Below are 109284 nucleotides of genomic sequence, written 5' to 3' on the forward strand. Positions count from 1 at the left end.
GGCATTGTACAGGGCTGGACTGCTTTCAAGCTGCCGACGGAAATCCGATCTTGCTACCGCCAGTATCCGGCATGGTTCTGCCACAACGGCGTCACAGTGGTAGCGGTCCGAAAACAGGGACGCCTCGGCGGGAATTTCGTTCTCATGCGCGCGCTGCAGGATCACGGGAGCGCCGTTTTCCTGATAGCGCAGAAGACGTATCTCGCCTTGCGTGACCAGGAACATCCAGCGGATCTGATCATTGCGGTGAAACAAATACTCGCCAGCCATCAACTGACGGCTCTGACCTATGCCGAAAAGATCAGTCAATTGCTCAAACATGATATCTATCATGTTCGAATGAAGCCGTGCATGGCAAGGTCGGTCCAAGGGAAAGCGGAGTCCGAACATGAAGCATCTTCTTCTTGGTGCCTTTCTGGTGACGGTGCCAGCGGAGGCGATGGCCCAACAAACCGGGATGATGCATCAGCCGGGAATGGCTCACGGGTCTCATGAGGATCCCGCGCCGATCGAGGTGACCGCTGATGTTACTGAGCCGGGGCAGGGCGCCTTTGCCGCGATTCAGGAGATTGCCGGTATACTGGCCGCCGATGAATCCACGGATTGGTCGAGGGTCGATCTTGAAGCGTTGCGCCAGCACCTGATCGACATGAACAACGTCACGCTCCGCGCCAGTGTAACCTCCGAACCCACTGACGGCGGCAGGATCTTCCGGATTGCCGGCAACGGCGAGGTTCGGGACTCCATACTTCGCATGGTGGCCGCGCATGCCGCCACGATGAACGGCGTTGGCGGATTCATCTACGAAGCTACGCCAAACACAGACGGGGCGAGCCTCATCGCTAAGGCTGAAAACCCCGATGATCTCGAAAAGCTACGTGGCTTGGGCTTTATCGGCTTGATGACGCTTGGCGCGCATCATCAGGCCCATCACATCGCCATCGCGCGCGGTCAGGGGCCGCATCCATAGGCCGGCGTGCCGACCGACTTGGAGATGCCAAGAACTGGGTTCGGCCGCAGTCACGGCGACAGCGCCTCGATGATCCGGCACTCGGCGATCGTGCCGCATCCGCACTGATCGATGATGCTCCCGAGTTCGCGGCGCAAAGCCTGCAGGTCGGCGATCTTGCGATCCACCTCAGTCAGATGCGCGCACGCGATCGCGTCCACAGCCTCGCATGATCGGTCGCGTTGATCGGAAAGGCTGAGAAGGTCGCGCACCTGCTCAATGGAGAAGCCAAGGTCCCGCGCCCGGCGGATGAAGCTGAGGCGGCCGAGATGCGCCGCCGAATAGCTGCGATAATTACCGGCCGTGCGCTCAGGTTCCGGCAGAAGGCCGATCCGCTCGTAATAGCGGATGGTCACCACCTTCGTCTTCGTGGCCTTCGCGAGATCGCCGATGGAGAAGTTTTCGTGCGCCATGGCCTTGACCCTATAGTTGCTACAGGGTGCATATAAGCTGTCGCATCGAACGAGTCGAGGTGACACATGACGACCGAGCCCAACACAGCGCTCAAACTCCGCGTCGAAGGCATGGATTGCGGAGCCTGCGCGATCAAGATCGAGAACGGGCTGAAGCGCCTGCCGGGCGTCACCGAGATCAACGTCAACTATGGGCTGGAGACGCTGTCCCTCGTCCTCGATGAGGACCGCACCTCCCGCGGCTCCGTAGAGGATCGCATCCGTTCGCTCGGCTACACACCGCGTTCGATGCCAGGTGAGGAGGCTAATGCGGGAAAGACCTCCACGGCGGAGCGTGGCGTTTCCGACCGGGCCTGGTGGCAGACACGCAAGGGGCAACTCGTGATCGGCACCGGCGTTCTTCTGGGTCTTGCATTTGTCATCGCGACAGTTGCACCCGCGATCGCCGAATGGGCCTATCTGGCGGCGGCGCTGCTCGGAGTGCTGCCGATCCTCCGGCGTGCCGTCGCCGGTGCACGGCATGGTACGCCGTTCAGCATTGAAACCCTGATGTCGGTCGCGGCAATCGGCGCGGTTGCGATCGGCGAGAGCGCGGAAGCGGCGATCGTCGTCTTTCTGTTCGCGGTCGGAGAAATTCTGGAGAACGTTGCCGCGGGCCGGGCGCGCGCCGGCATCGAGGCGCTGATGAACCTCGTCCCGCGCATCGCGCGCCGCGAACGCGACGGTGCGGTGACTGAGGTGCCCGCCGATGAACTCGCCATCGATGACATCGTCGTGGTCCGACCCGGCGACCGGGTGCCTTCAGACGGCGAAGTGGTCGAGGGCAGTTCCGAACTGGACGAGGCGCCGGTCACCGGCGAGTCCGTGCCGGTGCTGAAGGAGGCGGGCAACACCGTCTATGCCGGCAGCATCAACGCCAATGGCGTGCTTCGGGTGCGGATCATCCGCACGGCCGCCGACAACACCATCGCCCGCATCATCCATCTGGTCGAGGAAGCGCAGGGCTCGAAGGCACCGACCGCCCGCTTCATCGACCGCTTCAGCGCATACTACACGCCCGCCGCCATGGTGGTATCCGCTCTTATCATAGTCGTCCCACCGCTGCTCTTCGGCGCCGAATGGTCGACGTGGATCTATCGCGGGCTGGCGACACTGCTCATCGCCTGCCCGTGCGCGCTGGTTATCTCCACGCCTGCGGCGATTGCCTCCGGCCTTGCCGCCGGGGCGCGGCACGGGTTGCTGGTCAAGGGTGGCGCGGCGCTGGAAACACTCGGCAAGGTGCGCACCGTCGCCTTCGACAAGACTGGCACGCTGACGGTCGGCAAGCCGCGGGTCACCGATATCATCCCGCTCGAAGGCGAAGAAGTGGACTTGCTGGCGAAGGCGGCCGCGGTCGAAGACGGGTCCAGCCATCCGCTCGGCATGGCAATCGTCGAGACAGCCGAAGGGCGCGGCCTCGAACTGCCGAAGGTCTTCGGCGGGGCCATGGCCATTCCCGGCAAGACCGTCACCGCGCGGCTGCGTGAAGGCTTCGTCTCCGTCGGCTCGCCGCGCTATGCGGCCGAGCAAGGTAACCTCTCGCCGGAACTCAGTGTCAGGCTTGAAGCGCTGGAGGCCGCGGGCAAGACGGCAGTGGTCGTGCTGTCCGGCAAGCGACCCATAGGGATCATCGCGCTGCGCGACGAGCCGCGCGAGGATGCCGCGACCGGAGTTGCGCGCCTTAAGGCGCTCGGCATCCGGGCCGTGATGCTGACCGGAGACAACCGGCGCACCGCCGACGCGATCGCCTCCGGCCTCGGACTGGAGGCCAAGGCCGAACTGCTGCCCGACGCCAAGCTTTCGGAAATCGCCGCGCTCCGTGAGCATGGCGGCATCGCCATGGTCGGCGACGGCATCAACGACGCGCCGGCGCTTGCCGCGTCATCGGTCGGCATCGCCATGGGCGGCGGCACCGACGTCGCACTTGAAACGGCCGACGCCGCCTTGCTCAAAAACCGCGTGACCGGCGTGGCGGAACTGGTCGGATTGTCGCGCGCCACGCTCGGCAACATCTGGCAGAACATCGCGCTGGCGCTCGGGCTAAAAGCGGTCTTTCTGGTGACAACCCTGACCGGCACGACGACGCTGTGGATGGCGATCCTGGCCGACACCGGCGCGACTGTGCTTGTCACAATCAACGCGTTGCGTCTTCTGCGTTTCCAGGGTGATGACTCGACCGATCCGGGTGACGAGCGTTGAGAAGGTCTTCGTGGATTGTGAAGTGCGCGGTGCCTGATCGTACCTTTCCATCACCTTGTAGGGGACAAGGGCAAATGCCGGGGCGGGCTGGCACAAGTCGAATTGGCGACTTCCGCGGGACTTAGACTTTCGGAACTGCGGCTGTCTTTCCGAATTCGCCTTCTCGCCTCTTCATACCATTCTGGTCCTGTCGTCGATCGGCCGAGTGCTGCCCGAGGAACGTTGAAGAAATGGTGACTTGACCTTCCCATCGCTGGATAGCGCAGGCTTGAATGAAAGCAAGGAGCCCACCGCGATGCCCTCAGATTCCGATCAGTTGGAGCGTGATATTCTGCAAGTGTTCAGGTGTGCCTGTCAGCAAGACCGGCCAGACATCGCGGAATTCCTGCCGGCGGCGTTGGAGAATCTAGACGATGAATGGGGGAGCTCTGTCGCGAGCGATCGTCCGCTTATCGATGCCTACCGCGAACTGGTCGGGACCCGTGATTCTGGGAAGGCTTGAATTCGGCGGGCAGGCGGCGCTGGCTATCGATTTGGGTTCCAAGCGTCAAATGGATCGCGGGCCCCACAGAATGATTGCGGCGCCCAGAAGACATACCGCAGCACCTGTGACGTCCCAGCGGTCCGGTCGTTGGGACTCGATTACCCAGAGCCAGACAAGCGATGCGGCAATGTAGACGCCGCCATAGGCTGCATAGGCACGACCGGCGAAGTCGCTGTCGATGCGCGTCAAAAGCCAGGCGAAGACGGCAAGACTTGCCATGCCCGGAATGAGCCAGAGCGGCGAACGATCCAGGCGCAGCCAGGCCCAGAAAGTGAAACAGCCGGCGATTTCCGCAATTGCCGCGCCGATATAAACCGCCAACGTCATCGTCACGATGCCAACGCCTCCAGAACAGGACATTCCGGCACGTCCTCGCCGGAACACTGCGCGGCGGTCGCAGCCAGCACCTGCTCGATCCGTTTCAGGTCGGCGATCTTGGCCCGGATATCGGCGAGGTGTCGCTCTGTCCGCTCCTTCACTTCGGCGCAGGTCTGCGTACCGCCATCGACGAGGTCGAGCAGGCCGCGAATCTCGTCGATGGAAAAGCCGAGCTCGCGGGCGCGCAGGATGAATCGCAGCCGCGCGACGTGGGCTTCGTCGTAGACGCGGTAACCCGACGCCGTGCGCGGCGGATCGGGTATCATGCCCGTCTTCTCGTAGTAGCGGATGGTTTCGAGATTGCAGCCCGTGCGCCTTGCCAGTTCGGCGCGCTGCAATCGCTTCCCGGAAACGTGATCGGGCATTGTTGGGATTCTTCCTTGAGTCTGTAGTTGCTACAGACCTTAGCCTGCCTTGGCATGAAATTCGAGGGCGAACCGCATGAGCGAGTCCAAAATCGAAACCGCGACACTGGATGCGCCGACGCACGTGGCGGATCGAAAGAAGGAATGGTTTGCCGCCGGCGGTGTCGTCGGCGCCATCCTGGCGTCAACCTGCTGTATCGCGCCGCTCGTACTATTGTTGCTCGGCGTCTCGGGTGCCTGGATCGGCAATCTGACCGCGCTCGAGCCCTACAAGCCGATCTTTGCCGGCGTGGCGCTTGTCTTCATCGGGCTCGGGTTCCGGCAGGTCTATTTCAAGGCCCAGCCGGTCTGCGAGGACGAATCCTTCTGCGCCCGTCCCGAATCCGCCCTCATCACCAAATCGGCTCTTTGGCTTTCGACGGTTCTGGTCGTCGTCGCGCTGACCATCAACTGGTGGGCGCCGCTTTTCTATTAGGAGAATAGACATGATACGACTTCTCATCGCCACGGCGGGATTGCTGGCTATCAGTGTGTCCGGTCTTCCCCTGATCGGTTCGGTTGCCTCACCGGTTCTCGTGTCGGTCGCGCAGGCGGCGGAGGCCGAACAAACAGCGACCTTCAATGTGCCGGGCATGACCTGTGCGCTCTGCCCCATCACTGTTAGAAAAGCGATGGAAAGTGTTGAAGGCGTGAAATCGGTGACGGTCGATTTCGATGCCAGGACGGCGACCGTGACATTCGATCCATCCATGACGACCATTGAAGCCATTGCGACCGCCTCGGCCAATGCCGGATATCCGGCAAAGCATATCTTGTGACGGCCGTGACCAGCGCTCTCAAGACAGTCTCGACAATTACCTGCCCGGTTTGCGGGCACCGTGCGACGGAGACGATGCCGACGGATGCCTGTCAGTATTTCTATGAATGCAATGACTGCGGGACGACGATCAAACCCAGAGCCGGAGACTGTTGCGTGTTCTGCTCCTATGGTGATGTTCCCTGTCCGCCGGTCCAGAGCTCGGAGAACGGTGTCGATTGCTGCGCCAATCGAGACTGATTGTCGCGAGGCGTGAGGTACTGGCTTGTTGTGTCTTGTTGACAGGCCAACACGGCTTGAACGGCCGAGGCCAGTGACTTACCGTGGCCTTTGACCATATCCCCCCAGGGAGGATATGGTCTGAACATGTCAGCAGCTGTCCATTCCACGCATCCGTCCATCGTCAAGCGCCTCAAACGCGCCGCAGGTCACCTGCAAAGTGTGATCGGCATGATCGAGGACGGTCGACCATGCCTCGATCTCGCGCAGCAACTTCACGCCGTCGAAAAGGCGATCTCCGAGGCAAAGAAGACGTTGATCCACGATCACCTCGATCATTGCCTGGGCGATGCTGCCGAGAGCTTGCCGGAGGAACAGAAACAATCGATCGTCGAGTTCAAGGCGATCACGAAGTATCTGTGACGCGCGATGCTCGAGATTCTTTCGAACCGCACCTATCGGCATCTCTTCAGCGCACAGGTGATCGCCCTGATCGGTACGGGACTGGCAACCGTTGCCCTGGGGCTGCTGGCCTTCGATCTTGCCGGTGCTGATGCCGGCACGGTGCTTGGCACCGCGCTCGCTATCAAGATGATCGCCTATGTCGGTGTGGCGCCGGTTGCCGCCGCCTTCGCCGAACGCCTGCCCCGGCGCGCCATGCTGGTCAGCCTTGATATGGCGCGCGCGGCCATCGCAGTCTTGCTGCCATTCGTCACTGAGGTCTGGCAGATCTATGTACTGATCTTCCTGTTGCAATCGGCCTCGGCGGGATTCACGCCGACCTTCCAGGCGACGATCCCCGAGGTTCTGCCGGACGAGAAAGACTATACGCGGGCCCTGTCACTGTCGCGGCTGGCCTATGATCTCGAAAGCCTGGTCAGTCCGATGCTGGCCGCGCTTCTGCTTACCCTTGTCAGCTTTCATACGCTGTTCGCGGGTACCGTCATCGGCTTCCTTGCATCGGCCGCGCTCGTTGTCTCGGTCCTGCTGCCCAGCCCGAAGCCGATCACGCCGCGCCCGATCTACGAACGGACTACGCGTGGAATGCGTATCTATCTGGCGACGCCCCGGCTGCGCGGGTTGCTGGCGGTTAACATGGCCGTTGCCGCTGCGGGTGCGATGGTAATCGTCAATACGGTTGTCATCGTGCAGGGCGCGTTTGGACTGTCTCAGCAATCCACTGCCTTGGCGCTGGGGGCGTTCGGCGGTGGGTCGATGCTGGCGGCGCTCACTTTGCCCCGCCTTCTCGAAACGGTCTCCGACCGCGAGGCAATGCTGACCGGTGTTGCGCTCATGATCGCCGGGCTTGTCGCGGGAACCGTCATGCCTGGCTTTATGATGCTTTTGCCACTGTGGTTCGTGATTGGGATCGGATATTCCACCGCTCAGACGCCATCCGGCCGATTGCTGCGGCGCTCTTCGCATCCCGAAGACCGGCCCGCCCTGTTCGCGGCGCAGTTTGCGCTGTCGCACGGCTGCTGGCTCGTCACATATCCGCTGGCGGGTTGGCTTGGTGCCACGCTCGGATTGAATCCGACATTCGTGGTTCTTGCGGTCATGGGCGCTGTAGCTTTGGCCGCTGCGTTCCTTATCTGGCCGGCAACCGACCAGGAAACTGTCCCACATAAGCATCCCGAGTTGCCGGATAGCGACCCGCACTGGAAAGAGGGCACACCCGGCGGCGGGCACCGCCATGCCCACGCCTTCATCATCGACGATTTGCATCCGCAATGGCCGCGTGAGCCGTAAGCAACAATCGTGGATCGTCCACGCTGCAATGGCTCTTTGAAATCAAACGGGACATCGATCTTGCGTTTGCTGGTCAACCAAGAGGCACTCAGGGTAGGCCCGGACCCTATAAGTACCCCCGAAAAGCGGTGCGAGGTTCCGTTTCAGACATCAGGCTCAGTTCCACCCTGTCAATTGAGACAATTCTTTCATGGCCACCTTGCGTCGCTTGTCGAGATAGTCCGCCAGGTCCTGCAAATGGACGCCTTTGGCGCATTTCTGGCTGTGTTCCATTCGGATGAGTGGCAGGGCGATATCACCAGAACCGAGTTTGCGAAGAAATTTCGGGAGCGTCAGATGCGAAAAGAAATCGCGACGCACTTCATCGACCGGAATGATGGCTTTGCCATTGTATTGAGCCATGAGCAGGAATGTGGTGTTGGGCGACATCAGGCGCTACTCTCTGAAAATCTGAGTGAAATGAATCACATAACACGTTTGTAGGGAATGTCAGTCCATCCCATCTCAAGATAGTTTAGAAAATGTATGTAAATGATTGAAAAATATAGGAAATTTGCTCTTGCGCCCATGATGGATTGGACGGACGTTGCGAAAAGAAAAGTAAAATCAATAACTAAAGGGCTTTGCTTCCGCCACGTTGTACCATTGTTGTACTCATCCACTACGCTTGACCAACATTGGTCGAATTACGGGGCAGGGGGCACGAATGGCATATTGGAGGGCGGCGTACCGGAGGTTTTCTAGGGATTTCCGAACACCAAGCGCAAAGTAGGTACTGGAGCGCTAACTGTGGCGGAAGGCGCGTGCTTCGGACAGTGCGATTTCGCGTCGCTTGTCGAGGTATGAAGCCAGGTCCTGGAGATGAACGCCTTTCGCGCTTTTCTGGCTTCTTTCTGCGCGGGTTAGCGGAAGCTCGATTTCTCCGGAGCTCACTTTGCGCAGAAACTTGGCGAGCGTTAGGTGAGAAAAGTAGTCCTTGCACACAGTTTCCGCAGGGACGATCACTCGTCCATCATATTGTGCCATGAGCAAGAAAAGTGTGTTCAATTTCGTGACCCGTAGGTGATCATCGGTGCGATGATCAACGGAGCGGGTGGGAAGTTCAATTGGAGCAAACGGTGCCACTGGGACAGTGCAGGTGGCTATCGCGTGTTCGAGGCAGGAATAGCGAATATGTTCGTAGCGCAAAATGTGGTTCGCGCGCTGTCGCTGCACTGCATTCCGGAGCGGAAAACTCATAATCCGTCGTCGCGTCGTACTGATGCTGGCCGCCGGACAATTGGGCGGGAAACGAATAGGGCAGACTGGCCGTTCGGCTGCGCTAAAAATACATGCCGACAAAATAGGCGCGCATCGACGTGCGGCTCCCGTGACTTCGGGATGTGCGTGAGGTAAGCTTTGTTTATACGGCTAGGAAATCGAACTCAGAATGGTTGATCTTTCCAATATAGAAGTCGCGACCTGTATTCGGTGTGATGCGGTCAACTACAAGACTGAGTCACACAGTCATGATCAACATGCAATGATGTTACTGCCGGTAAGCAGCACTATGACTGTCAATGACGAGCATTACGGCATGCGCCGCCTATTGGAGCGCGATTATTTCTATTACGTTGAGGCGGGATTGCCCCATGACACCTGGGCAAATCGTAGCTATCAGGAACATATCGCGGTCTATTTGAATCGTGATTGGCAGAGGTTTCTATACAAACGGCACGGGCTTCAGACGCGCTCAGATCACGCCTCGGGCATTTGGGCTCTTTCCGATACAAGTCTGCACCTCGCAAAAATTATTGCTCGGAAGCATTCGGGAATCGAAGCGGACCATTTTGATCACTCCACGCGCCTCGTCGAACTCATGGCAGAGGATTGCCTGGTCAAGATGTTGACCTCAAAGCCGGAGCTGCGCGGCCATCCAGGTGAACATGGCGCTGCTATTGTGCGAGAAGCTATAGCTATTTTGCGAGCAAGCCTTGTATCACCCCCGTCACTCGACGAACTCGCTGCCGGGCTCGATATCTCCCGCCGCCATCTGACCAGATTGTTCCGCGAAAGGACCGGTCTGTCGGTTTCACAGTTCGTGCGGGCTGAACGGCATCGTGAGGCGGCGAGACTGGTTCGCGAAACGGAGTGGTCCATTCAGCAAATCGCATCGCATGTCGGCCTCGACAATGCCGCAAACTTCACCACGAGCTTTAAACGTGAACATGGCATGACGCCCAGTGATTTCCGGCTCCGAGCGCGCTTGGCTCGCCTGCAAAGTTAATGCGGCCCGGCCGCAAAGGCACGGGCAATGTGAATTCCCTTAATGTTGTCAGAATGTACAACAGGGAGACCTCACATGCTCAAACAGACATTTCTTACGGCAATGATGTTGGTTGGCGCTTTATCCGCAAGCGCCTCTGCCGACGAAAACATCACGCTTGCCACGGCGTCCTCGGGGGGATCCTACTATCCTGTCGGCGTCGCGCTTGCGACCATCGTGACCGACAAGCTGGCTGACAAAGGCATACGGCTTTCGCCAATCACGACGGCGGGGTCGGCAGAGAATGTCGATCTGGTTCGCGGCAACGAAGCGCCCATGGCCATTATGATGGGGCTCTACGGGCGAGACGGATATACCGCCTCGGGAACGCGCGAGGGCAAGCCGCCTGTTACCAATCTACGTTCCATTGCCGCCCTTTGGCAGAATTATGAGCAGTTTGTTATTCGCAAGGACAAAGTGAGTTCGGGCGATCTGTCGGACCTCACTCAGCTTGGTGCGCAGTTTTCCGTGGGTCCGAGGAACAGCGGCACGGAAGGAACCTCCAAAATCGTCCTCGGTGCCATAGGCGTTGACGTCCATCATGATTTCCTGCCGGTCAACATGAAATATGATGCTGCCGCTGAGGCTTTTCAGAACGGTCGTCTGGGCGGGCTGAGCGCTTCAGGGGGCATTCCGACGCCATCGGTTTCACAGCTTTATGTGACATCGGGAAACGATATGCAGATGCTTGAGGTCACGGACGAGCAGTTGGAAAAGATCAGCGAAGCTTCGGGCGGTCTTTTTACGCGAGCCATTATTCCCGCCGGCACTTACCAAGGGCAGTCCGAGGATATCAATACGCTTAAGCAGCCTAATTTTTTGGCGATGAGCGCAGATGTCTCAGAAGAAACTGTTTATCAGATCACTAAGACGATGTTCGAAAATCTCGACCAGTTGCGTGAAGCACACGCCGCTGCCAAAGCAATTCAGCTCGAAACGGCGATGGATGGTCTTCCAGTGCCGTTACATCCCGGCGCAATTCGCTACTACGAAGAGCAGGGTCTTACGATCCCGGACTTACTTCGTCCGTAACCCGATCAACGCACTATCCGCAACGCCAAGGCCGGGCCATGACTCGGCCTTGGTGAAACTTGGCCGGGAGGAATTATGAATTTCAGTCTTCGCAAAATCTGGGCAGTTGGCGCGCTCGCAACCATTGCGCTGCACATAGCATGCAACCTGTTTTTGATTACATCAGATACGTTCCTGAATGCTTGGCATCTCTCTATTATCCTGGTCCTTGGCTATTCGGCGTTTGCGGTCGATGGAAACCCAAGCACTTTCGCGCGCATTCGCGACTTGGTCCTTGCGGCACTGGGACTGGGCGTCGGTATTTATTTTCTGGTGTTTGAAGATGCAGTTTTCGAGCGGTTCGATCTCACTTTGATGGACCAATTCGTTGCATGGGTCGCTGTTGTTCTGGTTCTCGATCTTACGCGGCGGTACACGGGACTAGTTATCCCCATTATAGCGATCGTGCTACTCGCTTATGTCATGTATCTCGGCAAATACATGTCGGGACTGTTTTATTTTGGCGGCCTTTCGGAGTACCGAATGGCCTTCCGCGTATTCTGGCAGGATGGAGCGCTGCTGGGGTCGACGACCACCATATCGGCCACGATTATTTTCATGTTCGTGCTTTTGAGCACGCTCTTGCGCGCGGCCGGCGCCACGCAATTCTTGATTGCCGGAGCTTTGAGGCTGATGGGCAAAGTGCCGGGCGGTTCCGCTCACGTGGCAGTCCTCTCCAGCGCATTGATGGGTACGGTCAGCGGCAGCGCCGTCGCCAATGTGGCCGGCACCGGAACGATCACTATTCCGATGATGAAGCGTGCGGGTCTGTCCAAGGAGTTCGCTGGTGGCGTTGAGGCAGCAGCCTCCACTGGTTCACAGCTCGTTCCGCCAATCATGGGTGCCGGGATATTCATAATGTCTGACTGGATTGGCGTGCCGTACACGGAATTGGTTCTAATCTCAATCATCCCCGCCATCCTCTATTTCTTTTCAATTTCACTGAACATTCACCTCACCCTTACGCGGGAAGGAAAGCTGCAGGCTCTCGCAGATGAAGGGGAGCTCGTGTCCGTGAGTTGGATTCAGGGTGTCGCCTTTCTTGCGCCCATTGCTCTATTAATCTTTTTGCTCGTGAGCGGATATAGCCCTGTCTACTCGGCTGGATGGGCGTGCGGTGCGGTGGTTCTGACCAGCCTACTGACCAAGAATCCGCTTTGGCCGACCAAATGGCTCGAAATCGCGACTGAGACCCTTCAAACGATGATTCCGACAGCGATTGTGCTGATCTGCGCGGGCCTTATCGTTGTGTCGGTCGAGACGTCCGGGCTCGTCGTTGCGATGGCCCAGTCACTGGCTGCGTTGGGTGGCGGAAATGTTCTGATCGTTATTGTGCTCATCGCTATCATATCGCTTTTCCTCGGGATGGGCCTGCCCGTGACGGCCTCCTATATCGTGGTCGCGAGTTTTGGCGCCCCCGCCCTGATAGAACTGGGCGTGTCGCCCGTTGCGGCGCACATGGCGATTTTCTGGCTGAGCCAGGACTCATTGCTGACCCCCCCGGTTTGTCTTGCAGCATTCGCTGCAGCCGGTATTGCGGGCGGCAATCCCGCCAAAACCGGGGTGAAGGCGATGGTTCTGGGCAAGGGACTCTACATGATTCCGCTGCTGTTCGTCTTCCATGGCTTGCTGTTCGATCAGGGTTCGGCTGCTGCGATGACCGCAGTAGCGGTGGGATTCGGAGCGAGTTTGTTCGTGGCGATGTCGTTCTCTGGAATGGCGTTTGAGCGCCTCAGCATGCCTGCGCGCATCGTAATTGCTGCATCTGCCGTGTTGGTGTTGTGGCCCTTGTGGCAAATGCAGCTTGCGGGAGCTGTTTTGGCTGTCGGGGCGCTCGGGTTGAACACCGTCTACCGGCGGCGGTTTGCCACCAACAATATATAACAGGAGGTCAGTATGCCGACCGTAAGTTTAGTCCGGGTTTTTCCAGCAAGCCCGAAGGGGGGGAATCCTGCGCCAATTGTTCTCGATGCCGAGTGCATGTCAGCCGATGAAATGCGCGAGGTTGCAAAGTGTTACGGACATGAATGCGGTTTCGTGGTGTCCTCGACGCCCCAGGGTGATGCCGATTTCCACTTCCGCTATTTTGTGCCCAATCACGAAATGGAAATGTGCGGACATGCAACCATAGGCGCTCTTTGGATGCTTCGTGAGGCAGGTCGCGTGGCCAAGCCGCGCGTCTCAATCAAGACGCTGAGCGGCCAGGTTGCTGCTGTGGTGCCGCCAGCGGGTCCGATTGCGGTATCTCAGCCCGTTGGCAGGATTGCGGAACTCACTGCTGATCAATCAGGTTTAGTGCGATCTGTTCTCGGCATTGCGGAAGGGGATCTTGCGCAGCCGCACCTTCTCAACGCCGCGACAAGCCGGGTGAAGACGCTCGTCGCGCTGAACAGCATCGAGCACCTGCATGCGCTTGCGCCTGATTTCGACCGAATGCAGCGGATATGCGACCAGATCGGCTCAACCGGGCTGTACCCTTTCGCTCTGGATCAGGTTTCAGGCGTTGCGCACGCGCGCCAGTTCCCAAAATCCTCCGGATATCCGGAGGATGCGGCCACCGGCATTGCCGCATCGGCTCTGGTCTTCGGCATGCTCCATTGGGGACTGGCCAATCCAGCGGAAACCGTGACCGTTCGGCAGGGCGAGGCCATGGGCAGGGCTTCGGAAATTCTGGTGAGTTTCGAGCGCAGCGGATCAGCCGTAACGGGCTGCTGGATAACGGGTTCGTGCACGGTCGATGAAAGCGAAGATCTGGAGAGCGTCAGCTGAAATGGGTAAGATTGAGCAAAAGCTTGCGGACCTCAAACTGGAATTGCCTGAGACGCCGAAAGCCAACGGTCTTTACGAAATCTATCGGATCGAAACTGGGGTTGTATATACCTCGGGACAGCTTTCCCGCGTCGGCGAAGACGTCATCTCAGGTTGCCTTGCCGAAGGAGACGAATTGGACCTCGCATGGAAGGCTGCGCGCATTTGCGTCTTGCGGTGTCTTGCTGTGGTCAAGGCAGCCGTGGGTGATTTGGACAAGGTCGACCGCATCATTTCAGTCCGGGGATTTGTGTCGTCGCACCCTGGATTTACGGTTCATTCGAAAGTGCTTGATCCTGCGTCTCAATTGCTTCTCGACCTTTTCGGTAAAGCGGGTCGGCATGTCCGCACAGCTGTCGGGGTCTCCAGTTTGCCATCCGGCGGGCTTGTCGAGATGGAATTGAGTGTGCGGCTAAGAAGCTAAGTCGGCGCCCAACGCTTTGGTATGTCATTTCTATAAATGCTCAGAATGCCCCAGCTTTCAGAAATCCGCTACTTCGTAGCCGCTGCTGAGAACGGAAGCCTGCGAAGGGCGGCCGAGACGCTCGGAGTTGGGCAGTCTTGCGTCAGCCGCAAGATCATGCGTCTGGAGGATAAGCTCGGGGTCTCGCTGCTCGAGCGCAGCAATACGGGTGTCCGGCTCACCAATGCGGGGCAGCGTTATCTGGAGGAGGTGCAGTCCGCACTACAGCAGCTAGACCAGGCACGGCGCGCGGCTCATTCAGCAGGCCGCGCCGAAGCGGGGAACGTTCAGCTTGGCGTTCTGACGTCGCTCGCCGGCGGGTTTCTGCGCAAACTGGTCATCGCCTATCAAAATGAATATCCGCAGGTCCGGGTCGATGTTCACGATGGCGGGCGGGACGAGCACATCGCTGCGCTTCGAGCGCGTGAACTGGACATCGCTTTTGTTCCTGGCGAGTGCGAGTCCCGGAACTGCGAATGCGCCGAGCTTTGGTCGGAACCACTCCATATTGCCTTGCCGAAGGGACACAGGCTTGCCGAACGCGGCACGCTTGAATGGTCGAATGTTCGTGGCGAGAAGTTCATCACGAGTAAGATGCCGCCAGGTCCGGAATTCCATGACTGCCTCTTGCGACGTCTCGCAAGCCTTGCCATCCAAGTAGAGATCGAGCCTCGGTGCGTAGGTTTCGAGACGTTGATGAATCTCGTCAGTCTCGGGCACGGTCTGACGGTCACGACAGCAGCGTGGTCACATGTGATCCTTCCGGACCTCGTGCTGCGACCCTTGATGGGCAAGGATGACGTCTTGCCCTTCAAGGCGATCTGGCTGGCCGAGAACGACAATCCGGCGCTGCGCTGTTTGGTCAGCACGGCTCACGTTCTGGCCGGCAGGGTGCGGCGCGGCAATTCCGATTGGTTGTCTCGCCAGATCAGTTCTGACGAGGCGCCCGGCTCGACTTCCGCAGACGCGCGAAGGCGCGATCCGTCGCCATGAACCTCCGCAGCATCGGTGCGATCAGCCGCGCCGGTTCAGGGGCCGCCTCGCCGGAGTCGCGGGCCATCACATCGGCATAAGCGACAAGATCACGATGAACCTCGGCGGGAAGTTCGAAGGTAAGCTTGACCGGCTTGTCGTCGGGAATGGCGGAGAGCTTCAGTTTCGTGGTCATGGCTCAGCCTCGATAGGGTTCCAGGACGAGATCGCGTGTGACGATGACGCGCATCGGGAAGCCCGGCCTGATCGTCAGCGTGGGCGGGATTTGCAGTTGGCGCTGGATGATCTGCTGGCCGGCGTCGTTGATCGTGTCCTGCGCGCCGTTGCGGATGGCCTGGACCAGGCGGTCATCGTCATCCATGGTGATTTCCGCCCCGACCGCGAGCAGGGTCGACAGCCCGGCAGCTTTCGCCAGATCCCACCAGTGATGATCGACGCCATCCTCTAGGCCGGCAAAGCCTTCGGTATCGGCACCCGGTTGCCGCTCGAGCACGATGGAGCGGCCGTTCGGGAAGATCAGCCGGTTCCAAACAAGCAGAACTCGGCGCTGGCCGAAGCCGACATCGTTGGAGTATTCGCCAATGATGCGCGTGCCCTGGGGGATGAGCAGGATTTGGCCGGTCGGGCTATCGTAGATGTGCTGGGTGACCTGCGCGGTGATCTGGCCGGGGAGGTCGGAGCGAATGCCGGTGACAAGCGCGGCAGGAATTACCGAACCGGCCTGAAGAATATAGGGCGAGGCCGGCGGCAGGACGCGATCGGGCGCGACCGTTTGGCGGTCGGTCGCGGCATTCAGAAAGGCGTGTTGACGATCCTGGGCCGTGGTCGCGGGTTGTTGACCGGTGAGATCGAGCCCGAGAGAGTTCGGAGCCGCGGCGTCAACGGGTCTGTTCTGGGCGATAGAGCCGGTCTGGAAGAAGAGGCGGCTGGTCCGTGCCGCCTCGGCCTCGGCAAGCCGGCGTTGCTCATCGGGATCGGTCGCGGTCGGTGCGATGACGGGAGGCGCGACCGGTTGGCCTCGTTCCTGGGCGTCGAGGATCGGCCGGCCGAGATCGCCCGGCAAGGGTGGGCCAAGGACCGGCCCGGTATAGTCGCGCGGCAGGTCCTCCAGCCCTTTCGCCGTCCGGCGGTTGTCGGTCGTATAGAGCTCTTCGCCACCGGATCCGGAATCCGGCGGACGTAGCGCATAGATCAGGGCTCCGCCAATTCCGAGCGAGACGACCAGGCCGGCTGCCGCTAAGGTCCGCCGCGACAGGCGGGTGACTTGTGGCGGCTTGGCACGCAAGCGCATGGCGGCGGCTGCCTCGGTCGAGGAGCCGGTGAGCCCCGGTTCGCTCTTTGCGGTGTTGTTATCACTCATGACCCTGGTCTCCCGTCGGTTCTTACGATCCTGACCACCTGCTGTTCGCGGCCGCTGCCGAGACGCAGCTCGGCAGCGGCGAAGATGCGGTCGACAATCAGGATGTTTTGATAGATGCGGCTGTTGACGATCTGCGCCTCGCCATCGGAGCCGAGCACGAAAAGGGGAGGCATTTCGCCTTGGACGATGCCGCGCGGGAACTGGATGTAGACCCGGCGCCCGTCATCGAAGACGGAAACCGGCCGCCAGGGCGGCGTGTCCCCCGTCAACCCGTAACGATAATGGCGCGCGCTCATGACCGGAATCGTCGGCCGGGCGGGTGTGGCTTGGCGCTGCGTCGCTGGTCGCGCCGGATAGGCCCAGGCGACGGCTGGCATGTAGGGCTCTTCGCCGGCGCGCAACTCGATCATGTAGACACGCCGGTCCGTACTGATGACGAGATTGGTCGTGATATCGGGACGTGTCGGCTTGACGAGGATATGGACGCGGCGCATGTGGCCGTTGCCGCTTTCCGTATCACCGATGATCCAGCGCGCGGTGTCGCCGGCCGCGATCGGTCCGCCGCCGGTCAGGCTCTCACCGGGCTCGAGCGCGATATTAGTGATCTGGCCTGGTGCGGCGTAGACCTGATAGAGCGCCCCCTCGCTCCAGGGATAGATCTGGATGGCGTTGAAATACCCTTCGCGCCTCGGTTCGATCCGAGCGGCGGCATTGGCGTTCTCGACGCGGCCGGTCGATGTCGTTGCGGTATCCCCACCATGGGCCGGCGTCCATGCCGGTGGGACGTGAAGCGGTTTGGGAGCTTCCTCCGTCGCTACCGCCGGCACCGATGGCAAGGGGGGCACGTCGCTGTCGTAGCTGATTTCCGGGGGCCTGAAGGTGGCGCAGCCGGACAGCGTGGATACGGAAATAAGCAGAACCGCGAAAGAGGCTTTGCACGAAACCGCCCCTCCGGCTTTACGGAAAAGCGGCACTGTCATTGTCCGAGCTCCTTGGACCAGTTGATGGCGTTGACGTAGATTCCGAGCGGGTTTTTGCGCAGGCGTTCGGCGTTGCGCGGCGGCTGGATGACGATCGTCAGGATCGCGGTCCAGCGCTCGGTCGCGGAAAGCTGGCCGTTCTCATAGTGGCGCTCCGTCCAGGCGACGCGGAAGCTGTTCGGCGACGCACGGATGACGCTGGAAACCTCGACGGCCACCTGTTGCTCGCCAACCTTGGTGAAGGGATCGTTGGCGCGGGCATAGTCGTTGAGCGCCACCGCTCCGCGGTCGGTGGTGAAGTCATAGGCGCGCAGCCAGTTCTGGCGCACGATGATCGGGTCGGCGGGAATGGCCCGGACGTTCTCGATGAAGCGGGCGAGGTGGAACGCGAGTTGCGGGTCGGTCGGTTCATAGTCGGCCGCGGCCGGCGCTACGGCCTGCGCCTCGCCGTGCGCGTCGACCTGGACCACCCAGGGCACCACCGTGCCGCGGGTCGATTGCCAGACCAGCGCCGAGGCGAAGCCGGTCGTCAGGATGAGGCAACCAAAGGCCATGAGCCGCCAGTTCCTCGCCTGCACGCGGGCGGAGCCGATACGCTCGTCCCAGACCTGCGCGGCCTTCTGATAAGGGGTCTCGGGTTCCGGCGTCTTGCCGTAATGGGTTGCGGTTCGTTTGAACATCAGCGGTCACCTTCGGAGAGATCGATGGAGGAGCCGCCGCCATGGGCGTCTCCGGAACGGATGGAATGAGCGGCGGCAGAGGCGCTGTGGCTGACGCGCTGGGCGCGTTTCATGCGGCGCGCCCAATCGGGCATGTCGGCTTGGCTGCTGACACGAGCGGCAGCGGTCCCGCCGCTAACCGCGCCGCCGGTCGCCGCGATGGCGGCACGACCACCTTCGGCGTAACTCTGGCTCATTCCGGCAGAGGCGCGACGGAGGGGCGATGTCATGGCTCCGCCTGCTGACTTCGCGACACCGCCGAGACCGGCCGCGACGCCGGAAGCGCCTGACTGCCCACTTGAAGCGAGCGAATAGGAGGTCGCGGCACCGCCCGCCAGGGCGGCGCTTCCACGGGCCGCGCCTGAACCGGCGGCTAGCGCTGCGGATCCACCTCTCGCGGCAAGGGCTCCACCGGCCACCATCATCCCGCCCGCGGCGAGACTGGTGCCGACGGCGGAACCAGCCCCGAGTTGCGGCCCGCCGGAGACGATGCCGTTGGCGATGCCTGGGCCGAATATGCCGAGGCCGAGAAGCGAGAGGGCCGCGAGCACGATGGCCATTGCCTCGTCGATCGTCGGCTGGTCGCCGCCGAAACCGCCGGTGAACTCGGAGAACAGGGTCGAGCCGATGCCGATGATGACGGTGAGCACCAGCACCTTGATGCCCGACGAGATGACGTGGCCGAGCACGCGCTCGGCCATGAAAGCTGATTTGCCGAAGAGACCGAAGGGAATGAGCACGAAGCCGGCGAGCGTCGTCAGCTTGAACTCGATCAGCGTGACGAAGAGCTGGATGGCGAGGATGAAGAAGGCGAGCAGGACCAGCGCCCAGGCGAACAGCAGGCAGGCGATCTGGATGAAGTTCTCGAAGAAGGCCCAGTAACCCATCAGGTCGGAGATGGATTCAAGCAATGGCCGGCCGGCCTCCAGCCCGGTTTCGGCCACCGCGCCCGGGCGCAGCAGGTCGGTCGCGGAAAAGCCGGTGCCGCTCGCCAGAAGACCGAGGCCCGCGAAGCTTTCGAAGACGATACGGGCGAGGTTGTTCCAGTTGGAGATGATATAGGCGAAGGCGCCGACGAAGAGCGTCTTCTTGACCAAACGTGCAATGATGTCGTCGTCCGCGCCCCAGGACCAGAACAGCGCCGCCAGAGTTACGTCGATGACGATCAGGGTCGTCGCGATGAACGCCACCTCGCCACCGAGCAGGCCGAAGCCGGAATCGATATAGGAGGTGAAGACCTGCAGGAAATGGTCGATGACGCCGGTATCGCCCATGGCGTTACTGCCTCTCCGTTTCGGTGCCGAGGAAGCGCCGCCGGTTCTCTGACCACGCCGCGAGACAATGCCGATCGCGGATCGCCGCTTCGCCGAGCCGCTGGCAGCGCCGCAGTTCCCGGCGGGCTGGGTCGTCATTGGATGCGCCGGTTGCAGCCGGTGCGGACACCGCGTCCGATCGCGGCTTCGGTTCCCGGGTTAGTTCGAGCGCGGTCGCCGTGATGGCGACCGCGACGAAAACGATGGCGCCGATGCGCGCGAGGGTCTTGCCGTTCATCTCACGCGCCTCAATTGCCGCCATTGAACATCTGGGCGTTGCCCGGCTGGTAGCCTGAACCCGGCGTGAGGAAGCGGCGGCGTTGCTCACGCCCCTGTTCGGCGGCGGCGGTCCGCTCGGCGTCGGCAAGCGCCTGTGCCCGTCCGTTGGCGGCGACGACGGCGGTCAGATCGACGAGCTGCTGGCCCTGCAGGGCGAGAAGCTGATTGCCGGCCTGAGCCGCCTGCAAGGCCCCGGTCGCGCCCTGGCTGCGGCCGATCAACTCGCTCATCTGGGTGCGGTTGGTGTCGATATTGCCGATCACACCGGCCTGCACACGCATCGCGTCCTGAAGGCCGGCGACGGTGTTTTCCCAGCGCTCGCGGGCGCCGGCGATCAGGTCCTGGTCGGAGGCCGAGAGCTGGGCATCGCCATAAGTGGTCTGAAACGCCTGATCGATCTGCTGAACGTCGAAGGCGATGCGCTGGGCATCGTTCAGAAGCTGCTGGGTGCGCTGGACGGATTGCTGAAGCTCCTGCAGCGCCGAGAATGGCAGGCTCGCGAGGTTGCGGGCCTGGTTGATCAGCATCTGCGCCTCGTTCTGCAGCGAACTGATCTGGTTGTTGATCTGTTCGAGCGCCCGGGCAGCCTGAATGATGTTCTCGGCGTGATTGCTCGGATCGTAGACGATGTCACCAAAGCCGAAGAGCGCATAGGCGGGCGGCGCCGTCAGGGGCGAAACCGCGATGGGCAGTGACAGAACGGATGCAGCGATCAAGGTCGCGCGGGTACGACGGAAGGTCATTGTGGTGTCTCCATGTTGTTGAGGGTGGGGATGAGATCGGCCGCCCAGCCGATGTCGCGGGCGCGCAGCCAGGCGTCCGTGAACTGCTCGCGGCCGTGTTCGGCGAGGAGCTTTTCGAGGGTGGCGTGATCGGCTTTCGATGACGCGCCGCAGAAGGCGAGTGCGACCTCACCGAGGGCGAGTTCGAACAGGCGGTTGCCGGCGCGGGACTGGCAGTAATAGTCGCGCTTCGGCGTCGCCCGGGCGAGGATCTCGATCTGCCGGTCGTTGAGGCCGAAGCGCCGATAGATCGCGGTGATCTGCGGTTCGATGGCGCGCTCGTTCGGCAGCAGTATCCGGGTCTGACAACTCTCGATGATCGCCGGCGCGATCGCGGAATTGTCGACGTCGGAGAGCGATTGCGTGGCAAAGACGACGGAAGCATTCTTCTTGCGGAGCGTCTTCAGCCATTCGCGGAGCTGGCCTGCAAAGCCCTCGTCGTCGAGCGCCAGCCAGCCCTCGTCGATGATCAGGAGGGTCGGTCGCCCGTCGAGTTGCGCCTCGATGCGATGAAAGAGATAGGCCAGAACAGCGGGTGCCGCACCGGTTCCGATGAGGTCCTCGGTCTCGAAGGCCTGCACCGGTGCTTTGCCGAGGCGTTCGCTCTCGGCATCGAGCAGCCGGCCATAGGGACCGCCGACGCAATAGGGCTGCAGGACGCGCTTCAGGTCTTGCGACTGCAACAGGACGAAAAGCCCAGTCATGGTGCGTTCGTCGACTGGGGCGGAGGCGAGCGAGGTGAGCGCGGCCCAGAGATGCTCGCGCACCTGGGGATCGACGGTCAAGCCTTCCCGGCGCAGGATGTTGATGATCCAGTCGCCGGCCCAGGCGCGCTCGGGGACATCGTGGATGCGTGCCAGCGGCTGCAGGGCGACGCTATCCTCGATGCCATCCGTCAATCCGCCACCGAGATCGTGCCAATCCCCGCCCATGGCGAGCGTAGCGACCCTGATCGATCCCCCGAAATCGAAGGCGAATATCTGGGCTTGCGCGTAGCGGCGGAACTGCAGCGCCATCAGCGCCAGCAACACGGATTTCCCGGCGCCGGTCGGGCCGACCACCATGGTATGGCCGACATCGCCGACGTGAAGGGAAAACCGGAACGGGGTCGAGCCTTCGGTCTTGCCGAAGAGCAGAGGGGGTGCCGCAAGGTGCTCGTCCCGTTCCGGCCCCGCCCACACCGCCGAGAGCGGGATCATATGGGCAAGGTTGAGGGTGGAGATCGGCGGTTGCCGGACATTGGCGTAGGCATGGCCGGGAAGGCTGCCGAGCCAGGCTTCCACCGCGTTGACGGTCTCCGGCATCGCCGTGAAGTCGCGTCCCTGGATCACCTTCTCGGCGAGCCGCAGCTTTTCGTCGGCAATGCGCGGATCCTCGTCCCACACCGTCAGCGTCGCGGTCACATAGGCCTGTCCGGCGATGTCAGCGCCAAGTTCCTGCAAGGCCTCGTCGGCGTCCGCGGCCTTGTTCGCGGCATCGGTGTCGACCAGCACGGACGCCTCGTTGGTCATTACCTCCTTGAGAATGGCGGCGATCGACTTGCGCTTGGCGAACCATTGCCGACGGATGCGCGTGAGAAGACGGGTGGCATCGACCTTGTCGAGGAGGATGGCGCGGGTGGACCAGCGATAGGGGAAGGCGAGCCGATTAAGCTCGTCGAGAATGCCGGGTGTCGTCGCGCTGGGGAAGCCGATGATGGTGAGAACGCGCAGATGGACCTCGCCCAGCATCGGTTCGAGACCGCCGGTGAGCGGCTGATCGGAGAGCAGCGAGTCGAGATAGATCGGGGTCTCGGGCACGCGCACGCGGTGCCGGTTGATCGATACTGTCGCATGCAAATAGGTCAGGGTCTCGGCGTCATTGAGCCAGGAGCATTCGGGCATGAAGCCGTCGAGCAGGGCCAGGACCCGCGCGGTGCGATCTATGAAACCCTGAAGCTGCTCGCGGGCATTGGCATCGCCACCGCGTTCCCGGCCCTCATAGAGAAAACGCTCCGAGCGCGAAGCATCCTCGGCCGGCGGCAGATAAAGAAAGGTCAGGTAGTAGCGCGACTCGTGATGTCCGCCTTCCTCCTCGAACATTGCTCTGCGCTCGGCATCGACGAGCGCCGCTGCCGGATCTGGAAAGGTGCTTTCCGGATAATCGCGGGCGGGCGCGCGCATCGCCTCGACGAAGATCGCCCAGCCAGAACCGAGACGGCGAAAGGCGTTGTTGAGCCGTCCCGCGACGGCAACCAGTTCGGCCTGAACCGCGCTGTCGAGGTCAGGTCCCCTAAAACGGGCGGTGCGCTGGAACGAGCCATCCTTGTTGAGGACGACGCCTTTGCTGACCAAGGCCGCCCAGGGGAGGTAGTCTGCGAGCCGGGTAGAGGTGCGGCGATATTCGATGAGGTTCATCATGGGGATCGTCAGACACTCAGATGGGAGGGAATGCGTAGATGCCGGCGGCCGACATCGGCAAAGAGCGGGTCGCGCCTTGCGCCCCAAACGGCGGCGGCGTGTCCGAAAGCCCAGAGCAGAAGGCCGACCAGCCAGAGGCGCAGCCCAAGGCCGAGCGCGGCCGCGAGCGTGCCGTTCAAAATCGCGATCGCCCGTGGCGCCCCGCCGAGGAGAATGGGCTCGGTCAGGGCACGGTGAACGGGGACGACGAAGCCGGGAACGTCACTCATCAGATGAGCGCTCCGCCGCCGAAGGAGAAGAAGGACAGGAAGAAGCTCGATGCGGCGAAGGCGATCGACAGGCCGAAGACGATCTGGATCAGGCGCCGGAACCCGCCCGAGGTATCGCCGAAGGCGAGCGTCAGCCCGGTGATGATAATGATGATCACCGCGATGATCTTGGCGACCGGTCCCTCGATGGATTCGAGGATGGACTGGAGCGGCGCTTCCCAGGGCATGGACGATCCCGCCGCGTGGGCGGCGGGCGCCATCATCATGGTGATGATGAGTGTCGAGGTGGCACCGGCGATCCGGCGGCGAAGGCGAGAGACGAGACGGATCATGCGGTGATTCCTTCCGGGGTTTGGGTCGTTGCTGTGAGGTGGTAGTCGCCGTCAGGCGTGAGGCCGGCGACGGCGGAGAGTTCGGCGAGCCGGCGTTGGGAACCGCGATCCGAGAGGACGGCGACGAGATCGATGGTCTCGGCGATCAGCGCGCGGGGAACCGTGACGACGGCTTCCTGGATCAGTTGTTCGAGCCGACGCAGCGCCCCGATGGCCGTCCCGGCATGGATTGTGCCGATGCCACCGGGATGCCCAGTGCCCCAGGCCTTCAGGAGGTCAAGCGCTTCCGGCCCGCGCACCTCGCCGATTGGGATACGGTCGGGACGCAGACGAAGGGAGGAGCGGACGAGATCGGATAGCGTTGCGACGCCATCCTTGGTGCGCATGGCGATGAGATTAGGCGCGGCGCACTGTAGCTCCCGCGTGTCCTCGATGATGACGACGCGGTCGGCACTCTTCGCCACCTCGGCGAGCAGCGCATTGGTCAGTGTGGTCTTGCCGGTCGAGGTGCCGCCGGCGACGAGGATGTTCTTTCGCTTGGCGACCGCCGTGCGAAGTGCGTTGGCCTGGCCGGTGTCCATGATGCCTGCTGCGACATAGTCGTCGAGCGAGAAGATGGCGATGGCAGGCTTGCGGATGGCGAAGGTCGGGGCCGCGACAACGGGCGGCAGCAGGCCCTCGAAGCGCTCACCCGTTTCCGGCAGCTCCGCAGATACGCGGGGGCTTCCAGCATGAACCTCGGCGCCGACATGATGCGCGACGAGCCGGATGATCCGCTCCCCATCGGCGGGGGCGACCAACTCACCGGTGTCGGAAAGGCCCTCGGACAGTCGGTCGACCCAGAGCCGACCGTCCGGGTTGAGCATTACCTCGACGATGCCGGGCTCTTCGAGGAAGCGGGCAATTGCCGGCCCGAGCGCCGTGCGCAGCATGCGTGCCCCGCGCGAGGACATTTCCGATCTTTGGAAGGTCGCCGACATTTCGCCCCCGATAGTGGTTGGGATCGCGATGGCGATCCCGGTTCGGGGATGAGTAAGAGAGCCAGGAAATGGTCCCGCGCAACAGTGTCAAGGGCATAGTAGTGGCGTGGCGTGTAAAGACAGGGAAACGGTAACTCAGCATGCAAGTTGTCTGAGATCGGAGATCGGTGGAGAGCTCACATATTTTGGATGATCGCAACGCAAACCTTTTCGTTGTTTGTTGCACACGGGCAAATCAGTTGCCTATGCGAGATAGTCTGAAAAAGGTTGGACGGCATTCTTCCTAAGAACCATGATTTGACCCATTGCTTCTGGAAATCGCCAGCCGCCGGTCTGGGCGTGTCCGACGATCGGTTCCAGCTACATGTCCAACGAGATCATCGGCCCACGCTATTTCCGGTGTCAGGCAGCCTGACGTTCATTGGCGAAAGCCCCTGGCGACGTCCCGACATGGCGGGAAAACGCCATGCTGAACGCACTTGCAGATCCATAGCCGACGCGTTGGGCAATCTCCGCCATCGCCAAGTTACCCCGCAACAACAGGTCCTTTGCCACCGCCATCCGCCAGGCCGTGACATATTCCATGGGTGCTGTCCCCACCTCGCGGCGGAAGCGATCGAAGAAGGTGGAACGGGACATGGCCGCAGCATCGGCCAGTCCCGCCACCGACAGAGGTGCGCCGGGGTCGGCATGGATCTGTCGCAGCGCTAAGGCCAGTTGGGGATCGGCAAGTCCGCGGAGCAGGCCGGGCTCGGCCATCGTGTTCTCGACGGACCGCAACGCTTCGACAAGAAGCAATTCCAGAAGCCGTCGGAGTACCATGTCGCGCGCCGCGCGATCGCCCTGCGTCTCTTCCTGAATCATCTGCATAAGCGTGATCAGGCGATCCTGCGCGCGCACATGGATCACTTCCGGCAAGAGCGAGACGAGCAGATCCCTGTCCAGCGAGGCAAAGGTGCAGTGGCCTACCAGGCAACGCACCTCGGTCGGAGCATCCGGTTCGCCAAGGCGGAACATCCCCGGATCGGTCTGAAGCGGCAGGCGTGGGGCGCCGCGAGGCGGCGGATCGATGCTCGACATGGTGAAGTCGAACACTTCGGGCACCAGCACGAAATCACCGGCTTCCAGGACAAGTGGAGCGCGGCCCCGAATGATCAGCCGGCAGGTGCCCTCGACCATGGCGCAATAGAACGGGCTCCGCATGTTCCTGCGCTCGACGAGCCAGCGGCCACCTCCGCTGACGAGCTTTGAGATCGATGGTTCCGGCTTCAGCAGCGTGACAACGCTGGCGAGCGGGTCTGAGGTCGGGTCGGGCAAGAATCCGGACTTTCACTGAATCAATAAGGATCATCAAATATAGAAAGTCCGAAGTGATCTGTCCATCTTCGTGTTCTGAAATCGACAGGAGATACATCAAATGCCCAGAATTCTCATTACCGGCGCTTCGACCGGCTTCGGCCTCGCCACGGCGGAACTCTTCCTCGCTCGGGGGTGGGAGGTCGTCGCGACCATGCGGTCTCCCGAGATACATGAAATGCCGCGGCACGAAGGCCTGCAAATCCTGCCGCTCGACGTCACGGATACGGCGAGCATCGCGCGGGCTGTCGCGGATGCCGGTCCTCTTGATGCGCTGGTCAACAATGCCGGCGTCGGCATGCTCAACGTGCTGGAGGGTGCGGACATCGTGAAGGCTCGCGAGCTGTTCGATACCAATGTCCTTGGCGCAATGGCGGTGACCCAGGCGGTTCTGCCCGGCATGCGCGCGCGCAAAGCGGGCGTGATCGTCAATATCAGTTCCAGCGTCACGCTGCGGCCGTTTCCCGCGCTGTCGGTATACAGCGCCAGCAAGGCCGCGATAAATGCGTTCACGGAGAGCCTGGCTCTCGAGACGGCGCAGTTCGGTATCCGGACGCGGCTTGTCCTGCCCGGATCGGCGCCGACGACCTCTTTCGGGAAAAACGCGGTGGCGCGGATGGGGATGGACGTCCCGGCGCCCTATGACGCGTTCGTGCAGGACATCTTCGCGGCCATGCGCGGTTCCACCGAAAAGAAGACGGATGCCGAGGATGTGGCGCAGGCCGTGTGGCGGGCGGTGACGGAGCCGGAAGCGCCGATGCGCCTGCCCGCGGGCGCCGATGCGGAAGCGATCTTCCAGGAAACGACGGTTACCGCCAATTGAGCGTTTCTACCCCCGCGCTCCGTCAGAACGCGGGGGTATCAGCAAGGAAGAACGACATATGAACAATCTCATCGACCTCTCGCGGACCATCCCGACGCCGGATCCCGGGCTGACAGTTGCCTATACTCCGATCACTCTGCCAATGGCTGGGCGCACTCCGCTCGAACTGCGCCTGACCGCACCCGCCGAAGGTGAAGGCCTGCCAATCGTGTTGCTGTCGCACGGGGCCGGACCATCAAAATACATCCCGTCGAAGGACGGCTATGCGTCGCTGGCACAGTTCTGGGCCGAGCGCGGATTTGCGGTGATCCAGCCGACACACGGCAACTCCCCAGTCGGCGGTCTGTCGCCCGATGCCCCCGGCGCTCCTTATTTCTGGCGCGAGCGCGTGGCGGAAATGACGACAATCCTCGATCATCTGGATGAGATCGAACGCCAGGCGCCCGCCATTGCCGGTCGTCTCGACCATCGCCGGATCGCGGCGGCCGGGCATTCGTTCGGCGGCTTTACTGTCGGGCTGCTTCTGGGCGCACGCCTGCAAGGGGAGAGTTTTGCCGAACCGCGCATCTCCGCCGGCATGTTGCTGGCGGCGCCCGGTCGCGGCGGCAGCGATCTGACCCCGGAAAGCGCGGCGCGCTTCCCATTCTTCGATGTGGATTTCTCGCATATGACGACGCGCAGTCTCGTGGTCTGCGGCGCGGACGACAATCCGCACTTCACGCCGCGCGGCCCGGAATGGCATGCGGACGCCTTCCATGACAGCCCCGGAGCCGAGGCCCTCGTGTACCTTGAAGGCGTCGGACACGGCCTGGGCGGCATTGCCGGGCTGGACGCCAAGGAAACCGAAACCGAAGCGCCGGAGAGCCTCGAAGCGACCAAGCGCCTCAGCCTGGCATGGCTTTGCACCGCACTCGGCGTCGATGGCGATGCCTGGGTGAACGCGACCGCATCGCTCGAAGGTCCCGCCGGGGCATTGGCTCGGGTGACACCCGTTACTGGCGCGTGAGACCGTAGTCCCTGCTTCCGGGGTGGGATGGGCCCAGAGACAAGGGCCAAACTCATTCGAAGGCGTCTACAGCACCGGTTTCAATTCCTCTTCGACCCACTGGGCAAAGCTGGTGGGGCCGATAATTGCGGAGGCGCGGGGAGCGATATTGTCCATGCCTTCGTCCTTGGCGCGCAGCATGTTGATGTAAGCCTGCGCGAAGGCCTCCGGCCAGCCGGACGCGAGAAGCCGTGCCTTCAAGGTTTCGTAGGGCACGTGTTGATAGCGCACCGCGCGTCCCGTCACTTCGGAAATGATGCGGGCGAGGTCATTGTAGGAGTATTCCTCGGGGCCGAGCACCGGAACGTCAATCTGCCCCGTCCAGGAACGGTCAAGCAACAGGCCGGCAGCGGCTTCACCGATATCCCGCACTGCGGTGTGGGGCAGCCTCTTGTCAGGGCTGATCGCGCCGACCATCTGGCCTTGCCGAAGGCTGTCGACGAGACGAAGCGCGTTGTCCATGAAGCCCGGCAAGGCGAGCCCGCGTATCGCCGCGCCGGTTTCTCTCAGCAAATCGACCATGTGGATTGAGGCTGTCGCCATTCCGGCCTTCTCCTGCCAAGGCGTGTCGCGTCCAAGTGTGGTTGCCGCGACGATGTGGCGAACACCATGGCGACGTATCGCTTCGGCGGCAGGGCGCGAGAATTCGACGGTGGCGGCATCGGGGGTTTCCTGTGGCGTCGGCGGGCAGAGCCAGAATATGGCCTCCGCATCGCGAAATGCCTGATCGACCACCTTCGGATCGGAATGGGACCCTTCCACGATCTCGACCCGATCTCGGGCCGCCTGCGGGAGCTTCCTCGGGTCGCGGACGATCACGCGGAGTTGGGCTCCCGCATTCAGCAGCCGGCCAAGGACATGGCGGCCAATATTTCCGGTTGGGGTTGTGACGACAATCATAGGGTAAGCCTCGTGTTTGTGATGTCCCTAGGATACGACGCCCGTTTGGATTATCTATGTTTGATGGTCGCTAATTTCTACGCCATAGTCCGAACCTATGGACCCACTCTCCGATCTACTCGCCCTATTGAAACCCAGGAGCTACCTCACCGCCGGTCTCGACGCCGGAGGGGACTGGGCGGTGCGTTTCGAAAACCAACCCGGCGCGATCAAGTGCCACGCCATCATGGACGGCGGGTGCTGGCTGGCGGTGGACGGCGAGAGCCCGGTGCGTTTGTTAGCGGACGATTGCGTGATCCTGCCCAGCGGGCGCTCCTTCACGCTTGCAAGTGACTTGGATGTAGCGCCCGTAGCCGCGCACGATCTGCTCGGCACCGCTCGACCGGGTGAAATGGTCTCCCATCAGGGCGGCGGGGATTTCCGGCTTATCGGAACGCGCTTCGAGGTGGACGGGCGCAAGGCGCACAGCCTGCTTGGCGCTCTGCCCGCGCTCGTGCATCTCCGCGGAGCCACCAACCAGGATGTGCTGCGCTGGAGCATCAGACAGTTGATGTTCGAGACGGGCGAAGCGCTTCCCGGCAGTTCCTTGGCCGCGCACCATCTCGCCCACTTCATTCTGCTGCAAGCGTTCCGGCTTTACCTGTCGCAAGAGGCGAACGATCGGGTGGGGATGCTTTATGCTCTGTCCGACCCGCCGCTTGCCCGAGCGGTCGAAGCCATGCATGCCGATCCGGCACATCCATGGACACTTGTCGAACTGGCCCGCCGTTCAGGGCTGTCGCGCTCGTCTTTTGCGCAGCGATTCCGCGATCGGGTCGGCGAAACGCCGATTGCCTACCTCACGCACTGGCGCATGCTTCTGGCAGCTGAAAGGCTTGAAACGACCGGTGAACGGTTGGTGGAGATTGCACGCTCTTCGGGCTATGAGTCCGAGAATGCCTTCAGCGCCGCGTTCAAGAGGGTGATGGGATGTTCCCCGGGACGATATGGCCGGATGGAGAACTTAGACCTGTGAGGGCGCGTTCGACCCAATTAAAATTCCTGTCAGCCAAGAAATTGTATCATTTTGTCTTCGACTAGGTGCAGCGAGAACTTCTCCGACTCCAACGGGAAGGCGGCAATAGGCAGAATTTGGAGAGGCCGTTTGTCCTAGTGGTCTCCCAGGGGAAGGCTAGGAGCCCAACGGGATGTCGTCGTCCTGGATGTCTAGATTTCCTCCGGGGTATCGCTTTGTTTGGTTGCCACGACGTCCTCCGGTATCTCTTTCAAGAAGCTCTGTCCCTTCTGCAGCCGGCGACCGAGGGTCTCGACAAAGCCCTCAAAGCGTTCCCGGCCCTTGATCTGAGCCGAGGACTGGGCGTCCTCGGGGAGTGGCGGCGTGATCGTGAGCCAGAACCGAATGAAGAGAGCCAGCGTTTCGGCGCTGATCCCGACGTCACGCTCCAGGCGCTGAACCTGTCGCGTTAGACGGTCGAGCCTGCGCGTGAAAGCCGCCTCCATCCGATCGGATCCGTCCGGGGAGAGAAACGACGCCATGGCCGCCTCGACGATGGCGGAACGGGACAGGTTCTTGCGATCAGCAAGATCGGCGATCTGCTTCAGCATCTCTGGTGGGAAATAGACATTCATCCGGCTGCGCATGGCCTGGCCCTCACAGTTCTATGCCATCTTTTGGGTCCAGGGTCGCCTGCCGCGCGATCTGGCGGCCCTGTTGACGAAATGCCCGCGCCTGTTTCGCGGGTTCATCGGCATCGTCTTCAAGCAGGTCGAACTCCCTCGACGGTTTCGGCTCTTTGGGCGGCGGCACGACGTCTTCGTGTTCAGGCAGGTCTGGCTGTCGCCGGATTCCGCCATTCGCCGCGTCTTCGGAACTGGTGTCCTCGTTGCGATCAGATTGGGTGATCGGCGTGACGATGCGGCCGGCCCAGGCATCATTGCCTTGGGGCGGATTGCCCTTGGTCGGATCTGGCGGCGCGGCGATCCGCTCGGTGAATCTTGTGTCTTCGTAATAGCGGGCCTTCTTCGCACGGATGGGCGGCAAACCCGCCACCATGACGATCTCGTCGGTGGCCGGAAGCTGCATGACTTCGCCGGGCGTGAGCAGAGGTCTCGCCGTCTCCTGCCGCGACACCATGAGGTGACTGAGCCACGGCGCGAGCCTGTGCCCGGCATAGTTCTTCATCGCGCGCATCTCGGTCGCGGTGCCGAGCGCGTCGGAAACCCTTTTTGCCGTGCGCTCGTCATTGGTCGCGAAGCTCACCCGAACATGGCAATTGTCGAGGATCGCGTTGTTTGGCCCGTAGGCCTTCTCGATCTGGTTGAGCGATTGCGCGATCAGAAAGGCCTTGAGCCCATAGCCCGCCATAAAGGCGAGGGCGCTCTCGAAGAAATCAAGTCGACCGAGCGCCGGAAACTCGTCGAGCATCAGCAACACGCGCTGCCGCTGGTTCGTCGCCTGCAGATCCTCGGTCAGCCGACGTCCGATTTGATTGAGAATCAGCCGGATCAGAGGCTTGGTGCGCGAAATGTCGGAAGGCGGCACTACTAGATAGAGGGTGGCGGGTTGTTTCCCATCGATCAGGTCGGCGATGCGCCAGTCGCATTGCCTAGTCACCCTTGCGACAACAGGATCGCGGTAGAGTCCAAGAAACGACATAGCGGTTGAGAGAACCCCGGAGCGTTCGTTATCAGCCTTGTTCAGAAGTTCCCGCGCCGCGGACGCGACCACTGGATGAGGACCGGCGTCGCCCAGATGCGGCGTCGTCATCATTGCCTTGAGCGTCGCCTCGATCGGCCGTTTCGGATCGGAGAGGAACCCGGCGACGCCCGCGAGGGTCTTGTCCGGCTCGGCATAAAGGACATGAAGGATGGTGCCGACCAGAAGCGAATGGCTGGTCTTTTCCCAGTGATTGCGCCGTTCGAGCGATCCCTCGGGATCGACCAGAATGTCGGCGACATTCTGCACGTCACGCACCTCCCAGTCGCCGCGGCGGACTTCGAGCAGAGGATTGTAGGCGGACGATTTGGGGTCAGTCGGATCGAAGAGCAGGACTCTTCCATACCTTGAGCGAAAACCGGCCGTTAAATCCCAGTTCTCGCCCTTGATGTCGTGGACGATGGCCGAGCCGGGCCAAGTCAGGAGCGAGGGAACCACCAGGCCAACGCCTTTGCCAGACCGTGTTGGTGCAAAACATAGAACATGCTCCGGTCCATCATGGCGCAGGTAGTGTTCATTGAATTTGCCGAGCACGACGCCATCCGATCCAAGCAATCCGCTCTTGGAGATCTCGTTCGGTTCTGCCCAGCGTGCCGAGCCATAGGTGATGACGTCCTTGGCCTCTCGCGCGCGCCAAACCGACATCGCGATCGCCACGCCGATCGATAGAAATCCGCCTGAGGCTGCAATGACCGCTCCCTCGACGAAGATGGGTGGCGCATAGGCCTCATAAGAAAACCACCACCAGAAGAAGGCTGGTGGATAGTAGAAGGGAAATCCCATCAGATCGAACCAAGGGGTTCCAAGCTGCGGCTGGAACCCAAGCCGCCAGGCAACCCATTCCGTCGCGCCCCATGTGGTGATGAGGACGATCAGGAAGACAACGGCAATTTGGCCCCAGAGGATCTTGGTTGCGGACATGGTCACACATGATGACCGTCTGACCGGCCCCACTTGCAAGCGAAGTCAGGTAGTGGTCGAGCGAATGGCGGCCATTGCGAAAATAAAGGACAGATCGAGTGTTCGGCGGGCCAAGTGATTCTTAGCCAATGGCTGCTGTGCGCCTCCATCTTAGTCTTTCGATCGAGGGCGCGGAATTCCAACAGTAGCCGTTCATTCCAGGACACTGCGCGTAGGTGATCTGTTGGCCCTTGTCCCTTCGTGACTGCGGGGACACGTCGGCAGGCAAAGGCAGATCACACCGGATGCCGGAGGGGCGCCTTTAGCAACTTTCACTTCAAATCGAATCTTTGTCTTGCAATTTTCACAAATCCATCGCACAACGCCATGCAACTTATATAGAGAGGCTAGGTCAATGAGATTTCCCGTGCCCAGTGACGTGCTTCGTCATGCGCGTGAGAAGGCGGACGTTAAGCAAAGCACTTTGGCGAAGACGCTCGACACCAACGCCAGCTTCGTGTCGCGCCTCGAAAAGGGAGGGCCGGTCGAACCGGCATTTGCCGAGCGCTACCTTCGTGCAGTCGGAGGGCCGATCGCGGACGATGTCTTGGAGTATTACCGACGGGAGTGGGCGCACTCCGAGCCGCCCTCCTATCTGCACCCGGATCGCGAGCATCTGTGGCGCGTCGAGCAGACCCTCCAGCATTTGGCCGCGTTCGAGCAGTCGCCGCAGAACCATCCGATCCTTGCGGATACCATCTCGACCATGCGCGACGATCTCTCGTCGGTCCTGCGGTATCTCGAGCGGCTCGATCATGTGATCGCGTGGGTCGGCGACATCGGCGTGGGTAAAACCACCGCCTTGGCGCACGCTGCGCGTCTGCTTGCACCCGACGCCAAGGGGATGATGCGCTCGGTGTTCCCGGTCGGCTCGGGCCGCATCACTGTCTGCGAAACAATGATTAAAACGGCGCCTGCGTTCGGCGTCGCCGTCGAGGCGCTCGATGAGGAATCGATCCGGAACCTGGTTAACGACCTGATCCACAGCGTCGCGAAGGGCAAGGTAACGGTGCCAGCCGAGGTGACGCGTGTGCTCCGCAACATGTCAGGGTATCAGTCCAATCGGGTCGAGGTGAACGACGAGTTCGAGACTAGGGACCCGATTGCCGATGCGCTTGCCGCCGGCGAGGAGCCGGCGATTCTCGCCGACAAGATGATCGCGGCGATGAACTTGCCGTCGCGCCGCGAGACGTCGCTCGCTCTTTCGGAAGAGGCTGAAGACGGCATGCAATGGCTCGCGCGCACCATCAGTCGCATCAACATCGGTCTCGACCCGCGCTTCTCCTTGCCGCGGCGCATCACGGTGCTTGTCCCTTCAAGCAGCTTGCGAGAGGCCGGAGACTTGAGCTTGGTCGACACCAAGGGCGTCGAGACGATCACCCAACGCCCCGACCTTCGCGGCTATATCGACGAGCCGCGCACGCTAGTCGTGCTGTGCAGCAAGTTCCCCGATGCGCCGAACATGACGGTTCAGCGTATCCTCCGGGAGAATGAGGAGTCGGGGTCGGACGCCGCCGAGCGTAACCGGATCGCGCTCCTAGTGCTGCCGCGGGGCGACGAGCCCATGCATGTACTTGATCAGGGCGAGCCGCCAACAAGTGGCGCCGAGGGCCGCGCCATCCGCCGCGACGAGATTCATCATGCGCTCGCTGGCGCCGGGCTACCGAAGGTCAAGACCTATTTCTACGATGCGCACGGCGACAAGCCGGAGATTGTGTGGTCAAACCTCCGCGCGCAGATCGGTTTGATGCGCCAGGTTCATATCGATCGCCTCGACCGCACAGCGCAGGCAGTTTCCGAGCTGGTCGCTGACGTCGACATTGTTAAGACGCGCGGCGCCCGCAAGGGGCTTGAGGAAAGCTTCGATCGGCTGATCGAGCGCATTGTGGAGATGCCGCCTGTTCGCCGGCCCGCCCACCAGAACCTCGTCGATCAGTTCGACGACGTGCATCAAAGCTCGGTGGCGGCGTCGATGACCCGCCGTGGCAATTGGCCGAACTTCTCAATCTTCCACATCCTCGGTGTCGGCGTGCGGCAGGATGCCAATCTTCGCTCGGCCGATCATCTGAGCAGGATCGAGCATGCGCTGGAAGACGCCGAGCTGCAATATGGCGAGCTTGCTGACGTGCGAGCGATGATCGGGAGCTTGCGCGATCGCGTTGCGGCGTGGCGGCAGGAATTTCTACAGCAGGCGCAATCGATCGGCAGCGACGCCTTTCGCGGCGTGCTCAGCGAAGAGACGAAGCTTTGGTCGGATTCGGTCGCGCGGTACGGCACCTATGTACCGGGCTATAAGAAGTCACTCTCCGAGATGTGGAACGACTTCTTTGAAAGCTCCAAGCCGGACGAGGCGCGCGCCGCGATTGAGGCGCGACTGAAGGATGCTTGGGACTCTACGATCATCGAGCCGCTGCGCGCAGCGACGCGGGCAGCGAGCGATCTTGCCGACGTAGAAGATGCGGCGTGACCAGGGTCTGCCCTAAATGCTGTGAGAATTGTATCTCGCAGCTCCGGGTGCCTGTACCGAAAGGACGACGACGATGTGGTGTGGAGAGAAATCAATTTTGGGAAGTGGGCCGGCAAGGGTAAGACGCTGCCGCAAGCTGCCAGGCCCCTCCGGCCCCAATACGTTCGGCATAGCCTTTTTGTCTCCGAGTTCCCAATTCTAAAGGCCTAAGCCCCGCTTTCGCCCAAAGCTCCAATCGACGCGGCCATTGCCGCGCATGAGCCCAGAAACCTCTTGCCCCAGCTTCTTTTCGAGCGATGGCGACCAAGGGACAAGCTGGAAGCCGAGACCATTGTCGATCATGGCGAAGCGGCCGGACGATAGCGTCAGCCTCTGGCGGTACGTGCCGGCGACATGCTCGCCGGTCGCGGATTTCACATTGGGCAATCCGGTTTCATCGGCGAGCTTTGCGGCCGCAGTGTCCAACTCTCGACGTCGCAGCGTATTGAGCAGATCGCGCTGCATGATGATACGCTGTCCCTGCCGCCGGGCGAGCCCCTCATCTGCGAGGTGTTCCGCGCGCGCCTTTATCGCATCGCTGACCTCGCCTCCGAACCCGCCCATCGAGAGTGGCATGGGATCTCGTTCGACTAGGCGGTGATCGAGCCAGGTGGCACCCGGCGCATTGATCTGTGCCTTGAGATCGAGATCCGAGCGGAGCGCCAGGACAAGGGTGGGCCGGCGGTCTTCCGTCTCGCCAAAGCGTCGCACCTCGACAATGCCGCCAAGGGGCGGTGCGTGCTCGAAGGCCTCGATGCCCCGGAAGCGGACATGATGGGCGCGCCCGTCGGTGCCATCGATCACTGCATAGGCCTCGCCAGTCAGTTCGTCATGCAGGCCGCGATCCACCAGGCGGCCGATGATCGGTGACGCCTCATCTCCGGCCTCGATCGCGAAGTCACCAATGCCACGATCCTGGCCGCGCTCAACAAAAGCTTGGTGCATCGTTTTGATGATGTCGCCGCGCATGCTGACATCGCGCAGCTTGCGTTCGGCTTCGAGACCGACCATCCATTCACCGGGACCGGCAGGGGCCGCCAGTCCCATCCTCTCCAGATGCTGCAAGCGGCCGATCATCAGCCGGCGGGGTTCGCTGTTGTTCAAATCACTGGCATCCGGACGGAGATCGATATGCCCGGTATCGTCGGCGGCGAAACGGATTTCACGGTCGAGACTGGTCCAACGCTCGGTGGTGATTTCTTTTTCGAGCGTCGCGCGAATTTCGTGTTCCGGCTTCGGGCCAAGTTCCAGCGAGACCAGTTCCTCGCCGCGCGAGCGCAAACCACGGCTGATATAATCGCGAGAGATGACGAGGTCGGCGCCGGTCTCATCGACACCGCGCACCAGCAGGTGGACATGTGGATTGTCAGTGTTCCAGTGATCGACCGCGATCCAGTCAAGCCTGGTGCCTAGGTCGGCTTCCATCTGCCGTGCGAGGTCCCGCGTGAAGGCCTTCAGGTCCTGTATGTCGGCGGCGTCCTCGGGCGAGACGATGAAGCGGAAATGATGCCGGTCGTCCTCGCACCGCTCGGCGAAGGCGCGGTCGTCGGCGCTGTCGCTCGTCGCATCGAACATGATGCCGCGTTCGCCGTCGCGGGTGACGCCCTCGCGTTTCAGATAGGCGACATGGGCAGTGAGCGGCGCGGACCGAAAAGCGCGGCCCTTGTGACGGACGACGCGGGCCTTGACGACGACGCGCCTGGATGGACTGAAGAGACGAGCGCGGGCGAAACGTGTGCGACCCCGGCCGAAGCTCGATCGGCCATAGCTGGACCCACGGCCACCAGATCCGGACCCCGAGACATGCCCGGACTTCTTGGCCGCGCGCATCACCTGGTTGATGAAGCTCTTCTGGCGGGGAACCCGTTTGTCGCGAATACGGCCTGGGCGGATACGGAAGTCGCGGTCGTCGCTGTTCATCGCGCCCCTTCCTCATACCGGAATTCGGCCGCGGTGCCGCGAACAGCATTGAAATCACATGACAATTCATTGGCGGTGGCACGCGGCCCGACCGACCGGCACGCCGGAGCCCACGTCATTTCAATGACTTGCGGTTCGCGCGGCGTGCCCCTTTTATCTCGCCGTCCTTCGGTCGTGCTCTCCCCCTCAGCACGCATTTCCGTCAGGTCTATGCGGGAGCACGCCAATCCTCGCCATGACACATTCGTGGTCATCGGCGCTCTCTTGGCTGCGATGGCGTGACGAACAGCCCGCTATCCCGAGGAGTGAGATCCATGTCGGTGCCGTCAACCTGTGTCTCTGTGATGGTTGCGGGTTTCACCGACGATTCTGCCGGAACAGCGGCGGAACCGCCGTCGGCTTGCGCGACGAAGAGCGGTGATTGCGTCCAATCGCGACGGTTGATCTGCACCGGGATTGCCGCGAGGGAAGCGGCGGAGGCGTCGACATAGGGCGCGAGAACCGCGACGTAGTTGCGTGTTTCGGCCGGCAGCGGACGCCCGTCGACGAGGTATTCGTCGTAGCGGCCCGGTCCGGCATTGTAAGCGGCGAGGAAGCCCGGCGACCCGTATTGGTCATGGAGTTCACGCAGGTAGGCCGTGCCTGCGAGGATGTTGTCGCGCGGATCGAACGGATCGTTGCCAAGTCGATATCGGGCGCTCAACTCGATCCACGTATCGGGCATGATCTGCATCAGACCCGTCGCGCCCTTGGACGAGACCGCGCGCGCGATCCCGTCGCTTTCGGCCGTCATCACCGCGCGGAGCAATCGTTCGGGAAGCCCGAAACGCTGCGACGCCTCGGCGACATACGCCCTGTAAGGATCGACGGCGGGTCGTGTTTCGGTCGCCGTGGTCTGCGCCGTCGCGCTGGCTGGGAAGTTGGGCAGAGAGGTGCCGAAGGCGAGCAGGCCGGAAAGGAGAAAGAGGCCTTTACCAGCCGACGGGAGATAGCCCGTTGCAGGTCCCGCCCGATGGGATCGACGAATGCGGGACATGGTTTCAGTCCTTGTCGCCGCGCTTCGGGGGGCGGTTCCACTGTAGCGTCCAGGTGTCCTTTTCGGCGTCTATCTGGAACAGATTGGCTAGGATTGGATGGCCGAATGCCGGGTCGTCAAGCTGAAGGGAGAGGTAGTCTCCGGCCTTTTCACCGGTGCGTTTCCAGGCTGCTCCGACTTCCGGGCTGGAGCCGTCGCCACTGTGAACGCGGTAGTCCGGCGCGTTCTCGGTATCGGAGCTTTCGGCCGGCACGAGTGTCAGTTCGCGGTCGATTGTGAGCGTATGGATGCGTCCGGTGTATCCGGATTTGGTACGGGTGAAGTGTCCGATCTGGGTCATGGGCTGGGTCCTTTCATCGTGGTGGGGTGGGATTGCGAATGCGGGGATGCGGCGCTCATCGAACAGGCGCGCGCCATTCGAAGTGACCGTCGCCGGCTTCGTCGGTGAACAGCGGGACGGCGCGGCCGATGACGGCGCTTTGCGACAACGGCCCGAAGTACCGCCCGTCGAGACTGTCGGGATGCTGCCAATTGAGGAGAAAGATGTCGCCGTCATCGATGCGCTGGCAGCCCTGCCAGACTGGCAGTTTGCGGCCTGCACTGTCCTGTTCCCGCGCCTCCGCCATCGCGATCCCATCGACGGTTACGGCGTGATCGTGGCGACAGACCTGCTGACCGGGGAGCGCGACGATCCGCTTCAGGAGCGGCACGCCGAGCGGCAGATATCCGCGTTGCTCAAGCATGGAAGCGAGGGGCGCGGGTGGTGTGATGACGACGAGGTCGAGAACCTCGAAATGATCGCTCGGCCGGATGACGTAGAGTCCGACTGGCGCGCTTGCCGAGGCGTTCCAGAGCAACCATGGGGTCACGGGAACCGATGCCGAGACGCCGATTGCCGTCGCGCTGAGGCAGGTGACGATGAGGTAGCCGAACCGCGTCATGGTTCCGCCTTTTGCCGCAGCCGCCAGGCATGATGCTGGGTGCGCGTGTAGTCGCGCGGTTCCTGCGCGACGGCCAGGCGATTATGGACGTGACGCCAATAGTCCGGCGCGACGTCGACAGGATCGATGTCGAGGGCCTCGATGGCGTCGACGGCTTGCAGCACGCGCTCGACCTTGGGCCAGCCGGTGATCTTGAGCAGAATGTCGCCGCCGGGGCGCACGAAGGGAAGCGTTTGATAGGGCGCGCCCGGTGCGACCGCACGGACGATGTCGATGCGGGAGATGATCGTGCCATAGTCGTTCGCGGCCCACCGGGCAAAGGCGAAGATACTGCCCGCGGCAAAGCTGACGATGCGCCGTTTCCGGTCGAGGATTTGCTCCTCGGCGATGTGGCCGAACCGGATCCAGTGCTCGATCCGTTTCTCGATCCAGGTGAGTTCGACGCGGGTCAGCCCATCGGCGAATGGTCTTGCTGGTGCCGGGTTTCCGCCGATGCGCGGCCCGCCGTTGCCGGTCATGGCTGGTCTCCTTCGAGTTCGGGAAATTCGCGTGCGAGCAAATTGCGCAGCATGTCGGCGACGGTGACGCCGCGTTCGAATGCGGCGATCTTGATGCGGCCGCGCAGCTCCGGCGTGATGTCGATGGTGAGCCTTGCGCTATAGTCGGGGCGTTTCGTCTCGGCGCGGCCCGCCGACTTGATCCAGTCCTCGGGATCGCCTGGACGCGCCGCGAATCCACGTTTGGCGGGCCGGTTTGTCATCGGGCGAGCCTCCCGATCTCGGTTGCAAGCGCGGTGATCTCCTTTGCGGCCAGGCTGTCGTGGTCGATCTCGAAGGCGAGCCGGCCAAGCTGGGCGGCGGTGGCGAAGACGACGCGCTGGCCGACGGAAAACCGCAGGACGGGCGGGTCCTGGTCCGCGAGTGCCTCGGAGGTTTCGCGGGCGATGATGGTGCGGGTAGCCGAGCGGTTGAGAACGAAACGCACGACGAGTTGCGGTCGGAATATCCGTGCTTCCTCGATCAGCCGCAGTATCTCTGCGGAGGCCCAACCATCGAAAGGCGAGGGTTGCACGGGGATGAGAACAACGTCGGCGGCGAGCAACGCAGAACGCATCAATCCGGCGACACGGGGCGGCCCGTCGATGACGACGTTGTCCGCGTTACGGGCAAGTTCGGGCGCTTCACGATGCAGCGTGTCGCGCGCCAGGCCGATGATGCCGAAGAGCCTTGGCAGCCCCTCCCTCGCGCGCTGTTCCGACCAGTCGAGTGCGGAGCCTTGGGGATCGGCATCTACAAGCGTGACCCGATCTCCTCGTCGTGCCCATTCACCGGCCAGGTGCAGGGCAAGGGTGGTCTTTCCGACGCCACCCTTCTGATTGAGCAGTGCGACGATCACGATGCACCTCCGGCGTTTTGCGGATTTGGTGCATCGGTGATGGGGTCCGGGCCGGCGTCCTGATCGGGGTTTTCCCCAGAGCGCCGGTCTCTTAAGAAGTTAGATTCTTTGTTAGACTCTAAGTTAAGGGCGTGATTATCGGTTTGATCATCGGAACTTAACCTTGGATCGGGTTCCTGATAGCACGAGGGTGCGGTTCCTGATGGCACGATAGCCCGGGTTCCCGATAGCACGACGGCGTCCACAGCTTCTCCACAGGGCGCCGGCTCGAAGGCGAGCAGGGTGCGGCGCGGCTCGAATTCGACGAACAGGCGGTAGCCCGGAAGGGCCTGTCGTTTGACGATGGCACGCAGTTCGAAAGCGAACCGCTTGAAGGGCGAGAGGCTGCCGGATTTGAGATAGAGGTGGCGGAAATCGAAGCGCCAGCCGGCCCTCTGCTTGCCGCCGTGCTTGCGGACGATCCTGTAGAGCCAGCGGTCGAGACCGCCGGTCAGCCCGAAATAAGCCCGGTCGATGGTGAGGATGAGCGCATCGTCGAGGACGGCCTTGTAAAACCAGTCCGGGACGATGAGTTCGATCCCCTCCGGATTGCCACGCGCATCGCTGCGCTCCGTCCATTCGTTGATCCAGGAGAAGCGGTGCATGCGCCGCGCCGTCCTGTCTGTGGCACCGGATTGCGCCCTCGGATTGCGTGGCGGCTGACGCAACGTCGTTGCCACCGTCGTCGATTGCAGGCGGTCGAGGGCCGCCTTGAGACGCTGGTAATCGCGCGCGCCGGTGCCGCGGCCGATGAAGGTGAGGATCTGGTAGGGCGTTGCCGCCATCAGGCGCGACGTGCGGAAACCGTTGTCGCGTGCCTCCACGATTTGGCTGGCCGCCCAGATGAGTATGTCGGCGTCCCAGATGGTCGCCATGCCGTGTTCGGGCACGGCCTCCACCCGGATCGCCACCGCTCCGGAGCGATAGTCGATCGGTGTGGTGCGGGGAGACTTAGCGAGGCTGAAGAAGGGATAGGCCATGAGGTCCTGCGCATCGCGGGGCGCGAGATCGCTCGGAAGGGCGCGGAACAGTTCGAGTTGCTGCCTCTCCGATGTGCGGGATCGCGCCATGGTTGGAGATCAGCGGCGGTTTGTGGCGCGCGGGATGTCTTCATGCCGCTTGGCCGGCAGCACCGTGCCGGCGCCGGGGTCGGAGGTCGATGTCTTAGCGCCGCGGTTCGCCCAGGCCTGCAAATCCTCGACCGAATAGACGACGCGGCCCCCGAGCTTGCGATAGGCGGGGCCGGTGCCGTAGGTGCGGTGCTTCTCGAGTGTTCGGCCGGACAGGCCGAGGAAGCGCGCGGCTTCGGGGGTTCTCAAATAGCGTGGCGGCAAGCTGGTGGGTGTCGCGGACATGATCGTGCCTCCGTGGTCTTTGGGACGACCGCCGGATATCGGCGGTTCGACGGGAGCACGGTGGCGGAGAAGGCGTGACGAGAGGGAGTGCGAAGACGCGACGGCGGTTTCGCACCCTCGTCAAGTCGTCGCGTGGCGGCGGGACAGGAGAGAGCGATAGGCGCCCTCGACGAGCCTCATGCCTTCGCGAAAGCGGCGCATGACGGCGTCGCGTTCGGACATGGATTTCCACGCCGTGGCGCTAACGTGATCCGCGCGAAGAACGATCTCGGCGATCTCCTGGAATGTCGCGCCGGATCGGCGGCCGTCGATGACCCGCAGCATTTGCCTGAGATTGTGCCTTCGGTACGGGGTGACGCGCAGGTCTTCGACGGATCGCCGCCCGTTTATGGCGTGCGAGAACCGTCGGATCGCATCGAGACGATCCTCCAGAAAGCGATCAAGCAAGGTTATGGGTGAGACCGGTCCTGCCGGTATCTGCGCGCCCGGACATAGGGCTGGAAACCGGTGCTTGCCGATATCGACGAAGAGGAAATGGCCCTCGGGTGCCCGGAACGTATCGGTCTCGGGCAGGAAGAGGGAAGGAAGGTCGGATTCAGGGAAGTGCGGAAGCGCTGTCAGGATGAGCGTTCCAGGGTCGATTTCTGGAGCGAAAAAGATGTTCGCAACGGTGGCGCGAAGGATCGGGGAAGCCGGGAAATCGCAACCCCCATAATCTGGTCAGCGGATCGTTCGCGGTCTCGCGCTTCTCTGTCGGAATCTTCTTGTAGTCGTCCTGGTATTTGCGGTTACGGCGGAGAAACTCCCATGCCAATCCCTCCGGGTCGAGCCGGTCGATATAGTCGAAGGCCTTACCGTGTCGCCAGTCCGCGTCCTCCGCCATGGATACGCCTCCGCTCGAAGCTGACAGGTACCCCCAGGCGATAAAGATCGCGTTCTGATTGTAGTCGCGGAAGTCTCCGTTGGGGCAAGGTGTGATGCCGACGCTGCATCACGGGTCCGATTATTGCGGATTTCCGCTCAGGAGATGGCGATAGCCGTGCTCGGTCATCCAGCGCGCTCGTGCAAGGTGCGATGTGTGGATGTGAAGTGCACGGTCCGGCTCTTGCTTCGGGTCGATCCCGAAGATGATCTCGACGGCCTCCTTCCAGTCCGCCCCCTCGGCGTCCGCGTCGAGGAGCCGCAGATAGGTCTTGAAATGCGCGCGATCATAATCGGTGATCCGATCATCTACCGGCGGTTCATCGAGGTAGTCCGGGTTGGCCATCCGCTGTCCCATCGCGGCGGGTTATGAATTCCCGCCTTTTTCGTTAACACAATTTGAACACATTGGAGCGCCGCCCGGCAATCGGATCGAAGAAAATATGGGAAAATTCTTGAGGTGGCGGTTCGGGGCTGGAATGCGGGCAGTGGTTCATCAAAACAGTGTGGCGCTCCATTTACATACTATAGTTGATAAACTTAAAGTATGTAAACCGCGATCTTCCCGCGCATGGACATGCGCAAACTGGTCGGCCGGAACTTCGCCCGCCTGCGTCGGGAAAAGGGCCTGACCCAGGAAGAGGTGGAAGCGCGTTCCGGATTCAGCCAGCAATATCTCAGCAGTTTGGAGCGCGGACGGAGGAATCCGACCGTGATTACCCTTTTCGAATTGGCTCAAGCTCTCGGCGTTAGCCACATACAACTTGTCGAGCCCGACGATCAGGTGTGATCGCTGGGTTCCTTTCACCGATAAAGATAACGGCCCCGCCCGGAGTTCCGGGCGGGAAGGTCTTTGCGATTATTCGCCGTTGCGACGGGTGGGGCGGGACCAGATGAGGCTGAAACCGCCGTCTTCGTCGTCGAATAGGTTGGCGTAGATCGGAGCGGTGAAGCTCGGATCGTCGAGCTTGAGGCCGAGATAGTCGCGGCCCTCGTTTGACTGCTTGGACCATGCGGCCCCTATTTCGGCGCGGCCGACCAGGACCCGATGGCTGGGTGCGTTCTCGCTGACCTGGTTGGTTTCGGGGACGATGCGGACGTTCTTGGCCTGCACGTTGAGGGTTACGATTTCGCCGGTGAATTCGTTGCCGGACTTCTTGAAGGTGCCGATGGTTGCCATGGTAGTTCTCCTTAATCACTGGTTTCGAGCCCGCACCATTGCGGCCTCGATGGCGATCGAAGAGGCCGTAGGCGATCGACGGCGCATCGCTTGCGACCGCAGCGTCAGCGGAGGATGGCGATCCGGCGGGTTTCTTGTCTCGCGAGGAATGGCGGCACAGCCGGCAGGGGATGAAACTTGACGGGCGTCATTGCGTGATAGGCGATCGAGGCGCAGCCGGCCTTCGGCCAGATCAGCCCATTGAAGAGGCCGTTTGGAGCGGTCGGCTCACAGGGATCGTTCAAGGAGACAGTGGCGACGCATTGCATTCGAGGCCCATGCGAACGAACGAACCGTTGTTGTCGACTGGAGTGCAGGCCAGTGATGTCATTGTTTCTCTGAGCATCAACAGGCGGGAACCTATCCATTTCCGGTCCTGACGCGGTTACGCCATTCGGGGCAGCCTCGTCTTCGTGACAGCGTGGGATGTGCATCATCCCAGCGGCTCGTGCGATCCATGGAGCGTGCTCGTCACAGCCAATCTGAAACGAGAACGGACAGGAGGTTTTGGCATCTGGACATGCTCCGCGTTAGCGGGCGATTACGCGCTTATCGCGCCTTGCCCCACGCGTTCCGGCGCGGCCACGGACGTGATGCGAACGAAAGCCGTGATCCCGACTGCGATTGCGCCCAGTACAGAAAGCCCAACCTGCCAAGCATCCGCCGGCATCAGATGTTTCACAATGCCATGGGTGGCGAAATAGCCGGCAATCGCGGCGGGCGCGACGAAAGCGAGCGCAACGGCCATTTTTATCCAGATCGGCCGGACATTCATGATGAGAAACTGCCCAATGCCAAATACGAGGCCGGCGCAGGCCAGGCCGGCGACGAGACCACCAGGAAGACCAGCTCCAGATTCATAGGCCCACGTTCCGGCGGCTATAGCGGCGAAAGCGGGCAGTGCGTAGGTGGCGAGGGCGAACAGCAACCAGCAGAGGGCGCTAATCGCTACAAGTGCAACAAGAATCGATAAGATAATCATGGTGGTGTCTCCGTAAGATCAGGTTCGAACGGTCGCGCCTCCACCACCACCACAGCGCTCTGAGGTTAATACCACGATGATGCTTGGGCTGCTAGCCGCGGAGCGTGTTCCAGTGCTTAGGCGCCATCTTGTCTCGATGAGAGAAGGCCGCTCTTGTAGTATCTTGGCAGAAGTGAATTGGACTACGATCCATCAGCGTCTTTGATGCGTTGCATGACTGACTAAAGGAACACATCGCGGTGGGAGCTTTCGTCACTGTCGCTCGACCCCAAGTTAGCCGCTATGTGATCCACGAGGTCGGTGCCGCTTGAGGCAGGAAACACGACTGGCGAGCCATCAGCGCGAATGTCGCGGGAGGCAATTCTCATGATCGACGATATGTCGAGAGGCTCGATTTCGCGGGACAGTATGCGAAGCCTTTCGCGGGCGGGGAAATTGCCAACTTGGGTATAACCTTTCGGTAGACCCATGGCCGCTTCAACGTCGCCCCAATCATAGCCCAAGACCGCCATACCTTCTTCTGTAAAAGCCCGTGCCGGACAACTTTGGAACGGAAATGTTTGGGCGCAGTCCAGCAACAATTGTCCGAGTTTCGAGAGATGTGTCGCGCAACTGGCTCCGATGTCGGCCCCGACCAGTTCGGGTGGTACATCGTGCGCGCACCCAACGAACCGATAGGTCCAGAGGCCATTTGGAAGGGACCCGCCGACAAACGAAACCGGTCCCTGCTTCTGAGATACATTTCGTAATTCAAGGAAGTACCGCATCGCGATGTCAGCTTTCATCGCTGTCTGCTGCTTGGAATACCATCCGGCAAAATCAGCAACGCCAGCCATCGCTTTCTGTAGAACGAAGGAAACGCTCCGGCTAGCCGATAGAAAGGCATTCAATTCAAATTGAAATTCGAGACCGTTCGATTTCACCAGTCGCCCGAGAAAATACTCAGCTTCCAGAAGCTTTTCCTGCGGGTGGCGTAGCGAAGTGAACGTGTGTGTCATGGTCGAATTGGCCTGGCCTGCTGCACGCCCAACGTCCCATGCTGAGGGGGCGATGTGTCGCCGAGCATTGTGGAATACTGTGTAGCTCGAAAAGTGTCCTGAATGAAGTTTTGGCGAACCTCCTCATTCTAGATGAGGCAACCAGTGTTATTTCACTCAAACCGCCAGACCGGGATGCCGAGCTTGCGGGCCTTGTCGGCAAGGTTTTCCTGAATGCCTGTGCCAGGGAACACCATGACCCCGATCGGCAGGACATCGAGCATCTGGTCGTTCCGCTTGAAGGGCGCGGCGCGGCCGTGCCTGGTCCAGTCCGGCGCAAAGCCGATCTGGGTGACGTTGCGATGATCGGCCCAGCGGGCGGCGATCTTCTCGGCGCCTTTCGGCGATTTGCCGTGCATCAGAACCATGTCGGGGTGCTTGGCATGCACCTGGTCCAGCTTGTCCCAGATCAGTTTGTGATCGTTGATGTCGGCACCTCCGGAGACGGCGACCTTCGGACCAGCGGGCAATAGCACTTCGCGGTTGGCGCGTTTGCGCTCGGCGATGAAGTCCCGACTGTCGATCATCGCCGATGTGAGCGCGCGGTGGTTGACCTGTGACCCGGTGCGCGGTGACCAGGGTGATCCGGTGGTACGCAGATAATGCTCGGCGGCGCTGTCGCGGAAGACCTCCAGGCTGTCGCGGCGCTCGATGAGGCCTTGTCCGGTCTCGATGAGGTGTTCGAGTTCGACCGCCTTGATTTCGGAGCCATCCTGTTCGCGTTGCCCGCGCTTCTGGGCCTGCTCGTTGTCGTCGAGCTTGCGCTCGATCCGGTCGGCCGCACGCTGGAACATGTTGACGGTCGACCAGAGCAGATCGTCGAGTTCACCGTCGAGGGCGGTATCCGCCATGGTGGCGATCAGGGCGTCGAAGATGTCGGAGACCGCGCCGGCGATGACATTGTCCTCCGGGACGAGGCGTGGGTCCGGGCCGTGCCCGTTGTGGCGGTAGCCATGAAGTTCCAGTTCGTTCAGTGCGTGCTCGGTTGGCGAGGATTCGGGGTGGGGTTCGAAGGTGTCGTCGTCGAGTGTCATCGGGTGGCCCCCTTTGTCGGTTGGCCGCGCCCGCCGCGGCCTTCATGGCGCCGAAAGACGGCGGGCGGACCGGGCCTGCATCCTGGAGCGGCAGCGGAAGGACTGGAGCGTCAGCGGAGGATGGCGGAGGCCGGCGATTTTGTTTCGCGATGGAAAGGCCCGCAGGGCCGCCGGAAAATCGTTGGCCGCAGCCATTGCCGGACCGGGCCGCCTGCTGTCCGGTCGCCCTCTCAGGAAGGCCGGGGCGCGGCCCTCTCCGACATTCACTGGGAGGCGTTGACGAAGGCTCCGACGTCACCGCCATAGCCCGCACCGCCGCCCCGTTCAGGCGGACAGAACGGACTGCATGAACCTGGCGACATCCTGCGGGGCGAGCTGGACCCGGATCGAAGCCCGGAAGGCGTTGAGACCACGAAGGCGCAGATCCTCGTTGAAATCGCCCAGCATCGGCGAGAGCGGCAGCGCTTCGATGCCGAGCGCATCGGCCCGTTCGACCAGCGTATCCCTTGCGCCATCTCCCGCCGGGTCGTCGTCGCGGACGATATAGAGCCGGCGCAGCTTGTCGGGGAACAGGATGGCGGCGAGATGGGCTGCGGAGAGCGCTGCTGCCATGGGCATCTCGGGCAAAACACACCGCAGCGACAGCATGGTCTCGATGCCTTCGCCCGCCGCCATGACCTCGCCCGCCACGCCAAAGCGCACCGCATGGCCTAGCAGGTCGCCCATTGCCCGTCGCGGCGTGTCTATCGGGGCCTTGCCGAGTGTCCTCTCGCTGAAGCCGTTCGGATCGAGCCAGGTCCGGTGTACGCCGGCCTGATGACCATCGAGATCGGTGACAGACGCGATCAGTGCGGGCCACGTCTCTGTCGGGCTGTGGTCGTCAGGCCGGTAGTAGCAGCGCGGATGAAATCGCAGCGATCCGGTTCCGTGCAAGGCCGTAATGCCGCGTTTACGGAAATACGATTCCGCGGGTGTACCCATAATCGGCTGCGCCATCGAGAAGAGGCGTTTCGCTGCGAGTGGCGAGCCCGTTGGTGCGGGCGACGTCCGTCTAGGCGATGATGCCGGCTCCGGTTCGGGATGCGGCAGGCTGAGAAACCGCCGCGCTTCGTCAGCGATGTCCCTGAACTCCGTCAGACCGCAGCTTTCGCGGATGACGTCGAGGAGATCACCATGTTCGCCCGTCGCGGCGTCGGTCCATTTGCCGGCGGCGCCTTTGCCGGATTCGGGGCCGGTCAGCCGCACGAACATCGACCGACCCTTGGTGTTGCGCACGTCGCCCACGATCCAGTACCGACCGGATTTATGCCCGTTCGACAGATATTCACGGCACACGGCTTCCGCGTCACGGGCAAGCCGCGCTGAGAGGTCACTCGCTAGTTGCGCCATGTTCTGCATCCCTCAAAGAAAAAGGCCCGCGTTGCCGCGGGCCAGTTGCCGGTTCGGTTACCGCTCTATTCGGCGGCGACCACGTGAGATGTCGCTTCGGCATCGTCATTCTCGTCCGGGACGTCTTCCGTGCCCATAGCCGTTTCACCGTCTTCGGCCGCTGTTTCCACGACGACCGATTCCGGTTCCGCCGGATCGCTGGTCGTTTCCTGGACGCTTTGCTCAGGTTCGCCCGGTGTGCGCAGCGGCTCCGGCAGCCAGCCGGTGTCGGCGAGCAGCGTCTCGGCCTCGGTCGCCATATCGCCCTTCTTGAGATGGGCGATGCGATCAGCGGCGCGCTCGCCCTTCGCCTCGGCAACCGCCTGCAGAATACGCGCCTTGGTGACGCGGCCGAGGTACGTGTCGACGGTCGGGCGCCATCCGGCAACTGCCATGTCGAGGCCGATAGTCCGCGCAAGCGTATCCGCGTGGGCGAGGGCCCTCGGGCGCCGGTTCCAGGATTCGGAAACGGCATTGACCGAAAGGCTGACGATATGGGCGAAGAGACTGGCCCGGTCTTCATCGCTCCACTGAAGAAGCTCGTCCCAGAGTTCGTCGGACTCTTTCGGCAAGCGCTTGGACCAGGCCTCATGCCGGGCGTTCGCGGCTTCGGCAACCGCGCTGTCATTCAGGCCGGGCGTCTGCGCGCTGAACCCGACACTTTTCAGGCCGAGTTCGAGGCAACTGTCCGAGCCGTAGTGGTAGAAGACCGTCAGCGTCAGGGCGTGCAGTGCCGCGACGAAGGCGATGTCCGGCCATTCGGCGAGCGCGTTGCGCAGGCCGAGCGTCCGATGGGCGGTGAGTTCCGCCATCAACCGATCGGAGATCAGCGACAAGCCTTCGTCCTCATCGGGTTCGGACGGTTCCTCTGTGCTGTCGGAGGTGTCACCTTCGTTGCCATCGCTGTCCGGTTGTTCGGTACCAGCGTCGTCAGCATCACCGCCGCCGGCTTCCGATTCAGGCACGATCTCGTCCTCGGGACGGACGAAGCCACGCTCCACGCGCAAGCTGCCGTCGTGCGCGATGCTGACGAAGGCGCCGGCCCGGATGATCTCGTCCGGATCGAATGTGACCGGGCGATCCTCGAAGGCCTCGAGCGCCATCTCGATCTCGCCGAGGCGCGCGTCGACGTCGTCGGGCAATTCGTCGGCCTCGGCATATTGCTCCTCAAGCTGACCGAATTCAGCCTTCAGCGCGTCGCGGGACGCTTCCTCCTCCGGCGAGAGAGGGATTTCCTCGCCACGCAATTGGCGGAGGCCGAAGGTGTGCCCGTAGGGGAAGTCGGGAGCGGCATCGGTCCATTTCCAACCCTCGGCGACAATGGCCTCAGCCTCCCGCCTGAGCTTGTCCGTCACCATGTCCTCGACGAGTGGAACATCCTGCAGCCAGCCGCCGTCGTCCGACTGGAACAGGTCGCGCAGCACGGTTCCGCCCGCCTCGACATAGGCGTCGATACCGATGAACTGCGCGCGCTTGTCAGAAGCCCGAACCGCGCCTTCGGTCAGCATGCGCCGGATTGCATAGGGCTGCTTGTCATGGGACTGCCGCAGGCGCTCGAACACCTGCTCCTGGCGCTCATGGTCACCCGACACGGCGAACGCCATCAACTGGTCGAGTGACATGCCGTCCTCGGCATAGATGTCGAGCAGCTTCGGCGAGACGGAAGCGAGTCTGAGCCGCTGTTTGACGACATTGACCGAGACGAAGAACGTCGCGGCGATCTCCTCCTCGGACTGGCCCTTCTCCTTCAGAGTCAGGAAGGCACGAAACTGATCGAGCGGATGCAGCGGTGCCCGCTGGACGTTCTCGGCGAGGGAATCCTCCTCGGCGATGCCGTCCTCGCGCACGATGCAGGGTACGGGCGTGGTCTTCGTCATGCGCTTCTTCTTCACGAGAAACTCCAGCGCCCGATAGCGACGGCCGCCGGCCGGGATCTCGAACATGCCGGTCTCGGTTCCGGCCTCGTCGGTGACGGGCCGAACGCTGAGACCCTGCAGAAGGCCGCGCCGGGCGATATCCTCGGCCAACTCCTCTATCGAGACGCCGGCCTTGACCCGCCGGACGTTCGACTGGGAGAGCACGAGCTTGTTGAAGGGGATGTCGCGCGATGACGACAGGGTGATTTTCTTGGCTGCATTCGCCATGATCATTTACTCCGCGACGGGCGCCGAGAGGCTCTCTCTCGACTTCCAACCCGTCACGGAAAAGGGCGCAGCCCTCTCACTCTCACTGTGTCGATCGAGAGGAAAACAGACCCAGGCAGTGGCACTTCACCGGCGGTCCCGCAGCGTCGCAACGGCGGCATGCAGCAACTGCTCGCTTTCGACGATGTTCCCGGCTTGTCGGGCAGCCTCGGCATAGACCGAGAGCGGGAAGGTGGCCTGAAACAGGGTGTCGTGTTCGATCCCGAGACCGAAAGGCAGGCGCACCGAGATGAGTTCGGCAAGACTGCAGGAGCCCAGTTCCGGGCATCCGAAGCCGAGATCGGCAAGGCCGAACAGCGTGTCGCCATCCGCCTCCATCTCGGTGATGATCCAGGTAGCCGCGCCGACCGGATTGAAGAATTTCACCACGGGAACATGGTCGATATCGCGCTGCCGTCCATTGGCGAGCAGCTGGTCACGAATGTCTTCGGTCAACAGGATCATGCCACCCTCCTGTCGCGAGAGGTCTCGACCGCGTCCGGCGCGAAGGCCAGAAGCCAGTCGGCAGCCTTGCCCGCCTGGCTGGCGGCGCGAACGATGGCGCGATTGTCCTCGCGCAGCACGTCCAGCCAGGAGCCGATATAGTCGGCGTGCCGGACGGTCGGCGCGATGCCGAGCGAGGCGCAGCAGAAGGCCGCGTTGATCTCGGCGATGAGTTCCTCGAAGGCGTATTTCTTCGTGCCGAACGAGCCCGAGAAATCACGCCCCAGACGCGAGGCATGGCCTGTCGCGTGGCCCATTTCGTGCAGCGCGGTGCGGTGCCAATTGATCGGCTCGAAATAGGCCTGTGGCGGCGGCACCTGCACATAGTCGTGGGCGGGCACGTAGAACGCCCGGTTGCCGCCGATGCGAAAGTCGATGCCGGTCGCGGCGATCAGCGCCTCGACGCGTGGTTCGATCAGACCCGTCGGCACGGGTGGCGCGGTGATCGCGACATCCTCGGGTAGATTCTCGCACTGGTCGGTGTTGAAGACGGTGAAGCGCTTGAGGAAAGGGATCGCCTGGGCGTCCTCGCCGGTCTCGCGCGCACGGCGCTTCTCGTCCTCCGGCACGAAGCGGTCAGCATAGACGATGGTGGTGCCGCGCTCGCCCTTGCGGACGTTTCCGCCGAGCGACAGCGCTTGGCGGAAGGTCAGCCAGCTCTGGCCGGAGAAGCCGCGTTCGATCACGGCGCCCCAGAGCAGCAGGACATTGATCCCCGAATATTGAAGATCGGTGGAGGCGTTCTTCGGAAGGCCAATGGGCGCCTTGGCCGCAGCCGTGCCCCAGGGCTGAACCCAGGGCACCCGGCCGGCCTCCAGTTCGGCGATGATCTTGTCGGTGATTTCGGAATAGAGATTGGTCCGGTCGCGCCGGGCGCCGGATTTGCGGTTTTGTCTGGACATCGCGGGTCTCCGCGACGGGCGCCGGAGGCCTCTCCTCCGGTCCTCATCCCGTCACGGCAAACCCGTCCGCACTCTCACTCTGGAAAGGGGGCGTTGCGGGGGAACCCCCGCTCGAAGGGGTCGGCCGAGACCAAAGGCTTGGCCGGAGGGGAAGGCTTTCCCCTCATGGACGATCAGTGGAAACACGCTTCCGCAAAACCGGATCCACGCAAAGTCGGGACGGCGTGACTGATGCTCAGGGGAAGGGCGAAGGCTATTCGAATCCCTGTGGACGGGAGATTCTAGGCGAGAGGCGCCACCGAGGTTGGATGATATGTCTATCGAGCGCGGCGAGTCCGGCCGCTAACGGGGCATTCGACGCCCGCGTGGCGGTTTCGCGATCATGATGTTCTTTATTTGTTCACTATTGTCTGTTATCTTGCCATTTGAAGGAACTTGAGGCAAAGTGGCATTGCGCCGCGGAATGCCGCGGATCGCCGCGGAGGTTCCAAGTGGGCAAGGATGGTAAGGACGCCGAGCGCGTTACCACGACTTTGACCAGAGCGCAGAAGGCCGAGCTTGATCGCCTTGCCAAGACGCAGGGGGTGAAGGTCGCCTGGCTCGTCCGTCGCGCGGTCGAGCGTTATTTGGAAGAAGCCGCTGGGGGGCCAATGCTCCCGCTCGAGCTGGAAAGGGGCGAGGATGGAAAGCGCTGAACTCTTCGCCGGATGCGGCGGACTTGCTTTGGGGATGTCCCAGGCTGGTTTCATGCATCGCCACATGGCTGAATTCGACCGGGACGCGGTGGCGACCGTTCTGCACAACAAGGCCAATGGCGTTAAGCATGTCGATGCGTGGCCGATGAATCTCCAGGACGTTCGGGAGATCGACTGGAGCGCGTTTGGCGCTCTGGACGCGGTATCGGGCGGTCCACCTTGTCAGCCCTTCGGGATTGGCGGAAAGAAGCTGGGCCAGGCGGATAGCCGTGACATGTGGCCGGAGGCGATTCGCGCGGTGCGGGAAGCGCAGCCGCGATCCTTCCTTTTCGAGAATGTGCGAAATATTTCCGGGCCGCGTTTCCGGCCTTATCTCAATTGGATACTCGCGCATCTCGAGCAACCCTCGATACAGCGTAAGGCCAACGAGACGCACGATGAGCATCGCGAGCGTTTACTCGCGTCACGAGCGAAGCCGGAATATCGGGTGGTGTGGCAGCTTGTGAACGCTGCTGACTTCGGCGCGCCGCAAATCCGGCATCGTGTTCTCATTTTTGGTATTCGCGCCGACATGGGTGTGGATCCGCTGCCAATGACCCCGTCCCATTCCCGCGACAAATTGCTCTGGGATCAATATGTGACGGGAGAATACTGGGCGCGTCACGGCCTCAAGGTCCGAACCGAGCCGCAATTGCGGCAGGACCAGACGAGGGTGGCGGCCTTGAGACGCGAGGGCCGGGATCCCAAGGGGCTGCCCTGGGTGACTGTTCGCGACGCCCTTGCCGACCTGGGTGATCCGAATGGTGTTGGAAACCATGTGTTTCAGTCAGGGGCGAAGGTTTATCCCGGACATACGGGGAGCCCACTGGATCTGCCGGCGAAGGCATTGAAGGCTGGCGACCATGGCGTGCCCGGCGGTGAGAATATGATGGTTCGCGATGACGGCTCGGTTCGCTATTTCACCACTCGTGAGGCGGCGCGTCTGGTCGGCTTGCCTGATGATTATGAGTTTCCGCGTTCTTGGACGGAGAGCATGCGTCAACTCGGAAACGCGGTACCGGCGCAGCTTGGAGCGGCGGCTGGAAGATGGCTTTCCGGGATGATTAACAAGCAACGGCCGGGCGTATTGGATTCAAATCGGAAGGCGGCATAGTATTGCCGATGTAAACAGCCGGGGGCGAATCGCGACCGAGAGACCTCGTATCGGCAAACCGGGAGGTCTAATTTATGGCGCGTTCGCCGGATCGGACAGCGATCAATGAGCTGGAGAAGGCGCTGGAGGCGGTGCTAGCCGCCGCCGGGGATAATCCTCCTCCGGCTGTTGTTCGGCGTATTCGTGACGGGCTCGCCTCGCACGCGGAGGCCGTCGAGGCGGCGCGCTCATCCACCGATCCGATCCGAATGCCGCGCGCGACATTTGATCCCGCGGACCCGAAGGCGATTGGCCGGATGGTCTCGATAGCGCTTCTGGCTCAGCCGTTGATCGCGCTCGAGGATATCCAGCCCGCCTATGGCTCGGGGGTGTATGCGATCTACTATCGCGGCGGGCATCCGCTCTACGCCAGCATCTCGGGATCCGAGACGCCCATTTACGTGGGAAAGGCGGACCCAGCCAATCATGACGCGAGCACGGCGCGGGAGCAGGGCGCCAAGCTGACGGCGCGGCTCCTGGAGCATGCGGGCACTATCGGAACCGCGGAGGCCTACGCCGATCAATTGCCAGCGCATTTGTCGCCGATTCAACTGCGTGATTTCGTTTGCAGGAGGCTGGTCTGCGCGACGAACGCTCAACTGGTCGCCGAAAAGCATCTCATTCGAACATTCTGGCCGATATGGAACTCGGAGACCAAGGCTTGCTGGGGTATGAGCAAGCACGGGGACGCCGCCAAGACCAGGGCGAACAAACGCTCGCCTTGGGATGTCGTGCATCCCGGCCGCGCCTGGGCACTTGATGAGCGTCTGGAGGACTCGCTGACACCGGAGCAAATCGGGCAGCGAATAGCGGAAACCCTGGAAAGGGTGCCGGTTCGCCTGGATCATGCCGCGTTGCTGGAGGAAATGCTGGAGGGCTTCCGGCAGGAGGACGCTGCGATCGAAACCCATACTCCCCCGGTTGGCGACGATGTGGAGGGGCCTCAACCGGATGAGGCTGGTGGTGCTGACGACGAGTGAAACGCGGGGCGCGCGTAGTGCTCAGATGGCGCGCATTCGGGCGCGTGACACGAAGCCAGAGATGCGGGTGCGCAGCGCGCTGCATTCAGCGGGGCTGAGATATAGGCTGCACGCGAAGGGGCTTCCGGGCAAGCCGGATATCGTTTTCCCGCGTGCCCGCGTCGCCGTGTTTGTTCACGGTTGCTTCTGGCATCAGCATCCTGATCCGGCGTGCAAGCTCGCGCGCATGCCGAAGTCGAGACTGGGATTCTGGCGGCCCAAGCTCGAGGGGAATCGCGCGCGCGATGAAAGGGTTCGGGTGGAGCTGGAGGAACTGGGCTGGGCGGTGATCGAGATTTGGGAGTGTCAGACCAAGTCAGCCCAATTGGCACAGCTCGTAGAAGAGGTGCGGGATATCGTGAGGGCGCGGGCGGCGAATGGTTAGCGCCGCCCCGGAAAAGGCTAGGTTTGTGATTTTGCGCTGGTGCGAGGGATCGAGGGGAGGGCGATTGTCAACGGTGTCGGGTGGCTGGGAAATATTTTGAGGAAATGCTTTCCGGGTTTCTCGCCAGACGACGATTACACAGGCAAGCGCGGGAAATTGACGTCGAGGAACCGCTGAGGCGTCGGGAAAGGGGGGCAAATGGCTCGACCGTTGAGGAATACCGACTCGGATGGCGCGTTGTACACGCGTCCGACCGTGGTCGAGGTTCAGATCGACCAGGCGATCGGCCTTTCGCGATCCGACCTGGGTACCCGCCTTTCGATCACTGATCACAGCCACCCTGCCTATCTTCGTTCGGAATGCCTTGTGCATCTTGTTCGGGAGGGGCGCCGTACTGATGACCAGCAATTGATGAGTTCGGTTCTCCCGGTGCTGCTCGCGCGATGCGAAGCAAATCTTCTGGTCAAAGTGCCCGACGGGACGCTGCCGGACGCTAGCGGTATTCGCCAACAGATTCTTGAGGACCTGACGGATTTGTTTGTCCTCGATGGGGGCGGTGACTTCCCCGACGAACTCGATTTTTATGAGTGTCGCTTCAATCTGGCATTCCGCTCACTTCGCATCGATGGCGTTCGACGTGCAATGCGCCGCCGTGGCCGCACGATCAGAACCGTCGATTTGCCGACATCGGACGTGTCAGGCGAGCCCGATGCTTACGAGGATGCGTTCGCCCGGGTGTCGGAGAATTTCAAGGTGCTGCCGACCCAGGAGTGGGATGTGTTCCGGGAGCCGTTCGTGAAGGCGATCGAAGCGTTGCCGGACGATGAGCGTGAAGCCGTCATTCTCGTTCATGTCCTCGGATACAAGGAAGAGTCCGAGAATCCAGACGAGGAAACGGCCGCGACACGTTGCAAATGCACGGGACGAACCATTCGCAATCGCCTCTCGCGGGCTGCGGCGAAGTTGTCCCGTTTTAAGGAGGACCTATGAGCCAGACCCTTGACGCGACCCCGCACGCATTGCGGGAAGCCTACTATGTTCTGTCCACCGCGCAGGAAGTGCCGGACGCGAAGCTGCTGGATGATATTGTTCGGCGTTATCCTCAGTTTGGGCAAGAATTGACGGAATTCGCGATCTCGATCGCGGTTGACGCACTGCGTGGCGATAGTGTTGTTGAGGCAGCCGAGGCGGCTATCGACACGACCGCGGTCAGCCCGGCCGTCAGTCGCGCGATGAGCCACTTCCAGAACCGGCTGCATGCCCACACAACGCGTGCGCCCGAAGTGAAGAGTGCCCATCAATTTGCAGACGCTGCCAATCCGTTCGCGGGTTTGTCACGAAGCGAATACCGTGCCTTCGCCGCGCGCTTGAATGCGAATGCTGTTTTTGTTGGCAAGCTGCGAGACCGACAAATTGATCCTTTGACCATGACGCCGGGTTTTCAGGCTCACGTAGCAAAGGAACTAACGGCACCACTCGATGTCGTGATGGCCCATTTTTCCGCGCGACAGGCAGCGCCGACAGGACAGTTTTTCAAGGCGGAAGGCAAACCCACGGCCGGTGCGCAGCAAAGCTTCGAGGAGGCGGTGAGAAACTCGGGACTGAGTGAGGCCCAACAGACGTTTTTGTTGGAGCTCTGATCTCGTGGATCCCTTCGAACCAATCCGCTCCAAGGCCTCGGCACTCCATGAGCAATTGCTTTCGGAGGGACAAAACCCGTTTGACCTACTTGCATTTGTTCAGGCGGCCGTGGCGCGTCGCGATATTGAACTGGTGTGGCTGCCAAAAGGCGATCCGGCACTGAAAGGCGCACGCGCGCTATATGATGATCAGGGCGGAACGATCTGCTGCGAGGAAGATGGGGACTCCGTCACTCGAGCACTCCTTGTCGCACATGAGCTTGGGCATTCCGAGCTCCATGCTGGCTCCGCGACTTGCGGCCAAGCCGATATTGATCCGTCGCGCAGCATGGAAGCAGCGCCGGTGGGGCTCCAGCGTGTCGAGGATTATGGGGCTCGCGAGCGTCGCGAGCTCCAAGCCAATGTGTATGCTCGCGAGCTTGTGCTGCCGCGTGCTTTCGCGCGCGTGCTGTACCTAGAGCAAGATCTCTCGGCTGCAGCAATTTGTGAGCGGACAAATCTTCACGTCGCGTTGGTCCGGCAGCAGCTGTTCGACGCGTTGTTGCTGCCACCTTTAGTGATTGAAACGGAATCCGCGCCCGAACCGGCGGTCGCACGCAAGCCAGATCCCTCCCAGGATCGAGCCGCAGCGCACCGCGACAAGCCTTTTCAACTTCAAGCCGGGCCGGGGACCGGCAAGACACGGACATTGGTGAAGCGTGTGCATTCGCTATTGGCGGAGGGCATCGATCCGGCGGCGATTCTCATACTAACATTTTCCAATCGTGCCGCTGGAGAATTGTCGGAACGATTGACCGCGGCGGCGCCAGAAGCGGCTCCGAAGCTTTGGATCGGGACCTTTCACGCGTTCGGCCTCGATCTGGTGAGGCGCTATCACGATAGGTTTCAACTGACGCCGAATCCGTCGCTATTTGACCGTAGCGACGCGATCGAAGTGCTCGAGGACATTTTGCCAACGCTGCCACTGGTCCACTATCGGAACCTCTGGGATCCGGCGATGGTGCTTCGCGACATTGTTGGGGCTATCTCGCGCGCCAAGGATGAAATGGTCGGGCCTGAACGATACCGCGATCTCGCGAACACGATGCGGGCGGACGCGGACACTTTTGATGACGATGCGCGAATCGCGGCCGCCAAATGCCTTGAGATCGCGGATATCTACGATCTCTATGAAGCTGCGTTGCGTAGACATGGCGGCGTCGATTTCGGCGACCTCATCATGCGCCCGACCCGTCTTCTGGAAGAAGATGAGGTGGCGCGTGTCAGTGTGCAACTCCGGCACCGGCATGTGCTTGTCGATGAATATCAGGACGTGAACCGGGCAAGCGCTCGTCTGCTTAAGATGGTGGCAGGCGATGGGGAACGGCTCTGGGTCGTTGGCGACGCGCGACAATCGATCTATCGCTTTCGTGGCGCTTCCTCCGAAAACATGGTCCGCTTCACCTCCGACTACAAAGAGGCCGTGATCGATCAGCTCGGTGTCAACTATCGTTCGACCGAGCAGATAGTGGACAGCTTCGTTTCGGTCGCGCCGCATATGGGCGCTTCCGAAGGCATGCTGAAGCTGGCACTGGAGGCTGACCGTGGAAAAGGCCCAGGTGGTCCAGAGATTCGGAGCTTTGAGACACTGGAATACGAAGCCGAGGGTGTCGCGGCGAGCATTCGTGAGCTTGAGGCGGCCGGAGTTCAGCTCCGGGACCAGGCGGTTCTGTGCCGGACAAATGGTCGGCTGAACGAAATCGCGTCGGCACTTGAGGCGCGCGGTATTCCAGTATTGCACCTTGGCAGCCTGTTTGAACGCGAGGAGGTTCGCGATTTACTGGCGCTACTGAGCCTCGCCGTTGATCCTTTCGGTGACGCCTTGGTGCGCGTTGGTGCGATGCCGCGATACGGTCTCTCGCTGCAGGATGTGCATTGTGTGAGCCGATATCTGCGATCGCTTGGAAAGCCGGCTCTGATGGGTCTCGCGGTTGCTGCGACAGCGCCTGGCTTGTCTGCTTCGGGATGCGAAGGGATTGAACGCCTCGCGTCGGACCTTAAGGGCATCAGTGCGAGTGCCAGCGCCTGGGAGTTTCTCGCCGTCTTTCTTCTCGATCGAACGGACCTAGCCAAACAGTTGGGTAACGCAGCCTCAGTCACCGAGCGTATGCGCGCTGTGGCGGTCTGGCAGTTCCTCAACTTTGTGCGAGAACAAAGTCCGGTCGGACGGGGGAATCCTATCCAGGGCACGCTTGATCGGGTACGTCAGCTGGTCCTGCTCGCGGAAGAACGCGATCTGCGCCAAGTTCCGGCTTCAGCGCTGCACCTAGACGCGGTTCGACTAATGACGGTACATGGCAGCAAGGGCCTCGAATTTGAGGCCGTGCATGTGCCGGGCTTGACGGTCGCGAGTTTCCCGAGTTCCAACCGCGGCCAGCGCTGTCCGCCACCCAAAGGGATGATCGAGGGGCTTGGTGACATTTCGTCGGCGGACGAAGCAAAGCGTTCCCATAGTGACGAGGAGGAGTGTCTGTTCTTCGTCGCTCTCTCGCGTGCCCGGACCTGTCTTCGTCTTTATCACGCGCGAAAACAACGAAACGGAAACGGGCGCTCTCCGTCGCCGTATCTCAAGTGGCTCCCTGCCAGTAAGGTTAAAGAGCTTCCGGACCCGGCCAGGTTGACGCTGCCTCCCGGTGTGCCAGAGCCGCAACCGATCACGATCAGCTGGCCATCGGATTGGGCGATGACGGACAGCCGTCTGGGCTCGTATGAGAAGTGCCCGCGCCGTTTCTTCTATACGCACGTTCTGGGCTTGGGCGGTGCTCGAAAGCCGACGGCCTTTTCGCGCACACACGACTGCCTTTACGAATTGTTGCGCTGGCTCGCGGACGCCCGCCGCAGCGGTGATCCCAAGCTTCACGAAGCGGAAGCGGCGTTCGAGGAAATTTGGAAGGTACGCGGACCCGCAGATCATGCGTTCGCTGCTGACTATCGCAAGCTCGCTTCTCGCTTGATCGCGGCGCTGCTTAATGCCGGGGCCGGACACCGCTTCCGCAAGGCCGAGCCCCTCGCCATCGACTTTCCCAACGGGCGGGTGCTTGTGGAGCCAAATGAATTGGCTGAAATGGCCGACGGGACCGTTGTCATCCGGCGGGTCCGGACGGGATATAAGCGAAGCGACGAGTATGATCGTCTGGAATACACACTCTACGAGCTTGCGGCCCGCAGCGAGTTTGGCGCCGCCGCGATCGTGCAGGCGCTTCATTTGACCGATGAAACCCATGAGCCTGTGGTGATCAGCCCGACCAAGCTCGGGAATCGTCACAAAAAGAGTGACACCCTGCTGGGCGGAATCGCTTCCGGCGAGTTTCCGCCGGAGGTGGACGCGGTGACCTGCCCGCGGTGCCCCCACTTCTTTATTTGCCCGTCCGCGCCGACCGGCGCACTTCAGCTCGACTGAATTATGGCAACTGGCCTTTCCGGGTTGCTGCTCCGCTGGCGATCAAGCCAGTAAGGGACGAAGCCGGGCAATCCCGCCGCGCACTTCGATCCCGCGGAGTGCAAATCCATGAAGTCCATTGATCTCTTCTATCAGGGCGAAGGCGTCGGCGAGGTCGAGCATCTCGAGCTCGAGCCCGACGCGACCTTCGCTGTCCTTAAGGCCCGTCTCGTTGAAAAACACCAGATTCCCGTTGATGCGCTGCTGTTCATCGAGGATGAGGACGAGCCGATTGACGCGGGCGTCCTTCTTAAGGACCGCGCCACCACCAAGGGGCTGAAGGTCCATATCCACCGCTGCCGCCACGTCGAGGTGACGGTGACGTTCAACGGCGAGACGGTCAATCGCCGCTTTCCTCCGAGCGCCACCGTGGCGCGGGTGAAACGCTGGGCCGCCGAGAAGAAGTTCGGCATGTCCGACGAGGAGGCCGGCGAGCACGTACTGCAGATCGCGGGCACGCATGACCGGCCGGCGCCGGGGACGCATATCGGTGCGCTGACCAACGGCAAGGTTTGCGGCGTCGCTTTCGATCTCGTGCCCGACGAGCGGATCAACGGTGCCTCCGGGGATGAAGCGTGACCGGCCCGGACCAGCGCGCCTTCGAGGCGGACGTGGCGAAGGCCGCGTTCCGCCTCGGGCAGTCGGAAGGCCGCTGGAAGCTGATCAGCCTAAACTGGCCCTTCGCGTTCTTTGGCATCCTCGCCAAGGACGGCCGGGAATACGTGCTTCGCCTGAACTGTGCCGGCTACCCGCAGGCGGCGCCGACCGGCGGTCCCTGGGACATGAAAACGGGCAAGGTCCTCGCGTTTGACCTCTGGCCGCGCGGTCAAGGCGGGCGCGTGTCCGCGGTTTTCCGCACTGACTGGAAGAGCGGCACCGCCCTCTACCTGCCCTGCGACCGGGAGAGCCTGGTCGGGCATGACAACTGGCGTCGCGAGATGCCGTCGAAGATCTGGCGCCCCGCCGAGGGAGTCGTTCAATACTTGGAGCTTGTCCATGAACTTCTTCAGTCCCGTGACTATGCGTCGCCTCTTCGCTCCGCGGCATGAGCTGTCCTGCTCGTGGTTTGTGTGGCGCCGTTTGAAGGCGAAGCTACGCGAACGCGGTCGCAGTCGCAGCCGCGAGAGTGGGGCATTCCTCCTCGGTCATCGCGAAGGTGGAAGGGCGAGGATCGTCGACTTCGTGCTCTATGACGATCTCGATCCGCACGCGCTCGATAGCGGCATCGTCCGGTTCGACGGCCGCTATTTCAGCGACCTCTGGGCGATTTGCCGGAAACGAGGCCTGATCGTCGTGGCCGATGTTCATGTGCACCCGGGCGGGTCAGGCCAGAGCGGTTCAGACCGCGATCATCCCATGATCGCGCGCGCGGGGCATATCGCGCTGATCTTACCGCGGTTCGCCACTGGCCATCAGCCCCGCCGCGACGTCGGAATCTATCGTTATTTGGGCGCCAAGCAATGGAACACCGTGCGGCCATCCGAGCGCCGCGAGTTCTTTCACATCAGTCTGTTCTAGAGGAGTGGACCATGACCGCGCAGATATCGCCGGACTCCCTTCATCGCCTGGTTAAGCACGCGATTGACAGCGGAGTGGCTACAAGCGTCGCCGAGGCGGAAGCGCTTTTTCGAGGTTACCGATTGACGGTGGAGATCGATGGCGCGGCCGCTGACGATCCCGTTCAGCAGGCTACGCTGTTGACAACGGTCGCTCTCGCTCGGCGGGTATTCCTTGGTGGTGTAACAATCACCGGAGCCCTTGAGGAGCCGCTCAAGCTGGCTATGCCCCTCGGGCGCACCTTGGCCGACGCTGTCCGGGCGCTAGGCGGGTCGGTTGACGAGGCGAAATCCGATGCTGCGACGATCGTGATCGGTGGAGGTGCGCGGGAGCGGCGTGATGGCTTCTGTGTCCGTACCTTCGCGGCAGGTTGGCGCGGCGGCATCCTGCCGATCCATTCGGAGCTGGAGGTGGAGGGCGGGAGCGCCATGCCGCTCAGCGGAATGCTGGCGGCCGCGCTGGCCGTCAATGAAGCATTCCTGTTTGTGGGCGGAGGCATGCCTGCGGCGGGTCGGCGTGCTGTGGGACTTTCGTTGTGGCGTCCCGGCCCGGAGGTCGATTGGTTGATGCCGGACGAAACCGAGCCGCCTTTGACCTTTCTGCCATCTCGGCTTTGGTTGATTGGTCTTGGTCATTTGGGCCAAGCCTATCTGTGGGGCCTCGGGCTGCTGCCCTACCAGGATCCGTCCGAGGTGGCTCTTGTCCTGCAGGACATTGATGTTGTCACCGACTCTACGGAGAGCACGTCGATCCTGAGCGACTCCACCATTGTCGGCAAGAAGAAGACTCGGGCGATGGCGGATTGGGCCGAGCGGCGCGGCTTTGCGACTTCTATCCAGGAGCGCCTGTTCGCTGCGGACTTCAAGCGGCAGGGGGATGAGCCGGCGGTCGCACTTTGCGGGCTCGACAACGGTGCCGGCCGGAGAGCGTTGGACCAGGTCGGATTCGATTTTATTGTCGAAGCGGGGCTTGGGCGGGGGCATCGCGACTTCCGGACTATGAGACTTCACGTCCTGCCTGGACGTCGTCCCGCCGCCGACATGTGGAAGGAGGCACGGCAAGGCGAAAAGGTCGAGGATCGTCCGGCTTATGCGAAGCTTCTTGCAGACGGCGTACTTGATCGCTGCGGCATGACGTTGCTTGCCGGCAAGGCTGTCGGCGCACCGTTCGTGGGCTCGGTCGCGGCAGCGTTGGCCTTATCGGAGGTTCTGCGGTTGCTGCATGGAGGTATCGTGCATCAACTGATCGACATCGATCTGCTCGGTCTCGACCAAAGAATCGTGTCTCGTCACCCAGGTAATTTTGTGAATATTAATCCGGGCTTCGCGATGGCGGAGGCGCCTGACACCCGAGACCGGTGACGCGATCGCTTAATGGTCTCGGCCTGCCGTCCGCTGGGAACGCCGTCTCCGGGGGAACTGGCCGTGTTGGACAAGTTTCAGGGCAGGGTCCTTCCTGGTCACCTCCGTGAGCCACTTCCAGCCGTCGTACTTATCGCCTGTCTGCCGCAGATGCGTATAGCGTTTGAGCGATGTCCACGACCTATGACCGGAGTTGGAGGCGACTTTGGGTATGTTCAAGCCAAGCTCGAACAGCCTCGAAACACCGTCGTGCCGCAGGTCATGAAAGCGTAGGTCGTCGATTCCGAGAAGCTTGCAGGCTCGCGTGAACGACGCGCCGATCGCGTCCGTGGTGTAAGGGAAGATCTGATCGGCGACTTTGGGCATGGCCGCAACGATAGAAAGGGCTTCCTCCTGCAGGTCGCACCACACATCGTTGCCGATCTTCTGCCCCGGATTCTTCATGTCGCGCACCAGTACGCGATTGCCATCCTTGTCGAGGTCTTTCCAGGTGATCCGGATGATCTCCTCCTGCCGGCGGGTCGAGAAGATGGCGAAAGCGATGATCCGGTGCATCGGAATTGATGACGGCCTGGAAGTCGATCGATCCTTGAAATGCTGCATAAGCCTATCGAGTTCGTCGAGGGTTGGCCGACGATCGCGCTCACGGCTCTTCGTCGCCAAACCCAGGCGGTCGGCGACGATCCAGGCGTCTTGCATGGCTTGCCGGTCAAGAGGGTAATCCCAGGCAGGGCGCGCGATGGCGAATACAGCGCCGAGGTGAGAGAGGTAATTCGAGACGGTCTGCGGCTGAACCCCGCTCTCGAGTTTTTCGCGCGCGAACGCTACGATATCGGCGCTCGTGATCGAGGCACATGTCTTGTCGGCGATATCGAAATCCTTGATGCTCCTGAGCACCTGCGCCTTTGTCCGACCGATCTTCTTGTTGCTTTCGCGGATGTAGAGATCTATCGCATCGGAGAGCGTCGGGTCTTGGTTCCCACTCGACCTGGATTTGAGCGCGGCCTCAAGTGCGCCAGGTTCACCGAGCCGATCTTCGCGTTGGCTGAGCCAGGCGTTGGCCGTCGACCGGAGCTCGAAGGTTTTGTTCTCACGCAGGACGATCTTGCCGCCGCGCTTTATGACAATCTGCGCGAGCCATGCTACAGATCCATCCTTGCGTGAACGCTTAACGATCGTGCCCATATCGGTACAACATTGCCATTAGCGGTACAACATTTGTTGTACTTTCCGGCTAAAAAGGTACGAAATGAGCCGAAATGAGGCAAGGGCAAAAATGAAAGACATGGACTAAGTAGTGGAAAAAGAAGGAAAATCGCAGATTAGCGTATCTCGGCGTTTTGCCATTGCGCCCATGATGGACTGGACGGATCGGCATTGCCGCTATTTCCATCGCGGCCTGACGAAGCGTGCTCTCCTCTATAGCGAGATGCTGACCGCCGAGGCGGTCATCCATGGCGCGCGCGAACGGCTCCTCGGCTTCGATCCGTCCGAGCACCCGCTCGCCCTGCAGCTCGGCGGCTCGGAGCCCGATCGCCTCGCCGAGGCGGCGCGGATCGGGGCTTCCTTCGGCTACGACGAGATCAACCTCAATGTCGGCTGTCCGTCCGACCGGGTGCAGTCCGGCACCTTCGGCGCCTGCCTGATGCGCGAACCCGAGCTCGTCGGGCGCTGCGTCGCAGCGATGAAGGCGGCCGTCGATATCCCCGTGACCGTCAAATGCCGGCTCGGCGTCGACGAGCAGGAGACCGGCCCGGCGCTCGACCGTCTCGCCGACGAGGCACACGCGGCCGGCGCGGACGCGCTCTGGGTGCATGCCCGAAAGGCCTGGCTCCAGGGCCTCTCGCCGAAGGAGAACCGCGATGTGCCGCCGCTCGACTACGACCGGGTCTACCGGCTCAAGCAGCGGCTGCCCGGCATCTTCGTCGGCATCAACGGTGGCATCGTCGGCCTCGATGAAGTTCGGATGCATCTGGAAAAGGTGGACGGCGTCATGCTCGGCCGCGCCGCCTATCACGATCCGGGCCTCCTCGCCGCCGTCGACCGAAAAATCTACGGCGAGCCGGTGCCCGATGCCGACCTTCGCCACGCGGCGCTGCGCATGCTCCCCTACGCCGAGGCGCAGCTCGCCGCCGGCGGGCGCATGCCGGCGCTGGTCAAGCCGATGCTCGGCCTCTTTGCCGGCAGGCCGGGCGCGCGCGCCTGGCGGCGCATCCTCACCGTGGAGGGCGTGCGCGAGGGCGCGGGGCCCGAGGTGATCGAAAAGGCGCTCTTCGCGGTCGCCGAGGCTGGCGGCCTGGCCGAGGACGGGCGCGTCGCCGCCTGAGCTTCTGAGGTTTCCTAGATTTCCGGCTCGATGATCAGCCGGCCCTTTTCCACCCGCCAGGAGGCGAAGCGGGAAAGGACATTCATGCCGAGGAGGTTGGTGAAGAGCTGGCCCTGCTGGGCGACGCCCGCCGGCACGTTGCGCAGCGTCAGCGGCCCGACCTTCAATTCGCCGATGATGGTGCGCGCCTGCAGCGTCGTGCCGTTTGCCGTCTCCACCATACGGTTGAAGGTGAGCTCGCCCACATCGACGCCGGCCCGCTCGGCGTCCTCGTAGGTCAGCACGAGGCTGGAGGCGCCCGTATCGACGACGAAGTCGACGGGCGTGCCGTCCACCTCTCCGGTCAGGCTGAAATGGCCGCTCGCATCGGGCGCCACGGTGAGGCTGCGCCGGCCGCTCTCGTCGACGGCGACGGTCATCCGTCCGGGCGCCAGCGCGTCGAGGACGGGCGCGGCGAAATCGGCGAGCGGGCCGCGATAGGCATAGAGCGTGACGAGGACGAGCGCCGCCGCGACCCAGGTGAGGGCGTGCTTCACCGCCTCTCCGAAGCGGCCGCGATAGGCGAAGATGCCGCCGCCGACGAGGATGAGCAGCGCGATCAGGTAGATGAGGCGCGGCCAGGTGTCGTCAGCGGTGTCCAGCATGGGCAGGGCGAGGTCAACCATGGCCGGGAAATGGGGATTTGCGCCCTAGAGCGCCAGTCCTGCGAAGAGGAGCGCCTCTGCGATGAGGACCGATGCGCCGATCGTGTCGCCCGTATGGCCGCCGATCAGCCGCCGCGCGAGCCGGGTGAAGAGATAGACGCCGAGCCCGGCGAGGATGACGGCGAAGATCGCCGAAAAGCCGAAGAGAACGAGAAGGATGAGCCCGGCCGGCGCAGCCAGCACACCGGCGAAGGCGAGGCCCGCGCTGTCCGGCCGCCCGGCCCAGCGGGCGATGCCGTCGGCGCGCGCATGGCCGAGCGCCGACCAGTGGAAAAGCGCCCCGGCGCGCGCCAGCGCGGCGACCGAAATCAGCGTGAAGCCGGCCGTCGCCGGCGACAGCGAGACTTCCGCAAGACCCGCGATCCGGATGGCGATGACGAAGATGAGGGCGAGCACCCCGTAGGAGCCGATGCGGCTGTCGCGCATGATCTCGAGCCGCGCCGCGTTGCTCGTTCCCCCGCCGAAGCCGTCCGCCGTATCGGCGAGCCCGTCCTCGTGCAGGCCGCCGGTGATGCCGGCAAGGGCGGCCAGAGAAACGATCGCGGCAAGCAGCGGCGATGCGCCGAAGGCGAGCATCAGCGAGAGGATCACCGCCGGCGTCAGGGCGATCAGCGCGCCGGCGAGCGGCCAGGCGGCGGCCGAAGCGGCAAGCCCCCGTCCTTGCGTGCCGGGCTCCACCAGGGGCGCGGCGATCGGCAGGCGCGAGAAGAAGGCGAGGCACGCCCGGGTATCGACCGGCAGGCGGCGGAAGTTTTCGGCAAGATCGCTCACGGGGGGTCGCCTTTCTGAATTCGGGTGCCGGCGAGATGAGGTGGCGCTGGCGTCTGGTCGCACGGCCTGCCGCATTGCGCCGCCGTTCCGTGCGTTCTAAGCCCGGGGAAGAACCACGTCGCCAGCCCAGCTGAAGGTACCAGATTCGTGTCCACCCATTCCGCCACAGACACCTCGCCGCTTGATGATATCCGCAACCTCTTCCAGGACCTGCCGAAACCCGATGCCGCCGCGATCGCCGCGGCGCGCGACCGGCAGGCGCAGCTGACCAAGCCTACCGGCAGCCTCGGCCGCCTCGAAGAGATCGCCATCTTCCTCGCCGGCTGGCAGGGGAGCGAGAAGCCCGTCGTCGCGCGTCCGCTGGTCGCGGTCTTCGCCGGCAATCACGGCGTCGCCGCGCGCGGCGTCTCGCCGTTCCCGGCTGCGGTGACCAAGCAGATGGTGGCGAATTTCCAGGCCGGCGGCGCGGCGATCAACCAGCTCTGCCAATCGCTGGAAGTGGGCCTCAAGGTCTACGAGCTGGCGCTCGACGTGCCGACCGGCGACATCGCCGTGGAGGACGCGCTGACGGAGCGCGACTGCGCCGGCACCATCGCCTACGGCATGGAAGCGATCGAGGGCGGCATCGACCTTCTGTGCCTCGGCGAGATGGGCATCGCCAACACCACCGTCGCCTCCGCCCTCTATTGCGCGCTCTTCGGCGGCGATCCGGCCGAATGGGTCGGGCGCGGCGCCGGCGCCGAGGGGCCGGGCCTGGAGCGCAAGGTGGAGGCGGTGCGCCTCGCCGTGGAGCGCGTCGCCGGCGAAAAGGACGCGCTGACCATCCTGCAGAAGATCGGCGGGCGCGAATTCGCCGCCATGGTGGGCGCGATCCTCGCCGCCCGGCTCAACCGCGTCCCGGTGCTGGTCGACGGCTTCGTCACCACGGCGGCCGCCGCCGTCGCCTACAAGATCCGTCCCGAGGCGCTCGATCACTGCCTCTTTGCCCATTGCTCGGCCGAGAAGGCGCATCGCCATGCGGTCGAGGCCATGGGCGGCGCGCCGCTCCTCGATCTCGGCATGCGCCTCGGCGAGGGCACGGGCGCGGCGCTCGCCGCCTCGCTGATCCGCACGGCGGCCTACTGCCATTCCAACATGGCGACCTTCGCCGAAGCGGGCGTGTCGGAAAAGGGCTGAGGCGCTCAGCCGGCCTTCTTCATCCGGGCCGGCTTCTTCGCCTGCATCAGCGCCCAGGTGCGGTTGTCGTCGGTAAAGGCCGAGACGACGCGCTTGGCCGGCAGGATGGCGATCGCCTCCGTGCCGACGCCGAGCTTGGAGCGCAGCAGGAAGCTGCCGCCATGCAGGTGGATGAGCGCCTGCACGATCGGGATGCCGAGGCCGGTGCCCTGCTCGGCGTTCTTGATGGAAATGGAGCTCTGGCCGAAGGCCGAGAGGACGATCGGCAGTTCGTCCTCCGGGATGCCCGGGCCGTTGTCGCGCACGGAGATATATTGCCCGCCCGCCTGGGTGCGGCCGACCTTCACCAGCACCTCGCCGCCCGCCGGCGTGAACTTCAGCGCATTGGCGAGAAGGTTCAGCGTCACCTGCCGGATCGCCTGCTCGTCGATGACGATCTTCGGCATGTCCTCCTCGAAATGCTCGGAGACCTTGATGTTCTTCTGCCGTGCCTTGAGGTCGAGAAGGCCCTTGGCCTCCCGCGCGACGGAGACGAGCGAAAGCAGCTCCTCGCGCAGTTCCCGCTTGCCGGCCTCGATGCGCGACAGGTCGAGGATCTCGTTGATCAGCTTCAACAGATGCTGGCCGGAATTGTAGATGTCGTTGAGGTAGTCCTTGTAGGCGTCGTTCTCGATCGGCCCGAGCATTTCGTTGCGCATCACCTCGGAGAAACCGAGGATGGCGTTGAGCGGGGTCCTCAGCTCGTGGCTCATTGTGGCCAGGAACTGGCTCTTGGCCATGTTCGCCGCTTCGGCCCGGCGGCGCGCCTCGTCGGAAACGGCCTTGCCCTGCTCGATCTCGGCGAAGGCGGCGTCCTTCTCGGCCCGGAAGATGAGGTTCTGGGCGTACTGGCGATTGAGCTGCGCCGTCAGGTAGAGGAAGAGGAGCTCCGCCCCCAGCGCGCAGAGCGCGACGAGGATGTCGACGATGTTCGGCGACAGCATATGGGCGGCGGCGAGACCGACAGCGATCGGCAGCGTGGAGACGACGGCCGCCGACAGGAGCGGCGCGGCGACCAGCGCGCTCAGCGAGATGAAGACGATGACCATCGCAAAGCGCACCACGTCGACGCCGACGAGCCCTTCGGCGAGGAAAGTGTGCGGGAACAGGAACGGATAGGCGCCGAAGGCGAGCCCGTAGAGCGTCTCGATGGCGATGAAGCGGCGCTTCCAGTCCACCAGCGAGCGCGAATTCGGCTTGAGCGCCATGTAGTGCCGGCAGCTCACCACCGCGACGAGGTGGAGGAGAAGGGCGGTCGAGCCCCACGCCAGACCCCAGCGCAGATTGCCGACGAAGGCGAGGACGCCGACGAGGACGACGATAAGGCCGGCCATGGTCAGGCCGAAGGAGGCGCGGTTGGCCGCGTAGGCCTCCGACATCTCCACTTCGAAATGGAAAAGGGCGTCGCTCGGCTGGGCGCCGGTGGGCACGTTGCGCACGAGTGCGCGCGTGATCATGTTGCGGCGCGCGGCTCGCGACGTATCAGGCGACTGAGCCGCCTTCGCCGTGTGCGCGGCACTGACCATTCGACAAACCCCAACTCTCTTTCCCGGCTTCCGTGGTAGGCCGGCGCGGTTAAAATCGGCCGAGCGAAGATGGTTAAGGAGACCGTAACGGCGCGAACATTGCCGGATCGGCTGGGTTAAGTGACGGAAAGAAGGGGAGGAATGGCATGAAGCTTCTCGATGGCGGGCGCGCGCCCAATCCGCGCCGGGTGCGAATCTTCCTCGCCGAGAAAGGGATCGAGGTGCCGGTCGAGACGATCGATATCGGCAGGAAGGAGCACTATTCGGACGCGTTCTTGCGACTCAATCCGATGCGCCGTCTGCCGGTGCTCGTGCTCGACGACGGCACGCCGATCTGCGAGACGATGGCGATCTGCCGCTATTTCGAAGCGCTCCAGCCCGAGCCTTCCCTGTTCGGCCGGGATGCCCGCGAGATCGCTACGATCGAGATGTGGAACCGGCGCATGGAGCTCGACCTCTTGCTTCTCGTTGCCAGCGTTTTCCGCCATTCCCATCCGGCGATGGCCGAGCTCGAGGTCCCGCAGATCGGCGCGCTTGCCGAGGCCTCGCGCGGGCGCGTGCCGGCGATCCTCAAATGGCTCGACACGGAGCTGCGGGAGAGGGACTTCATCGCCGGCGAGGATTTCTCGGTCGCCGATATCACGGGTCTCGTCGCCATCGATTTCATGAAGCCGGCAAGGCTCGAGGTGCCGGAGGAACTGGCCGCTTTGCGTGCCTGGCACGAGCGGGTGAAAGCCCGCCCGAGCGCCGCCGCATAAGACGTGGTGCAAACAGCCGAGGATCTCGCGCGCCGGGTGCGCGCCTGCCGCATCTGCGCCGAGCGGCCGCTCAGGGCGCCGTTGCCGCACGAGCCGAATCCCATCCTGCGGATCTCCTCCACGGCGCGGCTTTGCATCGCCAGTCAGGCGGCCGGAACGCTGGCGCACGCCACGACGACGCCGTTCAACGATCCTTCCGGCGAGAGGCTGCGCGACTGGCTCGCCGTCACGCCCGAGGAGTTCTACGACCGAAGCCGTGTCGCCATCGTGCCGATGGGCTTCTGCTTTCCCGGCCAGGACGAAAAGGGCGGCGACCTGCCGCCGAGGCGCGAATGCGCCCCCGCCTGGCGCGAGGAAGTCTTCGCTTCCATGCCGCGGATCGAACTCGTTCTTGCCATCGGCCAGTACGCCATCGGCTGGCATCTTCGCGGCCTGAAGCGCGCCAGCCTCACCGAGACCGTCGAGGACTGGCGCGCGATCCTTGAAAAGAGTGGCCCGCCGCCGGTTCTGCCCCTTCCGCACCCTTCCTGGCGCAACAATGGCTGGCTGAAGCGCCATCCTTTTTTCGCGGCCGAGCTTTTGCCGGAACTGCGCAGGAGGGTGCGCGCGCTCCTGCGCGACGATTGACCGGCCTCCTGTCGCATGAGCGGGCGCTTGCGCGCCGGCGGCAGGGGATGGTCTAAGGCTGCGACGTATCTGTCGAGGACGAGATGGACCGCATCGACCGGATGATCCTGTCGATTCTGCAGGAAGACGTGACGCTGCCGGTGGCCGAGATCGCCCGCCGCGTCGGCCTGTCGACGACCCCCGCCTGGCGCCGCATCCAGAAGATGGAGGAGGACGGGGTGATCCGCGGCCGCGTCGCCGTGCTCGACCCGAAGGCCGTCAACGCCCGCGTCACCGTCTTCGTCTTCATCACCACCAATCAGCACAACGACGACTGGTTGACTCGATTTGCCAGGATTATCGCCGAAATGCCTGAGGTGGTGGAGTTTTATCGGATGAGCGGGCAGGTCGACTACCTTCTGAAGGTGGTCGTGCCGGACATCGAGGCCTACGACGCCTTCTACAAGCGCCTCGTGGCGAAGATCGACATCACCGACGTTTCTTCCGCCTTCGCGATGGAGCGGATCAAGGACGGCACGGCCCTGCCGCTCAACTACATGAAGCTCGACCCTCCGGCGAAGGCGAAGGGGTAGGGCGCTCGGCGCAGAGAGCGCTAGAACTGCGAGGTAATCGTGTCCATGAGCGCTTCAGCCGCCTCGCTGGAGCTGCCTTTCCTTGAAAACATGGCGATCTCCGTTTCAGGCAGGCTCGGCAGACCGGCGCCATCGTCGATCCGTCTCAACTCGCGTGGGATGGTGCCTTGCGCAAGAACCGTGACGCCGAATCCGGCAAAAGTGGGCGCCACGACACCGGCGAGCGTACTGGAAACGGCGACGATCCTCCAACTGCGCCCTGCAGCGTCCAGCGCTTTCAGGACGATCTCTCGATAGAGGCAATCGGGCGTGAAGAGGACAAGGGGAAGCGGCGCGCTCTCGTCGATGTCGATACCCGCCGGAGGACCCACCCAGCAGAGCGCCTCGCGGGCGAGAAACCTGCCCCCGCTCTCACCGGGATGGCGCCGCGCGACGGCAAGGTCGATCTCGCCGTCCTGCAGCCGTGAATGCAGCCGAGCGCTCAGCCCTACCTCGATCTCAAGGCGAACGTCGGGATGGACCGCCCCAAAGCGCTTGAGGATTGCCGGAAAGCGCTCGATCGCGAAGTCGTCCATGATTCCGACGCGAAGGGGGCCCGACAGCCTCGGTCCTTTCAGGTCGGCGAGTGCCTTGGTGTGGGTATGAAGGATCCTCTGTGCGCAGGAGAGGACGACATAGCCCTTATCGGTAAGACGCATGCCGTCGCTCGTGCGCTGAAACAGGGCGCAGTCGTAGACGTCCTCGATGCGGCGGATGTGCGAACTGAGCGTCGATTGGGCCCGTCCCAGCCTTTGCGCCGCGCGGGTCATGTTGCCGATCTCTGAGATCGTGCAGAAGCTTCGCAGGACCTCCAGGTCGATGGCGAAGTCAGCCGATCGAATTTCCCGATTGTGCTGATCAAGTAATTCCATTTGTCGATCATATCCTCCTGCGGCTTCTATCCGCAAGCGCGACTCGTGGCGTGCCGGGAGGATTGGAATGAGGTTTTGGAGCGCCCTGTCGAAAGTTCCGCGCCGGCCCTTGATGAGCGGTCCGACGCCGCTCCATCGCCTGCTGCGCCTCAGCGAAATGCTCGACATCGACCTGTGGATCAAGCGGGACGACCTGACCGAGATCGGCGGAGGCGGAAACAAGGTGCGCAAGCTTGAATACCTTTTGGCTGCCGCTGCTTCGGAGGGCGCCGATATGGTCGTGACGGCTGGCTCCAGCCAATCGAACCATTGCCGGCTGACGGCCGCGGCATCGAAAATCCTTGGCCTGGACTGCCTGCTCTTGACGACAGCCACAGGAGCACGGAGCGCCGAGACTTGCGAGCGCACCGGCAACCGAGCCCTGTTCGATCTCTTTGATGCCGACGTTGAGGAACTGGGCGAAGGCGAGGAGAGCGCGCCGGCTCTGCAGCGAAGGGCGGATAAGCTGCGCTCCTGCGGGCGGAGGCCCTATGTCATCCCGGTAGGCGGCTCGACCCCGATCGGCTGCCTGGGATACGTCCAGGCAGCGGGTGAGTTGTGGCTTCAGATGGCCCGCCACCGCCATCGACCTTTTGACATTGTCGTCTTTGCCAGCGGCAGCGGCGGCATGCATGCAGGTTTGCAGGTCGGTTGCGCCGGAGGCGAGGTGTGTGAGCGGCTGATCGGCTTCAGCGTCGGCCGCGAAGCCGAGGCGCAGGCAGGACTTGTCGATGGTCTTTGTCGCGCGACGGCTCGCAAGCTCGGCGAAACCCCTCACACGTTCGACGTGCTCGTCGATGACAGAGCGCGCGGACCTGCCTACGGCGAGCCCGATCGGCAGACCATCGACGCCGTCCGCATCGCCGCGCGTCGTGAGGGTCTTCTCCTGGACCCTGTTTACACCGGCAAGGCGCTTGCCGGCCTTCTAGATCTTTGCAGGTCTGGCGAGGTATCTGCCGGCGCCCGCGTGCTTTTCTGGCACAGCGGTGGCGCGCCAGCGCTCTTCGCCTATCCGGAAACGACAAGAAGGAGAGATGCTGATGCTGTCTGACCTAAAAGGCGTTCCCGTTGGCCGTCCCCACGGCAACTGTCGCGGAACGATCAATCATCTGCGCCTGACCGTCTCCGACCTCGCACGCTCAAAAGCCTTCTATGAGCCGGTAATGGATCGGCTCGGCTACCGGCTCGTCGAGAACAGCGCGACGCGTCTTGCCTGGGCCAGCTGGGCACCGCACGGAAGCCTGCATTGGCTCATCATGAGCGTTGCCGATCCGCAGAAGCTTCGGACCCATGATCGCTATACGCCCGGCCTTCACCATTTGGCCTGGAACGTTGAAGACCGTGCCAGCGTCGACGGTTTCCACGCATTCCTCCTCCATCGCGGCGTCGTCATCCTCGATCCGCCATGCGAATACGACTATGAGCCGGGCTACTATGCCCTTTTCTTTTCCGACCCGGACGGCATGAAGCTGGAAGTCATGCATGTGCCCCCGGAAGGGAGCCTGGCGTATTGGGAAGGCCTCTCTTGAGATGGTCGAGCTTGCCGGCGTCGGGGTTCAGAACCGCTGCAGCCGCCGCATCAGGCTGGACGTATCCCAACGCTTGCCGCCCATCGCCTGTACCTCGGCGTAGAACTGGTCGACCAGCGCCGTCACCGGCAGGAGCGCACCGTTGTTCTGCGCCTCGCCGAGGCAGATCGAAAGGTCCTTGCGCATCCAGTCGACGGCGAAGCCGTGGTCGTAATGGTCGTCGACCATGGTCTTCCAGCGGTTTTCCATCTGCCAGCTCTGCGCCGCGCCCTTGGAGATGACGCCGATCACCTTTTCCACGTCGAGGCCGGCCTTCTGGGCGAAGTTGATGCCTTCCGAAAGGCCCTCCACCAGGCCGGCGATGCAGATCTGGTTGACCATCTTGGTGAGCTGGCCGGCGCCGACCGGGCCCATCAGGCCGATCATCTTGGCGTAGCAGTCGATGACGGGACGGGCCTTTTCGAAAACCTTCTCGTCGCCGCCGACCATGACGGTGAGCTGGCCGTTCTCCGCGCCCGCCTGGCCGCCGGAGACCGGCGCGTCGAGGAAGCCGAAATGGCCCTTCTCGGCGGCTTCGCCGAGTTCGCGGGCGACTTCCGCGCTCGCCGTGGTGTTGTCGATGAAGATCGCGCCGGGCGCCATCGCCCCGAAAGCCCCGCCCGTGCCGAGGGTGACGGATCTCAGATCCTCGTCGTTGCCGACGCAGGAGAAGACGAACTCGGCGCCTTCCGCGGCCTCTGCCGGGGTCGGCGCATGGCTGCCGCCGTATTTATCGACCCATTTCTCGGCCTTGCCGTGGGTGCGGTTGTAGACGGTGACCTCGTGCCCCTTGCCGGCGATATGCCCGGCCATCGGAAAGCCCATCACGCCAAGGCCGATGAAAGCGACTTTCGCCATTGTCCGTTTCCCCTCCTCGGGATTGCCTGTCTTGTCTCTGTTCTAGAACAATCGGGCGGGTCTTGTCAGGTTCAAGGCGCGCGCGAGATTGGCTGGAAAGCGCTATGGCTGTCCGAGCCGCCGGCGACGGCGCGTTTGAGCGGAGGGTGAATTGGCCGAGACGATGCTTGCCTGGACCAAGGTGGCGCCCCGCCTTGTCGATGTCGCCGCCGGGCGCTCGCCCGCCGATACCGTCATCCGCGGCGGGCGCTGGGTGAACGTGCATTCCGGCGAGATCGTCGCCGGCACCGATATCGCCATCGCGGGCGGCCGCTTCGCCTATTGCGGGCCGGACGCCTCGCACACGATCGGGGAGGGGACCGTGGTGGTGGAGGCGGAGAACCGCTATCTCGTGCCCGGCCTCTGCGACGCGCACATGCATGTGGAAAGCGGCATGGTGACGGTGACGGAATTCGTGCGCGCCGTCGTCCCGCACGGCACCACTTCGATGTTCATCGACCCGCACGAGATCGCCAACGTTCTCGGCCTTTTCGGCGTCCGCCTGATGCACGACGAGGCGCTGGCCGCCCCGATCAACGTCTTCGTCCAGGTGCCGAGCTGCGTGCCTTCCGCGCCGGGCCTCGAAAATGCCGGGGCGGAGTTCGGCGCCAGGGAGGTGGCCGAGGCGATCTCCTGGCCGGGCATGATCGGCCTCGGCGAGGTGATGAACTTTCCCGGCGTCGCTTCGGGCGATGAAAAGATGCTTGGCGAGATCCTCGCCGCCGTCTCCGCCGGCAAGGTGGTCGGCGGCCATTATGCCTCGCCCGACCTCGGCCCCGCTTTTCATGCCTATGTTGCCGGCGGTCCCGCAGACGACCACGAAGGCACGCGCATGGAGGATGCGATTGCCCGCGTGCGCCAAGGCATGAAGGCGATGCTGCGGCTCGGCTCGGCCTGGTACGATGTGGCCGCGCAGGTGAAGGCCGTGACCGAGAAGGGGCTCGATCCACGCAGTTTCATCCTGTGCACCGACGACTGCCATTCCGGCACGCTCGTCCATGACGGGCATATGGACCGGGTGGTGCGCCATGCCATCGCCGAGGGCTTGAGGCCGGTGACGGCGATCCAGATGGCGAGCCTCAACACGGCCGAGCATTTCGGCCTGGAACGCGAGCTCGGCTCCATCACGCCGGGACGGCGCGCCGACCTTCTCCTCGTCTCCGACCTGCCCTCGCTCGCCATCGACGCCGTCTATGGCCGGGGAAAGCTCCTCGCCGAGAACGGCAAGCTCGTCGCCGACATCCCGGCCTGGCCCTATCCGGCCGAGGCGAAGGGGCGGGTGAAGCTCGGCAAGCAGCTGACGGCGGCCGATTTCGCGGTGGCCGCGCCCGAAGGGGCGGCGGAGGCGAAGGTGCGCGTCGTCGGCGTCATCGAGAACCAGGCGCCGACCAAGGCGCTGGAGCGGGTGCTTTCCGCGACGGACGGGTATCTGGAGGCGGACGCGGCGCAGGACGTTGCCCATCTTGCGCTGGTGGAGCGCCATCGCGGTACCGGCCGTGTCGAGAACGCCTTCGTCTCCGGCTTCGGTTACGACCGGCCCTGCGCCGTCGCCTCCACGGTCGCCCATGACAGCCACCACATGATCGTCGTCGGCACCGACCGTGCCGACATGGCCCGGGCCGCGAACCGTCTCGGCGAGGTCGGCGGCGGCGTCGTGGTGATCTCGGAAGGAAAGGTACTGGCGATGGTGGAATTACCGATCGCCGGGCTTCTTTCCGAAGAGCGGGCGGAGGTGGTCGCCGGCAAGACGGCCAAGATGGTGGCGGCGATGCAGGCCTGCGGCTGCGATCTCAACAACGCCTTCATGCAGCATTCGCTGCTCGCCCTCGTCGTCATCCCCGAATTGCGCATTTCCGACGAGGGGCTGATCGACGTGACGAAGTTCGAAAAGACGGACCTTTTCGTCTAGCTGCGATGTCAAATCGCCCATTTCCCTGCCCTCCGCCCACCTGCTAGGCCGCTCTCGGGGGCGTGCGAGGAGGAAAATGAGCGACGATTCCACGAATGCCGGCCCGAAGGCCGGTCCTTCAGCCGTTATCGCCCCGCAGGAGGGCGTCTACTGGCGCGGCCGGCAATGGGCCGTGACGGATTTCGGCATCGAACGCATCGGCGGCGGCCAGTCCGTGCCGGTCGATCGGCTTTTCGAGGACATATCCGTCTATTCCTGGATCCGCCGCATCGGCGACCGGCCCGATGCCGATCTCGATGAGTTTGCGACCGCCTTCATGGTGGCGCTCGCCTGCCACGGCTTCGTCAGGAACCTGACCGGTGCCAAGATCCTCGACGAGGTGCGCAAGGCGAGGGAAAAGCGCGCCCGCGGCGTCTGACGGCCATCCCGTCTTTCCGATCTTTAAGGCCGCGGTAATTCGGGCGCAGGCCGTCCGGCGCTAGATTGCAGCCTGCGACATGCGGGAACGGGCCTTGCCCGCCCGCTGTCCGTCGATGCGTTCGCGACGGAGGCCCCTGGTGACCTTCCCCGAAGCCGTCTGGTCCCTGCCGCCGCTCATCCGCTGGTGGGTCGTGTGGCTGGGTGTCATCACCACGATCTCGGGGATGGCGCTCCTCTTTGCGCGCGCCACCCGGAAGGATGGCCTGATCCTCCTTGCGGTCGCCGTGGCGGTCGCGACATGGATGAGCGTTCTCTACGCCGAACACGGCATGGTGCGCCTTCTCGCCCTGCCGCATGTCGTGCTGTGGACGCCGCTTCTCGTCTGGATCGTCTGGCGGCTGGGAAAGGGCGCCTATCCGGCGCCCTATCGCCAGCTTGTCGTCGTACTGGCCGTCTCGCTCTTCGTCTCGCTTCTCTTCGACTATGCCGATCTCGTGCGCTGGCTGATGGGAGACCGCGCCCCGATGGTGGCGCCGGATGGCCCCGACGTCTCCTGGCACCGTGTGGCGGCGCTTGTCCCGCCGGCCAGATAGCGGGGCTACGCCCCCATCTGCGTGTCGACGACGCGCTTGCCCTTCGGCGTCTGCTCGGCGCGCTTGAGGTGGCGGGTGAGGCGTGCCTCGAAGGCGTCCCAGAAGCGGCGCAGCGTCTCCACGAGAATGAGGTAGAGCCCTGCCGCCCAGAGATAGACCTGGAAGTCGAACGAGCGCGAAAAGGCGAGCCGCGTCTCGCCCATCAGATCGTAGACGGTGATGACGGAGGCGATCGCCGAGCCCTTGATCATGAAGATGATCTCGTTGCCGAGCGGGCGCAGCGCGGTGATCAGCGCCTGCGGGGCGATCACCTTGAAGAAGATGACGGTGCGCGACAGGCCGAGCGCACGCGCGCCCTCCCACTGGCCGCGCTGCACGCCCCGGATGGCGCCCTGGAAGATTTCCGCCTGGTAGGCAGCGGTATTGAGCGTGAAGGTGAGCGCCGCGCAGTTGAAGGCGTCGCGGAAGAACCACCAGAGCCCCGCCGCCTCGAAGGAATCGCGGAACTGGCCGGCGCCGTAATAGACTAGGAAGGTCTGCGCGAGCAGGGGGGTGCCGCGGAAGAAGTAGACATAGGCGTAGGCGAAAGTCCCGATGAACTTGTTCCGCGACAGCCGCGCCGCGCCGACGAGGCAGGCGAGCGCCGCGCCGACAATGACCGCGATGCCGACCAGTTCAATCGTCACCAGAAGGCCGTGGAGAAGCCGCGGGCCGTAGCGCTGCAGCAGCGACGGGTTCCATTCGCGGATGAAGAAGAGCACCAGACCGGCCGCGACCGCAGTCCAGATGCCGAGGAGGATGAGGCCGGCGATGCGCGCCTTGCTCCAGCGCCGGGCCTCCGGGGGAGGCGGCTGCGCCGCGATCAGCTGCTCGGAGACATAGGCGCGGTCGTCGGCCGCGACGTCCCCGACACTCATCTTGCGCCCTCGCCGCGGCGTGCCCAGCGGTCGATGCTGCCGATGCCGACGGAGGAAAGAAGGGAAAGGCTGAGATAGATGAGGCAGGCGACGGCGTAGAAGAAGAACGGCTCCTTGGTGACGCCGACGGCGATGTTGGTGTTCCGCAGGAGGTCGTTGAGCGCGATGACCGAAACGAGGCTCGTATCCTTCAACAGGATCAGCCACAGGTTCGAAAGCCCCGGCAGGGCGAGCTTGATCAGCTGGGGCAGGATGACGAGGCGCATCGTGGAGGTCGGGCGGAGCCCGAGCGCGTAGGAACCCTCGTACTGCCCGCTCTGTATGCCGCGGAAGGCGGACAGGAAGACCTCGCTGGCGAAGGAGGCGAAGACCAGCGACAGCGCGATGACGCCCGCGGTGAAGGACGAGAATTCGATGTAGCGGTCGAAGAGCAGGCGGAAGAGCTGCTGCAGGGCGATCTGCCCGCCATAGTAGATGATGAAGAGGGTGAGCAGCTCCGGCAGGCCGCGGAAGATCGTCGTCAGGATCGTCGAGGCGGAGACCAGCGCCCTGTCGCCGCTGTCCTTGGCGAGCGCCAGGAGAAAACCGAGGACGAGCCCCACCGGCAGCGTGACGAGGGCGAGCGCCACCGTCACGCCGAGACCGGCAAGAAGCTCGTCTCCCCAGCCATCCGGCCCGAAGGAGAGAAGGCTGAAAAGATCAGCCAAGCCCGGCTACCTTCCCTCCGGCGAAGGCGGCCATGGCCGCCTTCGGGCATTTCGGGCGAACGCTATTCGCCATAGACGTCGAAATCGAAGTACTTGTCGTTGATTTCCTTGTACTTTCCGTTCTCGCGCAGGGCGAGGATGGCGGTGTTGAACTTCTCGCGAAGCTCGTCCTCGCCCTTGCGCAGCGCGATGCCGGCGCCCTCGCCGTTGATCACCGGATCGATCGGCAGCGTGGTGAGAATCTTGCAGCAGGCGCCGTCTTCGCTCTTCACCCATTCCGACAGGACCACGACGTCGTCGATGACGGCGTCGAGACGGCCGCTGGAAAGGTCGAGCTTGTACTCGTCAGCGGTCGGGTAGAGCTTGATGTCGGCGCCGGAAAAATGCGCCTGGGCGTAGTTGGAATGCGTGGTGGAAGCCTGCGCGCCGAGCGCCTTGCCCTGCATCGATTCTTCGGTCGCTTCGGTCATGTCGCTGTCCTTGGCGACAGCGATGGCCGGCGGCGTGTTGTAGTACTTGTTGGTGAAGTCGACCTTCTCCTTGCGCTCGTCGGTGATCGACATGGAGGCGATGATCGCGTCGTACTTGCCCGCCAGCAGCGCCGGGATGATGCCTTCCCAGTCCTGCGTGACGAACTCGCATTCCACCTTCATTTCGTCGCAGAGCGCCTTGGCGATGTCGATATCGAAGCCCTGGAGCTTGCCGTCGGAGGTCAGTTCGTTGAACGGCGGATAGGCGCCTTCCGTGCCGATACGGATCTTCTCCTGCGCGGCGGCCGGTACGGCTGCGATGGCAAGGAGGGCGGCGGCGGCCGCCAGGCTGCGGAAAAGGGTCATGCTGTCTCCCAGTTTTCTTGGCATGCGGCCCCGAACGCGGACCGCCTGAGAGCATAATCGGCTGAAAAATTAGGCCTGCGCAACTATCTTGCACGACCTCTCCCTGCGGCAAGCGGTCGTTTTTTGTTAGATGCCGAAACTGGCGAAGGGAAGGAATGTGACCGGATCGCCGGGCGCGACCGAGGTCGTCTCCTCGGTGATCTCGATGAGCCCGCTCGCCTCCCTGAGGCCGGTAATCAGGCCGGAGCCGTCGCGCGGAAATTTCTCGGCGACAAGTCCGTCGGGCCCCTCCACAAGCCGTCCGCGCAGAAATTCGCGCCGGTCGGCCTTTTTCTTTTCGATGGCAAAGCCGGCGGGAACGGAAAAGCGCAAGGGTTCGCTCCAGGCCGCGCCGCCGAGCGCCAGGAGAACGGGCCTCGCATAGAGAAGGAAACAGACGAAGGCGGCCACCGGATTGCCGGGCAGGCCGAGCGTCGCGCAGGCACCGTTCTGGCCGGTCTGGCCGGGCCCGATCTGGCCAGCCCCGATCTGCCCAAACGACATCGGCCGGCCCGGCTTGATGGCGAGCTGCCACAGATGCCGCTTGCCGAGTGTTTCCCAGGCGGTGACGAGATGGTCCTCCTCGCCGCGCGAGGCGCCTCCGGTGGCAAGGATGGCGTCGTGGTTTCTCGCCGCCTCTTCCAGGACATTGCGCACCGCCGGGGCCCGGTCCGACACGATGCCGAGATCGGTGACCTCCACCGGCAGGCTCGCCAGCAGCGAGGCGAGCAGGAAGTGGTTGGCGTCGTAGACCCCGCCCGGCGGCAGCGCCGCGCCCGGCCGGACAAGCTCGTCGCCGGAAGACAGGAGGGCGACCCGCACCTTGCGAAAGACCTTCACCTCTGCCCGTCCGGTCGAGGCGATGGCGGCGACCTCGGGCGCGCGCAGGCGCATGCCAGGTGCCGCGATGATCGCGCCTGCCTTCAGGTCCTCGCCGGCGCGGCGGCGGTTCGCGCCTTCGCGAAGGCCCGCCGGCACGACGACGAATTCCTGCCCGTCCTGGCTGTGCCGCTCGCAATCCTCCTGCATGGCGACCGTATCAGCCCGCTCCGGCATCGGCGCGCCGGTGAAGATGCGCGCGGCGGAAAACGGCGCAAGCGCGCCCTCGGCCGGATGGCCGGCCGCGACGCGCCCGGCGAGCGGGAAGAAGCCGCCCGTCGCCTCATGGTCGGCGAAGTGGAAGGCGTAGCCGTCGACGGCGGCATTGTCGAAGCCGGGAACGGCTCGCGGCGCGGCGATCTCCTCGGCGAGGATCCGCCCGCTCGCCTGTGCGAGCGCGATGGTCTCCTCGCCGACGATGCGGCCGATCCGCTCCTTCAGGATGAGAAGCGCTTCCGCATGCTTCAGGCGGTCGCGATCGTGCACGAAGCAATCGTCGGCGAGCCGGGTCTGCCGGTCATCCGTCATGAGCGGGAGGGTAAAGCGAGATGGTCGCTGATGAAATCGGCAATGCCGACGACGTCGTCGAGATCGAAGCGGGGAAGGCCGCCTGTTTCCGTCTCGTGATCGGAGGCGATGGCGAGGATGGTCAGATCATCCAAGGCGAGCGCCTGACCCGGCCTGCCGTCCCTGCGCCGCACCTCGATCTTGGCATGGCGCTCGCGCTTGTAGCCTTCGACGAGAACGAGGTCGCAGGCCGACAGCCGGTCGATCATCTCCTCCGCCGCCGGCTCCTCCTCCTCTTCTGCAAGCTCGTGCATCAGGGCCCACCTCTTGCCGGAGACCAGCATCACCTCGCGGGCCCCGGCCTCGCGGTGGCGGAAGGAATCGGTGCCCGCATGGTCGATATCGAAAGCGTGGTGGGCGTGCTTCAGGGTGGAGACAGTGAGCCCGCGCCGGGAGAACTCGGTAACGAGCCGGGTGACGAGCGTCGTCTTGCCGGAATTCTTCCAGCCGGTGATGCCGAAGACGGGAGGCCGCATCGCGTGGCGGGTTTCAGCCCGCCGCGCGCATGCGGGTGAGGGCGGCCATCATCGTCTCGGCCTGCTCGGCGTCATCGGGGGTGTTGACGTTGAAGAAGGGGTCGATCTGCTCACCGTCCGCCTCCAGATGGTCGAACGGCACGTTGAGCCTCAGGTGCCGGTCGGCGAAGTCGAGGATCTTGTTGCTCTTGCCCTTCTTCAGCCATTCCTCCAGGTCGTCCGCCAGTGCGATCGGCCACAGGCCGAAGACCGGATGGACGCCGTTGAAGGAGGCCGCGACGGCGATGGTGCCCTCGTCGCGTCCGCATCCCTCGGCCAGACGCTCGACGAGGTCTGTCGGGAAGAAAGGCGTGTCGACGGCGGCCGAGGCCATGAAGTGTGCCTGCGGGCAGAAGACCTGGCTCCAGCGCATGCCGGCAAGGATCCCCGCCAGCGGGCCGGGATTGCCGTCGATGCCGTCCGGCACGACCGGCAGGCCGAAACTGTCGAAGCGGTGCGGATCGCCGTTGGCGTTGATGATTAGCCGGTCGACCTGCGGCAGCATCTTTTCGACCACATAGGCCATCATCGGCCGCCCGCCGATCTCCTTCATCGGCTTGTCGCCGCCCATGCGCCGCGAAAGGCCGCCGGCGAGGATCACGCCGGTCACGGGCCAGGGCCGGGGCTGCTCCTCGCTCACGAAACCCCTGGGCGGTTCGTCGGCAGGCTCATCGGCCCGCAAAGAAATGTCACTGAGCGTTCGATCATCGGCGTTTTCCCCGCGCTCTATATAACCGCCCTAGGCTTTGAGGTGAAGCCGGCCGGACGCTTCCTGCGCGCCCTTTCGCCGATGCTCCGGGCGCTCGTCATCTCCCTCTTCCGCGCGGGCGTCGAAGACGATGCGCTCCGCCCCCGAAACCGCGAGAAAGCGGCGCCCGCGCGCCCTTCCCATGAGGGTGAGGCCGGCCTGGCGGGCCAGCTCCACCCCGGCCGCCGTGAAGCCGGAACGCGACACCAGGATCGGAATCCCCATCATCACCGTCTTGATCACCATCTCGGAGGTGAGGCGGCCGGTCGTGTAGAAGATCTTGTCCTGCGGCGAAACCCCGTTCAGCCACATATAGCCTGCGATCTTGTCGACGGCGTTGTGGCGGCCGACATCCTCCATGTAGAGAAGCACACGGTCTTCCTCGCACAGGACGCAGCCATGGATGGCGCCGGCGGCGAGATAGAGCGAGGGCGTCGTGTTGATCTCCTTCGTCAGCCTCTGCAGCCAGCTCGTGCGGATCGTCGCGGTGTCGGAGAGCGCCACCCGTCCGAAGCCCTCCATCACATCGCCGAAGACGGTGCCCTGCGCGCAGCCGGAGGTTCTGACGCGCTTCTTCAGCTTCTCCTCGTAGTCGGTCTCGCGCTCGGTGCGCACCACGACGACGCCGAGTTCCTCGTCCATGTCGACGCCGGTGACGACGTCGTCCGCTGCGAGCATGTTCTGGTTCTTCAGATAGCCGACCGCGAGGAGGTCCGGATGGTCGCCGATCGTCATCATCGTGACGATCTCCTGCGAATTGAGGTAGAGCGTCAGCGCCCGTTCGGTGACGACGCGGGTCGTGACCGCCGCGCCGTTCTCGTCGATGCCGGCGACCTCGGCCGAAAGGCGCGGATCGTCCGGCTCGGGGCGGATGATGGTGCTGTCGCCGTTCACGCTTCCTCGCTTCTTGACGGCCCGGCATTTGAACTTCGGCCGGCACGCGAATATGTCAACCGGGAATGCGGGCCGACGATGACGCCGGCCCCGCCCGAAATACCGGCCGCTGAAGGAGCGAGATGCCAGAGCTGAGCAAAGAAGAGGTCCTGCGGGCCCTCAGCCGGGTGAAAAGCCCCGATCTTGAAAGCGACATCGTCACCGAAAAGCTCGTCTCCGAGCCGATCGTTTCCGGCGGCAAGGTCATCGTCTCGATCACCGTTCCCGCCGAGGCGGCGAATGTCCTGGAGCCCCTGCGCGAGGCCGCCCAGAAGGTTCTGGAGAACCTGGAAGGCGTGGAGCAGGCGATGGTGGTTTTGACCGCCGACCGGCGCGGGACAAGCCCGCAGGCCGGCGCCCCGCGCCCGGCCGCCCCCCAGCCGTCCAGCCCGATGGGTGGTGCGTCCGCGCCGCAGCAACCGGCACCGCAGCAGCAGGCACCGCGTCCGGGACCTGCCGGCCAGGCCGGGCCGCAGAAGGTCGGTGTGCCCGGGGTGAAGAAGATCATCGCCGTCGCCTCGGGCAAGGGCGGCGTCGGCAAGTCGACGACGGCGGTCAACCTCGCGCTCGGCCTCAAGGCAAACGGGCTGTCCGTCGGCATCCTCGACGCCGACGTCTACGGGCCCTCGCTGCCGCGCCTCCTCGGCATTTCCGGCCGGCCGCGTGAGCTGGAAGGCAAGGTCATCGAGCCGATGGAGAATTTCGGCCTCAAGGTCATGTCCATGGGCTTCCTCGTCGAAGAGGAGACGCCGATGATCTGGCGCGGCCCGATGGTCATGTCGGCCCTCAGCCAGCTTCTGCGCGAGGTCGCCTGGGGCGAGCTCGACGTCCTCGTCGTCGACATGCCGCCGGGAACCGGCGACGCGCAGCTGACCATGGCCCAGCAGGTGCCGCTAGCCGGCGCCGTCATCGTCTCCACGCCTCAGGATCTCGCTTTGATCGACGCACGCAAGGGCATCAACATGTTCAACCGCGTCAACGTGCCGGTCCTCGGCATCGTGGAGAACATGAGCTACTTCCTCTGCCCGCATTGCGGCGAACGCTCCGACATCTTCGGCCATGGCGGCGCCGAGCACGAGGCGGAGCGCATCGATGTTCCCTTCCTCGGCGCCGTGCCGCTCCATATGGCGATCCGGGAGACCTCCGATTCCGGCAAGCCTGTCGTCGCCTCCGATCCGGATTCCGAACATGCGCGCATCTATCGGCTCATCGCCGCCAGGGTGATGGAGGGGCTTCAGGAAGGCGGAGCCGGCGCGCGGCAGGCGCCGCGCATCGTCGTCGAGTAGCCGCGCCTCAGCGCACCACGCGAAAGAGGATCGCCGCGAAGAACAGCGCGGCGATCGAGCACACGCCCATCACCACCACCAGCGGCATGGGCGAGGCGCTGCCGGCAAGCGCCGCCCCGGCGATGGCCGAAAGGACAGCGCCGGCGCCGATCTGGCAGGCGCCCTGCAGGCCCGCCGCCGCGCCGGCGATTTCCGGCCGGACCGAGACGGCGCCGGCGATGGTGGACGGAAGGACGAGGCCGTTCGCCGCGCTGCCGATGCACATCGGCACGAAGAGCGCCGCCGGCACCACGTATCCGGCGGCGAAGAGGAGCCCCATCACGGCCACGGCGGCGACCAGCAGGATCGAGCCGCCAAGCGTCATGCGCCGTACGCCGACCCTTTCGGCAAAGCGGCCGGAAAGGAAATTCCCGAAGGCGTAGCCGATGGCGATGATGGCGAACCAGCTTCCGTAGCTGACCGGCGACAGGCCGATGATCGTCTCCGCCACATAGGCCGCCCCGCCGAGGAAGGAGAAAAACACCGCCGTCGAGAGGCTGGAGACGGCCGTGTAGACGAGGAATGCCGGCTCGCGCAGCAGCCGCGCAAAATCCCGGCGCATGGTGGCGAAGTCGAGCCGCTCCGTCAGATGGTGGTTCGTCTCCCCGACATCGCGCCAGGCGACGAAGAGGACGATCGCGCCGAGAAGCGCCATGCAGATGAACTGCGCGCGCCAGCCGAATCCCTGCTGCAGCAGGCCGCCGACGAGAGGCGCCACCATCGGCCCCATGGCGAGGCCCATCGTGACGTAGCCGATGACGCTCGCCGCCTTCCGGCGGTCGTAGAGGTCCCGCACGATCGCCCGCGCCAGCACGATGCCCGTGCAGCCGCCGGCTGCCTGAACGATCCGCAGCCCGATAAGGGTCTCGATCGACGAGACCATGATGGCGACGATGCTGGCGAGCGTGAAGATGCAAAGCCCGGCCAGCAGCACCGGCCGCCGCCCGAACCGGTCCGAAAGCGGACCGATGCCGATCTGGGAGAGCGCGACGGAGGCGAGGAAGAGCGACAGGACGAGCTGCACGTGACCGAAATCGGCCGAAAACTCGTCCTGCAGCGCCGGCATGGAAGGCACGACGACATTGATCGCGAAGGGGCTCAGCGCCGAGATGATGACGAGGCTGATCAGGCTGGGCCGTCGCCCGGGTTGCGCGGGGACGGTGGCGTCGGTCATCACGGGAGGCATCGCGACCGGTATGGTTGAGACCGCAATGCTTGGGAAGGGTGGCGCGCCGGGCACCACCCATGCGGCTGGAGCATGGCAGGTCTACGCAGGATGCTGAGAGCCTATTTCGGAGGCGGTGCGCCGAGGCTGCGCGTCGCTTCCCGCGCGCCGACGCGTCGCTCCCGGTAGAAGGTGTAGATGCCCGTGCCGACCAGGATGAACGTGCCGAGGAGGAGGAAGGCGTCCGGCCATTGCCCGAAGACGGCGATCTGCAGGATGACGGCATAGACCATGAGCGAATAGCGGAACGGCGCCACGACGCTGATCTCTCCGGTGCGCATCGCCGCGATGATGAAGATGTAGCCGAGGATGCAGCAAAATCCCGCCACGACGAGGATCATCAGATCGTGGGCGCTCGGCGTCACCGTCTCCTCAAAGAGCATCATCACGCCGCCGAAAAGGCCGACGGCGACCGCCGAGACCGCCGTCACGGCGAGCGTCGGCAGACCCCTGGGAAGCTGCTTGGAGGAAAGGTCGCGGACGGCCACGGCCCCGACGGAGAGAAACGCCAGGAGCGACCAGGCATTGAAGCCCTCAAATCCCGGCCGGACGATCAGAAGTGCCCCGGTGAGGCCGATGACGATGGCGGTCCAGCGGCGGATGCCGACCTTCTCGCCGAGAAAGATAGCTGCGCCTGCCGTCGTCGCCAGCGGCACGACCTGCAGGATGGCCGAGGCGTTGGCGAGCGGCATCCTGAAGAGGGCGGTGAGATAGAGCGACGTCGCCGTGATTTCGCCGATCGTGCGCCAGACGAGCGTTCTGTGCCGCAATATCCGCAGATTGACGAAGCCGCCGCGCCACCAGGCGAGCGTCACGACGATCGGCGAGACGATGAGCCCGCGCACGAAGATGATCTGGCCCGTCGGCAGGTGCTCGCTCGCAACCTTCACCAGCGTGTCGTTCAGGATGAACGCCACCATGGCAATCAGCATGTAGGTGATGCCGAGGCGGTTCTGGCTCGGTTCGATGGCGGGCGGGGACATGCAAGGGTCCGTGGGGAACGGCGGGAGGAGAAGAAGCGGGGAGGGGAGGCTAAAGGAAGAGCCGGGAGGGCTCCCGGCGCGTTCAGCCGCCCGTCACGCTCATATGCCGGCCGACCGCCGGCTTCCTCGTCTGCCGGTCGATGACGAAGTCATGCCCCTTCGGCTTGCGCCCGATCGCTTCGTCGATGGCATTGGAAAGCAGCTCGTTGCCTTCCGAGGCACGCAGGGGAGCGCGCAGATCCGCGGCGTCCTCCTGTCCCAGGCACATATAGAGCGTGCCCGTGCAGGTGACGCGCACCCGGTTGCAGCTCTCGCAGAAATTATGCGTGAGCGGGGTGATGAAGCCGAGCCGCCCGCCGGTCTCGGCGACCTCCACATAGCGCGCCGGCCCGCCCGTCTTGTAGGGAATGTCGGAGAGGGTGAATTCCTCGCCAAGCCGCGCACGGACGGTCGAGAGCGGCAGATATTGTTCGGTGCGGTCGCCGTCGATCTCGCCGAGCGGCATGGTCTCGATCAGGGTGAGGTCCATGCCTTCGCCATGGGCGAAGCGGAGCATCTCGGGAATCTCGGCCTCGTTGAAGCCCTTCAGCGCCACGGTGTTGAGCTTGATTTTCAGTCCTGCCGCCTGCGCGGCGCGGATTCCGGCCATCACCTTGCCGAGATCGCCCCAGCGGGTGATCGTCTTGAACTTGTCGGCATCGAGCGTGTCGAGCGAGATGTTGATGCGCCTGACGCCCGCATCGGCCAGCTCGGCGGCGAAGCGCTCCAGCTGCGAGCCGTTGCTGGTCAGGGTCAGTTCTTCCAGCGCGCCGGTCTGGAGATGCCGGCCGAGCTGGTGAAAGAGCCACATGATGTTGCGCCTCACCAGCGGCTCGCCGCCGGTGATTCTGAGCTTCCTCACGCCCTTGTCGACGAAGGCCGAGGTGAGCCGGTCGAGCTCCTCCAGCGTGAGGAGATCGCGCTTGGGCAGGAAGGTCATGTCTTCCGCCATGCAATAGAGGCAGCGGAAGTCGCAGCGATCTGTCACGGAGACGCGCAGATAGGAGATCGGCCGCCCGAAGGGGTCGATCATCGGCGCCTCGGTGGCCGGCGGTCCGGAAGAAGTCAAATCGGCCTCGTCAGTGTTCCCTTCGGGAACGTTGTCGGTTGGCCTTGCCGGGGCTGACAAGGCGTCTCCTGCCCATATATGGGTTCCAATCTAAGCGAGCCGGCGGCGGCGTCAAACATTGTGTGCGACGGATGCCGGCGAAGAACCGAGACGAGGGGAGAGGCATGGCCGAACCGTGGCCGACAGAGATCCGACTGAAAAAAGACCGCCGCAATCTCGCCGTCAGCTTCGACGACGGAGCGTTCTATGAGCTCGCCGCCGAATATCTGCGCGTCTTCTCGCCCTCCGCCGAAGTGCAGGGTCATTCACCTGCCGAACGCAAGGTCGTCGGCGGCAAGGAGCAGGTGGAGATCATCCAGGTCGAGCCTGTCGGCAACTACGCCGTGCGCCTCACCTTCGACGACATGCACAATTCCGGCCTCTATTCCTGGACCTATCTCTACCGCCTCGGGCGCGACCGCGAGGCGCTGTGGCCGGCCTATCTCGCCGAGCTCGAGGAGAAGGGAATGACCCGCGCTCGCTGACGCGTCGGCCGAAAAGAAAACGGCCGGTCTGGCGACCGGCCGTTTCCCGTATTCCTGCCTGTATTCCGGAAGGCGGCTTCAGCGGCGCACGACAACCTTCGTGCCGACATTGACCCGCTCGTAGAGGTCCATCACGTCGTCGTTGGTCATGCGGATGCAGCCCGAGGAGACGGCGGAGCCGATCGTCCAGGGCTCGTTGGAGCCGTGAATGCGGTAGAAGGTGTTGCCGATATAGAGGGCACGGGCGCCGAGCGGATTGTTCGGGCCGCCCTCCATATGCGCCGGCAGGCCAGGCTGGCGCTTGCGCATGGCCGGCGGCGGGGTCCAGCCCGGCCATTCCGCCTTGCGGGTGACGCGGTGCGTGCCGGCCCACTGGAAGCCCTCGCGGCCGACGCCGACGCCGTATTTCAGCGCCTTGCCGTCGCCCATCACGTAGTAGAGGCGGCGCTCGGTCGTGTCGACGATAATGGTGTTGGCGCCGTAGGGGCCGTCATAGCTGACGACTTCCTTCTGGATCGGCGACTTGCCGTGGTGACGGCCCGGGCCGATGTCCTGCCACTGCTTCGACACGGGGTCGAAGAACCGCGCCGTCGGCTGGGCCGATGCCTGCGGCGCAAAGGAGGTGGCGGCCATCGCAACAAGGGCGACCGTGGCCGCCATCAATCCAAGTCTCTTCATCCTAGTCCCCGCATCGCTGGCGATTTTGTGCTTGTTTCTCCTGTGAGGCGAATCACCCCTCCTGCGCAAGCGCGTGGAGAGCCGCTTGCCCTGTCTTGCGCCATTTTGGGCGCAGATGTGTCCGGCCGGACACGCCGGGGCGTCCCGTCAACCGGTCGCGTCGTCGCGGGGACGCCAAGCTGCGACAGCGGGGGGCGCTCCCGGGCTTTCGAAGCCGGGCCATGATCGCTAGACGAGCCCGGTCGTCGCTTGCAGCATCGGGAAGCCCATGGCCGATTTCATCCTCACGCTCTCCTGCCCGAACCGGCCGGGAATCGTCTCCGCCGTCGCCACAGCGCTCGTCTCCAACGGCTACAACATCCTGGAGGCGCAGCAGTTCGACGACGCCGAGACGGGCAACTTCTTCATGCGCGTGCTCTTCAACCCGGCACTGGAGGAGGCCGATGCGGAAGCCTTCCAGGCTGCCATGGAGGAGATCGCCGAGCGCTTTTCGATGACCTTCACGTTGCGCGACCGCAGCCTGCGGCGCCGGGTGATGATCCTCGTCTCCAAGTTCGACCATTGCCTCGCCGACCTTCTTTATCGCTGGCGCATCGGCGAATTGCCGATGGATGTGACGGCGATCGTTTCCAATCATCCGCGCGAGGTACTGCACATCCCCGAGCTGGAGGAATTGCCGTTCCACCACCTGCCGGTCACCGCCGCGACCAAGGCTGAGCAGGAGGCGAGGCTCTTGGAGTTGATCGAGGAGACGGATACCGAGCTCGTCGTCCTCGCGCGCTACATGCAGGTCCTCTCCGACGAACTCTCCTCCAAGCTCGCCGGCCACTGCATCAACATCCACCATTCCTTCCTGCCGGGCTTCAAGGGCGCCAAGCCCTACCACCAGGCGCATGCGCGCGGCGTGAAGCTCATCGGGGCGACGGCCCATTTCGTCACGCCCGACCTCGACGAGGGGCCGATCATCGAACAGGACGTGGAGCGCATCACCCACCGCCACACGCCGGACGAGCTCGTCGCCAAGGGGCGCGACATCGAGCGCCGGGTGCTTGCCCGCGCGCTCCATTACGTCCTCGACGACCGGGTGATCATCTCCGGCCACAAGACCGTGGTGTTCTACGACTAATAGGTCTTCTACGACGGATCGTTCAGAGCGATTCCTGCAGCAGCGCGCCGATCTTCCGCCGCTCGCGGCGTGAGCGGATCTGGACGGAATCCAACGTGGTCGGGCAGACGCTGGTACGCCCGTCCTCATCCTTGCGCAGTTCGAAGGTGCGCCGCGACCCCACCAGAAGATCGTCGGAGCCGTAGACGGCGACGGCCGTCAGCTCGAGCGACTCGACGACGCTCGCCCAGTCCTCGCCCTGCGCCGGGCCGTCCTCCGATTCCCCCATCTGCTGGATGAGATCGCGGAAGGTGCCGATATCGAGGTACTCGCCCGGCTGCAGCGGGCCCTGCTTGAAGATGGAGCGCGGGTCTCCTTTCATCGTCTCGTCGAGCTCCCTCAGATCGGTGAGCGCATGCTGGAAGGTGCGGTCCTCCGTCTTCATCGTGGCGATGATGCTCGTCAGGTAGACGGCGCTGGTGCTCATGTTGCTGATGAGGCAATGCCCGCCGAGCCCGCTGCCGGCGCCCCGGTTGATGAGGATGGTGGAGCGGCGCTGACGGCGAAAGTTGCTCAGGATGAGCTGCAGATAGACAAGCCAGACGAGAAGCGTGCCGACCGAGGTGACGGCGGCGATGGCGCTGCTGTTCTCGCTGATCCAGTTCCACATGGCTCAGCCGCTCCCGCGCGGCTGTGGCGGGCGGCGGAAAGCCCGTTTCTGGCGGCACGGCGTGCGCGGATCGGGTGCTCCGGCCATCATGCTCTCCCTCCTCGGACGTTGCGGGATACTAACCGGCGACCTGGAAGGTGGTTTCCTTCGCCGCGTGCGAAACCTTCGCGCCGGATCCACCGCCCATGATCTTCGCATGGCGAAGATCGCTTGCACTTTAGGCTGAAGGGGAGGGGGCAAGGAATGGTGGGCGCGACAGGGATTGAACCTGTGACCCCTGCCGTGTGAAGGCAGTGCTCTCCCGCTGAGCTACGCGCCCTTGACCGCAAGCGCATGTGGCACGGGTCGGGCCCTTGGTCAAGACGAGCAAGTGGCCCGTCCGCGCGTCTTCCCCGCGTCCCCCGTTACACGCGCGCCCTACGCGGCGCCGTGTGCCTTGCGCGCCAGCAGGCGCTCGGCGAGCGCCACGGTCAGCTCGGCGTAGTCGGAAAGCAGGAAGTCGGGTGCAAGCTCGGCCACCGGCCGGTCGCTGTAGCCGAAGGTGACGCCGATGACGGGCACGTTCGCCGCCTTGGCCGCACCGATATCGGCAGCGGAATCGCCGATCATCAGCGTCGTCCCGGTCTCGCCGCCCGCCGCCTCGACGGTGGCGATGAGATGCCCCGGATCCGGCTTCTTGCGCTCCACCGCATCGACGCCGAGGAGGGCGGCAAAGCGCTCCAGGATGCCGAGCTTGGAAAGCAGCAGCCTGGAGGTTTCCGTGCGCTTGTTGGTGCACACGGCAAAGCGCCAGCCGGCCGCCTCCAGCCGGTCCATCGCGGCAAGCACGCCCGGAAAGGCGCGGCTCTTCACGCAGATGTTCTGCGAATAATGCTCCAGGAAGAGCTCGAACAGCCGGTCGAGCTCCACGTCTTCGAGGCTGGAGCCGGAGCGGGCCGCTCCTGCGACGATCATCCGCCGCGCCCCGCCGGAGATGAAGGGCATGATCTCGCCGGCGGGGGCGGCGGGCAGGCCGTGCGTCTCAAGCACATGGTTGAGCGTGCCCATCAGGTCGGGGGCGGTGTCGACGAGCGTGCCGTCGAGGTCGAAGACGAGGAGAGGAGCCATCCCGGCTGGCTAGCGGAGGGGGGCGGCCGGCGCAAGAAGCCGCCTTGGAACGCCCATCGCCGCATGATAGCTGGAGCCGCGTAGAAGATGGGGGAGCGACGATGTCGGACGATCTGAAGCGCGAGGCGGCCGCGACCGCTCTTGAGGCCGTCGAGGATGGCATGAGGCTCGGCCTCGGCACCGGCTCGACGGCCGCATGGTTCGTGCGGCTTCTCGGCGAGAAAGTGCGCGCGGGGCTCAATGTCGTCGGCGTGCCGACCTCCGAGGCGACCCGCCGCCAGGCCGAGGAGGAGGGCATTGCCCTCACCAGCCTTGATGAGATCGACCGCCTCGACCTCACCGTCGACGGCGCCGACGAGGTCGGCCCGGACCTCGCCCTCGTCAAGGGCGGCGGCGGGGCCCTCCTGCGCGAGAAGATCGTGGCGGCGGCCTCCGACCGCATGATCGTCGTCGCCGACGCCTCCAAGGACGTGCCGGTGCTGGGTGCCTTCCCGCTCCCGATCGAGGTGGTGCGCTTCGGCGTCAAGGCGAGCGAGCGGGCCATCGCCGACACCGCCGCGGCCCTCGGCCTTTCCGGGCCGCTCGCCTGGCGCATGGCCGGCGGCGAGCGTTTCCTCACCGATGAGGGGCACTACATCCTCGACGCATCTTTTGGCCGTATTCCTGATCCACAGGCGCTGGCGGACGGCCTGGCGGCAATCCCCGGCGTCGTCGAGCACGGCCTCTTCCTCGGCCTCGCCGACGAGGCCCTGATCGCCACCCCCGAAGGGATCAAAAGGCTTTCCCGCACGCCGTCACGGGCGTGACGGCCGCCCCCTTTTCCGTTATCGACGGCGCTTCAAGCGTCGCCAGAGACCAGGAGACATTCATGTATCGTCTGATCGCGCTTTGCCTGCTCGCACTGGCGGCCATCGTGCCCGCCCAGTACGCGGCGGCGCAGGACAACAGCACGCAGAACGCCGGCGCCATCGACGAGCCCAGTCCCGAGCAGATGAAGCTGGCGCGCCAGGTGCTCGCCGCCTCCTCGCTGTCGCGCTCCTTCGACCAGATCCTGCCGTCCGTCGCCGACCAGGCGAAATCGACGCTGATCCGTTCCAACCCGCAGGCCCAGCTCGGCATCATCGAGATCGTCGACAAGGTGGCGCTGCAGATGGTCGATCGCCGCCCCGAGCTGGAGAACCGGCTCGCCCGCGTCTGGGCGGTCAATTTCTCCACCGAGGAACTGCAGGCCTATCTCGACTTCTTCCAGACCGATGCTGGCAAGAAGCTCGGCGCCAATCTCGTCAGCCTCCTCAACGCGCAGCTCAACGTCAGCCAGGCCTGGGCGCAGGAGCTGAGCTCCGATATCCTCCAGCGTGCCACGGAGGAACTGCAGAAGATCACCGCCAGCGAGGCGCAGAGCCTGCAGGCCGCTCCGCCGGAGACCCCTCAGAAGCAGTGACTTTCTCCGCCGGAACAGGGAGCCGGCCGGGCTGGCCGGAAATGGGATGAGCCAGCGCCGCTACGACTACGACCTCTTCGTCATTGGCGCCGGCTCCGGCGGCGTGCGCGCCGCGCGGCTCGCCGCGCAGACCGGCGCGCGTGTCGCGGTGGCGGAGGAAAGCCGCGTCGGCGGCACCTGCGTCATCCGCGGCTGCATCCCCAAGAAGCTTCTCATCTACGCCTCCCAGTTCGGCGAGCATTTTGAGGATAGCGTCGGCTACGGCTGGTCCTACGAGAACGCGCATTTCGACTGGCCGACGCTGATCGCCCACAAGGACAAGGAGATCGCGCGGCTCGAGGGGCTTTATCGGGCCAACCTCGAAAAGGCGGGCGCCGAGCTGATCGACGAGCGCGCCGTCCTCGCCGGCGGGCACGACATCCACCTTCAGCGCTCAGGGCGCACCGTCTCGGCCGAGCGCATTCTGATCTCGACGGGCGGCCGGCCCAATCCGCACAAAGCGCTTGTCGGCCACGAGCTCTGCATCACCTCCGACGAGGCCTTCGGGCTGGAAAAGCTTCCGGAGAAGGTCGTCATCTGCGGCGGCGGCTACATCGCCGTGGAATTCGCCGGGATCTTCGCCTCCATGGGCGTCGATACGACGATCCTCTATCGCGGCAAGGAGATCCTGCAGCGCTTCGACATGGATCTGCGGCGCCTGTTGCATGCCGAATACGAGAACAAGGGCATCAAGATCCGCTGCCAGGACGTCTTCGGCCGGATCGAGCGGCTGGACAGCGGCTGGCTGCGCGGCACCTTCCACGGCGGAGACTGCTACGACGCCGAGCAGGTCCTGCTCGCGGTGGGCCGCCTGCCGAACACCGAGGGGCTGGGGCTGGAAAAGCTCGGCATTGAGACCGATGCCCGCGGCTCCATCTGCGTCGACGCATATTCGAAGACGAACTGCGAGCATGTCTGGGCGATCGGCGACGTCACCGACCGCATGCAATTGACGCCGGTGGCGATCCACGAGGCGATGTGCTTCGTCGACACCGTCTTCAATGGTCGGCCGACCAAGCCCGATTACGGCTCCGTGCCGACCGCCGTCTTCTCGCAGCCGGAGATCGGCACCGTCGGCATGACGGAGGATGCCGCCCGCAGGGAGATCGACCACCTGGCGATCTACAAATCGGTCTTCCGTCCGCTGAAGAACACGCTTTCGGGGCGCTCCGAGCGCATGCTGGTCAAGCTTGTCGTCGACGCCGATACGGACAGGGTGCTCGGCGCGCACGTCCTCGGCCCCGACGCGGGAGAGATGGCCCAGCTTCTCGGCATTGCGGTGAAGATGGGCGCCACCAAGGCCGATTTCGACCGCACCATGGCGGTGCATCCGACGGCGGCCGAAGAACTCGTGACGATGTACGAACCGAGCGCCATCATCCGCAAGGGTGAGGTCGTCGAGGCGGCCTGAGATCGCCCGCATGGCGCTGGCGGCCGGCTTCCGGCCGACGGCCGCCCTGCCGTCGAAGCCCACGCGCGCCGTGCGCTAGGATGGCGCCAACCCTTTCCGATCGCCTGCATTGTCTGCACGCGGTCCCTCACAAGCTTCGCGACAGGATGGCAACTTAGGCGTTCCGCGTTGGAATTGTTCAATTGACGCGAGATGCCCCATGTTCCGAGTTTCGCTCGCCGCCCTGATCGTGGTCGCGGCCACCGCCGCAAAGGCAGATTCCTTTCCGCCCGATGCCAGGCGGCTCATTGATGCCGGCCTGATCGAGCAGATCGACACCTGGATGGACTCCGAGGTGGTGCGCCTCTCGGTCCGCAGCCAGAATGAGCGCTACGGCAAGCTGACCCAGGCCGAGATCGACGCCCTCGACGAGCAGTGGAAATCCGAGCGCGAGGTCGCCGACAAGCCGCTGATTGCGGCGACGCTTTCCAGCCCGCTCTCCGTCTACCTCACGCGCATGCAGGGCCAGTCCGCGGGCCTTTTTGTCGAGATCTTCGTGATGGACGACAAGGGGCTGAACGTTGGCCAGTCCTCCATCACCAGCGACTTCTGGCAGGGCGACGAAGCCAAGTTCCAGAAGACCTTTCCGCAGGGTCCCGAGGCGATCTTCATCGACGAGCCGGAGTGGGACGAGAACCTGAAGATCTGGCGCGCGCAGGTGAACAAGACGCTCGCCGAAGCCGACCAGAACACCTCTCTCGGCGCCGTGACCGTCGAGGTGAACCTCACCGAACTGGCGCGCCGCAAGCTCGCCGTGGCACAGTAACCGGAGGCCCGACCCGTGCTTAAGAACATGTCCGTTACGACCAAGGCGGTCCTGGCCTTCGCGGTGCTCGCGGTGATCGGCCTTGTCGTCAGTGCTGTCGTCTATTTCCAGGCCATGCAGGCCGAACGCGCCGTGCAGAAATACGGCGAGGTGCAGTCCGCGATCATCGAGATCGCCAGGTTGAAAAGCGACATCGATGCGCAGTCCGTCAGCCTTAAGAACTTCCTTCTGACCGGCGACCGGGACTGGGTCGGGGGGATCGAAGCGAAGAAGGCCGAGATCGAGACGCTCTTCGCCAGGATCGAGCCGATGCTCGCTCAGGCCGATATCGGCCAGACCGCCGACCCGGCGATGTCGCTCTGGCGCCAGTGGTACGACAAATTCGTTGTCCGCCAGGCCGCGCTGATGCGTGACCCGATGACCGTCGACCTTGCCAAGGCCATCGAAGCGGCCGGCACGGGTCAGACCGCATTTGCGGCCGTCAAGACGGAGATCGACGGGATCGTCGGGGCCCTGACCGCCCGCCAGAGCGAGCTCGCCAGCGCCCAGCAGGACTCGCTCGCACTGGTGGAGACCGTGGCGCTGGTCAGCGCCGCCGTCAGCGCCGCCTGTGCCATTCTCTTCGGCATCTTCAACTTCCTCAGCGTGGCGCGTCCTCTCGGCAGGCTGGCCAGAGCCACCGAGACGCTGGCGGAGGGCGATACCAACGTGGAGCTTCACGAGGTCGAGCGTGCCGACGAGATCGGCAAGATGAACAACGCCCTTTCCATCTTCCGCGCCAACCTCGTGCGGGCACGCGAACTTGAAGCTTCGGCAGCCGAAGAGCGCGAGGCCGCAACACGCCGGCGCCGCGAGGAAATGCTCCGGCTCGCCGGTGCCTTCGAGGAATCGGTCATCGGCCTGTCCGGCGAGATCCGTTCCGCTTCCCAGCATCTGGAAGAAACGGCGGTGTTCCTGCAGGAGGTCTCCAGTTCCACCAGTGAGCAGTCGCTGACGGTTTCCTCCGCGGCCGAACAGGCAACCGCCAATGTCCAGACGGTGGCGAGCGCCACGGAGGAACTGTCGGCTTCCACCCGCGATATCAGCGCGCAGATCGAAGCTTCGACCCGTACCGCCCGCACCGCGGCCGGCGAGGTCGAGCGGTCCAGCAAGGCGGTCGACGGCCTCAACGCGGTCGTCCGCCGGGTCGGCGACGTGACCCAGCTCATCACCGACATCGCCTCGCAGACCAATCTTCTGGCCCTCAACGCCACCATTGAGGCGGCGCGGGCCGGCGAAGCGGGCAAGGGCTTTGCCGTTGTCGCGGCCGAGGTCAAGGCGCTCGCCGAGCAGACCGCCAAGGCCATCGAGGAGATCGACCGCCAGATCGCGGATATCCGTTCGGCCGCCGACGTCTCCATCGAGGCGACCCACTCGATCGCCGACATGGTCCGCGATATCGCCGAGCGCTCCGATCAGATCGCTCTGTCGGCGGAGCAGCAGAGCGACGCCACGAACGAGATCGCCCGCAACATCACCGAAGCGGCCTCGGGCACCCAGGAGGTGAGCGCGTCGATCGGAAAGGTCTCCGAATCGGCGACGCGCACCGGCGAGGTGAGCATCCAGGTGCGCAATTCGGTCGGCGATCTCGACCAGCGCCTGGAGGCGCTGCGCGGTGCGATGGATCAGTTCCTGGAAAATGTGAGGGCCGCCTGATCCTCACGGCCTCTGAGTGACGCCCGCTGCCGCGGGCCGGACCCAGCGCGCGGTGCGCGGTTCGGCTGGCAGCGGGCGACGACCTGAAATTCTCTCCCTGCCGGTTCCTCAGAGGCCGTGCAGTCGAGGGTGGCTGAAACCCCATTCTCGGTGGGTCGCAGCCTTCTCAGACGACCTGCCGCAGGCGCGCCGCCGCCACCGTCGCGAGCAGCCCGCCCAGCGCCAGGAGCGAAAAGGCGAGCCCCCAGGCGACCGGATCGGACAAGCCGTTCTGACGCGAGACGTCGAGCACGCCACCCGCCGCGATCGGCGCCACGGCGCCCGCGCCGAAGCCGAGCAGGGAGCGGATCGCCAGCACCTTGCCGAGGACGCCCGGCGTCGTCGTCTCTGTCAGCGCCACGGTCAGCACCGGGGAATCGGCGATGGAGGTAACCGCCTGCAGCATGGCGAGCGTGATCAGGATGGCGAGCGGCGCGGCCACCAGCCAGCCGAGCGAGAAGGAGAGGCAGGTGGAGAGCGCCGCCACCGCAATCAACACGGTCCGCCGTCCGAGCCTGTCGGAAAGCCCGCCCATGGAGAAGGTCGCCGCCGAGGCGAGGAGGTGCATGCCGCCGATCAGCATGGCGCTCTGTCCGCTGGCGAGCCCGATGCCGTGGCCGGAAAGGGCGAAGGCGGCGGCGAGCAGCGCCGGCATCCAGGCCCAGCCGCCGAGCAGCTCCCAGGAATGGTAGACGTAGCCTTCCGTCAGAAGCCGCGTCTGCCGGTCCCGCCACAGCGCATCGACGACGCCTTCGCCTTTCGGCCGCTGATGGATGGTGTTCGGCATCTCGCGCAAGAGGAAGAGCAGCATCACCGCGCCGATGGCCGGCATGGCGCCGCAGGCGAGGAAGGCCGCCTCGTAGCCGCCGAACGAGAGCACGGCGCCGGTGAGGCCGAGCGAGAAGGCATAGCCAACGGAGGTGGAGCCGATCAGCCAGCCCATGGCGGTGCCGCGCCTCTTGGAGGCGGCGCGCTCGGCGAAGACCATGACGAGCGGCGTGTAGACGCCGCCCTGGGCGAGCCCGCAGATGGCGTAAAGGATCATGGCGCTCGTCCAGTCGCGGGCGAAGAGGCCGAAAGCGAGCGAGGAGAGGGCGCTCCCCACCGCCGAGATCTGCACCATGCGCTTGGCGCCGAAATGGTCGGAAGCCCAGGCGAAGAGGAAGAGCGAGACGGCGTAAGAGATGGTGAAGGCCGAAACGACCGCGCCTGCCCGCGTGGCCGAAATGCCCCAGGCCGGCTGCAGCACCGGAATGGAAGCGGCCGCCGTCATGAAGCTGCCGTAGAGAAAGACGCGAGAGAGACAGACGAGGACCGTCCATCTCCCGACGGATTGGGCCATGCCGGTATCCTGGCCTGATCGGGGATCGCGGCGGCCGGAGAGCCGTCGCCGGCTCCGCCTCTAATGTCATTTCCGCCTGCCGTCGAGGTGCCGGCGCTTGCGCCGGAGCGCAAAAGCGGGCGAGAAACGGCTCCGTGTTCACCTGTTTCGGCTACGGCTCGCTCGTCAACGCGGCCACCCTCTCTGAGACGACGGAGGTCGCCCCGGCCCGCCTGAAGGGCTGGCGGCGCGCCTGGCGCCATTCCGGTGTCACGCCCTACGGCCAGCGCTGCACGCTCACCGTCGTGCCCGACGCGGATTGCGAGATCTGGGGGGTCGTCGTCGCGATTCCCCTGGAGGAGCGCCCGCATCTCGACCGGCGGGAGGCGCAGTACGAGGCCGTTCTCCTGTCGCCCGGAGACGTCACCTGGACCGCCGGGCGCCCTGAAGCCTGGCCCGATCCGCATCTGTGGGTCGGCCATGCCGAATACGGGCGGGCAGGGGACGCCGACTTCCCCGTCATGCTCTCCTATCTCGACGTCGTGCTCGCCGGCTTCTTCGCCGAGTTCGGCGAGGCGGGCGTTTCGCATTTCCTGGAGACGACGGCCGACTGGCACGTGCCGATTCTCGACGACAGGGCAAAGCCCCGCTATCCGCGCGCGCTCCTCCTCTCCGACGCCGACCGCGCCATGGTCGACGGCGCGATCCGGGCGGCCGGGGCGACGAAGATCGGGCTTTGAGCCCGGCCTAGATCGGGCTCGGCTGCGGCGTCACCGATGTGTAGGGAGCTGGCCCTTTGCAGCCGGCGAGCGTTTCGGCGATGAGATGGTCGACGACTTCGCGGAGCGCTTCCGGCTCGCTGGCCCCGGCTTCGATCGCGTCCTCGTAGACGGCGAGCTGCTTGTCGGCGCTGGTGCCGCCCGAGGCGATGCCGCGGATGCGCTCCACCTCGCTCGCGCAGCCGAAATGGTCCGCATCCTCGGCGACGAGGTCGATGATTTCGCCGGCTAGGTCGCTGAAGGGCACAAGCTCGCCCCGCCCGAAATCGATGAGCCTGCCGGCCGCGCCGTGGCGCTGGGCGATCCAGCGATTTTCGGCGATCAGTGCCATCGGATAGTGCCGCCAGCGCTGGTTGTCGCGCCTCAGCCGCCAGAGCATGCGCGCAAGGCAGCGAAAAGTGGCGGCGATCGCGAGCGCGTCCTCGACCCGCGTGCACACGTCGGTGACGCGCATCTCCAGCGTCGGAAAGCGCACGGAAGGGCGAAGGTCCCACCAGATCTTCGTGGCGTCCTCGATGACGCCCGCCCCGGTCAGCACGGAGACGAAGCGCTCGAACTCGCCGAAGGAGGAGAAGCGCTCCGGCGGGCCTGAACGCGGCAGCGCGTCGAAGACGGTGAGGCGGAAGGATTTGAGCCCCGCCTTGCGTCCCTGCCAGAAGGGCGAGGAGGTGGAGAGGCACAGAAGGTGCGGCAGGAAATAGGCGAGCTGGTTGTGCAGGTCGATCCTGAGCTCAGGGTCCTCCACCCCGACATGCACATGCATGCCGCAGATGACGAGACGGCGGCCGACGACCTGCAGGCTCTCGGCGATCTCGCGGTAGCGCGGCTTGTCGGTGGAGCGCTGCTCGCTCCATTGCGCGAAGGGATGCGTGGAGGCGGCGATCGGGGCGAGCCCGTGCTTTCCCGCCTCCTCGGCGATGGTGCTCCTGAGGCGGGCGAGCTCGCGCCGCGCATCGGCGAGGCTCTTGCAGACGGGCGTTCCGACCTCGATCTGGCAGCGCAGGAATTCCGGCGCGACGGCGCCGCCGAGAATTTCCTGGCATGACGTCAGAAGTTCTTCCGGCGGATCGACGCAAAGGTCGCGACTTGTTGTGTCGACGAGGAGGTATTCCTCTTCGATACCGATGGTGAAAGCCGGTTCGTTCTCTGCCATGTCTCGATTGTGCGTGGGGACGGGGCGCGAGGCAAGCGCCTGCCTGGGGCGCAAACCTTCATACCTTGCGGCCTTTTGTGCCCTTGCAGAGCGCCCCTCGGCTTGACGCTGCGGGCCGAAGGGACGATAGCGTAGCCCGCTGATTGAGGGCCGGGTCAAGCCTGCCGCCGGCGGGTGCTCGCGGCCTCCTGTCGAAGAGTTGCGATATGGATACCAAGTGGAATCCGGCCTCCTGGCGCGGCCGGCCGATCGAACAGGTGCCGGACTACCCGGACGCAGCGGCGCTGGAGAGCGTGGAAGGGCGGCTCGCCACCTATCCGCCGCTCGTCTTCGCGGGCGAGGCGCGCAAGCTGAAGAAGGCGCTCGCCGAGGCCGCCGAGGGGCGGGCCTTCCTGCTCCAGGGCGGCGACTGCGCCGAAAGCTTTGCCGAGCATGGCGCCGACAACATCCGCGACTTCTTCCGCGTCTTCCTGCAGATGGCGATCGTGCTCACCTTCGCCGGCCGCGTGCCGGTGGTGAAGGTCGGCCGCATCGCCGGCCAGTTCGCCAAGCCGCGTTCGGCGCCGACGGAGAAGCAGGGCGACATCGAGCTGCCGACCTATCGCGGTGACATCATCAACGGCATCGAGTTCGACGAGGCCTCGCGCCTGCCCGACCCGTTCCGCCTGGAGATGGCCTATCGCCAGTCGGCGGCGACGCTGAACCTCTTGCGCGCCTTCGCCCAGGGCGGCTTCGCCAACCTGGAGCACGTGCATCAGTGGATGCTCGGCTTCATCGCCGACAGCCCGCAGGCCTCCCGCTATCAGGCGATGGCGAGCCAGATCAGCGAGACGCTGGGCTTCATGCGCGCCATCGGCATCGACGCCGATACCACGCCCTCGCTGCGCCAGACGGATTTCTTCACCAGCCACGAGGCGCTGCTGCTCGGCTACGAGCAGGCGCTGACGCGCGTCGATTCCACCTCCGGCGACTGGTACGCCACCTCCGGCCATCTCCTGTGGATCGGGGACCGCACGCGCCAGCCGGACAACGCCCATATCGAGTTCTGCCGCGGCATCAAGAACCCGCTCGGGCTGAAATGCGGCCCCTCGCTCGATGCCGACGGGCTCCTGCGCCTCATCGACCTGCTCAACCCCGCCAACGAGGCGGGCCGGCTGACGCTGATCGCAAGGTTCGGCTCCGGCGAGATCGGCAAGCACCTGCCCAAGCTCATCCGGGCGGTGGAGAAGGAAGGCCGCAAGGTCGTCTGGTCCTGCGATCCGATGCACGGCAACACGGTGAAGGCCGCCAACGGCTACAAGACGCGCCCCTTCACGGCGATCCTGTCGGAGGTGGAGGATTTCTTCGCCATCCACGCCGCCGAGGGCACCCATGCCGGCGGCATTCATATCGAGATGACCGGCAAGAACGTCACCGAGTGCATCGGCGGCGCACGCGCCGTGGAGGTGGAGCACCTTTCCGACCGCTACCACACCCATTGCGACCCGCGCCTCAACGCCGATCAGGCGCTCGAACTCGCTTTCCTGGTGGCCGAGCTCCTGCGCAAGGACCGTGTCAGCCGCGAGGCGAAGAGGCTGGCGGCCGGCTGAGCCGGCCCCTCGCCCGGCTTATGAGCGCTCTTTCGGGAAGCTGCGCCTGCGGGGCGGTAAGGTTCACCGCCTCCGGCGAGGCGGGCCCGGCCAAGGCCTGTCATTGCACCACCTGCCGCAAGCAGTCTGGCCATTACTGGGTGGCCGTGAGCGCTGTCAGGGCGGACATATCCGTCACCGGCGCCGAGTATGTGCGCTGGTTCAAGGCGACGGACGAGGCGCGGCGCGGCTTCTGCGAACTCTGCGGCTCCACGCTCTTCTGGGAGAAGGCCGGCAGCGACCGCATGTCGTTCTCGGCCGGCGCGCTCGACGGCGAGACTGGACTTCGCCTTGCCGTGCATATCTATCTGGCGGAAAAGGGAGATTATTACGATATCTCCGATTCGGTGCCGTGCTTTGCCGGCTCCGACGTTGCTGCATCGAAGGAGCATGCTGAGGAATGAGCGAAACTCCCAAGCCGCGTGACGCCGTTGCCGGCAACGAGAGGCGCCAGGCGGCGCTGCCCGGCCAGGGCGGCCTGAAGCGCATCGCCGATGCCGGGCTCAATTCCATGCGCGGCCTGAAGAACGCGCTCGGCACCGAGGCGGCCGTGCAGCAGGAGATGGCGGTGCTCGCCCTCGGCCTGCCGCTCTCCTTCTTCGTCGCCCGCGATCCGTGGACCTGGCTGGCGCTTGTCGGCAGCCTTCTCTTCGTCCTGACGGTGGAACTCCTCAACACCGCGATCGAGCGGCTGTGCAACCATGTGACGCCGCAGCGCCACGAGGCGATCCGCGTCACCAAGGACATCGCCTCCGCCGGCGTCTTCTTCGCCCTGGCTCTGGCCGGCCTCGTCTGGGGCGTGGCCATCCTGGAGAGGGTCGGCTGGATCGGCTGACGGGCAGGCCCTTCGTCGCCGTTGCTGTCGGAGAACGGGCGGGCTAATCCGGGCCGGGTCAGCCAACCGAGGCCGCAATGACTACCGATATCCTGCGCATCGCCGTCGCGCAGCTCAACCCGATCGTCGGCGACGTCGCCGGCAACCTTGAGAAGGCGCGCGCGGCGAGAGCCGAGGCCGCCGGCAGGGGCGCCGACCTCGTCGTCTATTCCGAGCTCTTTCTGGCCGGCTATCCGCCGGAAGATCTCGTCCTGCGCCCTGCTTTCCAGGAGGCCTGCCGCGCCGCGCTCGACGATCTCGTCGCCGATACGGCCGACGGGGGACCCGCCGTCCTGATCGGCCTGCCGCTGCGCGAGGGCGACAAGCTGCACAATTCCGTCGCCCTTGCCGATGCCGGCGCCCTCGTCGGCGTCCGCCACAAGGTCGACCTTCCGAACTACGCTGTCTTCGACGAGAAGCGCGTCTTCCAGCCAGGCCCGCTGCCGGGGCCCCTCGGTTTCCGGGGCGTGCGGCTCGGCGTGCCGATCTGCGAGGACATCTGGACGGAGGAGGTGACGGAGTGCCTGGCCGAGACGGGCGCCGAAATCCTCATCGTGCCGAACGGCTCGCCTTACGAGCGGGCGAAGATCGACATCCGCATGCAGATCGCCGTGGAGCGGGTTGTCGAGACCGGCCTGCCGATGATCTACGCCAACCAGCTCGGCGGCCAGGACGAACTGGTCTTCGACGGCGGCTCCTTCGGCCTTGCCGCCGACCGTCGCCTCGCCTTCCAGATGAAGCAGTTCGTCGAGGACGTGGCGATCACGACATGGCGCCGGGGCGAGGGCGGCTGGGAACTGGCCGAAGGCCCGCAGGAGGTGCTTGCCGACCAGGTGACGGCGGACTGGCAGGCCTGCGTCCTCGGCCTCAGGGACTATGTCGACAAGAACCGCTTTCCGGGCGTCGTCATCGGACTTTCCGGCGGCATCGATTCGGCTGTCTGCGCGGCGATGGCCGTCGATGCGCTGGGGGCGGAGCGCGTCCATTGCGTGATGCTGCCCTACCGCTACACCTCCTCCGAAAGCCTGAAGGATGCCGAGGCCTGCGCCGATGCGCTCGGCATGCGCTACGACACGGTGCCGATCGCCGAGGCCGTCGAGGCCTTCGAGGCGATGCTGGCGCCTCTCTTTGCCGGCCATGCGCCGGGCGTGACGGAGGAGAATATCCAGTCGCGCGTGCGCGGCACGGCGCTGATGGCGATCTCCAACAAGTTCGGTTCGATGGTGGTGACGACCGGCAACAAGTCGGAGATGTCGGTCGGATACGCCACGCTCTACGGCGACATGAACGGCGGCTTCAACCCGATCAAGGACCTCTACAAGAGCGAGGTCTACAACCTCGCCCGCTGGCGCAATGCCCACCGCCCGGAGGGCCTGCTCGGGCCGCAAGGCGAGGTGATCCCCGCGAACATCATCCAGAAGGAGCCGACGGCCGAGCTGCGCGAGGGCCAGCGCGACCAGGATTCGCTGCCTCCCTACGACGTGCTCGACGCGATCCTGGAAGGCCTCGTGGAGCGCGAGGCGAGCGCCGCGGAACTGATTTCAGAGGGCTTCGATGCCGACACCGTCAAGCGCGTGCAGAAGCTTCTTTACGTGGCCGAGTACAAGCGCCGCCAGGCGGCTCCGGGCGTGAAGATCACCCAGCGCAATTTCGGCCGCGACCGCCGCTATCCGATCGTCAACGGCTGGCGCGATGCGGTGTGAGTCGGCCGAAGGCGCCTCTCAGTAAACGTCCGGGCAGCCGCCGACGCTGCGCAGCCTGTCGATGGCGGCGGCGGAGCCTTTCAGCGAGTAGTCTTCAAGCGGCCGGTCCTCCAGATAGAGCCGCACGTCGCCGAAGCGCCGGAGTGCTGCATTGAGATCGAGATGCGTGCGGATGCCGAGCGCCTCGCCGTTCGTCGGCGCCTTCCACTGCATCGCTGTGCAGTCCCCGTATTCGCAGGTGAGCGCGAGGTTGACGCGCTCGCTCTCGCGGCCGTCGAAGACGAGGCCCACCCAGACCTCCCCGCTCTTTGAGCGCTGCTCCTCTGAGCGGATGTCGGGCTCCAGCGTGATGGTGGCCATGCCGCTGTTGCCGCGGCAATCGACCATCAGCCGCGCCCCGTCATCGGCGGTCACGACGGCAACGCCCGCGCTGTCCGCTTCCCGTCGATATTGCCATCTGCCGGACGGCGCCATTGCGCCCTCGGCCGTCTCCTTGCCGGGATCCGCCGGTGCCGCGCTCGCATCCGGCTGGTCGGGCGGATTGATCGTCTTGATCAGGATCTTGCCGTCCGCGCCGTCGAACCAGACCTCGCCGTTGCCGATCATGGCGCCTTGATCGCGGATGAAGAGCGAGCCGTAAGTCGCTTCGCTGATGGCGGTTTTTACTCCCGGCGTGAAGACCTTGTCGAAATCGGCGAGGAGCGCCTTGGCGTTGCCATAGGTCTTCGGCTTGCCCGGCCCGTAGACGTTGAGCGGATAGCGCACCATGCCGGCGAGTGCCTCGCGATCGTCCGCCGCCGCGGCCTGTTTCAGGCGCGCCAGGAAGGCCCGCGCTTCCTCCGGCTTGTCGATGCCGGCCATGTCGAGGCGCGAATCGACCTCGCATTCCTCGGGGGTCCCCGAGCAGCCGGCCGCCTCTGCGCCGGGCGCAGCCGCGAGGAGGAAGAGCCCCAGGAGAAGTATCGCCTTGCGCATCTTGGTCTGTCCTTCGTTTCCCGTCCCGCGCGGCGAGCCTAGCTTATCCGAGGGCCGGTTTGGAACATCCGCGGAGCCGGCCGGCCGGGAGGGGGCGAAAGCGTGCCTGCCTGGCTGATTGCGCCCCGGCGGGGGAAAAGCTAACTCCCTGCGCCATGGCTCCACCCATCCTCCGCTTCGCGCCCTCGCCGACGGGGCGCATCCATCCCGGCAACGCCCGCACCGCGCTCTACAACTGGTTCTTCGCGCAAAAGCACGGCGGCACCTTCATCCTGCGCTTCGACGACACCGACGAGACGCGGTCCACGGCGGAATACGCGGACGCGATCGCGGAAGACCTCGCCTGGCTCGGGATCGAGCCCGATCGCGTCGAGCGCCAGTCGGCGCGCATTGCCCTCTACGAGGCGGCGGCGGAGAAGCTGAAGGAGAGGGGGCTCCTCTATCCCTGCTACGACACCTCCGAAGAGCTGGAACGCCAGCGCAAGCGGCGTCTGGCGCGCGGCCTGCCGCCGGTCTACGACCGCCGCGCCCTGAAGCTGACCGAGGACGACAGGACGGCGCTGGAAGCGGAGGGAAAGGGCCCGCACTGGCGTTTCCTGCTGCCGAATTTCAGCGACGATCCCTTTGCGCCGGAGCGCACCGACAAGGCCTGGGACGACGTCTTTCGCGGTCCCCAGCATGTCGACCTCGCATCGCTCTCCGACCCGGTGATGATCCGCGAGGACGGCACCTTCCTATATACCTTCTGCTCGGTGGTCGACGACCGGGACATGGCCGTCAGCCATGTGATCCGCGGCGACGACCATGTGACGAATACCGGCGTGCAGCTGGCGCTGTTCGAGGCGCTCGGCGCCGAGCCGCCTTGCTTCGGCCACCACAACCTTCTGCAGACGGAAGCCGGCGAGGGCTTTTCCAAGCGCTACGAGGCCCTGTCGCTGATGGCACTCCGCCGCGACGGCATCGAGGCGCTGGCGCTCGCCGCCTATACGAGCCTCATTGGCACCGGCGAGGCGGTGCAGCCCGTCGCCTCGCTCAGCGAGCTCGTGGCGCTCTTCGATCCGAAGAAGGTGAACCGCGCCGGCGCCCGCTTTTCGGTCGGCGAATTGAAGGCCCTCAATTCCAAAACGCTTGCCGAGCTTCCCTATGAGGCGGTGGCCGAGCGCCTTCAGGAGGCCAAGGTCGGCGGCGGCGAAGCCTTCTGGCTCGCCGTGCGCGGCAATGTCGAGAAGCTCGCCGACGCGGCCCTCTGGTGGCAGGTGGTGACCGGGCCGATGGAGCCGGTGATCGAGCCGGAAGACGCGGAGTTCTTGCGCGAGGCGGCCGGAAAGCTGCCCGAAGAGCCCTGGGACGAGACCACTTGGGGGGAATGGACGGAAAGGCTGAAGAAGGAGACCGGAAGGCGCGGCAAGGCGCTCTTCATGCCGCTCCGTCGCGCGCTGACGGGCTTCAGCGCCGGACCGGAGCTACGAGCACTTCTTCCTTTTGTTGGCCGCCCCAATACGACGGCCCGACTATGCGGATCTTGCCGGGAGCAGACCTAGCCGCCTCGGCTTTTTCTTCCGCCGGCTTTCCGGCAGGCGTCGTCGTCTCGTTGGCCTGCGGCGCTGCCGGCGCGCTCTCTGCGGGGACGGAGGCCTTTTCCTCGACTGGCGCCGACGCGCTGCCCGGCGGCGATGCGGCCGGCGCCGTTTCCGGGTCGCTGCCGCGCAGATCGAGCGAGGCGGTTTCGGGCGGCGCGGGCCGCGCCTGCGGCATGGCCGGCCATTCGGCGGGGCCGGCCGGATCGGCGAGCGTCATGTCGTCGATATTGGCTTCGCCCCAGACGCGGATATTGCCGCCGCCCTGAAGCGAAAGGTTCTCTCCGCCCGGGGTGATTTCATCTCCCGGAAGCGCCTGCGGCGGGGCGGTCTCGATCACCGAGAAGTTTCGCCCCCCGCTTGCCTGACAGGTGCAGGCCTTGTCGACGCTCTGCCGGTACTGGAAGGCGGCGGGAAGCGCGCTGTAGGGCTCGCCCGCCAGCGAGACCATGTTGGCCGTATCGCCCGTCGGATCCGGCTGGACATAGAGCGAGGTCTGCGTCCCCGGGCAGCGCGCCTGGCAGGTCTGTTCGTCGGCGGCGAAGCGGTCGGGCGTCGTGGAAAAGCTGATCGGGAAATAGTAGCCGTCGCAGGTGCGCACGCACAGCGTGCGGTAGACCCCACGCGAGGAATAGGTCTGGCGGGCGGAGAGGTCGGGTCCGAACTCGCCCGTCTCGGGCGGTCCCCAGCTACGCGTGCGCGCGCTGCGGAACTCCTCGGTGCGGCAGCCCTGGCGGTGGATCAGCTCGCGGATCCGGTCGGCCCGCCGGTCGCTCGTGCCGCCGCCGGAATAGCGCGCGCGCATGCGCTCCAGCTTCTCCAGATTGG

117 protein-coding genes and 1 tRNA gene (2 of these 118 cut by a window edge) are annotated in these 109284 nt (G+C 64.0%); 53 read left to right on the forward strand and 65 right to left on the reverse strand.

Annotated elements, in window-relative coordinates; translation table 11 throughout:
• A protein-coding gene (locus tag CLD20_RS12510) for a Crp/Fnr family transcriptional regulator (protein WP_224406981.1) crosses the window boundary here: on the reverse strand, window positions 1-321 show its 5' portion. It extends 210 nt beyond the left edge of the window; the window shows 321 of its 531 coding nt (coding positions 1-321); it begins with the start codon at window positions 319-321; its stop codon lies off the left edge, out of view.
• Between the two features lie 67 nt (window positions 322-388).
• Between CLD20_RS12510 and CLD20_RS12515 the strand changes: the two genes are divergently transcribed.
• The gene (locus CLD20_RS12515; protein ID WP_224406982.1) at window positions 389-970 is read left to right on the forward strand and encodes a hypothetical protein; all 582 of its coding nucleotides are present in this window, start codon (window positions 389-391) and stop codon (window positions 968-970) included.
• A gap of 50 nt (window positions 971-1020) precedes the next feature.
• Here the strand turns inward: CLD20_RS12515 and CLD20_RS12520 are convergent, their stop codons facing one another.
• Complete coding sequence (locus CLD20_RS12520; protein ID WP_224406983.1) at window positions 1021-1422, reverse strand: helix-turn-helix domain-containing protein; 402 nt, start codon at window positions 1420-1422, stop codon at window positions 1021-1023.
• Window positions 1423-1488: 66 nt separating this feature from the next.
• Here CLD20_RS12520 and CLD20_RS12525 point away from each other — a divergent pair, with 66 nt between their 5' ends.
• On the forward strand, window positions 1489-3660 hold the full coding sequence (locus CLD20_RS12525; protein ID WP_224406984.1) for a heavy metal translocating P-type ATPase: 2172 nt from the start codon (window positions 1489-1491) through the stop codon (window positions 3658-3660).
• 547 nt (window positions 3661-4207) lie between these two features.
• Here CLD20_RS12525 and CLD20_RS12530 read toward each other — a convergent pair.
• Window positions 4208-4531 carry a YnfA family protein gene (locus CLD20_RS12530; RefSeq protein ID WP_224407169.1) on the reverse strand — a complete coding sequence of 108 codons (324 nt, stop codon included), beginning with the start codon at window positions 4529-4531 and terminating at the stop codon, window positions 4208-4210.
• A 2-nt stretch (window positions 4532-4533) separates the two neighbouring features.
• Window positions 4534-4947, reverse strand: coding sequence for a helix-turn-helix domain-containing protein (locus CLD20_RS12535; RefSeq protein ID WP_224406985.1), 414 nt, complete (start codon window positions 4945-4947; stop codon window positions 4534-4536).
• A gap of 76 nt (window positions 4948-5023) precedes the next feature.
• On the opposite strand from CLD20_RS12535, the gene CLD20_RS12540 reads away from it, so the two are divergent.
• From CLD20_RS12540 to CLD20_RS12555, 5 genes are all read left to right on the forward strand, one after another.
• On the forward strand, window positions 5024-5422 hold the full coding sequence (locus CLD20_RS12540; protein ID WP_224406986.1) for a mercuric transporter MerT family protein: 399 nt from the start codon (window positions 5024-5026) through the stop codon (window positions 5420-5422).
• A 10-nt stretch (window positions 5423-5432) separates the two neighbouring features.
• Complete coding sequence (locus tag CLD20_RS12545) at window positions 5433-5765, forward strand: heavy-metal-associated domain-containing protein (protein ID WP_224406987.1); 333 nt, start codon at window positions 5433-5435, stop codon at window positions 5763-5765.
• Window positions 5766-5770: 5 nt separating this feature from the next.
• Complete coding sequence (locus tag CLD20_RS20330) at window positions 5771-6004, forward strand: GDCCVxC domain-containing (seleno)protein (protein WP_370636879.1); 234 nt, start codon at window positions 5771-5773, stop codon at window positions 6002-6004.
• Between the two features lie 126 nt (window positions 6005-6130).
• A complete protein-coding gene (locus CLD20_RS12550; protein WP_224406988.1) occupies window positions 6131-6406 on the forward strand; it encodes a metal-sensing transcriptional repressor in 276 nt (91 codons plus the stop codon).
• Window positions 6407-6412: 6 nt separating this feature from the next.
• Window positions 6413-7732 carry an MFS transporter gene (locus CLD20_RS12555; RefSeq protein ID WP_224406989.1) on the forward strand — a complete coding sequence of 440 codons (1320 nt, stop codon included), beginning with the start codon at window positions 6413-6415 and terminating at the stop codon, window positions 7730-7732.
• A gap of 156 nt (window positions 7733-7888) precedes the next feature.
• On the opposite strand, the gene CLD20_RS12560 is transcribed toward CLD20_RS12555, so the two are convergent.
• Both CLD20_RS12560 and CLD20_RS20405 read right to left on the reverse strand, forming a co-directional pair.
• Complete coding sequence (locus CLD20_RS12560) at window positions 7889-8161, reverse strand: pyocin activator PrtN family protein (RefSeq protein WP_224406990.1); 273 nt, start codon at window positions 8159-8161, stop codon at window positions 7889-7891.
• A 354-nt stretch (window positions 8162-8515) separates the two neighbouring features.
• Window positions 8516-8971, reverse strand: coding sequence for a pyocin activator PrtN family protein (locus CLD20_RS20405; RefSeq protein ID WP_370636880.1), 456 nt, complete (start codon window positions 8969-8971; stop codon window positions 8516-8518).
• Between the two features lie 190 nt (window positions 8972-9161).
• Between CLD20_RS20405 and CLD20_RS12570 the strand changes: the two genes are divergently transcribed.
• From CLD20_RS12570 to CLD20_RS12595, 6 genes are all read left to right on the forward strand, one after another.
• A complete protein-coding gene (locus tag CLD20_RS12570; RefSeq protein WP_224406991.1) occupies window positions 9162-9998 on the forward strand; it encodes an AraC family transcriptional regulator in 837 nt (278 codons plus the stop codon).
• Between the two features lie 75 nt (window positions 9999-10073).
• Complete coding sequence (locus CLD20_RS12575) at window positions 10074-11069, forward strand: TAXI family TRAP transporter solute-binding subunit (RefSeq protein WP_224406992.1); 996 nt, start codon at window positions 10074-10076, stop codon at window positions 11067-11069.
• Window positions 11070-11144: 75 nt separating this feature from the next.
• A complete protein-coding gene (locus CLD20_RS12580) occupies window positions 11145-12992 on the forward strand; it encodes a TRAP transporter fused permease subunit (protein WP_224406993.1) in 1848 nt (615 codons plus the stop codon).
• 12 nt (window positions 12993-13004) lie between these two features.
• Complete coding sequence (locus tag CLD20_RS12585; RefSeq protein WP_224406994.1) at window positions 13005-13877, forward strand: PhzF family phenazine biosynthesis protein; 873 nt, start codon at window positions 13005-13007, stop codon at window positions 13875-13877.
• Window position 13878: 1 nt separating this feature from the next.
• Window positions 13879-14340 carry a RidA family protein gene (locus CLD20_RS12590; protein ID WP_224406995.1) on the forward strand — a complete coding sequence of 154 codons (462 nt, stop codon included), beginning with the start codon at window positions 13879-13881 and terminating at the stop codon, window positions 14338-14340.
• A 45-nt stretch (window positions 14341-14385) separates the two neighbouring features.
• Window positions 14386-15372 (forward strand): LysR family transcriptional regulator, encoded by a 987-nt coding sequence (locus CLD20_RS12595; RefSeq protein WP_224406996.1) that lies wholly within the window; start codon window positions 14386-14388, stop codon window positions 15370-15372.
• On the opposite strand, the gene CLD20_RS12600 is transcribed toward CLD20_RS12595, so the two are convergent.
• The 12 genes from CLD20_RS12600 to CLD20_RS12655 form a co-directional block, all read right to left on the reverse strand.
• Window positions 15308-15547: a DUF2274 domain-containing protein gene (locus CLD20_RS12600; protein ID WP_224406997.1), complete on the reverse strand. Its 240-nt coding sequence runs from the start codon at window positions 15545-15547 to the stop codon at window positions 15308-15310. The genes CLD20_RS12595 and CLD20_RS12600 overlap by 65 nt on opposite strands.
• 3 nt (window positions 15548-15550) lie before the next feature.
• Window positions 15551-16732 (reverse strand): TrbI/VirB10 family protein, encoded by a 1182-nt coding sequence (locus tag CLD20_RS12605; RefSeq protein ID WP_224406998.1) that lies wholly within the window; start codon window positions 16730-16732, stop codon window positions 15551-15553.
• Window positions 16729-17712, reverse strand: coding sequence for a P-type conjugative transfer protein TrbG (gene trbG / locus CLD20_RS12610; RefSeq protein WP_224406999.1), 984 nt, complete (start codon window positions 17710-17712; stop codon window positions 16729-16731). Before trbG ends, CLD20_RS12605 begins: the two co-directional genes overlap by 4 nt.
• A complete protein-coding gene (trbF, locus tag CLD20_RS12615; RefSeq protein ID WP_224407000.1) occupies window positions 17709-18392 on the reverse strand; it encodes a conjugal transfer protein TrbF in 684 nt (227 codons plus the stop codon). Before trbF ends, trbG begins: the two co-directional genes overlap by 4 nt.
• Window positions 18392-19705, reverse strand: coding sequence for a P-type conjugative transfer protein TrbL (gene trbL, locus CLD20_RS12620; protein ID WP_224407001.1), 1314 nt, complete (start codon window positions 19703-19705; stop codon window positions 18392-18394). The genes trbF and trbL overlap by 1 nt, the downstream gene beginning before the upstream one ends.
• 4 nt (window positions 19706-19709) lie before the next feature.
• Window positions 19710-19982: a putative entry exclusion protein TrbK-alt gene (gene trbK-alt, locus CLD20_RS12625; RefSeq protein ID WP_224407002.1), complete on the reverse strand. Its 273-nt coding sequence runs from the start codon at window positions 19980-19982 to the stop codon at window positions 19710-19712.
• 10 nt (window positions 19983-19992) lie between these two features.
• Window positions 19993-20766: a P-type conjugative transfer protein TrbJ gene (trbJ, locus tag CLD20_RS12630; RefSeq protein ID WP_224407003.1), complete on the reverse strand. Its 774-nt coding sequence runs from the start codon at window positions 20764-20766 to the stop codon at window positions 19993-19995.
• Window positions 20763-23204, reverse strand: a complete 2442-nt coding sequence (gene trbE, locus CLD20_RS12635) for a conjugal transfer protein TrbE (protein WP_224407004.1) — start codon at window positions 23202-23204, stop codon at window positions 20763-20765. Before trbE ends, trbJ begins: the two co-directional genes overlap by 4 nt.
• Window positions 23205-23212: 8 nt before the next feature.
• The gene (locus tag CLD20_RS12640; protein WP_224407005.1) at window positions 23213-23473 is read right to left on the reverse strand and encodes a VirB3 family type IV secretion system protein; all 261 of its coding nucleotides are present in this window, start codon (window positions 23471-23473) and stop codon (window positions 23213-23215) included.
• Complete coding sequence (locus CLD20_RS12645; protein WP_224407006.1) at window positions 23473-23805, reverse strand: TrbC/VirB2 family protein; 333 nt, start codon at window positions 23803-23805, stop codon at window positions 23473-23475. Before CLD20_RS12645 ends, CLD20_RS12640 begins: the two co-directional genes overlap by 1 nt.
• Window positions 23802-24785 (reverse strand): P-type conjugative transfer ATPase TrbB, encoded by a 984-nt coding sequence (gene trbB, locus CLD20_RS12650; RefSeq protein WP_224407007.1) that lies wholly within the window; start codon window positions 24783-24785, stop codon window positions 23802-23804. Before trbB ends, CLD20_RS12645 begins: the two co-directional genes overlap by 4 nt.
• Before the next feature lie 402 nt (window positions 24786-25187).
• Complete coding sequence (locus CLD20_RS12655) at window positions 25188-26102, reverse strand: AraC family transcriptional regulator (RefSeq protein WP_224407008.1); 915 nt, start codon at window positions 26100-26102, stop codon at window positions 25188-25190.
• A gap of 100 nt (window positions 26103-26202) precedes the next feature.
• Between CLD20_RS12655 and CLD20_RS12660 the strand changes: the two genes are divergently transcribed.
• Entirely contained in the window at window positions 26203-26964 is a 762-nt protein-coding gene (locus CLD20_RS12660; protein WP_224407009.1) for an SDR family oxidoreductase, read from the forward strand.
• A gap of 58 nt (window positions 26965-27022) precedes the next feature.
• Window positions 27023-27970, forward strand: coding sequence for an alpha/beta fold hydrolase (locus CLD20_RS12665; protein ID WP_224407010.1), 948 nt, complete (start codon window positions 27023-27025; stop codon window positions 27968-27970).
• Window positions 27971-28036: 66 nt separating this feature from the next.
• Here the strand turns inward: CLD20_RS12665 and CLD20_RS12670 are convergent, their stop codons facing one another.
• Entirely contained in the window at window positions 28037-28909 is an 873-nt protein-coding gene (locus CLD20_RS12670; protein WP_224407011.1) for an NAD(P)H-binding protein, read from the reverse strand.
• A 97-nt stretch (window positions 28910-29006) separates the two neighbouring features.
• On the opposite strand from CLD20_RS12670, the gene CLD20_RS12675 reads away from it, so the two are divergent.
• On the forward strand, window positions 29007-29924 hold the full coding sequence (locus tag CLD20_RS12675; protein WP_224407012.1) for an AraC family transcriptional regulator: 918 nt from the start codon (window positions 29007-29009) through the stop codon (window positions 29922-29924).
• A 191-nt stretch (window positions 29925-30115) separates the two neighbouring features.
• Here CLD20_RS12675 and CLD20_RS12680 read toward each other — a convergent pair whose 3' ends face one another.
• Window positions 30116-30550 carry a CopG family transcriptional regulator gene (locus CLD20_RS12680; protein WP_224407013.1) on the reverse strand — a complete coding sequence of 145 codons (435 nt, stop codon included), beginning with the start codon at window positions 30548-30550 and terminating at the stop codon, window positions 30116-30118.
• Window positions 30551-30560: 10 nt separating this feature from the next.
• Window positions 30561-32546, reverse strand: a complete 1986-nt coding sequence (locus CLD20_RS12685; protein WP_224407014.1) for a conjugal transfer protein TraG — start codon at window positions 32544-32546, stop codon at window positions 30561-30563.
• 406 nt (window positions 32547-32952) lie between these two features.
• Between CLD20_RS12685 and CLD20_RS12690 the strand changes: the two genes are divergently transcribed.
• Window positions 32953-35052: a helix-turn-helix transcriptional regulator gene (locus CLD20_RS12690; protein WP_224407015.1), complete on the forward strand. Its 2100-nt coding sequence runs from the start codon at window positions 32953-32955 to the stop codon at window positions 35050-35052.
• A gap of 198 nt (window positions 35053-35250) precedes the next feature.
• Here CLD20_RS12690 and CLD20_RS12695 read toward each other — a convergent pair whose 3' ends face one another.
• From CLD20_RS12695 to CLD20_RS12750, 12 genes are all read right to left on the reverse strand, one after another.
• Complete coding sequence (locus CLD20_RS12695) at window positions 35251-37011, reverse strand: DUF3363 domain-containing protein (RefSeq protein WP_224407016.1); 1761 nt, start codon at window positions 37009-37011, stop codon at window positions 35251-35253.
• Window positions 37012-37261: 250 nt separating this feature from the next.
• Window positions 37262-38047, reverse strand: coding sequence for a lytic transglycosylase domain-containing protein (locus CLD20_RS12700; RefSeq protein ID WP_224407017.1), 786 nt, complete (start codon window positions 38045-38047; stop codon window positions 37262-37264).
• A 4-nt stretch (window positions 38048-38051) separates the two neighbouring features.
• Window positions 38052-38387 (reverse strand): DUF736 domain-containing protein, encoded by a 336-nt coding sequence (locus tag CLD20_RS12705; RefSeq protein WP_224407018.1) that lies wholly within the window; start codon window positions 38385-38387, stop codon window positions 38052-38054.
• 55 nt (window positions 38388-38442) lie between these two features.
• Entirely contained in the window at window positions 38443-38988 is a 546-nt protein-coding gene (locus CLD20_RS12710; protein WP_224407019.1) for a S26 family signal peptidase, read from the reverse strand.
• Window positions 38985-39506 carry a DUF2840 domain-containing protein gene (locus CLD20_RS12715; protein WP_224407020.1) on the reverse strand — a complete coding sequence of 174 codons (522 nt, stop codon included), beginning with the start codon at window positions 39504-39506 and terminating at the stop codon, window positions 38985-38987. Before CLD20_RS12715 ends, CLD20_RS12710 begins: the two co-directional genes overlap by 4 nt.
• Window positions 39503-39748, reverse strand: a complete 246-nt coding sequence (locus CLD20_RS12720; protein ID WP_224407021.1) for a hypothetical protein — start codon at window positions 39746-39748, stop codon at window positions 39503-39505. Before CLD20_RS12720 ends, CLD20_RS12715 begins: the two co-directional genes overlap by 4 nt.
• Window positions 39745-40383 (reverse strand): ParA family partition ATPase, encoded by a 639-nt coding sequence (parA, locus tag CLD20_RS12725; RefSeq protein WP_224407022.1) that lies wholly within the window; start codon window positions 40381-40383, stop codon window positions 39745-39747. The genes CLD20_RS12720 and parA overlap by 4 nt, the downstream gene beginning before the upstream one ends.
• Window positions 40380-41492, reverse strand: coding sequence for a replication initiator protein A (locus CLD20_RS12730; protein WP_224407023.1), 1113 nt, complete (start codon window positions 41490-41492; stop codon window positions 40380-40382). Before CLD20_RS12730 ends, parA begins: the two co-directional genes overlap by 4 nt.
• Window positions 41493-41501: 9 nt before the next feature.
• Complete coding sequence (locus CLD20_RS12735; protein ID WP_224407024.1) at window positions 41502-41777, reverse strand: AlpA family transcriptional regulator; 276 nt, start codon at window positions 41775-41777, stop codon at window positions 41502-41504.
• Between the two features lie 120 nt (window positions 41778-41897).
• Complete coding sequence (locus tag CLD20_RS12740) at window positions 41898-42224, reverse strand: DUF2285 domain-containing protein (RefSeq protein ID WP_224407025.1); 327 nt, start codon at window positions 42222-42224, stop codon at window positions 41898-41900.
• Window positions 42225-42372: 148 nt separating this feature from the next.
• Window positions 42373-42660: a transcriptional regulator domain-containing protein gene (locus tag CLD20_RS12745; protein WP_224407026.1), complete on the reverse strand. Its 288-nt coding sequence runs from the start codon at window positions 42658-42660 to the stop codon at window positions 42373-42375.
• 120 nt (window positions 42661-42780) lie between these two features.
• Window positions 42781-43044, reverse strand: coding sequence for a DNA -binding domain-containing protein (locus CLD20_RS12750; RefSeq protein ID WP_224407027.1), 264 nt, complete (start codon window positions 43042-43044; stop codon window positions 42781-42783).
• 225 nt (window positions 43045-43269) lie between these two features.
• Here CLD20_RS12750 and CLD20_RS12755 point away from each other — a divergent pair, with 225 nt between their 5' ends.
• Entirely contained in the window at window positions 43270-43488 is a 219-nt protein-coding gene (locus tag CLD20_RS12755; protein WP_224407028.1) for a helix-turn-helix domain-containing protein, read from the forward strand.
• Window positions 43489-43557: 69 nt separating this feature from the next.
• On the opposite strand, the gene CLD20_RS12760 is transcribed toward CLD20_RS12755, so the two are convergent.
• The 8 genes from CLD20_RS12760 to CLD20_RS12795 form a co-directional block, all read right to left on the reverse strand.
• Window positions 43558-43878 carry a DUF736 domain-containing protein gene (locus CLD20_RS12760; protein WP_224407029.1) on the reverse strand — a complete coding sequence of 107 codons (321 nt, stop codon included), beginning with the start codon at window positions 43876-43878 and terminating at the stop codon, window positions 43558-43560.
• Window positions 43879-44458: 580 nt separating this feature from the next.
• Window positions 44459-44899: a hypothetical protein gene (locus tag CLD20_RS12765; RefSeq protein ID WP_224407030.1), complete on the reverse strand. Its 441-nt coding sequence runs from the start codon at window positions 44897-44899 to the stop codon at window positions 44459-44461.
• Between the two features lie 221 nt (window positions 44900-45120).
• The gene (locus tag CLD20_RS12770; protein ID WP_224407031.1) at window positions 45121-45897 is read right to left on the reverse strand and encodes a hypothetical protein; all 777 of its coding nucleotides are present in this window, start codon (window positions 45895-45897) and stop codon (window positions 45121-45123) included.
• A gap of 152 nt (window positions 45898-46049) precedes the next feature.
• The gene (locus CLD20_RS12775) at window positions 46050-46970 is read right to left on the reverse strand and encodes a DUF2493 domain-containing protein (RefSeq protein ID WP_224407032.1); all 921 of its coding nucleotides are present in this window, start codon (window positions 46968-46970) and stop codon (window positions 46050-46052) included.
• A 324-nt stretch (window positions 46971-47294) separates the two neighbouring features.
• Complete coding sequence (locus CLD20_RS12780; protein ID WP_224407033.1) at window positions 47295-48359, reverse strand: toprim domain-containing protein; 1065 nt, start codon at window positions 48357-48359, stop codon at window positions 47295-47297.
• A gap of 65 nt (window positions 48360-48424) precedes the next feature.
• Window positions 48425-50542: a ParB/RepB/Spo0J family partition protein gene (locus CLD20_RS12785; RefSeq protein WP_224407034.1), complete on the reverse strand. Its 2118-nt coding sequence runs from the start codon at window positions 50540-50542 to the stop codon at window positions 48425-48427.
• 126 nt (window positions 50543-50668) lie between these two features.
• Complete coding sequence (locus CLD20_RS12790) at window positions 50669-51046, reverse strand: DUF2958 domain-containing protein (protein WP_224407035.1); 378 nt, start codon at window positions 51044-51046, stop codon at window positions 50669-50671.
• On the reverse strand, window positions 51043-51987 hold the full coding sequence (locus tag CLD20_RS12795) for an ArdC family protein (protein ID WP_224407036.1): 945 nt from the start codon (window positions 51985-51987) through the stop codon (window positions 51043-51045). The genes CLD20_RS12790 and CLD20_RS12795 overlap by 4 nt, the downstream gene beginning before the upstream one ends.
• Window positions 51988-52478: 491 nt before the next feature.
• Here CLD20_RS12795 and CLD20_RS12800 point away from each other — a divergent pair, with 491 nt between their 5' ends.
• From CLD20_RS12800 to CLD20_RS12850, 11 genes are all read left to right on the forward strand, one after another.
• Window positions 52479-52682, forward strand: coding sequence for a CopG family transcriptional regulator (locus CLD20_RS12800; RefSeq protein WP_109768167.1), 204 nt, complete (start codon window positions 52479-52481; stop codon window positions 52680-52682).
• The gene (locus CLD20_RS12805; RefSeq protein WP_224407037.1) at window positions 52669-53835 is read left to right on the forward strand and encodes a DNA cytosine methyltransferase; all 1167 of its coding nucleotides are present in this window, start codon (window positions 52669-52671) and stop codon (window positions 53833-53835) included. The genes CLD20_RS12800 and CLD20_RS12805 overlap by 14 nt, the downstream gene beginning before the upstream one ends.
• Before the next feature lie 74 nt (window positions 53836-53909).
• Entirely contained in the window at window positions 53910-54854 is a 945-nt protein-coding gene (locus CLD20_RS12810) for an Eco29kI family restriction endonuclease (RefSeq protein WP_224407038.1), read from the forward strand.
• Entirely contained in the window at window positions 54835-55278 is a 444-nt protein-coding gene (locus CLD20_RS12815; protein ID WP_224407039.1) for a very short patch repair endonuclease, read from the forward strand. The genes CLD20_RS12810 and CLD20_RS12815 overlap by 20 nt, the downstream gene beginning before the upstream one ends.
• A 237-nt stretch (window positions 55279-55515) precedes the next feature.
• A complete protein-coding gene (locus tag CLD20_RS12820; RefSeq protein ID WP_224407040.1) occupies window positions 55516-56268 on the forward strand; it encodes a hypothetical protein in 753 nt (250 codons plus the stop codon).
• Window positions 56265-56918: a hypothetical protein gene (locus CLD20_RS12825; RefSeq protein WP_224407041.1), complete on the forward strand. Its 654-nt coding sequence runs from the start codon at window positions 56265-56267 to the stop codon at window positions 56916-56918. The genes CLD20_RS12820 and CLD20_RS12825 overlap by 4 nt, the downstream gene beginning before the upstream one ends.
• 4 nt (window positions 56919-56922) lie before the next feature.
• A complete protein-coding gene (locus tag CLD20_RS12830) occupies window positions 56923-60357 on the forward strand; it encodes an ATP-dependent helicase (RefSeq protein WP_224407042.1) in 3435 nt (1144 codons plus the stop codon).
• A 108-nt stretch (window positions 60358-60465) separates the two neighbouring features.
• Window positions 60466-60975: a ubiquitin-like domain-containing protein gene (locus tag CLD20_RS12835; protein WP_224407043.1), complete on the forward strand. Its 510-nt coding sequence runs from the start codon at window positions 60466-60468 to the stop codon at window positions 60973-60975.
• The gene (locus CLD20_RS12840; RefSeq protein ID WP_224407044.1) at window positions 60972-61445 is read left to right on the forward strand and encodes a hypothetical protein; all 474 of its coding nucleotides are present in this window, start codon (window positions 60972-60974) and stop codon (window positions 61443-61445) included. The genes CLD20_RS12835 and CLD20_RS12840 overlap by 4 nt, the downstream gene beginning before the upstream one ends.
• Entirely contained in the window at window positions 61393-61914 is a 522-nt protein-coding gene (locus CLD20_RS12845; RefSeq protein ID WP_224407045.1) for a hypothetical protein, read from the forward strand. The genes CLD20_RS12840 and CLD20_RS12845 overlap by 53 nt, the downstream gene beginning before the upstream one ends.
• 11 nt (window positions 61915-61925) lie before the next feature.
• Window positions 61926-63314 (forward strand): hypothetical protein, encoded by a 1389-nt coding sequence (locus CLD20_RS12850; protein ID WP_224407046.1) that lies wholly within the window; start codon window positions 61926-61928, stop codon window positions 63312-63314.
• 9 nt (window positions 63315-63323) lie between these two features.
• Here the strand turns inward: CLD20_RS12850 and CLD20_RS12855 are convergent, their stop codons facing one another.
• Window positions 63324-64499: a site-specific integrase gene (locus tag CLD20_RS12855; RefSeq protein WP_224407047.1), complete on the reverse strand. Its 1176-nt coding sequence runs from the start codon at window positions 64497-64499 to the stop codon at window positions 63324-63326.
• A 136-nt stretch (window positions 64500-64635) separates the two neighbouring features.
• Between CLD20_RS12855 and dusA the strand changes: the two genes are divergently transcribed.
• On the forward strand, window positions 64636-65640 hold the full coding sequence (gene dusA / locus CLD20_RS12860) for a tRNA dihydrouridine(20/20a) synthase DusA (protein WP_370636892.1): 1005 nt from the start codon (window positions 64636-64638) through the stop codon (window positions 65638-65640).
• Window positions 65641-65654: 14 nt separating this feature from the next.
• Here dusA and CLD20_RS12865 read toward each other — a convergent pair whose 3' ends face one another.
• On the reverse strand, window positions 65655-66284 hold the full coding sequence (locus tag CLD20_RS12865; protein WP_224407049.1) for a TIGR02281 family clan AA aspartic protease: 630 nt from the start codon (window positions 66282-66284) through the stop codon (window positions 65655-65657).
• 45 nt (window positions 66285-66329) lie between these two features.
• A complete protein-coding gene (gene cobS, locus CLD20_RS12870) occupies window positions 66330-67115 on the reverse strand; it encodes an adenosylcobinamide-GDP ribazoletransferase (RefSeq protein ID WP_224407050.1) in 786 nt (261 codons plus the stop codon).
• A 147-nt stretch (window positions 67116-67262) separates the two neighbouring features.
• Between cobS and cobT the strand changes: the two genes are divergently transcribed.
• Window positions 67263-68291 carry a nicotinate-nucleotide--dimethylbenzimidazole phosphoribosyltransferase gene (gene cobT / locus CLD20_RS12875; protein ID WP_224407051.1) on the forward strand — a complete coding sequence of 343 codons (1029 nt, stop codon included), beginning with the start codon at window positions 67263-67265 and terminating at the stop codon, window positions 68289-68291.
• A gap of 5 nt (window positions 68292-68296) precedes the next feature.
• Here cobT and CLD20_RS12880 read toward each other — a convergent pair whose 3' ends face one another.
• Window positions 68297-69787 carry a HAMP domain-containing sensor histidine kinase gene (locus tag CLD20_RS12880; RefSeq protein WP_224407052.1) on the reverse strand — a complete coding sequence of 497 codons (1491 nt, stop codon included), beginning with the start codon at window positions 69785-69787 and terminating at the stop codon, window positions 68297-68299.
• Window positions 69788-70002: 215 nt separating this feature from the next.
• On the opposite strand from CLD20_RS12880, the gene CLD20_RS12885 reads away from it, so the two are divergent.
• The 3 genes from CLD20_RS12885 to CLD20_RS12895 all read left to right on the forward strand — a co-directional run bounded on the left by CLD20_RS12885 (window position 70003) and on the right by CLD20_RS12895 (window position 71813).
• The gene (locus CLD20_RS12885; RefSeq protein WP_224407053.1) at window positions 70003-70614 is read left to right on the forward strand and encodes a glutathione S-transferase family protein; all 612 of its coding nucleotides are present in this window, start codon (window positions 70003-70005) and stop codon (window positions 70612-70614) included.
• A 3-nt stretch (window positions 70615-70617) separates the two neighbouring features.
• A complete protein-coding gene (locus tag CLD20_RS12890; RefSeq protein WP_224407054.1) occupies window positions 70618-71241 on the forward strand; it encodes a uracil-DNA glycosylase family protein in 624 nt (207 codons plus the stop codon).
• A gap of 83 nt (window positions 71242-71324) precedes the next feature.
• Window positions 71325-71813, forward strand: coding sequence for an Lrp/AsnC family transcriptional regulator (locus CLD20_RS12895; RefSeq protein WP_224407055.1), 489 nt, complete (start codon window positions 71325-71327; stop codon window positions 71811-71813).
• 20 nt (window positions 71814-71833) lie between these two features.
• On the opposite strand, the gene CLD20_RS12900 is transcribed toward CLD20_RS12895, so the two are convergent.
• Window positions 71834-72760, reverse strand: coding sequence for a LysR family transcriptional regulator (locus tag CLD20_RS12900; protein WP_224407056.1), 927 nt, complete (start codon window positions 72758-72760; stop codon window positions 71834-71836).
• 31 nt (window positions 72761-72791) lie between these two features.
• Between CLD20_RS12900 and CLD20_RS12905 the strand changes: the two genes are divergently transcribed.
• Together CLD20_RS12905 and CLD20_RS12910 are read left to right on the forward strand one after the other, a co-directional pair.
• Window positions 72792-73814, forward strand: a complete 1023-nt coding sequence (locus tag CLD20_RS12905; RefSeq protein WP_224407057.1) for a D-cysteine desulfhydrase family protein — start codon at window positions 72792-72794, stop codon at window positions 73812-73814.
• Window positions 73804-74292 carry a VOC family protein gene (locus CLD20_RS12910; RefSeq protein WP_224407058.1) on the forward strand — a complete coding sequence of 163 codons (489 nt, stop codon included), beginning with the start codon at window positions 73804-73806 and terminating at the stop codon, window positions 74290-74292. The genes CLD20_RS12905 and CLD20_RS12910 overlap by 11 nt, the downstream gene beginning before the upstream one ends.
• A 27-nt stretch (window positions 74293-74319) precedes the next feature.
• Here CLD20_RS12910 and CLD20_RS12915 read toward each other — a convergent pair whose 3' ends face one another.
• A complete protein-coding gene (locus tag CLD20_RS12915; RefSeq protein WP_224407059.1) occupies window positions 74320-75189 on the reverse strand; it encodes an NAD(P)-dependent oxidoreductase in 870 nt (289 codons plus the stop codon).
• Window positions 75190-75352: 163 nt separating this feature from the next.
• On the opposite strand from CLD20_RS12915, the gene ade reads away from it, so the two are divergent.
• The 3 genes from ade (at window position 75353) to CLD20_RS12930 (ending at window position 78150) form a co-directional block, all read left to right on the forward strand.
• On the forward strand, window positions 75353-77137 hold the full coding sequence (ade, locus tag CLD20_RS12920) for an adenine deaminase (RefSeq protein WP_224407171.1): 1785 nt from the start codon (window positions 75353-75355) through the stop codon (window positions 77135-77137).
• Window positions 77138-77213: 76 nt separating this feature from the next.
• Window positions 77214-77555, forward strand: coding sequence for a hypothetical protein (locus CLD20_RS12925; RefSeq protein WP_224407060.1), 342 nt, complete (start codon window positions 77214-77216; stop codon window positions 77553-77555).
• A 139-nt stretch (window positions 77556-77694) separates the two neighbouring features.
• Window positions 77695-78150, forward strand: a complete 456-nt coding sequence (locus CLD20_RS12930) for a hypothetical protein (protein ID WP_224407061.1) — start codon at window positions 77695-77697, stop codon at window positions 78148-78150.
• Window positions 78151-78155: 5 nt separating this feature from the next.
• On the opposite strand, the gene CLD20_RS12935 is transcribed toward CLD20_RS12930, so the two are convergent.
• The 7 genes from CLD20_RS12935 to fdhD all read right to left on the reverse strand — a co-directional run bounded on the left by CLD20_RS12935 (window position 78156) and on the right by fdhD (window position 84252).
• The gene (locus CLD20_RS12935) at window positions 78156-79067 is read right to left on the reverse strand and encodes an ABC transporter permease (protein WP_224407062.1); all 912 of its coding nucleotides are present in this window, start codon (window positions 79065-79067) and stop codon (window positions 78156-78158) included.
• Window positions 79064-79774: an ABC transporter permease gene (locus tag CLD20_RS12940; protein WP_224407063.1), complete on the reverse strand. Its 711-nt coding sequence runs from the start codon at window positions 79772-79774 to the stop codon at window positions 79064-79066. Before CLD20_RS12940 ends, CLD20_RS12935 begins: the two co-directional genes overlap by 4 nt.
• Before the next feature lie 62 nt (window positions 79775-79836).
• A complete protein-coding gene (locus CLD20_RS12945; RefSeq protein ID WP_224407064.1) occupies window positions 79837-80610 on the reverse strand; it encodes an ABC transporter substrate-binding protein in 774 nt (257 codons plus the stop codon).
• 126 nt (window positions 80611-80736) lie between these two features.
• Window positions 80737-82056, reverse strand: a complete 1320-nt coding sequence (glp, locus tag CLD20_RS12950; RefSeq protein WP_224407065.1) for a gephyrin-like molybdotransferase Glp — start codon at window positions 82054-82056, stop codon at window positions 80737-80739.
• On the reverse strand, window positions 82053-82571 hold the full coding sequence (mobB, locus tag CLD20_RS12955) for a molybdopterin-guanine dinucleotide biosynthesis protein B (RefSeq protein ID WP_224407066.1): 519 nt from the start codon (window positions 82569-82571) through the stop codon (window positions 82053-82055). Before mobB ends, glp begins: the two co-directional genes overlap by 4 nt.
• Window positions 82572-82584: 13 nt before the next feature.
• Window positions 82585-83250: a molybdenum cofactor guanylyltransferase MobA gene (gene mobA, locus CLD20_RS12960; protein WP_224407067.1), complete on the reverse strand. Its 666-nt coding sequence runs from the start codon at window positions 83248-83250 to the stop codon at window positions 82585-82587.
• 99 nt (window positions 83251-83349) lie between these two features.
• Entirely contained in the window at window positions 83350-84252 is a 903-nt protein-coding gene (fdhD, locus tag CLD20_RS12965) for a formate dehydrogenase accessory sulfurtransferase FdhD (protein ID WP_224407068.1), read from the reverse strand.
• A 122-nt stretch (window positions 84253-84374) separates the two neighbouring features.
• Here fdhD and apbC point away from each other — a divergent pair, with 122 nt between their 5' ends.
• The gene (gene apbC, locus CLD20_RS12970) at window positions 84375-85577 is read left to right on the forward strand and encodes an iron-sulfur cluster carrier protein ApbC (protein WP_224407069.1); all 1203 of its coding nucleotides are present in this window, start codon (window positions 84375-84377) and stop codon (window positions 85575-85577) included.
• A 7-nt stretch (window positions 85578-85584) separates the two neighbouring features.
• Here apbC and CLD20_RS12975 read toward each other — a convergent pair whose 3' ends face one another.
• From CLD20_RS12975 to moaA, 3 genes are all read right to left on the reverse strand, one after another.
• Window positions 85585-86790, reverse strand: coding sequence for a multidrug effflux MFS transporter (locus CLD20_RS12975; protein WP_224407070.1), 1206 nt, complete (start codon window positions 86788-86790; stop codon window positions 85585-85587).
• 113 nt (window positions 86791-86903) lie between these two features.
• The gene (locus CLD20_RS12980) at window positions 86904-87824 is read right to left on the reverse strand and encodes a DMT family transporter (RefSeq protein WP_224407071.1); all 921 of its coding nucleotides are present in this window, start codon (window positions 87822-87824) and stop codon (window positions 86904-86906) included.
• Window positions 87825-87906: 82 nt separating this feature from the next.
• Window positions 87907-88896, reverse strand: coding sequence for a GTP 3',8-cyclase MoaA (moaA, locus tag CLD20_RS12985; RefSeq protein ID WP_224407072.1), 990 nt, complete (start codon window positions 88894-88896; stop codon window positions 87907-87909).
• Window positions 88897-89096: 200 nt separating this feature from the next.
• Between moaA and CLD20_RS12990 the strand changes: the two genes are divergently transcribed.
• The gene (locus tag CLD20_RS12990) at window positions 89097-89456 is read left to right on the forward strand and encodes a gamma-butyrobetaine hydroxylase-like domain-containing protein (protein ID WP_224407073.1); all 360 of its coding nucleotides are present in this window, start codon (window positions 89097-89099) and stop codon (window positions 89454-89456) included.
• A 78-nt stretch (window positions 89457-89534) separates the two neighbouring features.
• On the opposite strand, the gene CLD20_RS12995 is transcribed toward CLD20_RS12990, so the two are convergent.
• The gene (locus CLD20_RS12995; protein WP_224407074.1) at window positions 89535-90116 is read right to left on the reverse strand and encodes a L,D-transpeptidase; all 582 of its coding nucleotides are present in this window, start codon (window positions 90114-90116) and stop codon (window positions 89535-89537) included.
• Window positions 90117-90402: 286 nt separating this feature from the next.
• On the opposite strand from CLD20_RS12995, the gene purU reads away from it, so the two are divergent.
• Window positions 90403-91260 carry a formyltetrahydrofolate deformylase gene (purU, locus tag CLD20_RS13000; protein WP_224407075.1) on the forward strand — a complete coding sequence of 286 codons (858 nt, stop codon included), beginning with the start codon at window positions 90403-90405 and terminating at the stop codon, window positions 91258-91260.
• Window positions 91261-91282: 22 nt separating this feature from the next.
• Here the strand turns inward: purU and CLD20_RS13005 are convergent, their stop codons facing one another.
• The 3 genes from CLD20_RS13005 to CLD20_RS13015 all read right to left on the reverse strand — a co-directional run bounded on the left by CLD20_RS13005 (window position 91283) and on the right by CLD20_RS13015 (window position 93016).
• A complete protein-coding gene (locus CLD20_RS13005) occupies window positions 91283-91909 on the reverse strand; it encodes a hypothetical protein (RefSeq protein ID WP_224407076.1) in 627 nt (208 codons plus the stop codon).
• Window positions 91910-92153: 244 nt separating this feature from the next.
• Window positions 92154-92228, reverse strand: a tRNA-Val gene (locus CLD20_RS13010).
• A gap of 98 nt (window positions 92229-92326) precedes the next feature.
• The gene (locus CLD20_RS13015) at window positions 92327-93016 is read right to left on the reverse strand and encodes an HAD-IA family hydrolase (protein WP_224407077.1); all 690 of its coding nucleotides are present in this window, start codon (window positions 93014-93016) and stop codon (window positions 92327-92329) included.
• A 101-nt stretch (window positions 93017-93117) separates the two neighbouring features.
• Between CLD20_RS13015 and rpiA the strand changes: the two genes are divergently transcribed.
• From rpiA to CLD20_RS13040, 5 genes are all read left to right on the forward strand, one after another.
• Window positions 93118-93822, forward strand: coding sequence for a ribose-5-phosphate isomerase RpiA (gene rpiA / locus CLD20_RS13020; RefSeq protein WP_224407078.1), 705 nt, complete (start codon window positions 93118-93120; stop codon window positions 93820-93822).
• A 62-nt stretch (window positions 93823-93884) separates the two neighbouring features.
• The gene (locus tag CLD20_RS13025) at window positions 93885-94457 is read left to right on the forward strand and encodes a DUF2059 domain-containing protein (RefSeq protein ID WP_224407079.1); all 573 of its coding nucleotides are present in this window, start codon (window positions 93885-93887) and stop codon (window positions 94455-94457) included.
• Between the two features lie 46 nt (window positions 94458-94503).
• A complete protein-coding gene (gene gor, locus CLD20_RS13030; protein ID WP_224407080.1) occupies window positions 94504-95907 on the forward strand; it encodes a glutathione-disulfide reductase in 1404 nt (467 codons plus the stop codon).
• A gap of 199 nt (window positions 95908-96106) precedes the next feature.
• Window positions 96107-96712 carry a hypothetical protein gene (locus CLD20_RS13035; RefSeq protein WP_224407081.1) on the forward strand — a complete coding sequence of 202 codons (606 nt, stop codon included), beginning with the start codon at window positions 96107-96109 and terminating at the stop codon, window positions 96710-96712.
• Window positions 96713-96727: 15 nt separating this feature from the next.
• Complete coding sequence (locus CLD20_RS13040; RefSeq protein ID WP_224407082.1) at window positions 96728-98407, forward strand: methyl-accepting chemotaxis protein; 1680 nt, start codon at window positions 96728-96730, stop codon at window positions 98405-98407.
• A 166-nt stretch (window positions 98408-98573) separates the two neighbouring features.
• On the opposite strand, the gene CLD20_RS13045 is transcribed toward CLD20_RS13040, so the two are convergent.
• A complete protein-coding gene (locus CLD20_RS13045; RefSeq protein ID WP_224407083.1) occupies window positions 98574-99788 on the reverse strand; it encodes an MFS transporter in 1215 nt (404 codons plus the stop codon).
• A 134-nt stretch (window positions 99789-99922) separates the two neighbouring features.
• Here CLD20_RS13045 and CLD20_RS13050 point away from each other — a divergent pair, with 134 nt between their 5' ends.
• Window positions 99923-100507: a gamma-glutamylcyclotransferase family protein gene (locus CLD20_RS13050; RefSeq protein WP_224407084.1), complete on the forward strand. Its 585-nt coding sequence runs from the start codon at window positions 99923-99925 to the stop codon at window positions 100505-100507.
• Window positions 100508-100514: 7 nt separating this feature from the next.
• Here the strand turns inward: CLD20_RS13050 and CLD20_RS13055 are convergent, their stop codons facing one another.
• Entirely contained in the window at window positions 100515-101699 is a 1185-nt protein-coding gene (locus CLD20_RS13055) for a carboxylate-amine ligase (protein WP_224407085.1), read from the reverse strand.
• 206 nt (window positions 101700-101905) lie between these two features.
• On the opposite strand from CLD20_RS13055, the gene CLD20_RS13060 reads away from it, so the two are divergent.
• The 4 genes from CLD20_RS13060 to CLD20_RS13075 all read left to right on the forward strand — a co-directional run bounded on the left by CLD20_RS13060 (window position 101906) and on the right by CLD20_RS13075 (window position 105904).
• The gene (locus tag CLD20_RS13060; RefSeq protein WP_224407086.1) at window positions 101906-103288 is read left to right on the forward strand and encodes a class II 3-deoxy-7-phosphoheptulonate synthase; all 1383 of its coding nucleotides are present in this window, start codon (window positions 101906-101908) and stop codon (window positions 103286-103288) included.
• A gap of 20 nt (window positions 103289-103308) precedes the next feature.
• Entirely contained in the window at window positions 103309-103731 is a 423-nt protein-coding gene (locus tag CLD20_RS13065; RefSeq protein ID WP_224407087.1) for a GFA family protein, read from the forward strand.
• A complete protein-coding gene (locus CLD20_RS13070; protein ID WP_224407088.1) occupies window positions 103728-104162 on the forward strand; it encodes a diacylglycerol kinase in 435 nt (144 codons plus the stop codon). The genes CLD20_RS13065 and CLD20_RS13070 overlap by 4 nt, the downstream gene beginning before the upstream one ends.
• Window positions 104163-104239: 77 nt before the next feature.
• Window positions 104240-105904 (forward strand): NAD+ synthase, encoded by a 1665-nt coding sequence (locus CLD20_RS13075; RefSeq protein WP_224407089.1) that lies wholly within the window; start codon window positions 104240-104242, stop codon window positions 105902-105904.
• An 18-nt stretch (window positions 105905-105922) separates the two neighbouring features.
• Here the strand turns inward: CLD20_RS13075 and CLD20_RS13080 are convergent, their stop codons facing one another.
• Window positions 105923-106879: a hypothetical protein gene (locus CLD20_RS13080; protein ID WP_224407090.1), complete on the reverse strand. Its 957-nt coding sequence runs from the start codon at window positions 106877-106879 to the stop codon at window positions 105923-105925.
• A 155-nt stretch (window positions 106880-107034) separates the two neighbouring features.
• Between CLD20_RS13080 and gltX the strand changes: the two genes are divergently transcribed.
• Entirely contained in the window at window positions 107035-108420 is a 1386-nt protein-coding gene (gene gltX, locus CLD20_RS13085) for a glutamate--tRNA ligase (RefSeq protein ID WP_224407091.1), read from the forward strand.
• Here gltX and CLD20_RS13090 read toward each other — a convergent pair.
• Window positions 108326-109284, reverse strand: the 3' portion of a protein-coding gene (locus CLD20_RS13090) for a DUF2865 domain-containing protein (RefSeq protein WP_224407092.1). It continues 310 nt past the right edge of the window; the window shows 959 of its 1269 coding nt (coding positions 311-1269); its start codon lies off the right edge, out of view; the stop codon is at window positions 108326-108328. The genes gltX and CLD20_RS13090 overlap by 95 nt on opposite strands.

The sequence above is a fragment of the Afifella sp. IM 167 genome (assembly GCF_020144925.1).
GTDB lineage: Bacteria > Pseudomonadota > Alphaproteobacteria > Rhizobiales > Afifellaceae > Afifella.

Excerpts from the sequence above, each read along its gene's own strand:
- CLD20_RS12515 (WP_224406982.1), top strand. The coding sequence starts at position 389 with ATGAAGCATCTTCTTCTTGGTGCCTTTCTGGTGACGGTGCCAGCGGAG.
- CLD20_RS12520 (WP_224406983.1), bottom strand. The coding sequence starts at position 1,422 with ATGGCGCACGAAAACTTCTCCATCGGCGATCTCGCGAAGGCCACGAAG.
- CLD20_RS12525 (WP_224406984.1), top strand. The coding sequence starts at position 1,489 with ATGACGACCGAGCCCAACACAGCGCTCAAACTCCGCGTCGAAGGCATG.
- CLD20_RS12530 (WP_224407169.1), bottom strand. The coding sequence starts at position 4,531 with ATGACGTTGGCGGTTTATATCGGCGCGGCAATTGCGGAAATCGCCGGC.
- CLD20_RS12535 (WP_224406985.1), bottom strand. The coding sequence starts at position 4,947 with ATGCCCGATCACGTTTCCGGGAAGCGATTGCAGCGCGCCGAACTGGCA.
- CLD20_RS12540 (WP_224406986.1), top strand. The coding sequence starts at position 5,024 with ATGAGCGAGTCCAAAATCGAAACCGCGACACTGGATGCGCCGACGCAC.
- CLD20_RS12545 (WP_224406987.1), top strand. The coding sequence starts at position 5,433 with ATGATACGACTTCTCATCGCCACGGCGGGATTGCTGGCTATCAGTGTG.
- CLD20_RS12550 (WP_224406988.1), top strand. The coding sequence starts at position 6,131 with ATGTCAGCAGCTGTCCATTCCACGCATCCGTCCATCGTCAAGCGCCTC.
- CLD20_RS12555 (WP_224406989.1), top strand. The coding sequence starts at position 6,413 with ATGCTCGAGATTCTTTCGAACCGCACCTATCGGCATCTCTTCAGCGCA.
- CLD20_RS12560 (WP_224406990.1), bottom strand. The coding sequence starts at position 8,161 with ATGTCGCCCAACACCACATTCCTGCTCATGGCTCAATACAATGGCAAA.
- CLD20_RS20405 (WP_370636880.1), bottom strand. The coding sequence starts at position 8,971 with ATGAGTTTTCCGCTCCGGAATGCAGTGCAGCGACAGCGCGCGAACCAC.
- CLD20_RS12570 (WP_224406991.1), top strand. The coding sequence starts at position 9,162 with ATGGTTGATCTTTCCAATATAGAAGTCGCGACCTGTATTCGGTGTGAT.
- CLD20_RS12575 (WP_224406992.1), top strand. The coding sequence starts at position 10,074 with ATGCTCAAACAGACATTTCTTACGGCAATGATGTTGGTTGGCGCTTTA.
- CLD20_RS12580 (WP_224406993.1), top strand. The coding sequence starts at position 11,145 with ATGAATTTCAGTCTTCGCAAAATCTGGGCAGTTGGCGCGCTCGCAACC.
- CLD20_RS12585 (WP_224406994.1), top strand. The coding sequence starts at position 13,005 with ATGCCGACCGTAAGTTTAGTCCGGGTTTTTCCAGCAAGCCCGAAGGGG.
- CLD20_RS12590 (WP_224406995.1), top strand. The coding sequence starts at position 13,879 with ATGGGTAAGATTGAGCAAAAGCTTGCGGACCTCAAACTGGAATTGCCT.
- CLD20_RS12595 (WP_224406996.1), top strand. The coding sequence starts at position 14,386 with ATGCCCCAGCTTTCAGAAATCCGCTACTTCGTAGCCGCTGCTGAGAAC.
- CLD20_RS12600 (WP_224406997.1), bottom strand. The coding sequence starts at position 15,547 with ATGACCACGAAACTGAAGCTCTCCGCCATTCCCGACGACAAGCCGGTC.
- CLD20_RS12605 (WP_224406998.1), bottom strand. The coding sequence starts at position 16,732 with ATGAGTGATAACAACACCGCAAAGAGCGAACCGGGGCTCACCGGCTCC.
- trbG (WP_224406999.1), bottom strand. The coding sequence starts at position 17,712 with ATGACAGTGCCGCTTTTCCGTAAAGCCGGAGGGGCGGTTTCGTGCAAA.
- trbF (WP_224407000.1), bottom strand. The coding sequence starts at position 18,392 with ATGTTCAAACGAACCGCAACCCATTACGGCAAGACGCCGGAACCCGAG.
- trbL (WP_224407001.1), bottom strand. The coding sequence starts at position 19,705 with ATGGGCGATACCGGCGTCATCGACCATTTCCTGCAGGTCTTCACCTCC.
- trbK-alt (WP_224407002.1), bottom strand. The coding sequence starts at position 19,982 with ATGAACGGCAAGACCCTCGCGCGCATCGGCGCCATCGTTTTCGTCGCG.
- trbJ (WP_224407003.1), bottom strand. The coding sequence starts at position 20,766 with ATGACCTTCCGTCGTACCCGCGCGACCTTGATCGCTGCATCCGTTCTG.
- trbE (WP_224407004.1), bottom strand. The coding sequence starts at position 23,204 with ATGATGAACCTCATCGAATATCGCCGCACCTCTACCCGGCTCGCAGAC.
- CLD20_RS12640 (WP_224407005.1), bottom strand. The coding sequence starts at position 23,473 with ATGAGTGACGTTCCCGGCTTCGTCGTCCCCGTTCACCGTGCCCTGACC.
- CLD20_RS12645 (WP_224407006.1), bottom strand. The coding sequence starts at position 23,805 with ATGATCCGTCTCGTCTCTCGCCTTCGCCGCCGGATCGCCGGTGCCACC.
- trbB (WP_224407007.1), bottom strand. The coding sequence starts at position 24,785 with ATGTCGGCGACCTTCCAAAGATCGGAAATGTCCTCGCGCGGGGCACGC.
- CLD20_RS12660 (WP_224407009.1), top strand. The coding sequence starts at position 26,203 with ATGCCCAGAATTCTCATTACCGGCGCTTCGACCGGCTTCGGCCTCGCC.
- CLD20_RS12665 (WP_224407010.1), top strand. The coding sequence starts at position 27,023 with ATGAACAATCTCATCGACCTCTCGCGGACCATCCCGACGCCGGATCCC.
- CLD20_RS12670 (WP_224407011.1), bottom strand. The coding sequence starts at position 28,909 with ATGATTGTCGTCACAACCCCAACCGGAAATATTGGCCGCCATGTCCTT.
- CLD20_RS12675 (WP_224407012.1), top strand. The coding sequence starts at position 29,007 with ATGGACCCACTCTCCGATCTACTCGCCCTATTGAAACCCAGGAGCTAC.
- CLD20_RS12680 (WP_224407013.1), bottom strand. The coding sequence starts at position 30,550 with ATGCGCAGCCGGATGAATGTCTATTTCCCACCAGAGATGCTGAAGCAG.
- CLD20_RS12685 (WP_224407014.1), bottom strand. The coding sequence starts at position 32,546 with ATGTCCGCAACCAAGATCCTCTGGGGCCAAATTGCCGTTGTCTTCCTG.
- CLD20_RS12695 (WP_224407016.1), bottom strand. The coding sequence starts at position 37,011 with ATGAACAGCGACGACCGCGACTTCCGTATCCGCCCAGGCCGTATTCGC.
- CLD20_RS12700 (WP_224407017.1), bottom strand. The coding sequence starts at position 38,047 with ATGTCCCGCATTCGTCGATCCCATCGGGCGGGACCTGCAACGGGCTAT.
- CLD20_RS12705 (WP_224407018.1), bottom strand. The coding sequence starts at position 38,387 with ATGACCCAGATCGGACACTTCACCCGTACCAAATCCGGATACACCGGA.
- CLD20_RS12710 (WP_224407019.1), bottom strand. The coding sequence starts at position 38,988 with ATGACGCGGTTCGGCTACCTCATCGTCACCTGCCTCAGCGCGACGGCA.
- CLD20_RS12715 (WP_224407020.1), bottom strand. The coding sequence starts at position 39,506 with ATGACCGGCAACGGCGGGCCGCGCATCGGCGGAAACCCGGCACCAGCA.
- CLD20_RS12720 (WP_224407021.1), bottom strand. The coding sequence starts at position 39,748 with ATGACAAACCGGCCCGCCAAACGTGGATTCGCGGCGCGTCCAGGCGAT.
- CLD20_RS12730 (WP_224407023.1), bottom strand. The coding sequence starts at position 41,492 with ATGGCGCGATCCCGCACATCGGAGAGGCAGCAACTCGAACTGTTCCGC.
- CLD20_RS12735 (WP_224407024.1), bottom strand. The coding sequence starts at position 41,777 with ATGTCCGCGACACCCACCAGCTTGCCGCCACGCTATTTGAGAACCCCC.
- CLD20_RS12745 (WP_224407026.1), bottom strand. The coding sequence starts at position 42,660 with ATGGCGGAGGACGCGGACTGGCGACACGGTAAGGCCTTCGACTATATC.
- CLD20_RS12750 (WP_224407027.1), bottom strand. The coding sequence starts at position 43,044 with ATGGCCAACCCGGACTACCTCGATGAACCGCCGGTAGATGATCGGATC.
- CLD20_RS12755 (WP_224407028.1), top strand. The coding sequence starts at position 43,270 with ATGGACATGCGCAAACTGGTCGGCCGGAACTTCGCCCGCCTGCGTCGG.
- CLD20_RS12760 (WP_224407029.1), bottom strand. The coding sequence starts at position 43,878 with ATGGCAACCATCGGCACCTTCAAGAAGTCCGGCAACGAATTCACCGGC.
- CLD20_RS12765 (WP_224407030.1), bottom strand. The coding sequence starts at position 44,899 with ATGATTATCTTATCGATTCTTGTTGCACTTGTAGCGATTAGCGCCCTC.
- CLD20_RS12770 (WP_224407031.1), bottom strand. The coding sequence starts at position 45,897 with ATGACACACACGTTCACTTCGCTACGCCACCCGCAGGAAAAGCTTCTG.
- CLD20_RS12775 (WP_224407032.1), bottom strand. The coding sequence starts at position 46,970 with ATGACACTCGACGACGACACCTTCGAACCCCACCCCGAATCCTCGCCA.
- CLD20_RS12780 (WP_224407033.1), bottom strand. The coding sequence starts at position 48,359 with ATGGCGCAACTAGCGAGTGACCTCTCAGCGCGGCTTGCCCGTGACGCG.
- CLD20_RS12785 (WP_224407034.1), bottom strand. The coding sequence starts at position 50,542 with ATGGCGAATGCAGCCAAGAAAATCACCCTGTCGTCATCGCGCGACATC.
- CLD20_RS12790 (WP_224407035.1), bottom strand. The coding sequence starts at position 51,046 with ATGATCCTGTTGACCGAAGACATTCGTGACCAGCTGCTCGCCAATGGA.
- CLD20_RS12795 (WP_224407036.1), bottom strand. The coding sequence starts at position 51,987 with ATGTCCAGACAAAACCGCAAATCCGGCGCCCGGCGCGACCGGACCAAT.
- CLD20_RS12805 (WP_224407037.1), top strand. The coding sequence starts at position 52,669 with ATGGAAAGCGCTGAACTCTTCGCCGGATGCGGCGGACTTGCTTTGGGG.
- CLD20_RS12810 (WP_224407038.1), top strand. The coding sequence starts at position 53,910 with ATGGCGCGTTCGCCGGATCGGACAGCGATCAATGAGCTGGAGAAGGCG.
- CLD20_RS12825 (WP_224407041.1), top strand. The coding sequence starts at position 56,265 with ATGAGCCAGACCCTTGACGCGACCCCGCACGCATTGCGGGAAGCCTAC.
- CLD20_RS12835 (WP_224407043.1), top strand. The coding sequence starts at position 60,466 with ATGAAGTCCATTGATCTCTTCTATCAGGGCGAAGGCGTCGGCGAGGTC.
- CLD20_RS12845 (WP_224407045.1), top strand. The coding sequence starts at position 61,393 with ATGAACTTCTTCAGTCCCGTGACTATGCGTCGCCTCTTCGCTCCGCGG.
- CLD20_RS12850 (WP_224407046.1), top strand. The coding sequence starts at position 61,926 with ATGACCGCGCAGATATCGCCGGACTCCCTTCATCGCCTGGTTAAGCAC.
- CLD20_RS12855 (WP_224407047.1), bottom strand. The coding sequence starts at position 64,499 with ATGGGCACGATCGTTAAGCGTTCACGCAAGGATGGATCTGTAGCATGG.
- CLD20_RS12865 (WP_224407049.1), bottom strand. The coding sequence starts at position 66,284 with ATGCTGGACACCGCTGACGACACCTGGCCGCGCCTCATCTACCTGATC.
- CLD20_RS12880 (WP_224407052.1), bottom strand. The coding sequence starts at position 69,787 with ATGATCACGCGCGCACTCGTGCGCAACGTGCCCACCGGCGCCCAGCCG.
- CLD20_RS12885 (WP_224407053.1), top strand. The coding sequence starts at position 70,003 with ATGAAGCTTCTCGATGGCGGGCGCGCGCCCAATCCGCGCCGGGTGCGA.
- CLD20_RS12895 (WP_224407055.1), top strand. The coding sequence starts at position 71,325 with ATGGACCGCATCGACCGGATGATCCTGTCGATTCTGCAGGAAGACGTG.
- CLD20_RS12905 (WP_224407057.1), top strand. The coding sequence starts at position 72,792 with ATGAGGTTTTGGAGCGCCCTGTCGAAAGTTCCGCGCCGGCCCTTGATG.
- CLD20_RS12910 (WP_224407058.1), top strand. The coding sequence starts at position 73,804 with ATGCTGTCTGACCTAAAAGGCGTTCCCGTTGGCCGTCCCCACGGCAAC.
- CLD20_RS12915 (WP_224407059.1), bottom strand. The coding sequence starts at position 75,189 with ATGGCGAAAGTCGCTTTCATCGGCCTTGGCGTGATGGGCTTTCCGATG.
- ade (WP_224407171.1), top strand. The coding sequence starts at position 75,353 with ATGCTTGCCTGGACCAAGGTGGCGCCCCGCCTTGTCGATGTCGCCGCC.
- CLD20_RS12925 (WP_224407060.1), top strand. The coding sequence starts at position 77,214 with ATGAGCGACGATTCCACGAATGCCGGCCCGAAGGCCGGTCCTTCAGCC.
- CLD20_RS12935 (WP_224407062.1), bottom strand. The coding sequence starts at position 79,067 with ATGAGTGTCGGGGACGTCGCGGCCGACGACCGCGCCTATGTCTCCGAG.
- CLD20_RS12945 (WP_224407064.1), bottom strand. The coding sequence starts at position 80,610 with ATGACCCTTTTCCGCAGCCTGGCGGCCGCCGCCGCCCTCCTTGCCATC.
- glp (WP_224407065.1), bottom strand. The coding sequence starts at position 82,056 with ATGACGGATGACCGGCAGACCCGGCTCGCCGACGATTGCTTCGTGCAC.
- mobB (WP_224407066.1), bottom strand. The coding sequence starts at position 82,571 with ATGCGGCCTCCCGTCTTCGGCATCACCGGCTGGAAGAATTCCGGCAAG.
- apbC (WP_224407069.1), top strand. The coding sequence starts at position 84,375 with ATGCCAGAGCTGAGCAAAGAAGAGGTCCTGCGGGCCCTCAGCCGGGTG.
- CLD20_RS12975 (WP_224407070.1), bottom strand. The coding sequence starts at position 86,790 with ATGACCGACGCCACCGTCCCCGCGCAACCCGGGCGACGGCCCAGCCTG.
- CLD20_RS12980 (WP_224407071.1), bottom strand. The coding sequence starts at position 87,824 with ATGTCCCCGCCCGCCATCGAACCGAGCCAGAACCGCCTCGGCATCACC.
- moaA (WP_224407072.1), bottom strand. The coding sequence starts at position 88,896 with ATGATCGACCCCTTCGGGCGGCCGATCTCCTATCTGCGCGTCTCCGTG.
- CLD20_RS12990 (WP_224407073.1), top strand. The coding sequence starts at position 89,097 with ATGGCCGAACCGTGGCCGACAGAGATCCGACTGAAAAAAGACCGCCGC.
- CLD20_RS12995 (WP_224407074.1), bottom strand. The coding sequence starts at position 90,116 with ATGGCGGCCACGGTCGCCCTTGTTGCGATGGCCGCCACCTCCTTTGCG.
- purU (WP_224407075.1), top strand. The coding sequence starts at position 90,403 with ATGGCCGATTTCATCCTCACGCTCTCCTGCCCGAACCGGCCGGGAATC.
- CLD20_RS13005 (WP_224407076.1), bottom strand. The coding sequence starts at position 91,909 with ATGTGGAACTGGATCAGCGAGAACAGCAGCGCCATCGCCGCCGTCACC.
- CLD20_RS13015 (WP_224407077.1), bottom strand. The coding sequence starts at position 93,016 with ATGGCTCCTCTCCTCGTCTTCGACCTCGACGGCACGCTCGTCGACACC.
- rpiA (WP_224407078.1), top strand. The coding sequence starts at position 93,118 with ATGTCGGACGATCTGAAGCGCGAGGCGGCCGCGACCGCTCTTGAGGCC.
- CLD20_RS13025 (WP_224407079.1), top strand. The coding sequence starts at position 93,885 with ATGTATCGTCTGATCGCGCTTTGCCTGCTCGCACTGGCGGCCATCGTG.
- gor (WP_224407080.1), top strand. The coding sequence starts at position 94,504 with ATGAGCCAGCGCCGCTACGACTACGACCTCTTCGTCATTGGCGCCGGC.
- CLD20_RS13035 (WP_224407081.1), top strand. The coding sequence starts at position 96,107 with ATGTTCCGAGTTTCGCTCGCCGCCCTGATCGTGGTCGCGGCCACCGCC.
- CLD20_RS13045 (WP_224407083.1), bottom strand. The coding sequence starts at position 99,788 with ATGGCCCAATCCGTCGGGAGATGGACGGTCCTCGTCTGTCTCTCTCGC.
- CLD20_RS13055 (WP_224407085.1), bottom strand. The coding sequence starts at position 101,699 with ATGGCAGAGAACGAACCGGCTTTCACCATCGGTATCGAAGAGGAATAC.
- CLD20_RS13060 (WP_224407086.1), top strand. The coding sequence starts at position 101,906 with ATGGATACCAAGTGGAATCCGGCCTCCTGGCGCGGCCGGCCGATCGAA.
- CLD20_RS13065 (WP_224407087.1), top strand. The coding sequence starts at position 103,309 with ATGAGCGCTCTTTCGGGAAGCTGCGCCTGCGGGGCGGTAAGGTTCACC.
- CLD20_RS13070 (WP_224407088.1), top strand. The coding sequence starts at position 103,728 with ATGAGCGAAACTCCCAAGCCGCGTGACGCCGTTGCCGGCAACGAGAGG.
- CLD20_RS13075 (WP_224407089.1), top strand. The coding sequence starts at position 104,240 with ATGACTACCGATATCCTGCGCATCGCCGTCGCGCAGCTCAACCCGATC.
- CLD20_RS13080 (WP_224407090.1), bottom strand. The coding sequence starts at position 106,879 with ATGCGCAAGGCGATACTTCTCCTGGGGCTCTTCCTCCTCGCGGCTGCG.
- gltX (WP_224407091.1), top strand. The coding sequence starts at position 107,035 with ATGGCTCCACCCATCCTCCGCTTCGCGCCCTCGCCGACGGGGCGCATC.